At 72.8% G+C, this 114,879-nt stretch carries 101 protein-coding genes, 2 tRNA genes and 1 pseudogene (2 of these 104 running past the window's edge); 73 read left to right on the top strand and 31 right to left on the bottom strand.

Annotated elements, in window-relative coordinates:
- Positions 1–914, top strand: the 3' portion of a protein-coding gene (locus tag V5O49_RS01860; RefSeq protein WP_278237227.1) for an ABC-F family ATP-binding cassette domain-containing protein. 685 nt of this gene lie to the left of the window's left edge; 914 of the gene's 1,599 nt are visible here — the last part of the coding sequence; the start codon falls outside the window, past its left edge; the stop codon is at positions 912–914.
- Positions 915–969: 55 nt separating this feature from the next.
- On the opposite strand, the gene V5O49_RS01855 is transcribed toward V5O49_RS01860, so the two are convergent.
- The 3 genes from V5O49_RS01855 to V5O49_RS01845 are packed head-to-tail and all read right to left on the bottom strand — an operon-like array spanning position 970 to position 2,470.
- A complete protein-coding gene (locus V5O49_RS01855) occupies positions 970–1,869 on the bottom strand; it encodes an SURF1 family cytochrome oxidase biogenesis protein (protein WP_332900736.1) in 900 nt (299 codons plus the stop codon).
- Entirely contained in the window at positions 1,866–2,105 is a 240-nt protein-coding gene (locus V5O49_RS01850) for a hypothetical protein (protein WP_332900735.1), read from the bottom strand. Before V5O49_RS01850 ends, V5O49_RS01855 begins: the two co-directional genes overlap by 4 nt.
- Complete coding sequence (locus tag V5O49_RS01845) at positions 2,105–2,470, bottom strand: DUF3099 domain-containing protein (RefSeq protein ID WP_332900734.1); 366 nt, start codon at positions 2,468–2,470, stop codon at positions 2,105–2,107. The genes V5O49_RS01850 and V5O49_RS01845 overlap by 1 nt, the downstream gene beginning before the upstream one ends.
- 170 nt (positions 2,471–2,640) lie before the next feature.
- On the opposite strand from V5O49_RS01845, the gene fabG (V5O49_RS01840) reads away from it, so the two are divergent.
- The 3 genes from fabG (V5O49_RS01840) to V5O49_RS01830 are packed head-to-tail and all read left to right on the top strand — an operon-like array spanning position 2,641 to position 4,761.
- Positions 2,641–3,366 (top strand): 3-oxoacyl-ACP reductase FabG, encoded by a 726-nt coding sequence (fabG, locus tag V5O49_RS01840; RefSeq protein WP_332900733.1) that lies wholly within the window; start codon positions 2,641–2,643, stop codon positions 3,364–3,366.
- 59 nt (positions 3,367–3,425) lie between these two features.
- Positions 3,426–4,193, top strand: coding sequence for an enoyl-ACP reductase FabI (gene fabI, locus V5O49_RS01835; RefSeq protein WP_278237232.1), 768 nt, complete (start codon positions 3,426–3,428; stop codon positions 4,191–4,193).
- Between the two features lie 10 nt (positions 4,194–4,203).
- Positions 4,204–4,761 (top strand): SixA phosphatase family protein, encoded by a 558-nt coding sequence (locus V5O49_RS01830; protein ID WP_278237233.1) that lies wholly within the window; start codon positions 4,204–4,206, stop codon positions 4,759–4,761.
- Positions 4,762–4,807: 46 nt separating this feature from the next.
- On the opposite strand, the gene serB is transcribed toward V5O49_RS01830, so the two are convergent.
- Both serB and glgC read right to left on the bottom strand, forming a co-directional pair.
- Positions 4,808–5,530, bottom strand: a complete 723-nt coding sequence (serB, locus tag V5O49_RS01825) for a phosphoserine phosphatase SerB (RefSeq protein WP_332900732.1) — start codon at positions 5,528–5,530, stop codon at positions 4,808–4,810.
- Complete coding sequence (gene glgC / locus V5O49_RS01820) at positions 5,523–6,767, bottom strand: glucose-1-phosphate adenylyltransferase (RefSeq protein WP_332900731.1); 1,245 nt, start codon at positions 6,765–6,767, stop codon at positions 5,523–5,525. The genes serB and glgC overlap by 8 nt, the downstream gene beginning before the upstream one ends.
- A gap of 67 nt (positions 6,768–6,834) precedes the next feature.
- On the opposite strand from glgC, the gene glgA reads away from it, so the two are divergent.
- The gene (gene glgA / locus V5O49_RS01815; RefSeq protein ID WP_332900730.1) at positions 6,835–8,061 is read left to right on the top strand and encodes a glycogen synthase; all 1,227 of its coding nucleotides are present in this window, start codon (positions 6,835–6,837) and stop codon (positions 8,059–8,061) included.
- Positions 8,058–8,651 (top strand): hypothetical protein, encoded by a 594-nt coding sequence (locus V5O49_RS01810; RefSeq protein WP_332900729.1) that lies wholly within the window; start codon positions 8,058–8,060, stop codon positions 8,649–8,651. The genes glgA and V5O49_RS01810 overlap by 4 nt, the downstream gene beginning before the upstream one ends.
- Positions 8,652–8,675: 24 nt before the next feature.
- Here V5O49_RS01810 and V5O49_RS01805 read toward each other — a convergent pair whose 3' ends face one another.
- Positions 8,676–9,443, bottom strand: a complete 768-nt coding sequence (locus tag V5O49_RS01805) for a hypothetical protein (protein WP_332900728.1) — start codon at positions 9,441–9,443, stop codon at positions 8,676–8,678.
- An 87-nt stretch (positions 9,444–9,530) separates the two neighbouring features.
- On the opposite strand from V5O49_RS01805, the gene V5O49_RS01800 reads away from it, so the two are divergent.
- The 10 genes from V5O49_RS01800 to V5O49_RS01755 all read left to right on the top strand — a co-directional run bounded on the left by V5O49_RS01800 (position 9,531) and on the right by V5O49_RS01755 (position 25,179).
- A complete protein-coding gene (locus V5O49_RS01800) occupies positions 9,531–10,328 on the top strand; it encodes an ABC transporter ATP-binding protein (RefSeq protein ID WP_278237239.1) in 798 nt (265 codons plus the stop codon).
- Between the two features lie 95 nt (positions 10,329–10,423).
- A complete protein-coding gene (locus V5O49_RS01795) occupies positions 10,424–10,915 on the top strand; it encodes an NfeD family protein (RefSeq protein WP_278237240.1) in 492 nt (163 codons plus the stop codon).
- 36 nt (positions 10,916–10,951) lie between these two features.
- Positions 10,952–12,139, top strand: coding sequence for an SPFH domain-containing protein (locus V5O49_RS01790; protein ID WP_332900727.1), 1,188 nt, complete (start codon positions 10,952–10,954; stop codon positions 12,137–12,139).
- A 116-nt stretch (positions 12,140–12,255) separates the two neighbouring features.
- Positions 12,256–14,007, top strand: coding sequence for an ABC transporter ATP-binding protein (locus V5O49_RS01785; RefSeq protein ID WP_332900726.1), 1,752 nt, complete (start codon positions 12,256–12,258; stop codon positions 14,005–14,007).
- Entirely contained in the window at positions 14,004–16,007 is a 2,004-nt protein-coding gene (locus V5O49_RS01780; protein WP_332900725.1) for an ABC transporter ATP-binding protein, read from the top strand. The genes V5O49_RS01785 and V5O49_RS01780 overlap by 4 nt, the downstream gene beginning before the upstream one ends.
- Positions 16,008–16,036: 29 nt before the next feature.
- Positions 16,037–17,266 carry an alpha/beta hydrolase gene (locus tag V5O49_RS01775; protein WP_332900724.1) on the top strand — a complete coding sequence of 410 codons (1,230 nt, stop codon included), beginning with the start codon at positions 16,037–16,039 and terminating at the stop codon, positions 17,264–17,266.
- A gap of 180 nt (positions 17,267–17,446) precedes the next feature.
- A complete protein-coding gene (locus V5O49_RS01770) occupies positions 17,447–18,406 on the top strand; it encodes a TrmH family RNA methyltransferase (RefSeq protein WP_332900764.1) in 960 nt (319 codons plus the stop codon).
- A gap of 108 nt (positions 18,407–18,514) precedes the next feature.
- Entirely contained in the window at positions 18,515–20,641 is a 2,127-nt protein-coding gene (locus V5O49_RS01765) for a site-specific DNA-methyltransferase (protein ID WP_332900723.1), read from the top strand.
- 3 nt (positions 20,642–20,644) lie between these two features.
- Positions 20,645–23,257 carry a DEAD/DEAH box helicase gene (locus tag V5O49_RS01760; RefSeq protein ID WP_332900722.1) on the top strand — a complete coding sequence of 871 codons (2,613 nt, stop codon included), beginning with the start codon at positions 20,645–20,647 and terminating at the stop codon, positions 23,255–23,257.
- A gap of 11 nt (positions 23,258–23,268) precedes the next feature.
- On the top strand, positions 23,269–25,179 hold the full coding sequence (locus V5O49_RS01755; RefSeq protein WP_332900721.1) for an ATP-dependent nuclease: 1,911 nt from the start codon (positions 23,269–23,271) through the stop codon (positions 25,177–25,179).
- Positions 25,180–25,667: 488 nt separating this feature from the next.
- On the opposite strand, the gene V5O49_RS01750 is transcribed toward V5O49_RS01755, so the two are convergent.
- Positions 25,668–26,291 carry a recombinase family protein gene (locus V5O49_RS01750; RefSeq protein ID WP_332900720.1) on the bottom strand — a complete coding sequence of 208 codons (624 nt, stop codon included), beginning with the start codon at positions 26,289–26,291 and terminating at the stop codon, positions 25,668–25,670.
- A 194-nt stretch (positions 26,292–26,485) separates the two neighbouring features.
- Between V5O49_RS01750 and V5O49_RS01745 the strand changes: the two are divergent.
- A pseudogene (locus tag V5O49_RS01745) lies at positions 26,486–26,920 on the top strand (TrmH family RNA methyltransferase); the annotation flags it as partial.
- Positions 26,921–26,924: 4 nt separating this feature from the next.
- On the opposite strand, the gene V5O49_RS01740 reads toward V5O49_RS01745, so the two are convergent.
- Entirely contained in the window at positions 26,925–27,413 is a 489-nt protein-coding gene (locus V5O49_RS01740; protein ID WP_332900719.1) for a DUF4188 domain-containing protein, read from the bottom strand.
- A gap of 78 nt (positions 27,414–27,491) precedes the next feature.
- Here V5O49_RS01740 and V5O49_RS01735 point away from each other — a divergent pair, with 78 nt between their 5' ends.
- The gene (locus V5O49_RS01735) at positions 27,492–28,121 is read left to right on the top strand and encodes a MerR family transcriptional regulator (RefSeq protein WP_332900718.1); all 630 of its coding nucleotides are present in this window, start codon (positions 27,492–27,494) and stop codon (positions 28,119–28,121) included.
- Between the two features lie 135 nt (positions 28,122–28,256).
- The gene (locus V5O49_RS01730) at positions 28,257–29,195 is read left to right on the top strand and encodes a siderophore-interacting protein (RefSeq protein WP_278237480.1); all 939 of its coding nucleotides are present in this window, start codon (positions 28,257–28,259) and stop codon (positions 29,193–29,195) included.
- A gap of 15 nt (positions 29,196–29,210) precedes the next feature.
- On the opposite strand, the gene V5O49_RS01725 is transcribed toward V5O49_RS01730, so the two are convergent.
- The 3 genes from V5O49_RS01725 to fabG (V5O49_RS01715) are packed head-to-tail and all read right to left on the bottom strand — an operon-like array spanning position 29,211 to position 31,146.
- On the bottom strand, positions 29,211–29,798 hold the full coding sequence (locus V5O49_RS01725) for a YbaK/EbsC family protein (protein ID WP_332900716.1): 588 nt from the start codon (positions 29,796–29,798) through the stop codon (positions 29,211–29,213).
- Positions 29,795–30,325 (bottom strand): YbhB/YbcL family Raf kinase inhibitor-like protein, encoded by a 531-nt coding sequence (locus V5O49_RS01720; RefSeq protein WP_332900715.1) that lies wholly within the window; start codon positions 30,323–30,325, stop codon positions 29,795–29,797. Before V5O49_RS01720 ends, V5O49_RS01725 begins: the two co-directional genes overlap by 4 nt.
- 59 nt (positions 30,326–30,384) lie before the next feature.
- Complete coding sequence (gene fabG, locus V5O49_RS01715) at positions 30,385–31,146, bottom strand: 3-oxoacyl-ACP reductase FabG (protein ID WP_332900714.1); 762 nt, start codon at positions 31,144–31,146, stop codon at positions 30,385–30,387.
- A gap of 190 nt (positions 31,147–31,336) precedes the next feature.
- Between fabG (V5O49_RS01715) and V5O49_RS01710 the strand changes: the two genes are divergently transcribed.
- The 4 genes from V5O49_RS01710 to V5O49_RS01695 are packed head-to-tail and all read left to right on the top strand — an operon-like array spanning position 31,337 to position 38,001.
- A complete protein-coding gene (locus tag V5O49_RS01710; RefSeq protein WP_332900713.1) occupies positions 31,337–32,248 on the top strand; it encodes a hypothetical protein in 912 nt (303 codons plus the stop codon).
- Complete coding sequence (locus tag V5O49_RS01705; protein ID WP_332900712.1) at positions 32,245–33,879, top strand: DNA polymerase Y family protein; 1,635 nt, start codon at positions 32,245–32,247, stop codon at positions 33,877–33,879. Before V5O49_RS01710 ends, V5O49_RS01705 begins: the two co-directional genes overlap by 4 nt.
- Positions 33,872–37,381, top strand: a complete 3,510-nt coding sequence (locus V5O49_RS01700; protein WP_332900711.1) for an error-prone DNA polymerase — start codon at positions 33,872–33,874, stop codon at positions 37,379–37,381. The genes V5O49_RS01705 and V5O49_RS01700 overlap by 8 nt, the downstream gene beginning before the upstream one ends.
- Before the next feature lie 23 nt (positions 37,382–37,404).
- Positions 37,405–38,001 (top strand): GNAT family N-acetyltransferase, encoded by a 597-nt coding sequence (locus V5O49_RS01695; protein ID WP_332900710.1) that lies wholly within the window; start codon positions 37,405–37,407, stop codon positions 37,999–38,001.
- A gap of 30 nt (positions 38,002–38,031) precedes the next feature.
- Here the strand turns inward: V5O49_RS01695 and V5O49_RS01690 are convergent, their stop codons facing one another.
- On the bottom strand, positions 38,032–38,430 hold the full coding sequence (locus V5O49_RS01690) for a hypothetical protein (RefSeq protein ID WP_332900709.1): 399 nt from the start codon (positions 38,428–38,430) through the stop codon (positions 38,032–38,034).
- A 177-nt stretch (positions 38,431–38,607) separates the two neighbouring features.
- Between V5O49_RS01690 and thpD the strand changes: the two genes are divergently transcribed.
- Positions 38,608–39,507 carry an ectoine hydroxylase gene (thpD, locus tag V5O49_RS01685; protein WP_332900708.1) on the top strand — a complete coding sequence of 300 codons (900 nt, stop codon included), beginning with the start codon at positions 38,608–38,610 and terminating at the stop codon, positions 39,505–39,507.
- 103 nt (positions 39,508–39,610) lie between these two features.
- Here thpD and V5O49_RS01680 read toward each other — a convergent pair whose 3' ends face one another.
- Positions 39,611–40,453, bottom strand: a complete 843-nt coding sequence (locus V5O49_RS01680; RefSeq protein ID WP_332900707.1) for a serine protein kinase RIO — start codon at positions 40,451–40,453, stop codon at positions 39,611–39,613.
- A gap of 171 nt (positions 40,454–40,624) precedes the next feature.
- Here V5O49_RS01680 and V5O49_RS01675 point away from each other — a divergent pair, with 171 nt between their 5' ends.
- Positions 40,625–41,374: an MBL fold metallo-hydrolase gene (locus V5O49_RS01675; protein ID WP_278237258.1), complete on the top strand. Its 750-nt coding sequence runs from the start codon at positions 40,625–40,627 to the stop codon at positions 41,372–41,374.
- Between the two features lie 4 nt (positions 41,375–41,378).
- Here V5O49_RS01675 and V5O49_RS01670 read toward each other — a convergent pair whose 3' ends face one another.
- The 4 genes from V5O49_RS01670 to V5O49_RS01655 all read right to left on the bottom strand — a co-directional run bounded on the left by V5O49_RS01670 (position 41,379) and on the right by V5O49_RS01655 (position 45,655).
- Entirely contained in the window at positions 41,379–42,212 is an 834-nt protein-coding gene (locus tag V5O49_RS01670; RefSeq protein ID WP_332900706.1) for a metal-dependent hydrolase, read from the bottom strand.
- Positions 42,213–42,276: 64 nt separating this feature from the next.
- Positions 42,277–42,750 (bottom strand): pyrophosphohydrolase domain-containing protein, encoded by a 474-nt coding sequence (locus V5O49_RS01665; RefSeq protein ID WP_332900705.1) that lies wholly within the window; start codon positions 42,748–42,750, stop codon positions 42,277–42,279.
- Between the two features lie 9 nt (positions 42,751–42,759).
- A complete protein-coding gene (locus V5O49_RS01660) occupies positions 42,760–43,809 on the bottom strand; it encodes a glucose 1-dehydrogenase (RefSeq protein ID WP_332900704.1) in 1,050 nt (349 codons plus the stop codon).
- Positions 43,810–43,819: 10 nt separating this feature from the next.
- Positions 43,820–45,655, bottom strand: coding sequence for a glycoside hydrolase family 15 protein (locus V5O49_RS01655; RefSeq protein ID WP_332900703.1), 1,836 nt, complete (start codon positions 45,653–45,655; stop codon positions 43,820–43,822).
- Between the two features lie 125 nt (positions 45,656–45,780).
- Here V5O49_RS01655 and V5O49_RS01650 point away from each other — a divergent pair.
- Positions 45,781–45,865 (top strand) — tRNA-Leu (locus V5O49_RS01650).
- 372 nt (positions 45,866–46,237) lie between these two features.
- On the opposite strand, the gene V5O49_RS01645 is transcribed toward V5O49_RS01650, so the two are convergent.
- Together V5O49_RS01645 and V5O49_RS01640 are read right to left on the bottom strand one after the other, a co-directional pair.
- Entirely contained in the window at positions 46,238–47,275 is a 1,038-nt protein-coding gene (locus tag V5O49_RS01645; RefSeq protein WP_332900702.1) for an aldo/keto reductase, read from the bottom strand.
- Entirely contained in the window at positions 47,272–47,643 is a 372-nt protein-coding gene (locus V5O49_RS01640) for a DMT family transporter (RefSeq protein WP_332900701.1), read from the bottom strand. The genes V5O49_RS01645 and V5O49_RS01640 overlap by 4 nt, the downstream gene beginning before the upstream one ends.
- A 650-nt stretch (positions 47,644–48,293) precedes the next feature.
- Here V5O49_RS01640 and V5O49_RS01635 point away from each other — a divergent pair.
- The 8 genes from V5O49_RS01635 to V5O49_RS01600 all read left to right on the top strand — a co-directional run bounded on the left by V5O49_RS01635 (position 48,294) and on the right by V5O49_RS01600 (position 57,405).
- Positions 48,294–49,064 (top strand): SDR family NAD(P)-dependent oxidoreductase, encoded by a 771-nt coding sequence (locus V5O49_RS01635; protein ID WP_332900700.1) that lies wholly within the window; start codon positions 48,294–48,296, stop codon positions 49,062–49,064.
- Between the two features lie 47 nt (positions 49,065–49,111).
- Positions 49,112–50,260, top strand: a complete 1,149-nt coding sequence (locus tag V5O49_RS01630) for an AI-2E family transporter (protein ID WP_332900699.1) — start codon at positions 49,112–49,114, stop codon at positions 50,258–50,260.
- A 31-nt stretch (positions 50,261–50,291) separates the two neighbouring features.
- Positions 50,292–50,897, top strand: coding sequence for a GNAT family N-acetyltransferase (locus V5O49_RS01625; RefSeq protein WP_332900698.1), 606 nt, complete (start codon positions 50,292–50,294; stop codon positions 50,895–50,897).
- A 105-nt stretch (positions 50,898–51,002) separates the two neighbouring features.
- Positions 51,003–52,373 (top strand): flavin-containing monooxygenase, encoded by a 1,371-nt coding sequence (locus tag V5O49_RS01620; RefSeq protein ID WP_332900697.1) that lies wholly within the window; start codon positions 51,003–51,005, stop codon positions 52,371–52,373.
- Positions 52,370–53,290 carry a bile acid:sodium symporter family protein gene (locus tag V5O49_RS01615; protein WP_332900696.1) on the top strand — a complete coding sequence of 307 codons (921 nt, stop codon included), beginning with the start codon at positions 52,370–52,372 and terminating at the stop codon, positions 53,288–53,290. Before V5O49_RS01620 ends, V5O49_RS01615 begins: the two co-directional genes overlap by 4 nt.
- Positions 53,287–54,228, top strand: coding sequence for an SDR family oxidoreductase (locus V5O49_RS01610; RefSeq protein ID WP_332900695.1), 942 nt, complete (start codon positions 53,287–53,289; stop codon positions 54,226–54,228). Before V5O49_RS01615 ends, V5O49_RS01610 begins: the two co-directional genes overlap by 4 nt.
- 229 nt (positions 54,229–54,457) lie before the next feature.
- Entirely contained in the window at positions 54,458–56,065 is a 1,608-nt protein-coding gene (locus V5O49_RS01605; protein ID WP_332900694.1) for an ABC-F family ATP-binding cassette domain-containing protein, read from the top strand.
- A complete protein-coding gene (locus V5O49_RS01600) occupies positions 56,062–57,405 on the top strand; it encodes a M20/M25/M40 family metallo-hydrolase (RefSeq protein ID WP_332900693.1) in 1,344 nt (447 codons plus the stop codon). Before V5O49_RS01605 ends, V5O49_RS01600 begins: the two co-directional genes overlap by 4 nt.
- Here the strand turns inward: V5O49_RS01600 and V5O49_RS01595 are convergent.
- From V5O49_RS01595 to V5O49_RS01585, 3 genes are read right to left on the bottom strand one after another with little or no spacing between them, the layout of a single operon-like run.
- Positions 57,392–57,874 (bottom strand): NUDIX hydrolase, encoded by a 483-nt coding sequence (locus tag V5O49_RS01595; protein WP_332900692.1) that lies wholly within the window; start codon positions 57,872–57,874, stop codon positions 57,392–57,394. The two genes, V5O49_RS01600 and V5O49_RS01595, sit on opposite strands and share 14 nt — an antisense overlap.
- A 4-nt stretch (positions 57,875–57,878) precedes the next feature.
- Positions 57,879–58,655, bottom strand: coding sequence for a fructosamine kinase family protein (locus V5O49_RS01590; RefSeq protein ID WP_332900691.1), 777 nt, complete (start codon positions 58,653–58,655; stop codon positions 57,879–57,881).
- A gap of 1 nt (position 58,656) precedes the next feature.
- Positions 58,657–58,863: a DUF5703 family protein gene (locus V5O49_RS01585; RefSeq protein ID WP_278237276.1), complete on the bottom strand. Its 207-nt coding sequence runs from the start codon at positions 58,861–58,863 to the stop codon at positions 58,657–58,659.
- Between the two features lie 73 nt (positions 58,864–58,936).
- Between V5O49_RS01585 and V5O49_RS01580 the strand changes: the two genes are divergently transcribed.
- On the top strand, positions 58,937–59,194 hold the full coding sequence (locus V5O49_RS01580; protein WP_278237277.1) for a primosomal protein: 258 nt from the start codon (positions 58,937–58,939) through the stop codon (positions 59,192–59,194).
- 9 nt (positions 59,195–59,203) lie between these two features.
- Here V5O49_RS01580 and V5O49_RS01575 read toward each other — a convergent pair whose 3' ends face one another.
- Positions 59,204–60,175, bottom strand: coding sequence for an aldo/keto reductase (locus V5O49_RS01575; RefSeq protein ID WP_332900690.1), 972 nt, complete (start codon positions 60,173–60,175; stop codon positions 59,204–59,206).
- Between the two features lie 104 nt (positions 60,176–60,279).
- Between V5O49_RS01575 and uppP the strand changes: the two genes are divergently transcribed.
- Both uppP and mshC read left to right on the top strand, forming a co-directional pair.
- On the top strand, positions 60,280–61,155 hold the full coding sequence (gene uppP, locus V5O49_RS01570) for an undecaprenyl-diphosphatase UppP (RefSeq protein WP_332900689.1): 876 nt from the start codon (positions 60,280–60,282) through the stop codon (positions 61,153–61,155).
- A 19-nt stretch (positions 61,156–61,174) separates the two neighbouring features.
- On the top strand, positions 61,175–62,464 hold the full coding sequence (mshC, locus tag V5O49_RS01565) for a cysteine--1-D-myo-inosityl 2-amino-2-deoxy-alpha-D-glucopyranoside ligase (RefSeq protein ID WP_332900688.1): 1,290 nt from the start codon (positions 61,175–61,177) through the stop codon (positions 62,462–62,464).
- A gap of 2 nt (positions 62,465–62,466) precedes the next feature.
- Here mshC and V5O49_RS01560 read toward each other — a convergent pair whose 3' ends face one another.
- Complete coding sequence (locus V5O49_RS01560; protein WP_278237281.1) at positions 62,467–63,357, bottom strand: PAC2 family protein; 891 nt, start codon at positions 63,355–63,357, stop codon at positions 62,467–62,469.
- A gap of 79 nt (positions 63,358–63,436) precedes the next feature.
- Here V5O49_RS01560 and V5O49_RS01555 point away from each other — a divergent pair, with 79 nt between their 5' ends.
- A complete protein-coding gene (locus tag V5O49_RS01555; RefSeq protein ID WP_332900687.1) occupies positions 63,437–64,141 on the top strand; it encodes an HAD family hydrolase in 705 nt (234 codons plus the stop codon).
- Here V5O49_RS01555 and V5O49_RS01550 read toward each other — a convergent pair.
- On the bottom strand, positions 64,138–65,049 hold the full coding sequence (locus V5O49_RS01550) for a RecB family exonuclease (RefSeq protein ID WP_332900686.1): 912 nt from the start codon (positions 65,047–65,049) through the stop codon (positions 64,138–64,140). The two genes, V5O49_RS01555 and V5O49_RS01550, sit on opposite strands and share 4 nt — an antisense overlap.
- Positions 65,050–65,131: 82 nt before the next feature.
- On the opposite strand from V5O49_RS01550, the gene V5O49_RS01545 reads away from it, so the two are divergent.
- The 3 genes from V5O49_RS01545 to arc all read left to right on the top strand — a co-directional run bounded on the left by V5O49_RS01545 (position 65,132) and on the right by arc (position 69,102).
- Entirely contained in the window at positions 65,132–66,262 is a 1,131-nt protein-coding gene (locus tag V5O49_RS01545) for a site-2 protease family protein (protein WP_332900685.1), read from the top strand.
- A gap of 11 nt (positions 66,263–66,273) precedes the next feature.
- Positions 66,274–67,275, top strand: coding sequence for a tRNA (adenine-N1)-methyltransferase (locus V5O49_RS01540; protein WP_332900684.1), 1,002 nt, complete (start codon positions 66,274–66,276; stop codon positions 67,273–67,275).
- Between the two features lie 171 nt (positions 67,276–67,446).
- Positions 67,447–69,102, top strand: coding sequence for a proteasome ATPase (gene arc, locus V5O49_RS01535; protein WP_332900683.1), 1,656 nt, complete (start codon positions 67,447–67,449; stop codon positions 69,100–69,102).
- A 28-nt stretch (positions 69,103–69,130) separates the two neighbouring features.
- Here arc and V5O49_RS01530 read toward each other — a convergent pair whose 3' ends face one another.
- Positions 69,131–70,690 (bottom strand): PP2C family protein-serine/threonine phosphatase, encoded by a 1,560-nt coding sequence (locus V5O49_RS01530; protein ID WP_332900682.1) that lies wholly within the window; start codon positions 70,688–70,690, stop codon positions 69,131–69,133.
- A 70-nt stretch (positions 70,691–70,760) separates the two neighbouring features.
- Here V5O49_RS01530 and dop point away from each other — a divergent pair, with 70 nt between their 5' ends.
- From dop to pyk, 20 genes are all read left to right on the top strand, one after another.
- On the top strand, positions 70,761–72,410 hold the full coding sequence (gene dop, locus V5O49_RS01525) for a depupylase/deamidase Dop (RefSeq protein ID WP_332900763.1): 1,650 nt from the start codon (positions 70,761–70,763) through the stop codon (positions 72,408–72,410).
- 71 nt (positions 72,411–72,481) lie between these two features.
- Positions 72,482–72,676 carry a ubiquitin-like protein Pup gene (locus V5O49_RS01520; RefSeq protein ID WP_332900681.1) on the top strand — a complete coding sequence of 65 codons (195 nt, stop codon included), beginning with the start codon at positions 72,482–72,484 and terminating at the stop codon, positions 72,674–72,676.
- Positions 72,677–73,528: a proteasome subunit beta gene (gene prcB, locus V5O49_RS01515; RefSeq protein ID WP_332900680.1), complete on the top strand. Its 852-nt coding sequence runs from the start codon at positions 72,677–72,679 to the stop codon at positions 73,526–73,528.
- On the top strand, positions 73,525–74,244 hold the full coding sequence (gene prcA / locus V5O49_RS01510) for a proteasome subunit alpha (RefSeq protein WP_332900679.1): 720 nt from the start codon (positions 73,525–73,527) through the stop codon (positions 74,242–74,244). Before prcB ends, prcA begins: the two co-directional genes overlap by 4 nt.
- A 10-nt stretch (positions 74,245–74,254) precedes the next feature.
- On the top strand, positions 74,255–75,616 hold the full coding sequence (pafA, locus tag V5O49_RS01505; RefSeq protein WP_332900678.1) for a Pup--protein ligase: 1,362 nt from the start codon (positions 74,255–74,257) through the stop codon (positions 75,614–75,616).
- A 73-nt stretch (positions 75,617–75,689) separates the two neighbouring features.
- Positions 75,690–76,667, top strand: coding sequence for an FKBP-type peptidyl-prolyl cis-trans isomerase (locus V5O49_RS01500; RefSeq protein ID WP_332900677.1), 978 nt, complete (start codon positions 75,690–75,692; stop codon positions 76,665–76,667).
- A 7-nt stretch (positions 76,668–76,674) separates the two neighbouring features.
- Positions 76,675–77,445, top strand: coding sequence for an imidazole glycerol phosphate synthase subunit HisF (gene hisF, locus V5O49_RS01495; protein WP_332900676.1), 771 nt, complete (start codon positions 76,675–76,677; stop codon positions 77,443–77,445).
- A gap of 108 nt (positions 77,446–77,553) precedes the next feature.
- Positions 77,554–79,452 (top strand): ABC transporter ATP-binding protein, encoded by a 1,899-nt coding sequence (locus V5O49_RS01490; RefSeq protein WP_332900675.1) that lies wholly within the window; start codon positions 77,554–77,556, stop codon positions 79,450–79,452.
- On the top strand, positions 79,449–81,248 hold the full coding sequence (locus tag V5O49_RS01485; RefSeq protein WP_332900674.1) for an ABC transporter ATP-binding protein: 1,800 nt from the start codon (positions 79,449–79,451) through the stop codon (positions 81,246–81,248). Before V5O49_RS01490 ends, V5O49_RS01485 begins: the two co-directional genes overlap by 4 nt.
- 43 nt (positions 81,249–81,291) lie before the next feature.
- The gene (gene hisI / locus V5O49_RS01480; RefSeq protein ID WP_332900673.1) at positions 81,292–81,687 is read left to right on the top strand and encodes a phosphoribosyl-AMP cyclohydrolase; all 396 of its coding nucleotides are present in this window, start codon (positions 81,292–81,294) and stop codon (positions 81,685–81,687) included.
- Positions 81,684–83,285: an anthranilate synthase component I gene (locus tag V5O49_RS01475; protein WP_332900672.1), complete on the top strand. Its 1,602-nt coding sequence runs from the start codon at positions 81,684–81,686 to the stop codon at positions 83,283–83,285. Before hisI ends, V5O49_RS01475 begins: the two co-directional genes overlap by 4 nt.
- Positions 83,282–83,881 (top strand): Trp biosynthesis-associated membrane protein, encoded by a 600-nt coding sequence (locus V5O49_RS01470; protein WP_332900671.1) that lies wholly within the window; start codon positions 83,282–83,284, stop codon positions 83,879–83,881. The genes V5O49_RS01475 and V5O49_RS01470 overlap by 4 nt, the downstream gene beginning before the upstream one ends.
- A 40-nt stretch (positions 83,882–83,921) precedes the next feature.
- Positions 83,922–84,200 carry an HGxxPAAW family protein gene (locus V5O49_RS01465; RefSeq protein WP_332900670.1) on the top strand — a complete coding sequence of 93 codons (279 nt, stop codon included), beginning with the start codon at positions 83,922–83,924 and terminating at the stop codon, positions 84,198–84,200.
- 256 nt (positions 84,201–84,456) lie between these two features.
- Complete coding sequence (trpC, locus tag V5O49_RS01460) at positions 84,457–85,281, top strand: indole-3-glycerol phosphate synthase TrpC (protein ID WP_278237300.1); 825 nt, start codon at positions 84,457–84,459, stop codon at positions 85,279–85,281.
- A gap of 83 nt (positions 85,282–85,364) precedes the next feature.
- Complete coding sequence (trpB, locus tag V5O49_RS01455; RefSeq protein ID WP_405001127.1) at positions 85,365–86,645, top strand: tryptophan synthase subunit beta; 1,281 nt, start codon at positions 85,365–85,367, stop codon at positions 86,643–86,645.
- Positions 86,642–87,493 (top strand): tryptophan synthase subunit alpha, encoded by an 852-nt coding sequence (trpA, locus tag V5O49_RS01450; protein ID WP_332900669.1) that lies wholly within the window; start codon positions 86,642–86,644, stop codon positions 87,491–87,493. Before trpB ends, trpA begins: the two co-directional genes overlap by 4 nt.
- Positions 87,490–88,512, top strand: coding sequence for a prolipoprotein diacylglyceryl transferase (lgt, locus tag V5O49_RS01445; RefSeq protein ID WP_278237302.1), 1,023 nt, complete (start codon positions 87,490–87,492; stop codon positions 88,510–88,512). The genes trpA and lgt overlap by 4 nt, the downstream gene beginning before the upstream one ends.
- A 122-nt stretch (positions 88,513–88,634) precedes the next feature.
- Positions 88,635–93,203, top strand: coding sequence for a glutamate synthase large subunit (gene gltB, locus V5O49_RS01440; protein ID WP_332900668.1), 4,569 nt, complete (start codon positions 88,635–88,637; stop codon positions 93,201–93,203).
- Positions 93,196–94,662 (top strand): glutamate synthase subunit beta, encoded by a 1,467-nt coding sequence (locus tag V5O49_RS01435; protein WP_332900667.1) that lies wholly within the window; start codon positions 93,196–93,198, stop codon positions 94,660–94,662. The genes gltB and V5O49_RS01435 overlap by 8 nt, the downstream gene beginning before the upstream one ends.
- 77 nt (positions 94,663–94,739) lie before the next feature.
- A complete protein-coding gene (pyk, locus tag V5O49_RS01430; protein WP_332900666.1) occupies positions 94,740–96,179 on the top strand; it encodes a pyruvate kinase in 1,440 nt (479 codons plus the stop codon).
- A 71-nt stretch (positions 96,180–96,250) separates the two neighbouring features.
- Here the strand turns inward: pyk and V5O49_RS01425 are convergent.
- Positions 96,251–96,327 (bottom strand) — tRNA-Leu (locus V5O49_RS01425).
- Positions 96,328–96,460: 133 nt separating this feature from the next.
- On the opposite strand from V5O49_RS01425, the gene V5O49_RS01420 reads away from it, so the two are divergent.
- Positions 96,461–97,135 carry an ANTAR domain-containing response regulator gene (locus V5O49_RS01420; protein ID WP_405001125.1) on the top strand — a complete coding sequence of 225 codons (675 nt, stop codon included), beginning with the start codon at positions 96,461–96,463 and terminating at the stop codon, positions 97,133–97,135.
- A gap of 102 nt (positions 97,136–97,237) precedes the next feature.
- Entirely contained in the window at positions 97,238–97,939 is a 702-nt protein-coding gene (locus V5O49_RS01415) for a GNAT family N-acetyltransferase (RefSeq protein ID WP_278237306.1), read from the top strand.
- Position 97,940: 1 nt separating this feature from the next.
- Here the strand turns inward: V5O49_RS01415 and V5O49_RS01410 are convergent, their stop codons facing one another.
- A complete protein-coding gene (locus tag V5O49_RS01410; protein WP_332900665.1) occupies positions 97,941–98,360 on the bottom strand; it encodes a PaaI family thioesterase in 420 nt (139 codons plus the stop codon).
- Between V5O49_RS01410 and polA the strand changes: the two genes are divergently transcribed.
- Positions 98,359–101,076 (top strand): DNA polymerase I, encoded by a 2,718-nt coding sequence (polA, locus tag V5O49_RS01405; RefSeq protein ID WP_332900664.1) that lies wholly within the window; start codon positions 98,359–98,361, stop codon positions 101,074–101,076. The two genes, V5O49_RS01410 and polA, sit on opposite strands and share 2 nt — an antisense overlap.
- Positions 101,077–101,116: 40 nt before the next feature.
- On the opposite strand, the gene V5O49_RS01400 is transcribed toward polA, so the two are convergent.
- Positions 101,117–101,914, bottom strand: coding sequence for a class I SAM-dependent methyltransferase (locus tag V5O49_RS01400; protein WP_332900663.1), 798 nt, complete (start codon positions 101,912–101,914; stop codon positions 101,117–101,119).
- A 79-nt stretch (positions 101,915–101,993) separates the two neighbouring features.
- On the opposite strand from V5O49_RS01400, the gene V5O49_RS01395 reads away from it, so the two are divergent.
- Together V5O49_RS01395 and rpsA are read left to right on the top strand one after the other, a co-directional pair.
- Complete coding sequence (locus tag V5O49_RS01395) at positions 101,994–103,019, top strand: 6-phosphofructokinase (protein ID WP_332900662.1); 1,026 nt, start codon at positions 101,994–101,996, stop codon at positions 103,017–103,019.
- 284 nt (positions 103,020–103,303) lie between these two features.
- The gene (rpsA, locus tag V5O49_RS01390; RefSeq protein WP_278237310.1) at positions 103,304–104,794 is read left to right on the top strand and encodes a 30S ribosomal protein S1; all 1,491 of its coding nucleotides are present in this window, start codon (positions 103,304–103,306) and stop codon (positions 104,792–104,794) included.
- A 173-nt stretch (positions 104,795–104,967) separates the two neighbouring features.
- On the opposite strand, the gene V5O49_RS01385 is transcribed toward rpsA, so the two are convergent.
- Positions 104,968–106,887 carry an ABC transporter ATP-binding protein gene (locus V5O49_RS01385; RefSeq protein ID WP_332900661.1) on the bottom strand — a complete coding sequence of 640 codons (1,920 nt, stop codon included), beginning with the start codon at positions 106,885–106,887 and terminating at the stop codon, positions 104,968–104,970.
- A 35-nt stretch (positions 106,888–106,922) separates the two neighbouring features.
- Between V5O49_RS01385 and coaE the strand changes: the two genes are divergently transcribed.
- From coaE to V5O49_RS01360, 5 genes are all read left to right on the top strand, one after another.
- Complete coding sequence (coaE, locus tag V5O49_RS01380; RefSeq protein ID WP_332900660.1) at positions 106,923–107,558, top strand: dephospho-CoA kinase; 636 nt, start codon at positions 106,923–106,925, stop codon at positions 107,556–107,558.
- A 22-nt stretch (positions 107,559–107,580) separates the two neighbouring features.
- On the top strand, positions 107,581–108,237 hold the full coding sequence (locus V5O49_RS01375; RefSeq protein ID WP_332900659.1) for a pyroglutamyl-peptidase I: 657 nt from the start codon (positions 107,581–107,583) through the stop codon (positions 108,235–108,237).
- A gap of 59 nt (positions 108,238–108,296) precedes the next feature.
- Positions 108,297–110,408: an excinuclease ABC subunit UvrB gene (gene uvrB, locus V5O49_RS01370; protein ID WP_332900658.1), complete on the top strand. Its 2,112-nt coding sequence runs from the start codon at positions 108,297–108,299 to the stop codon at positions 110,406–110,408.
- A gap of 218 nt (positions 110,409–110,626) precedes the next feature.
- Entirely contained in the window at positions 110,627–111,628 is a 1,002-nt protein-coding gene (locus V5O49_RS01365) for a TerC family protein (RefSeq protein WP_332900657.1), read from the top strand.
- Positions 111,625–112,632: a TerC family protein gene (locus V5O49_RS01360; protein ID WP_349771079.1), complete on the top strand. Its 1,008-nt coding sequence runs from the start codon at positions 111,625–111,627 to the stop codon at positions 112,630–112,632. Before V5O49_RS01365 ends, V5O49_RS01360 begins: the two co-directional genes overlap by 4 nt.
- A gap of 4 nt (positions 112,633–112,636) precedes the next feature.
- Here V5O49_RS01360 and V5O49_RS01355 read toward each other — a convergent pair whose 3' ends face one another.
- Entirely contained in the window at positions 112,637–112,930 is a 294-nt protein-coding gene (locus tag V5O49_RS01355; protein WP_332900656.1) for a YciI family protein, read from the bottom strand.
- A gap of 108 nt (positions 112,931–113,038) precedes the next feature.
- Here V5O49_RS01355 and V5O49_RS01350 point away from each other — a divergent pair, with 108 nt between their 5' ends.
- The gene (locus tag V5O49_RS01350) at positions 113,039–113,395 is read left to right on the top strand and encodes a hypothetical protein (protein ID WP_332900655.1); all 357 of its coding nucleotides are present in this window, start codon (positions 113,039–113,041) and stop codon (positions 113,393–113,395) included.
- A gap of 93 nt (positions 113,396–113,488) precedes the next feature.
- Positions 113,489–114,879: the 5' end (the start) of an excinuclease ABC subunit UvrA gene (uvrA, locus tag V5O49_RS01345; RefSeq protein WP_332900654.1), read on the top strand. It continues 1,558 nt past the right edge of the window; 1,391 of the gene's 2,949 nt are visible here — the first part of the coding sequence; it begins with the start codon at positions 113,489–113,491; its stop codon lies beyond the right edge, outside the window.

Here is a 114,879-nt window from a genome sequence, read left to right as displayed (position 1 = left end):
ACGCCAACCGCGGCGAGCTCGACCAGTACAACCTGGGCTGGGACAAGTACCTGGAGCAGCGCGAGCAGGACGAGCGCCGTCGTCGGCGCGAACGCGCCAACGCCGAGAAGAAGGCCGAGACGCTCATCGCCCAGGCGAACAAGATGCGCGCCAAGGCGACCAAGGCGACCGCCGCGCAGAACATGCTCAAGCGGGCCGAGCGGATGCTCGCCGGCACCGAGGGCGAGCGGCAGACGGACAAGGTGGCCGCGCTGCGGTTCCCGAAGCCGTCGCCCTGCGGCAAGACGCCCCTGATGGCACGGGAGCTGTCCAAGAGCTACGGCTCGCTGGAGGTCTTCACGGGCGTCGACCTGGCGATCGACCGGGGGTCACGGGTCGTCATCCTCGGGCTCAACGGTGCGGGCAAGACGACGATGCTGCGGATGCTCGCCGGTGTGGAGACGCCGGACACGGGCGAGATCCTGCCGGGCCACGGGCTGAAGATGGGCTACTACGCCCAGGAGCACGACATGCTCGACATGGACGCCACCGTCGTGGAGAACCTGCGGCACGCCGCCCCCGACCTGACCGACACCCAGGTGCGCACCACGCTGGGGTCGTTCCTGTTCAGCGGCGACGACGCCGACAAGCCCGCGCACGTGCTCTCCGGCGGGGAGAAGACCCGCCTGGCGCTGGCCACGCTGGTCGTCTCGAGCGCGAACGTGCTGCTGCTCGACGAGCCGACGAACAACCTGGACCCGGCCTCGCGCCGGGAGATCCTCGGGGCGCTGAACACCTACGAGGGTGCCGTCATCATGGTCACCCACGACGACGGCGCGGTCGACGCGCTGAACCCGGAGCGGGTGCTCCTGCTGCCGGACGGCGACGAGGACCTGTGGTCGGACGACTACGCCGAGCTCGTCTCCCTGGCGTGACGCCGGTCGCGAGATCGACCCGTCCGTCCCGAGATCGACGCACCGTCCGTCGATCTCACTCCGGGTGCGTCGATCTCGCGGGGACCTGGTGGGCGGCGTCCAGGACGGCGTCCTCGTAGTCCTCGTCGACGTGCCGACGGCGCGGTCGTCGCGGTCGTGAGGTGCCCTCGGGGTCGTCGGCGGCCAGCAGCTCGCCGGCCGTGACGGTGGCCGCCCGGGTCTCGCGGCGCCACAGCAGCACGTAGCCGCCGACGGCCCCGAGCGCGAAGATCGCCCACTGGAACGTGTAGCTCAAGTGCGATCCGGGGTCGGTGTCGGGGCGGGGGAGCGCCACGGGCGTCTCGGCCGCTGCCGGGTCCTCGCTGCGCATCTGCCCGTAGGCCCCGACCGTCGCCGCCTCCGTCGTCGCCGCGCCGTCGGCGGCACCCTGGGCCAGCACCTGCTCGGTGTTGATCCGCACGACCGTGCCCGACGGCGCGCCCCGGTCGGACGCCGGCTCGTCGGCCCGCAGCGTCATGGTCACGGTCACCTCGCCGTCGGGCGGGTCGGGCACGAACGCCGGCTCGCCGGCGTCGGCGCCGAGCGGGACGAACCCCCGGTCGACGACGAGGACGACCTCCTCGCCCCCGAGCTCCGTGCGCAGCGGCACCAGGAGGTGGAAGCCGGGCGTGCCGCCGACGGGGCGGTTGCGCAGCAGCACCGTGCCGGCGGGGTCGTACTCGCCGGTGACGACGGCGGGGCGCCACACGTCCCGCGGCGCCAGCTCCTCGCCCGGTCCGCCCACGAAATTCGCCAGGGGCTCCGGGTCAGCGGTGTAGTTGGCCTCGACGAGGTCGATCTGCGCCTGCCGGTCGGTGTAGCGGTGCCACTGCCACAGGGCCGCCAGGACGCACAGGGCGGCGAGCAGCACGGCGGCCAGACCGAGCGTGACCCACTGCCGGCGGGTCCGCCTCACGCACGCTCCAGCTCGTCGACGCCGACGGTCTGCTTCCAGAAGCCTCGGGCGCCGAGGAACCGCTCGAGGTGGTCACGGTGGTCGGAGCAGGCGAGCCACACCTTGCGCCGCTCCGGCGTGTGCAGCTTGGGGTTGTTCCACAGCAGGCCCCAGTGCGCCTCGTCACGGCACCCCTTGGCCGAGCAGACCAGGGCGTCGTCGGCGACGGGGTCGGCCCCCAGGCCGAGCACGTCCATCAGTCGTCCTTCCGGTCGGAGTCGTCGGTGTCGTCGGTGTGCTCCACGATGCGCACGTCGTCCGGTGGCGCCGCGGGCGTCGTCGGCAGCTCGCGCGGCATCTCCGGCGGCAGCGACTCGACGTCGCGCGCGCTGCGGTCCCGGCCGGCGTTGGCGAACAGCACGGCCGTGTACGGCAGGATGACGGCGCCGGCGATGCAGGCCCACAGCAGCCAGCCGTCGACGAGCAGCACCGCCGTCAGGATGAGGACCACGCGCAGGCCCATCTGGATGAGGTACGCCCGCATGCGCCGGTGCTGGTCGTCCGACAGGTTCGTCGGGACGGCCGTGATCGAGTGCACCTCGGACGGGCTGGACGTACTCACCTCGTCAGTCTACGGCGGCTCGGCGATGGTCCGGTCTTTGGAGGTTTCCCACAACGCGGACGCGCGACATGTGGCACGGCGTCAGCGCGGCGCACCACGTCCGACCAGGTACCGTCGCAGCGGCGTACGTCGTACGTCCGGGCCCGGCCCGTCGTCGAGAGGAGCATCCCGTGGCAGAGCAGGCAGCAACCGGTGGCCGCACCGTGGTCGTGACCGGGGCCGCGCGCGGCATCGGGCGGGCGATCGCGGAGCGTTTCGTCGCCGCCGGCGACACCGTCGCGACGATCTACCGCGGGGGAGACCTGCCCGAGGGGGTGCACGGGTTCGTCGCCGACGTCACCGACAGCGCGGCCGTCGACGCGGCGTTCACCGAGATCGAGCAGCAGCTCGGCGCACCGACGGTGCTCGTGGCCAACGCCGGCGTCACCCGCGACCAGCTCCTGATGCGGATGAGCGACGAGGAGTTCGACCAGGTCGTCGACGTCAACCTCACCGGGACGTTCCGCTGCGTGCGGCGCGCCTCGAAGGGCATGATCCGCGCCCGGTCCGGCCGCATCGTCCTCATCGGCTCCGTCGTCGGGCTCTACGGCGGCCCGGGCCAGGTCAACTACTCCTCGACCAAGGCCGCCCTGGTGGGCATGGCCCGGTCGATCACGCGCGAGCTCGGCGGGCGCGGGATCACCGCGAACGTCGTCGCGCCCGGTTTCGTGGAGACCGACATGACCGCCGCGCTGCCCGAGGACACCCAGAAGAAGTACAAGTCCTCGATCCCCGCCGGGCGGTTCGCCGACCCGGCCGAGGTGGCCGGCGTGGTCGAGTTCCTCGCCTCCGACGCCGCCGCCTACGTCTCCGGCGCCGTCGTGCCCGTCGACGGCGGGCTCGGCATGGGGCACTGACTGTCCCTCGGGCCCCGACTCCCAGTACGCTCCGGAAAGAACTTCACCGAAAGGTCACCATGGCTCTGCTCGACGGCAAGAAGCTGCTCATCACGGGCGTCCTCACGGACAGCTCCATCGCCTTCCACGCCGCACGTCTCGCCCAGGAAGAGGGCGCCGAGGTCGTCCTGACGTCCTTCGGGCGCCAGATGAAGCTCACGCAGGCCTTCGCCAAGCGCCTGCCCGTCACCGCCCCCGTCGTCGAGCTGGACGTCACCAGCGCCGAGGACCTCGGGGCGCTCGCGGAGCGCGTCGGGGAGCACACCGACCGCATCGACGGCGTCGTGCACTCGATCGGTTTCGCCCCCCAGAGCGTCATGGGCGGCAACTTCCTCACCGCCGAGTGGGACGACGTCGCCACCGCGATGCAGATCTCGACGTTCTCCTACAAGTCGCTCATCACGGCGGCGCAGCCGCTGATGACCGACGGCGGCTCCTACGTGGGCCTGACCTTCGACGCCCAGTTCGCCTGGCCGGTCTACGACTGGATGGGCGTGGCCAAGGCCGGCCTGGAGTCCGCGAACCGCTACGTGGCCCGCGACCTGGGCCCCGAGGGCATCCGCGCGAACCTCGTCTCGGCCGGCCCGATCCGCACCACCGCGGCGAAGTCCATCCCGGGCTTCGAGACGATGGAGGACGCCTGGCCGCAGCGCGCCCCGCTCGGCTGGGACCAGACGACCGCCGAGCCGGCCGCCCGTGCCGTCGTCGCGCTCCTGTCCGACTGGTTCCCGGCCACGACCGGCGAGATCGTGCACGTCGACGGTGGCCTGCACGCGATGGGGCAGTGATCCCGAGCCGATGAACGTGTCGTCGACGCACTCGCCGGACGTCCCGCGTCAGGGGCGCCGTCTCGTGCTGCTGCGGCACGCCAAGGCCGAACCGGCCCGCGACCCGCTCCCGGACGCCGACCGGCCGCTCGCGCTCAAGGGGCGCAAGCAGGCCGGGCGGGTCGGGATGGCGCTCACGGCGGCCCATCTGGTCCCCGACCTCGCGCTCGTCTCGTCGTCGCTGCGCACCCGCCAGACCTGGGACCTGGCCGCCGCGCACCTCGCGGGCCGCGACGCGATCACCGTGGACGTGCGCGACGAGCTGTACGCGGCCAGCATCCGCGACGTGCTCGAGCTCGTGCGCGGGGCCGGCAGCGACGCGACGACGGTGCTCGTCGTCGGTCACGAGCCCACGATGGCGGCCACGGCCGCCTACCTGGCCGACCGGGACTCCGACGACGCCGCGCTCGCGCAGGTGCGTGTCGGCGTGCCGACGGCGACCTACTCGGTGCTGCACGCCGAGGACCTGCCCTGGTCGCAGTGGGGCAAGAAGTCCGCGACCCTGCTGCGGGTCGGCCGGCCGTCCTGAGCCGGTCCGGGCCCCGTGGCGCCGCGTCGGGCGGCCCCGCGCCGCGTCAGGAGGGCCAGGCGTCCGCGACGGGCCGACGCCCGGCGTCGACCTCGTCCACGATCTCCAGCACCGCGTCCAGCCGGGGACCGTCGAGGCAGTAGGGCGCCTGCTCCCGCACGGCCGGCTTGGCCGCGAAGGCGACCCCGATGCCCGCGGCACCGATCATGTCCAGGTCGTTGGCGCCGTCGCCCACGGCCACGGTGTCGGCCATCGACAGGCCCAGGTCGGCGGCCCACTCGCGCAGCGTCGACTCCTTCAGGGCGCGGTCCACGACCGGGCCCGTCGTGCGGCCCGTCAGCACGCCGTCGACCGCCTCGAGCCGGTTGGCGCGCCACCGGGTGATGCCCAGCGAGTCCGCCAGCGGCTCGAGGATCTCGGCGAACCCGCCCGAGACGAGCCCGAACTCCCATCCGCGCCGCTGTACCTCGGCGACCAGCTCCGCGGCGCCCGGCGTGAGCACGACGGCGTCGCGGACGGCGGCCAGGGCGCTCACGGGGACACCGGCCAGGGTGGCCACGCGCTCGCGCAGCGAGTCGGCGAAGTCGAGCTCGCCGCGCATCGCGCGCTCGGTGACCTCGGCCACCTGCTCGCGGGTGCCGGCGTGCTCGGCGATGAGCTCGATGACCTCCTGCGTCAGGAACGTCGAGTCGACGTCGGTGACGACCAGGCGGCGGTGCGGTGCGTCGGACGGGTCGGGCAGGGGCGCGTCGGGGGCGCGGTCAGGCAACGTGGGAACCCTTCGGGACGACGGTGATCCCCGAGTCGGTGACGGTGAACCCGCGGGCGCGGTCCTCCTCGTGGTCGACGCCGATCCGTGCCCGCTCGTCCACCACCACGTTCTTGTCGAGGATGGCGCGGTGGACCTGGGCGTGCCGGTGCACCTGGACGCCGTCCATCACGACCGAGTCGGTCAGCGTCGCCCAGGAGTGCAGGTGCACGCCCGGGGACAGGATGGACCCTGCGACCGTCGCGCCGGAGACGAGGACACCAGGTGAGACGATCGAGTCGGCCGCGTGGCCGAGCCGGCCCGGGCCGGCGTGCACGAACTTCGCCGGCGGCAGCCCCGTGTACCCCGTGTACAGCGGCCAGTCCTCGTTGTAGAGGTTGAAGACCGGCTGGACGGCGATGAGGTCCTTGTTGGCGTCGAAGTAGGCGTCGATGGTCCCGACGTCGCGCCAGTAGTAGCGGTCGCGGTCCGTCGCGCCGGGCACCTCGTTGCGGATCATGTCGTACACGCCGGCCGTCCCCTCGTCGACGAACGCGGGGATGATGTCGCCCCCCATGTCGTGACGGGAGTCCGGGTTGGCCGCGTCCTTGGTCACGGCCTCGACCAGGGCGTCGGCGTCGAAGACGTAGTTGCCCATCGAGGCGAGCACCTCGGTGGGGGAGTCGGGCAGGCCGACGGGGTTGACGGGCTTCTCGAGGAACTCGCGGATACGCGTGGGGTCCTGCGGGTCGACGTCGATGACGCCGAACTGGTCCGCCAGCGCGATGGGCTGGCGGATCGCGGACACGGTGGCCCGGGCGCCGGACTCGATGTGCGCGTCGACCATCTGCGAGAAGTCCATGCGGTACACGTGGTCGGCGCCCACGACGACGACGATGTCGGGGCGTTCGTCCTCGATGATGTTGAGGGACTGGTGGATGGCGTCGGCCGAGCCGAGGTACCAGTGCTTGCCGACCCGTTGCTGGGCGGGCACCGAGGAGACGTAGTTGCCCAGCAGGGCCGACATGCGCCACGTCTTGGAGATGTGCCGGTCCAGCGAGTGCGACTTGTACTGCGTCAGCACGATGACGTGCAGGTAGTGGGAGTTGATGATGTTCGACAGGGCGAAGTCGACGAGCCGGTAGATCCCCCCGAACGGCACGGCGGGTTTCGCCCGCTGTGCCGTCAACGGCATCAGTCGCTTGCCCTCGCCGCCGGCGAGGACGATGGCCAGGACCCGGGGGTGTGACGATGCCATGGGTCGACCCTAGGACCTCGCGGGCGCGCATGCCGCACGACGCGGCGGGCGACGATATGTTGAGGGTGTGAGCACCCGACCCGTCATCGACCTGCTGACCCGCGAGTACCCGCCGCACGTCTACGGCGGAGCCGGGGTGCACGTGGCCGAGCTCTCCCGCGTCCTGCGCGCCCACGCCGACGTGCGCGTACGCTGCTTCGACGGTCCGCGCCCCGACGCCGAGGACGTGACCGGCTACGACGTGCCCGGCACGCTCACCGGCGCCAACGCCTCCCTGCGCACGCTCGGGGTGGACCTGGCGATGGCCGAGGACGTCGCCGGTGCCGACGTCGTGCACTCCCACACCTGGTACGCGAACATGGCGGGCCACCTGGGCGGCCTGCTGCACGACGTCCCGCACGTGGTGACCGCGCACTCCCTGGAGCCGCTGCGGCCCTGGAAGGCCGAGCAGCTCGGCGGCGGGTACGCGGTCTCGAGCTGGGCCGAGCGCACCGCCTACCTCGGGGCCGCGGGGATCGTCGCCGTCTCGGCCGGCATGCGCGCCGACATCCTGCGCTGCTACCCCGAGCTCGACCCGGACCGCGTCCACGTCGTGCACAACGGGATCGACCTGGACGGCTGGGTCCGTCCGCACGAGGACTCCGTGGCCCGCGTCGCCGCGGAGCGCGGCATCGACACCGACCGGCCCGCCGTGGTGTTCGTCGGGCGCATCACCCGGCAGAAGGGGCTGCCGCACTTCCTGCGGGCGGCCGCCCAGCTGCCGCCCGAGGTGCAGGTGATCGTCTGCGCGGGCGCCCCGGACACCGACGAGATCATGGCCGAGGTGCGCGGGCTGGTCGACGACCTGCGCGCGGCCCGCGGCGGCGGGCCCGAGGCCGGCGTGGTGTGGATCGAGGAGATGCTGCCCCGTCCTGAGCTGTGCGCCGTGCTTGCCGCGTCGACGGTGTTCGTGTGCCCCTCGGTCTACGAGCCGCTGGGCATCGTCAACCTCGAGGCGATGGCGGTCGGGCTGCCCGTGGTGGGCACCGCGACCGGCGGCATCCCCGAGGTCGTCGACGACGGCGTGACGGGCACGCTGGTCCCGATCGAGCAGTCCGACGACGGCACCGGGACGCCGCTCGACCCCGACCGCTTCGAGGCCGACCTGGCCGCCGCGTTGACGGACCTGGCCGGGGACCCCGTCCGGGCGGCCGCCTGGGGCGCGGCGGGCCGTCGTCGTGCGGAGGAGCACTTCGCGTGGTCCGCCATCGCCGAGCGCACGATGGACGTGTACCGCGGCGTGCTCGGCGCGTGAGCAGGCAGGGCCGCCGACGGCGGCAGGGGCTGTGGGACGACGTCCGGGTCCATGCGCTGAGCCCCGAGGAACAGGTGCGTCCGGCGGCGTTCCTGCGCGCGGGCACCGTCGACGCGGCGACGTTGCTGGTCCTGCGGGTGGTGCGCCGGGCGGTATGGCCGATCATCATCGTCGGGGCCGCGCTGGCCTGGATCAACGGGGAGTTCACGCCCCAGACCTTCGAACGACTGGCCAGCCCCGCCGAGTACCTCGAGCTGTTCCTGTCGCCGCTCGTCGTGCTCGCGCTGGGCTGGGGGCTGCGCATCCTGGTCAACCTCGCCGGGCTCGTCCTGGCGGCACCGCTGGCGCAGGGCGCCTGGGTCGACGGTGCGGCCGCGACGTCGAGGGGCCGGCGACTCGTCGACCTCGGCTATCTCTCGGCCGGGTACCGGTCCGTGCGCTGGTCCTACGCCGTGCGCCGCGAAGCGGTGCGCAGGTGCGGCCTGTTCGGCCGGCAGATGGCGTGGCTGGAGCTGGTCGGCCGGATCGCCCTGCCCCTGGCGATCGTGTTCTTCCTGTGGATCCTCACCCGGGACGTGACGGCGTCCTAGGTGGACGTCCCGTCGCGCCGCACGTCAGCCGACGGCGGCGTAGGTCGCCGCGCCCAGCGCCCGCCGGGCCGTGCGGTCGACCTCGCGCAGCGCGGTGGAGCGCTGGTCCGCCTGCCAGAGGTTCACCGCGCCGCCGTCGTCCGCAGTGGCCAGGTCGACGATCTGCAGCAGGCGCCAGGCGAGCTGGAGCACGCGGGCACGCCGCCCCTCGAGCTCGGGGACGGGCCAGCCGGCCGTCGTCGAGGAGCGCAGCCGCTCGATGGCGTCGGCCGCGTCGTCGCGCCAGCGCGCCACGTCGAGGGAGTCCAGGGCGTCGGTGGCGACGATCAGGCTGCTGCGCAGCTCGCGCTCGGCGTCGGCGAGCGAGCCCACGGTGCCGGCCACCAGGGTCGACCACGGGGGCACGGCGATGATCTCCCAGGACACCAGGTGACCCGGTTCGAGCGCGCTGCCGAAGGCGGTCACGTGCGGCACCGCGGCCCAGGACCCCTCGGCGGTCGAGACGAGCACGCACTCGCCGGCCTCGACGGCGTCGTGGGCGGCGGGTGCGGGCACCCCGGACGGGTCGCCCGGGGCGGGCAGCAGGGCGCACACCTCGCGCGGACCCGTCGAGAACGCGGCGACGAGGTCGGCCAGGGTGCCGGACGTGTCCGCGGACCCGGGCAGCCCGACGACGGTGTGCGGTTCGTCGTCGTCGGTCACCGACCGCACGGCCACGCCGTGCGAGGCGCCGACGGCCTGGAGCCACAGCGCCAGGACGACGCTGCGGGGCAGGAGGTTGCTCGCTTCCACCCCATGCACGATAGACGGCGGCGCCCGCGGTGACACGTCGCGGTCGGCGGTCCGACGTCGGGGCAGGCTCCGGTAGGGTCGGGCACCATGAGCGCGGTACTCGACCTGCAGGGCGTCACCGTCCGACGCGGCACCTCGACCATCGTCGACACCATCGACTGGACCGTCTCCGAGGGAGAGCGGTGGATCGTGCTCGGGCCCAACGGCGCCGGCAAGACCACCCTGCTGCAGATCCTCGCCGCCCGGTCGCACCCGACCGCGGGGACCGCGACGCTGCTGGGCGAGCAGCTCGGGAAGACCGACGTGTTCGAGCTGCGTCCGCGGATCGGGTTCTCCTCCGCGGCGCTGGCCGACAAGATCCCGGCGGGGGAGACGGTGCGCGACGTCGTCCTGACGGCGGCGTACGGCGTCACCGGGCGGTGGCGCGAGGAGTACGAGGAGCTCGACGAGAAGCAGGCGCAGGACCTGCTCGCCGCCTTCGACGTCGGCGACCTGATCGACCGGCACTACGGCACCCTGTCCGAGGGGGAGCGCAAGCGGGTCCAGATCGCCCGCGCGCTGATGACCGACCCCGAGGTGCTGCTGCTCGACGAGCCCGCCGCCGGGCTGGACCTGGCCGGTCGCGAGGAGCTCGTGGGGGCGCTGGCCGAGCTGGCCGGGGACCCGGCCTCGCCGGTCCTGGTCGTGGTCACCCACCACGTGGAGGAGATCCCCCCGGGGTTCACCCACCTGCTGCTGCTCGGCGACGGCCACGTGCAGGCGTCCGGACCCATCGAGGAGGTCCTCACCGCCGAGAACCTGTCGAAGGCGTTCGGCATGGACCTGCTGGTCGCGCACGGGGGCGGGCGCTGGCTGGCGCGCGCCGCACGCCCCGCCGGCCGCTGAGGCGACCGCCGGCGACACACCCGGTGATCCCCTGCACGTCGCGGCCTCGGCTTTGGTAAATTCGGAGCAAAGCAGACGGCGAGGTCGGAGGCGTGATGGACGGCTGGTTGTGGTGGATCGCCGGGGCGTTCGTCCTGGCGATCGTCGAGATGATCTCCCTCGACCTGGTGTTCATCATGCTCGCGGGCGGCGCGGTCGCCGGTGGCCTCACGGCGGCGGGAGGTGGACCCGTGTGGCTCCAGATCATCGTGGCGTGCGTCGTGGCGGTGCTGCTCCTGGCGGTGCTGCGTCCCTGGCTGCTGCAGAACCTGCGCCAGCGCACCGACCTGGTCGAGACCAACGCCGCGGCCCAGGTCGGACGGCTCGCGATCGTGCTCGCCGAGGTCACCGAGACCGGCGGCCGGGTCAAGCTCTCCGGTGAGGTGTGGTCGGCCCGCCTGCCCGACGACGGCGTCCCCGACAGCAGCGACCGGATCCCCGAGGGCGTGGAGGTCCGGGTCGTCGCCATCGACGGCGCGACCGCGGTCGTGACACCCGCGTCCTCCCCGAGCTCACCGACCACCGACGACGGCGGTCGGCTCGTCTGATCCTCCCCGCACCACCCACAACGGAAAGAGTGCTTCGTGGAACTCGCCACCATCATCGGCTGGGTCGTCCTGCTCGCGTTCGTGATCTTCGTGATCACGGCGCTGTTCAAGATGGTCCGCGTCGTGCCCCAGGCCACCGCGCTGATCATCGAGCGCCTCGGCCGCTACCAGAAGACCTTCGACCCCGGCCTGCACTGGCTGGTGCCGTTCATCGACAAGGTGCGGGCCGGCGTCGACCTGCGCGAGCAGGTCGTCTCGTTCCCGCCGCAGCCGGTGATCACCTCGGACAACCTCGTGGTCGAGATCGACACCGTCATCTACTTCCAGGTCACCGAGCCCAAGTCCGCGGTCTACGAGATCTCGAACTACATCACCGGTATCGAGCAGCTCACCGTCACCACGCTGCGTAACGTCGTCGGGTCCATGGACCTCGAGCAGACGCTGACCAGCCGTGACCAGATCAACGGCCAGCTCCGCGGGGTCCTCGACGAGGCGACGGGCCGCTGGGGCGTCCGCGTCAACCGTGTCGAGCTGAAGTCCATCGAGCCGCCGGCCTCCGTGCAGGGCGCGATGGAGCAGCAGATGCGCGCCGAGCGCGACCGCCGCGCCGCCATCCTCACCGCCGAGGGTGTCAAGCAGTCGCAGATCCTCACGGCCGAGGGTGAGAAGCAGTCCCAGATCCTGCGGGCCGAGGGTGACGCGCAGTCGGCGATCCTGCAGGCCGAGGGTGAGGCGCGGGCCATCCTCCAGGTCTTCGAGGCGATCCACCAGGGCAACCCCGACCCGAAGCTGCTGGCCTACCAGTACCTGCAGATGCTCCCCGAGATCGCCAACGGCAGCTCGTCCAAGCTGTGGGTCGTGCCGACCGAGTTCACCGCCGCCCTGGGCTCCATCGCCAAGGGCTTCGGCGGGACGCCGGGCACCCCGGGCATCCCCACCGAGCCCGGCGACGACGAGGACGACGGCGGCGCCGGAGCGGCGCTGTCCTCCGCGCTGGGGCAGTCGGGGCTGCAGGACCCGGGCGAGGCGCTCGCCGAGGCGCGCCGCCAGGCCGAGGCGGCCACGGCCGACGCCACGAGCTCCGGCACCCGTTCCGGGTCGCCGTTCGACCCGTCGGTCGAGCGCGGGCAGCGTCCCGCCGGCGAGCAGCCGCCGACGGCGCCCCCGTCGCCGCGGCCGCGGACGGTCGGCGACGACGAGCCGCCGACCACGCCCCAGCAGTGACCTGACGGCGCCGACCTCGCCGTGGTCCCGCCCGAGCCCCGTCGTCCTGCGGTGGACGGCGGGGCTCGCGCCGTCCACGCTGAGGGAGCACCGCCGACCCGGACCCAGGAGTCCTGATGCTCGTCACGCTCGTCCGGCGCTACCTGCGCCCCTACCTCGGTGCCGTCGTCGTGCTGCTGGTGCTGCAGCTCGCGCAGACCCTGGCGACGCTGTACCTGCCGTCGCTCAACGCCGACATCGTCGACCAGGGCGTCGTCCAGGGGGACACCGGCTACATCCTCGAGGTCGGGGGAGTGATGCTCCTCGTCTCGCTGGGACAGGTGGTCTGCGCGATCGGGGCGATCGGCCTCGGGGCGCGGGCGGCGACGGCGTTCGGCCGTGACCTGCGGCGCGACCTGTTCGACGCGGTCCAGGGTTACTCGGCCCGCGAGCTCGGGCAGTTCGGGGCGCCGTCGCTGATCACCCGGACGACCAACGACGTCCAGCAGGTCATGATGATGGTGCTGATGACCTTCACCATCATGGTCGTGGCGCCGATCATGATGGTCGGCGGCGTCGTCATGGCGCTGCGCGAGGACGGCAGCCTGTCGCTGCTCCTGCTCGTCGTGGTCCCGGTGCTCGGCGGCGTGCTCGGCGTGCTGCTGTGGCGGATGGTGCCCTACTTCCGGGCGATGCAGACGCGCATCGACGCGATCAACGGTGTCCTGCGCGAGCAGATCACCGGCCTGCGCGTGGTGCGGGCCTTCGTGCGCGAGCGTGCCGAGGCGGAACGTTTCGCCGCGGCGAACACGCGGCTGTACGACGTCTCGCTCGGCGCCGGCAAGCTGATGGCGCTGGCCTTCCCGGTGGTCATGCTCATCATGAACCTGTCGCAGGTGGCGGTGCTCTGGTTCGGCGCCGGCGAGGTCGCCGACGGGTCGCTGCAGGTCGGGTCCCTCATCGCCTTCCTCAGCTACATCATGTTCATCCTCATGGCGGTGATGATGTCGACGATGATGGTGATGATGGTGCCGCGGGCCTCCGTCGCCGCGGGCCGCATCGGTGAGGTGCTGGCCACCGAGACCTCCGTCGTCGAGCCCGCCGCACCGGTCGGTCTCGCCCAGCTGTCCGACGGCGCCGGGCCAAGGGGGCGCGTCGCGTTCGAGGGGGTGCGGTTCGGCTACCCGGGGGCCGACGACCCGGTGCTGCAGGACGTCGACCTCGTCGCGGAGCCGGGACGGACCACCGCGATCATCGGCTCGACCGGGTCCGGCAAGACGACGCTGCTGAACCTCGTGCCCCGGCTGTACGACGTCACCGCCGGCCGCGTCACGATCGACGGCGCCGACGTGCGGGACCTGTCCACGGCCGACCTGGGGTCCGTGCTGGGGCTCGTGCCGCAGCAGGCCTACCTGTTCTCCGGGACGATCGCCGACAACCTGCGGTACGGCAAGGCCGACGCCACCGAGGCGGAGATGTGGGACGCGCTCGAGGTGGCCCAGGCCCGCGGCTTCGTCGAGGCCCTGCCCGACGGCCTGGAGGCGTCGGTGGCCCAGGGCGGCACGACGTTCTCCGGCGGTCAGCGTCAGCGCCTGGCGATCGCCCGGGCCGTGATCCGCCGTCCGCTCGTCTACCTCTTCGACGACTCGTTCTCCGCCCTGGACTACGCGACCGACGCCCGGCTCCGGGCCGCGCTGCGCCCGCGCACCGCCCGCGCCACGGTGCTCGTCGTCGCCCAGCGGGTCGCCACCATCCGCGACGCCGACCAGATCCTGGTGCTCGACCACGGCCGGGTCGTCGGGCGGGGCACCCACGCCGAGCTGCTCGCCGAGAACGCCACGTACGCCGAGATCGTCACCTCCCAGATGTCGAGGGAGGAGGCGGCATGAGCCAGCAGACCTCCCACCGGCCGCCGCCCGGACCCCCGACCGGCGGCCACGGGCCGCGCGCCGCGGCGGGCGTGCCCACCGCCAAGCCGCTGGACTTCGGCGGGTCGCTGCGGCGGTTCGCCGGCGTCATGCGCCCCGAACGGGTGCGGGTGGCCGTGCTGCTCGCGTGCGGGACGGTCTCGGTCGTGCTCACGGTGCTGGGCCCCAAGATCCTCGGCGACGCGACGGACGTCATCTTCACCGGGGTGGTCGGCCGGCTCCTCGGCAGCACGATGCCGCCGGGCACCACCACCGCGGAGGCGGTCGCGGCGCTCCGGGCCGCCGGCGACGAGAACCAGGCCGACATGATCGCGGCGATGAGCGGCGTCGTGCCGGGCGAGGGGATCGACGTCGAGCGGCTCGCGCAGATCCTCGCCACGGTCGTCGCGGTCTACGTCGGGGCGTTCGTGTTCGGCTGGTGGCAGTCGCGCCTGATGACGGTGGCGGTGCAGAACACGGTGCGCTGGCTGCGCGACGACGTCGAGGCGAAGCTGCACCGCATCCCGCTGAGCTATGTCGACCGGCAGGCCAAGGGCGACATCCTCTCCCGGGTCACCAACGACATCGACAACGTCGCCCAGACGACCACGCAGACGCTGGCCCAGCTCGTCACCGCGCTGCTGACCGTCGTGGGCGTGCTGTCGATGATGTTCTGGATCTCGTGGGTGCTGGCCCTGGTCGCCCTCGTCACGGTGCCGCTGTCGATCCTGCTGACCATGGCGATCGCCAAGCGGTCGCAGCCGCAGTTCATCGAGCAGTGGGCCGCCACCGGGCGGCTCAACGCGCACGTCGAGGAGATGTTCACCGGCCACGCCCTGGTCAAGGTGTACGGCCGTCAGGCCGACGCGGCCGCGACCTTCGCCCGGGAGAACGAGGCCGTCCACGACGCCACCCGGCGCTCGCAGTTCATCTCGGGCACGATCCAGCCGACCATGGGCTTCCTCGCGAACCTCAACTACGTGCTGGTGGCCGTCATCGGTGGGCTGCGGGTCGCCTCCGGCCAGCTCTCCATCGGCGACGTGCAGGCCTTCATCCAGTACTCGCGCCAGTTCACCCAGCCGCTGAGCCAGATCGCCTCGATGATGAACCTGCTGCAGTCGGGCGTCGCCTCGGCCGAGCGCGTCTTCACGCTGCTCGACGCCCCCGAGCAGGATCCCGACCCGGTCCCGGCCCGCGACCCGGAGCGCGTGCGCGGCCGGGTCGAGTTCGACGACGTGTCGTTCTCCTACACCCCCGACGAGGAGCTCATCGAGCACCTCGACCTGGTGGCCGAGCCCGGCCAGACGATCGCGATCGTCGGGCCGACCGGTGCCGGCAAGACGACGCTGGTCAACCTGCTCATGCGGTTCTACGAGATCGACGGGGGCCGGATCCTGCTCGACGGCGTCGACACCCGCGCGATGACGCGCGACGGGCTGCGGTCCCGCGTCGGGATGGTGCTGCAGGACGCCTGGCTGTTCGGCGGCACCATCGCCGAGAACATCCGCTACGGGGTGCGCGACGGACGCGAGGTGTCGGAGGAGGAGTTCCTGGCGGCCGCCCGGGCCACCTCCGTCGACCCGTTCGTGCGGACGCTGCCCGACGGGTACGACACCGTCCTCGACGACGGCGGCGCGTCGCTCTCCGCCGGCGAGAAGCAGCTGCTGACGATCGCGCGGGCGTTCCTCGCCGACCCCGACATCCTCGTCCTGGACGAGGCGACGAGCTCGGTGGACACCCGGACCGAGGTGCTGGTGCAGGAGGCGATGAACGCGCTGCGGTCGGGGCGGACCTCGTTCGTCATCGCCCACCGGCTCTCCACGATCCGTGAGGCCGACCTCATCGTGGTGATGGAGCACGGGCGGATCGTCGAGCAGGGCGACCACGACGGGCTGCTCGCCGCCGACGGTGCCTACGCCCGGCTCTACGCGAGCCAGTTCGCCGCGCCGATGACCGAGGACCCGGCCGGGTCCGGTGCGTGAGCACCGCACGGCGTGCCACAGTGGTGCGCGTGACCGCACCCGACACCCGGCCGGCCGCCGAGCCGGCGTCCGCGGCTCGCCCGGATCCCGGCGCCCGGCCGCGGCGCAGCGTCCTCGTCGGCGTGCTGCTCGCCGTGGCCCTGCCGCTCGCCGTGCTCTCGGTCGGCGCCCTCGTGCCGCAGGTGCCCTGGCTCGGGCACACCGGCGTCGCCGTCTCGCCCTGGGCGGTCTGGCTCGTGGCGGCCGGCATCGTCGTGCTCGTCCTCGGCACCGTCGCGCTGCTGCGCCGGCCGTCCGTGCCACGTGTGGTCGCGCTCGTCGCCGGGGCCACGACGGCCGTCTGCTCCTTCACCGTCGTCACCCAGCAGCTGCTCGTCGCCCAGGACCACGGCGTCGCCGTGCGGATCGGTGAGCTGTTCACCCTCGTCCGGGGCGACGTCTCGGCCGACCTCGACGCCGAGTACGCGCAGCTCGACGGGGAGCCGCAGGAGCTGTCCGTCTGGCTGCCCCGCACGGGACAGGACGGGGCGCCGGCACCCGTCGTGGTCCTCGTGCACGGCGGCGGGTGGACCTCCGAGGACCGGCTGCAGCCGACCACCGCGTCGCACGCCGTCTGGTTCGCCGAGCAGGGTTTCCTGGCGATCAGCGTCGACTACCCCCTGTCGGACGACGAGGACCACCGGTGGGACGTCGTGGAGCCGCAGGTCGCCTGCGCCCTGGTCTGGGCGGGTGAGCACGCCGCCGAGCACGGGGGCGACCCGGCCGAGGTCCACCTCGTCGGCGACTCCGCCGGCGGGAACGTCGCCCTCGACGTGGCCTACCGCGCCGGGGCCGGGGACCTGGAGCCCGCCTGCTCCGGCGAGCTGCCGCGCGTCGCCGCGGTGAGCACGCTGTACCCCGTCGCGGACCCGGTCGCGTTCCACGACAACGACGACCCGGTCGTCGGGGACGCCGCCCGGTCGATGGCCGAGCGGTACACCGGAGGAGCCCCCGGCGAGGTGCCCGAGCGCTACGCCGCCGTGTGGCCGGCCGAGCACGTCCGGGACGGGGCGCCCCCGACGCTGATGGTGCTCGGCGCCGCGGACCACCTGGTCCCGCCGGCCGGCGCGCAGGACCTGGCGGGCGTGCTGGCCCGCCACGACGTGGAGCACGAGCTCGTCGAGCTGCCGGCGGCGGGGCACGTGTTCGACGCCGCAGCCGGGGGAGTGGGGACCCAGACCTGGCGCGAGCTGACGCTGCGGTGGTTCTCCGGGGGCTGACCCCTCGTGGCGTCCGGCCGCCGGGTCGAGGACTGAGAGAATCGCCGGGTGAACCTGCCTGCCGAGCTCGCCGCCGCCGTGGTGCCCGTGACCGATCCGGCCGACCCGCGGCTGCGGGACTACACCGACCTGACCGACATCAAGCTGCGCACGGCCCGCGAGCCCGCCGAGGGCCTGTTCATGGCCGAGTCGTCGAACGTCATCCGCCGGGCGCTGGCCGCCGGGCACCGGCCGCGGTCCTTCCTCATGGCCGACAAGTGGCTCGACTCGATGGCCGACGTGCTCGCCGCCCATCCGGACGTGCCGGTCTTCGTCGCGGACGAAGTCGTCCTGCGCGAGATCACCGGGTTCCACCTGCACCGCGGGGCTCTCGCGGCGATGCACCGCCCGGCGCTGCCCGACGTCGGCGAGCTGCTGTCCCGCCGCGGGGCCGGCGGGGGAGCGCGGCGGGTCGCCGTCCTGGAGGACATCGTCGACCACACGAACGTGAGGGGTTCCAAACCACCGAAGGTCGGCGATCTCTCCTCGGATACGAGCCGACCTTGGCAGCGCAAGGTAGCGAAAAGTGAGGTCGACGATACGTTCGAGCTGAACTCAGGCGTGTCCAGTGATCAGGAGCAGCCCAGGATCGCATTTCCTGGTGACAGTCTCGGGTGCCGAGGCGATGGTTCTGCCTCGAATACGAAGCGCCGCTCGCGGATCGCGATCTTCGAGAACATTGTCGATCATACGAATCTTGGAGCCGCGTTTAGGTCGGCCGCGGCGATCGGCGTGGATGCCGTCCTCGTCACCCCGAGTTGCGCGGACCCGTTGTACCGCCGGTCGATCCGCGTCTCGATGGGGACGGTGTTCCAGGTCCCCTGGGCACGCATCGAGTCCTGGCCGGCGGACATCGACCTCATCAAGGAGCACGGGTACATCGTGGCCGGCATGACACTGGGGGAGGATGCGATCACGCTCGACGAGCTAGTCGCGGAGGATCACCCGCACCTCGCGCTGGTGTTCGGGACAGAAGGCCACGGCTTGACACGACAGGCTGATCGCCGGCTCGATCGACGGGTGACGATCCCGATGATGCACGGTGTGGACTCGTTGAACGTCGCGGCGTCGGCGGCCGTGGCGTTCTACGCGACGAGGTAGCTCGGTGGCGACACAGGTAGCCAGTCAGAGCGTCCAGCATGCCGCGTCCACGGAATGTCAGTGGTCTACGGCAGGATTGGCAACAGCAGAGAGAAGGGACACAGGCCTGTGAGCAATGAACTGAGGTCGCTCCTTGAGCGCGTGGAGGCGAACGATCCCGGCACGGCCAAGGAGCTGCGCCGGCACATCGACGCGCTGCAGAGCCGGCGGCAGTTCGGGCTCAATTTCGAACGGCACACGCCGGAATCAGTCGCCCTCACCGGGCGATCGATTTCCGTGGGCGACAAGGTGCGCTTCCTGCCGCCGCGTGGCGAGATCGAGGTCGAGTCGAAAGCCAACTGGATCGTCACCGGGATCTCCGGGCCGAAGAGCAGCCGCGTCGCCAGTCTGCTGGACCCGAGGTCCAAGGAGGAAGCCACACGAGCACTCGAGGACCTGGTGTTCGTCGCGGACTTCCGGGACCCCATCTACCCGGGCCTCGTGTCGACCGGGAAGGTGGAGCGCGGTGGCGACAAGCCGTTCCATGCGGTCATCAACGCTGAGAACTACCACGCTCTCGAGGCGATGCTGTTCACCTACCAGGGCAAGGTCGACTGCATCTACATCGATCCTCCGTACAACTCGGGCGCGAGGGACTGGAAATACAACAACGACTACGTCGACGGCGAGGATTCTTACCGGCACAGCAAGTGGCTCGCCTTCATGGAGCGGCGACTGAGGATCGCCCGGCGACTGCTTGATCCGCGCGACTCCGTGCTGATCGTGACCATCGACGAGAAGGAGTACCTGCGCCTCGGGCTGCTCCTCGAACAAACCTTTCCGGACGCACGGATCACGATGGTCAGCAGTTCGATCAACTCCGCCGGCGCGACGAGGAAGGGCACGTTCGCGCGGGCGGCCGAGTACCTCTTCTTCGTCCAGCTCGGCGTCTCTCGGCCCGAGCCGCAGGTCCTCGATGCCGAGTGGAATGCCGTGAAGACCGACAACAAGAAAGACCTCTACTGGAGCCGTCTGATCAGGAGCGGGGCGGATTCGGCGCGCTCGGACAGCGTCAACCAGTTCTACCCGGTCTTCGTCCGGAACACTGACGAAGGGCCCGTATTCGTCGACATCGGCGAGCCCTACTACGGGCAGGACCGCACGGAGGTCGCAGCGCCGGAGGACGCTGTCGCCGTGTGGCCAATCCGCAAGGACGGGTCCGAAGGGCGGTGGCGAGTCAGCGCCACGATGCTGAAGGGGCTCGTCGCGAAGGGACACGCTCGCCTCGGCGGGTGGCGAGAGGGAAGCACGACGGTCTACTACCTGAAGCAGGGCGAGAGCGCGAAGGTCGCCAGGGGCGAGTTCCAGGTGACGGGGCATCGGGCCGACGGGTCGGTGATCACCGACGCCTCGTCTTACGAGACCCGGTTTCTGCCCACCGACATCTGGCGCATCACCAGCCACGACGCGGGCAACAGCGGTAGTCGGCTCATCAGCAAGCTGCTACCCGGTCGGAAGTTCCCATTCCCCAAGTCGCTCTACGCCGTGGAAGACGCGCTCCGGTTCTTCGTCTCGAACAAGCTAGATGCGCTGATCCTCGACTTCTTCTCCGGCAGCGGGACCACGGCGCACGCCGTTATGCGCCTCAACAGGCAGGATGGCGGGAGCCGTCGCTCGATTTCGGTCACGAACAACGAGGTCTCCGCCGACGAGCAGAAGAAGCTCGTGAAGGAGAAGCTCCGGCCGGGCCACCCGGACTGGGAGGCGCTGGGGATCTGTGACTACATCACCAAGCCGCGCATCGAGGCGGCAGTCACGGGGAGGACTCCGGCCGGCGAGCCGATCAACGGCGAGTACAAGTTCGTCGACGAGTTTCCGATGTCCGACGGCTTCGCGGAGAACGTGGAGTTCTTCACACTGACGTACGAGAACGCCGCTCTGGTCGAACTCGACATGGCGTTCGAGAGGATAGCGCCGCTGCTGTGGATGCGCGCTGGCTCTGAGGGCCGACGGGTCGACGCGCGTACTGACACCTTCGACGTCGCCGACACCTACGCGGTGCTGTTCAACATGGACGCTTCAAGGTCGTTCCTCGCGGCCGTGGACAAAGCCGATGGGCTGCGAATCGCCTACATCGTGACCGACGACGAGACGCAGTACCAGGCCGTCGCCGGCCAGCTGCCGGATGGGGTGGAGTCGGTGCGGCTCTACGAGTCCTACCTGCGCACGTTCCAGATCAACACAGGGAGGGCCTGAGGGATGCGCTTCACGCTGAAGGACTATCAGACGACCGCCGTCGGCACGATCCTTACGACACTGGGCTATGCGCGGGAGGACTGGCACAACCGTGAGCGCCGGACGGCGTTCGCGCTGTCGTCGACGACAGGCTCGGGTAAGACGGTGATCGCCGCAACCGTGATCGAGGCGCTGCTGCACGGTAGCGACGAGTTCGACGTCGAGCCCGACCCGTCCGCGGTGGTGCTGTGGGTGTCGAAGGATCCGGCGCTCAACGCGCAGACGAAGAGCCGCTTCATCGAGTGCGCCGATCGCATACCCTCCGGCGACCTGGTGCTGCTCGACAAGACGTACTCCGAGGAGTCGCTGAGCACCGGGACGGTGTACTTCATCAACCCTGACAAGCTGGGCAAGAAGGCCGACTTCGTCAAGCACACCGACACCCGGCACTTCACGTTCTGGGAGATCCTCGCCAACACGATCGCCGACGAAGACAAGACCCTGTACATGGTGCTCGACGAGGCGCACGAGGGCATGAAGGCGCAGACGAGCACCGAGCAGACGATCGTCCAGAAGATCATCAACGGCAACAGCGTCAACCCGGCTGTGCCGATCGTGTGGGGCATCTCCGCGACCGTCAAGCGGTTCGATGAGGCGATGGCCAGGGCGGACGCGTTCACCAAGGAGAAGAACGTCGTCATCCACCCCCAGGACGTGCAGGACTCCGGCCTGCTGAAGAACGCGCTGACCCTCGACATCCCCGACGAGGACGGCGACTTCTCGACAACCATGGTCCGTGACGCGACCCTCGACTTCGTAGAGGTCTGCCGGACGTGGGACGCCTACTGCGACGAGCAGGGCATCGACCCGGTCGTGCCGCTCCTCGTGGCGCAGATCCCGAACAAGGGCGCGGGGGAGCGCGACACCGAGAAGGGCCGCCGCGAGGAGGACGAGACCATCCATCTCGTCCTCGAGACGATCCGCAAGCACTGGCCGGACATGCCTGCGGACTGCGTGGCCCACGTGCTCGGCGACCGCGCGACGGTCGAGGTGGGCGCGTACGAGATACCGAAGGTCGCGCCGCAGGACGTCGAGCACGACCACCGCATCCGTGTGCTCCTGGCCAAGGACGCGGTCTCCACCGGCTGGGACTGCCCTCGCGCAGAGGTCCTCGTCTCGCTGCGTCCTGCCCACGATGACACCTATGTCACGCAGCTGCTTGGGCGCATGGTCCGCACGCCGCTGGCCCAGGAGACCAGCGTCGAGCGCCTCAACGCCGCATCGTGCTACCTGCCGCGCTTCGACAAGGAGACGGCGAAGGTCGTCGCCGAGGAGATCATGGGCATGCGCGAGCCGCGGTCGGGCGTGCGCGGCGCAGCAGTGAACAAGGTCATGCTCAAGCCGGTCGCCCTGCGGCGCAACCACGACGTGGTCGACGAGGTGTTCCAGCTCGTCCGGGCCCTCCCGTCGTACCAGAAGCCGGCTGTGGCCCCGCGCCCCATCAAGCGCATACTGAAGGCGGCGCAGGCGCTGGCACAGGACGAACTGGTGGCGGACGCGGATCGTCTCGCACACGAGGCGATGTTCGGGGTCCTCGACAGCATCACTGACGCCAATGCCGATGACGTCGAGGCCCAGGCCAAGCTGATCATGACCGCGGACATCCGCCGGATCCTGGTCGAGCGGGGCAAGGACGAGGCGACCGACTCGACCGACATCCGCGACGCCGATGCGGCCACGGTCGACGACGCACTGCGGCACCTCAAGCGCGTCCTCACCGCCTCTGTGGTCAATCGCTACCTCGGGCGCAACATGCAGGTGGCGATCAACGAGGCGTTCGAGGGCGGCGATCCGACGAGCGTCGACATCACCGCGATCCGAGCGCGCGTCGCCGCACTGGCCTTCATTGACTCTGAGGTGCAAAAGCCGGTGGAGGACGCGGCCGACTCACTGACGCGCCTGTGGCTGACGACGAAGGCCAGCGAGATCGCGAACCTTCCCGATTCGCGCAGGCCCACATACGAAGCGATCGAGGACATGGCTCGCGAGCCCGAGCAGGTCCCCATCGAGATCAAGACCGACGAGCAGGTCGACTCGGTCGACACCGATCGCAACCCGCTGCCGACCGAGAAGAAGCACCTGCTCTCCACCCCGGACGGCGACTACCCGCTTGAGCTGAAGGTGGCGAAGAACCGCTGGGAGCGGGCGACGATCAAGCACGAGCAGAGCCCCGGCACGCTCGAGGGTTGGTACCGCAACCCCTCGTCCGCCGGGAAGAACTCACTGCGGATCGCGCACAAGTCCGGCGAGACGTGGAAATCTGTGCAGCCGGACTTCGTCTTCGTCCACAGCACCAACGACGGCCTGCTGCCGTCGATCGTCGACCCCCACGGTGCGCACCTGGGGGACTCGGGCCCGAAGCTCAAGGCGCTGGCCGAGTACGCGGACGAGCACGGGGACAGGTTCGACCGCATCATCGGCGTCGGGGTCGAGAAGGACGGCGACCTCATCGGCCTGGACCTGAGGAGCGCCAAGATCCGCCGGGCGGTATATGAAGCGCGACCGGACAGCGACTCGATCAAGCAGCTGTACGCGGACCACGGCTCCAAGTACACGAGCATTCCAGAAAGCATCTGAGGGAGGCCAACATGCGACTGTCGAGGTTCCGCGTCCGGAAGTTTCGCAACATCATCGACACCGGCGAGATCGACGTCGACGAGGCGGTCACCTGCCTCGTCGGCATGAACGAGTCCGGCAAGACGGCGGTGCTCTCCGCGCTGCACCGACTCAATCCAATCGACGGCGAGAGCTTCGACGAGCAGCGCGACTACCCGCGCTGGCTGCTGTCCAGGGACCGGCGGGAGGGAGTCATCAGTGACGCATCGCCGATCTCGGCGACCTTCGAGCTCGAGCCGGAGGACCGTGAACTGCTCGAAGCCGAGGTCGGAGCAGGCGTCTTTACCGCTAACGAGATCACTGTTTCCCGCAAGTACAACACCGATGCGACGACGTGGGACATCCCGCGCGACACGAAGCGCGCGGTCCAGAACCTGCTGTCTGGCCTGGAGCTCCGGAAGAAGACGTCGGATCAGTTCAAGGACGTCTCTGACCTCGACGGAATCGAAGCGATCTGCGCGCAGCTCGTCGCCGACGAGACTGACAAGCAGCACGAGAAGACCTCGGATGAGATCGCCACCATTCGGGAGGCGATTGCTGCCCTCCCGGGAAAGGACGTCTGGGCCGTGGCGGTGGCCGTGCTCAAGAGCAGGCTACCCAAGTTCTTCTACTTCTCCGACTACTCACAGTTGGACGGCCGCATCGACATCAACGACCTCGCCGAGAAGGACGAGCAGGTCGGCTCCTCGGCTGACCAGACTGCACGCGCTCTTCTGCGACTTGCCAGTACGACTCCGGCCGCCATGGCGAGCAGCGACTACGAAGACCGGAAGTCTGAACTCGAAGCGGTGGGGCACGAGTTGACCAGCCAAGTGTTCGAGTACTGGAAGCAGAACGACAACCTCCAGGTCGAATTCGACGTCGACCGCAAGATCAAACAGGTCAACCCTCAACAACACACGATCGAGAAGACCTATCTCGACATCCGAGTCAAGGACACGCGCCACTCCTTCTCCAACAACTTCGCTCGAAGGTCCTCCGGATTCCGGTGGTTCTTCTCCTTCCTCGCGGCATTCACCGAGTTCGAGAGCCGCAAGGAGCCAGTGGTCGTCCTGCTCGACGAGCCGGGGCTCACGCTGCACGCCCGCGCGCAGGCCGACTTCGTCCGATTCATCAACGAGCGTCTCGCGACTGCCGTCCAGGTCCTCTACACGACGCACAGCCCCTTCATGGTCGAGACCGACAGGATCGACCGCGTCCGGATCGTCGAGGACGGCGGGCCCAAGACCGGTGCGACCGTCACCCGTGAGGCGCTCACTGTCGGCGAGGGCAGCCTGTTCCCGCTGCAGGCGGCGCTCGGCTACGACCTCGCGCAGCACCTGTTCATCGGTCCGTCGAACCTCCTCGTCGAGGGGCCAAGCGACTACATCTACCTCGACGCGATCAGCAGGGCTCTGGTGGACCGCGGGCGCACCGGGCTGGACGACCGCTGGCGGGTGCTCCCGGCGGGCGGCGCGTCCAACATCCCGGCCTTTGTTGCGCTCATGGGGCGGAACCTGGACGTGACGGTGCTCGTCGATTCGGGGACCGAAGGCGCGGATCGCTTGCAGAAGGCGGTGGACGCCGCCCGGCTCGAGCGCGACAGGATCATCCAGGTGAGCGAGGTGACCGGTCGCCGGCACTCCGACATCGAGGACCTGTTCGAGGTGGAGGATTACCTCAGCCTCTACAACGAGGCGTTCGGAACTTCAGTCACTGCTGGCGACCTCGGTCACGGCGATCGCATCGTGAAGCGACTCACCGATCTCCGTGGCGGGTCCTACGACCACTACCGACCGGCCGACGTGATTCTCCGCAACCCGGCGAGGCTGGACGGCTTCAGCGACGCGACGCTCGATCGATTCGAGACGCTGATCAAGCGGATCAACAGCAGCGATCGTTGAGCCCGGCCGTGTCAGGCTCATGCTTCCGGATGTCCAACCCTCGCTAGGGCGAGCAGTGCCTGATGCATAGACATATTGCTAGTGGGTTGCTTGTTCACCCTCCGCATCGGGCAGACGTTGTTGGTCCCTGCCGAGGGTTGAACGATTCCAGTTGTGAGAGCTCGGTGGCACCATGGGCGAGTGCGACGGACATTACCCAGCCCCGACTGTGGACTTGGCTGGACCGAGAGCGAGGTGCTTGCTCGCGTCGGCGACCACCACCGCGAGCGGTTCCGACAGTGGTCCCAGATGCGCGCTCATCCGATCTGCAATGGACGCGCACCATGCACAAAGGCGCACGGTGACGTTTGGTACCGGCACGACGTCGAACGCTTCGTCGACCTCACGGAACGCCGGGTATAGCGGCTCCCTCACCATCTTCATCTTCGCAGGGCAGTGGGTCCGTGGAGCGGCACGTCTCGTCGAAGACACCTCGCCAACCAGAGGAGTTAATGTCCTGTGCCTCGCCGCAGTTCGTCGAGAACACCATCGACCGAGTGAATCCTCCTCAAGCCTCGAGTGGGAACACTCAATATCCTGTGGACGCTCCCGACCGAGACCCCGACTGCTTCCGCGATGGCGCGAATCGACTCACCCTTTGCGCGCCTCGTCGTGATCTTGAACTTGACGTCGTCTCCAATCATGCGAGGCCGGCCGTAGCTGGTTCCCCTTTGGCGCGTAGCCCTGATTTCAGCTACGATGCTGGCGCTTTGGAGCTCTCGGCGGAGCCGGGTGAGTTCGCGGACGTCATCGAGGAACTCAGAGTCTCCGGTGTGCTCTCCCGCGGCGAGGCCCTTGAGGACCTTCACGGCAACTCCTCGGTCAACGAGGTCCAGCAGTGTCTCGAGCCCGTCGACCATGCTCGTGCTCAGGCTTCGTGCGTGGGTCACAGTGAGCGCATCGCCGTCGCCCACCTCCGCCACAGCAGCGAGGAGCCCGGGGCGGTTCTTGATCAGGCGTCGACGCGATGCTGTCTCCTCTACGAGACGTGAGCAGATCGGCTCGAGTGCTTGCCGTTGAAACCTTGCGTCCTGAGGGTCTGTCCCGACCCTAATGAGTCCGATGAGCGCCATCAGCCCAGGCTCAGGTCGCCGCTGCGCAGTCCCAGCATGGCAGCGTGGGGGGCATAGGGTTTATTGAACACTCCTAGCCGGCCCACGATGACGACCGAGCGGCTACATTTACTTTTTGACCTGCGGAAACGCAATGCTCAGTTCATCGGTGTGTCGACCGGAAGGAACCGAGTTCACGGGTCCGAGATGCTTCAGAACGCGTCGTGACCGCTTCCAACGTCGGGGCGATCTTCCGCTCCGCCGCGGGCCTGGGCGTGGACGCCGTGCTGGTGACCCCGCGCTGCGCCGACCCCCTGTACCGGCGGTCGGTGCGGGTCTCGATGGGCACGGTGTTCCAGGTGCCGTGGACGCGGCTGCCGGCCTGGCCCGGCGGTGTCGGCGAGCTGCAGGACCTGGGCTTCACGGTCGCCGCGCTGGCGCTGAGCGACGACGCCGTCACGCTCGACGAGCTGGCCGACGAGGCGCCCGAGCGCCTGGCCCTGGTGCTCGGGACCGAAAGCGACGGGCTCTCGCGCGGCGCCGTGGCCGCCGCCGACCGCGTGGTCCGCATCCCCATGGCCGGGGCGGTGGACTCGCTCAACGTCGCGGCGGCCTCGGCGGTCGCCTTCTGGGCGACCCGGACACGCTGACCGTTCAGGGGCCGTCCTGCGCCGCGGTGCTGTGCAGCCGCTCCCGGGCGGTCCGGCCACGGCGGGCGGCCGGGATCGCTCCGGTCGCGGCGGCGAGGCCGAAGAGTGCCGGCCGGCCGGCGTAGAGGCTCTCGTGGCCGCCCGCCGGGACGCGGTACGTCTCGTGCCACACGGTGATCGCGCCGGGGACGCGGCGCGCCCGGCGGTAGAACTCGACCCACGCCGGCCGGTGCCGGCGGGCGTCGTCGCCGGCGTAGGCGTAGATGTCCTCGACGCTGCGCCAGTACTGCACGGACGTCGGCCCGCGGGCACCGACCAGCGTCGTGGCGCCCAGGAATCCCGCGTCGGGGTCGTCGGCGAGCTCGGCGAGCATCGGCCGCATCGCCGCGAGGGCGGGCCACCACCCGTCGGGACGCCACGGTCGCTCGATCCGTGCGCCGATGAGGAAGACGGCGAGCTCGCCGTCGTGGTCGTGCGTCGTCAGGGTGACCATGATTGCTCCTCGACTGGATAGTGGTGCTATCCATTATTGGAGAGTGCTACTCTCCAATGTCAAGAACAGGGGGGACGGATGCGGATCTCCGCGCTGGCCGACCGCACCGGCGTGCCGGTGGCCACCATCAAGTACTACCTGCGCGAGGGGCTGCTGCCGCCGGGCGAGGCGACGTCGCGCACGCAGGCCACCTACGGCGACGAGCACGTCGACCGTGTCCGGCTGGTCCGCGCGATGACGGAGTCGGCCGGGCTGTCGCTGGCCGCCGTCCGCGATGTCCTGGCCGCCCTGGACGACCCACCGCGGTCCCGGCACGACCTGCTCGGCGCGGCGCAGCACGCCCTGGTCGCCGACGAGGCGCGGTCCGACGGCGAGGTCGACGACGTCGTCCGACGGCGCGTGGGCGCCCTGGTCGCGGCCCGCGGGTGGTACGACGACGCCGCCCTGGCCGGCCGACTGGCGGTGCTGCTGCGCGACGCCGAGCGGGCGGGCGTGCCCGTGGGTGACGAGCACCTGGCCGTGCTCGCCGACGCCGCCGAGCTGGTGGCCCGCGGGGACCTCGCCACGGTGCCCGACGCCCCCGCCGACGCCGCACGCCAGGTCGTGGTCGGCACCCTGCTCACAGATCCGGTGCTCGTCGTCCTGCGCCGGTTCGCCCAGCAGCAGGCGAGCGCCCGGCGGGCCGACGGCGGTCAGGGCGCGGTCTGAGCCCGCCGTGGCGGCCGGTGTGTGGCGCGGATCACCATTGCCTCGCACGGGTGATGTGAGGTTAGGCTGACCTACGTGACTGAAGCCGTGACCGACGCCCGGACCGAGACCGCCGTCGCGCCCCGCCCCTGGCGCATGTTCGACGTCGAGGTCCTGCGGGTCACGCGCCTGTGCCCGTCCTTCGTGCGGATCACCTTCACCGGCGAGGACCTGCACGAGTTCGCCGACAACGGTCGCGACCAGCGCATCAAGTTCCTGCTCCCGGCCCCGTGCGGCGGCTGGGAGTACCTGGACCGGCAGAACCCGGACTGGTTCACCTCCTGGCGAGAGCTGCCCGACGAGCGGCGCAACCCCCTGCGGACCTACACCGTGCGCGCCGTCCGGCCCGCGCAGCGCGAGGTGGACGTCGACATCGTCCTGCACGGCGACACCGGCCCGGCGTCCCGCTGGGCGAACGGCGCCCGGCCCGGTTCCCCGCTCGTGATCCTCGGGCCGAACGCGGCCTACGACGGCGGTCCGCACGGCGGGCGCGACTTCGCGCCACCGCCGTCCAGCCACGCGCTGCTGCTCGCCGGCGACGAGACGGCCGTCCCGGCCATCGCCTCGATCTGCGAGTCCCTGCCCGCCGACGCCGTCGGCGAGGTCTTCCTCGAGGTGCCGCACGCGGAGGACCGCTGGACGCTCGCCGCGCCGGCGGGCGTGCGGGTCACCTGGCTGCCGCGCGACGGAGCCGAGCACGGGGACGTCCTGGTCCCGGCGGTGCAGGACGCCGCCGACCGCATGCTCGCCATGGGCGTCCGGCCGTCGGCCGACGGCGGCCCCGCGACGACGGCCACGGGTGTCGACCTGGACGCCGAGCTCGTCGACGTCGACGTCGACACCGACCTCCTCTGGGAGGTCCCGACGGACGCCGAGGGGCGCCCGCTCGTGCAGGACACCGTGCTCTACGCCTGGCTGGCCGGGGAGGCCGGTGTCATCAAGACGCTGCGCCGCTACCTCGTGCGCACCAAGGGCGTCGACCGCAAGTCCGTGGCGTTCATGGGCTACTGGCGCCGCGGCCGTTCGGAGTGCTGACCGGCCGCGAGCCGGTCAGCCCCGCACCACGCCCAGGTCCGCCACGACCTCCACGCCCGGGGCGCTGCACAGCAGGTCGCCGGGCATGAGCAGCTTGGACACCCGCAGGCCGCTGCCCATGAGCGCCGGCGCCGCGCCGTCGTCGAAGCGGCTGTCCACCAGGACCCGCCAGCTCGACGGCACGCCGATCGGCGTGATCCCGCCGTAGGCCATCCCCGACTCCTCGGTGGCGCGGTCCATCGGCAGGAACGACGCCTTGCGGGCGTCGAGCAGCTTGCGCACCCGGGTGTTGACGTCGGCGAACGTCGAGGCGGGCACCACGCAGGCCGCGACCCGCTCGACGTCGCCGCGCCGTCCGGCCACCACGACGCAGTTCGCCGACGCCTCCGGCGGCAGCCCGTGCACCGCGTTGAGCGTGGCCGTGTCCGCGTGGTCGGGGTCGATCTCGGCGACCGCCACCTGGCCGGCGACCCGCTCGTCCGCCTCCGCCCAGACGCGCAGCGCCTCGGCGACCGGGTCGGCCAGCAGGTCCGGACGCTCGAGCGCGGGCACCCAGCCCAGGTCGCCCAGCGACGGCAGGCCCGTGCCGGACGCGTCGCTCATCGGCGGTAGGTCCCGGTCAGCGTCGCGCGGGCGATGACGTGGAAGTAGACGTTGAACGCCGCGTGCACGTTGGTGTTCTCCGTGGTCAGCCCGAGCGAGTCGACGTCCAGCGCGTGCACGGCGAAGACGTAGCGGTGGGCGTGGTCGCCCGGGGGCGGGCCCGCCCCCTCGAAGCCGACCTGACCGCCGTCCGAGAGGAGCTGGAAGGCGCCGGCGGGCAGTCCGCTGCCGTCGGCCGCCCCGGCGCCGCGCGGCAGCGACGTGACCGAGGCCGGGACGTCGAGCACGTGCCAGTGCCAGTAGCCGGACGGCGTCGGCGCGTCGGGGTCGAAGCAGCTGACGACGAACGACCGGGTCTCGGCGGGGAAGCCCGACCAGGCCAGCGCCGGCGAGGTGTTGCCGCCGTCGGCCGCGTGGTCCGCCGGCATCGGGTCGCCCGCGGTGATGTCGGCGCTCGTGAGCTCGAACGTCGCCGGGACGGGGAGCAGGGAGTAGGGGTCCGGTGGGGTCGGCCGTGTGAAGTCCATCCCCCCACCCTGGTACGCACCGCCACGGGTGGCAACGGCACCCGTGGCGGCCGTGCGCCTCAGTCCTGCGGCCCTCCGGCGACGTAGAGCACCTGGCCGTTGGTGAACGAGGCCTCGGTGGAGCAGAAGAACGCCACCGCGGCGGCGATGTCCTCGGGCCGGCCGACGCGTCCGGCCGGCACGTCCTGGGCGATGCCGGCCAGGAAGTCCTCCAGCGGGACGCCGACCCGCTCGGCGGTCTCGGCGATCATGTCGGTCGCGACGACCCCGGGCGCCACGGCGTTGGCCGTGACCCCGAACTTGCCGAGCTCGATGGCGAGGCTCTTGGTGAAGCCCTGCATGCCGGCCTTGGCGGCGGAGTAGTTGACCTGGCCGCGGTGGCCCAGGGCCGAGGTGCTGGACAGGTTGACGATGCGGCCCCACCGGGCGGAGACCATGTGCTGCTGCACGGCCCGCGTCATGAGGAACGCCCCGCGCAGGTGGACCCCGAGCACGGCGTCCCAGTCGTCGGTCGACATCTTGAACAGCAGGTTGTCGCGCAGGATCCCGGCATTGTTGACGAGCACCGTCGGGGCGCCGAGCTCGGCGACCACGCGCTCGACGGCGTCGGTCACGGACTGCTCGTCGGCGACGTCCGCGCCGACGCCGATCGCGCGGTGGCCGTCGGCCGCCAGGGCGGCGGCGGTCTCGGCGGCGGCCTCCTCGCGCAGGTCGAGCAGCGCCACGGCGTGGCCGTCGGCGGCCAGCCGGGCGGCGGTGGCGGCGCCGATGCCGCGGGCGGCGCCGGTGACGATCGCGACGCGGTCGGTGGTGGGGGTCATCGAGGGTCCTCTCGTCGACGGTGACGGTCGGTGGGCGGGGGTCTCCCGCGCGCCCGGTCCAGTGTGCCAGCACCTCGTCGGCCCGGTTGACACCCGGGTCTGCGGCACGTGTACTAGAGACATGTTCGAACAGGCGTTCGAACGGGCGTCGGTGACCCACCGACGTGTCCGACCTGGGGGAGGAGTCGTGGTGACCGTCGCCCCCGAGGCCCCGCCCCGCACCGACCGTGCCGCACGGCACTCCCGGGCGCTGGCCGCCCTGCGTGCCGCCGAGCACGGGACGACGGCGCCGCGGCGGGCGGCCCCGGTCGACGAGCGCCCGGTCGAGGAGCGCTCGGTCGAGGAACGCCCGGCCGATGCGCGCCCGGACGACGACGGCCCGCTCGGCGAGCTCCCGCACGAGGCGAGGGCGTCCGCCCTCGGTGCGGCTCCCCGGGTCCCTGTCCGCGCCGGCCGGGCCGTGCATCCCGACCTCGCAGCGTTGCTGCCCGGCGGCGTGCTGCCGAGCGGCGGCGTCCTGGCGGTGCAGGGATCGACCAGCCTGCTGCTCGGGCTGCTCGCCGCCCCCTCGCGCGACGGCGCCTGGACCGTCCTGGTCGGGGCCCCCGCCGTCGGGCTGCTGGCCGCCGCCGACGCCGGGATCGACCTGGCGCGCACCGTCGTCGTCCCCGCCCCCGGCCCGGACGCCCCCGCGGTGCTGGCCGCGCTGCTGGACGGCATGGACGTCGTCGTGGTCGGGCCGCAGGCGGCGCTGACCGACACCGACCGGCGCCGCCTGGCCGCCCGGGCCCGGCAGCGCGAGGCCGTCCTGGTCGCGACCGGCCGCTGGGCCGGGGCCCACGTCACCCTCGACGCCCGCGGCGGGGCCTGGACCGGCGTGGACGCCGGTGCCGGCTGGCTGCGCCGCCGCACCCTGCGGGTGCTGCGCACCGGGCGCGGGGCCGCGGCCCGTCCGGTGGAGATCGACGTCGAGGTGCCGCTCGGCGGCGAGGAGCCCGTCCTCGCGCCCGCGGCCGCCCGGCCCGACGTCGCAGCCCCTGCCGGGCCGACGTCCGCCGCCACGGACGACTCGCCCCGCACCCGACACCTGAGGGTCGCATGAGCACGAGCAGCACAGGCGTCACCCGCACCGCGGTGCTCTGGGTCCCGGACTGGCCGGTGGTGGCCGCCCTCGCCGCCGCCGGGCTGGACGCGCACGTGCCCGCCGCCGTCCTCGGCGCGCCCTCGGGCGGCGGGACCCGGGCCGGACGCAGCGTCGTGGCGACCTCCGCCGTCGCCCGCACCGCCGGGGTGCGACGCGGCATGCGGCGCCGCCAGGCCCAGGAGGCCTGCCCCGACCTGGTGCTGCTGGAGGCCGACGACGACCGGGACGCCCGCACCTTCGAACCCGTGGCGGCCGCCGCGGAGACCGTCGTGGCCGGCCTCGAGATCGCCCGCCCCGGCCTGCTGCTCCTGCCCGCCGACGGCGCCGCGCGCTACCACGGCTCCGAGCGGGCCCTGGCCGAGGCGCTCGTGACCGCCGTCGCCGGGACCGGGCACGAGTGCCAGGTCGGGGTCGCCGACGGCCTGCTCGCCGCGGTCCTCGCCGCCCGGGACGACGCCGTCGTCCCGCCCGGCGGGTCCCCGTCGGCCCTCGCCGGACGGCCGGTGGGCGAGCTCGTGCACGCCGTGTGCGACCCGGGTGTCGTGGCCGCCGTGCGCGACGCCGTCGGCCTGTGGTGGCGGCTCGGCCTGCACACCCTCGGCGACCTGGCCGCCCTGCCCGCGGCGAGCGTGTCCGCCCGGTTCGGCGAGCTCGGCACCTGGGCGCACCGGCTGGCCCGCGGCGAGGACGAACGCCCGCCCGCGCGCCGGCGCATCGAGGCCGACCTGGTCGTGGACACCGCGCTCGACCCGCCCGCCGACCGCGTCGACGTCGCCGCCTTCGCCGCCCGCCGTCTCGCCGAGGAGCTGCACGCGCTGCTCGTGGCCCACGGCGTGGCCTGCGGACGGCTGCGCATCACCGCCCGGACCACCGAGGGCGAGCTCGAGCGGCTCTGGCGCACCGACACCGTCGCCGGCGGGCTGTCCGCCGCCCGGATCACCGACCGGGTGCGCTGGCAGCTCGAGGGATGGCTGACCGACGCCGCCCGCCGGCGCACCGGCACCGAGGACTCGCCCGAGGTCGCCCCCGTGGTCCACCTCGCGCTCGCCGCCGAGGACGTCGCCCCCGCCGGGACGCACCAGCCGAGCCTGTGGGGCGCCGACGCCGGGCAGGACGAACGTGCCCGCCAGGTGCTGGACCGGGTGCAGGGGCTGCTCGGCGGCGACGGCGTGCTCACCGTCCGGCGGGCCGGCGGGCGCCACCCGCGCCACCGCGTCCGGCTCGTGCCCTACGGCGAGGAGGCCGTCGTCGACCGGCCCCCGGACCGCCCCTGGCCCGGGGCGCTGCCCAGCCCGGCCCCGGCGACCCTGCTGCCCGAGCCCGCGGCCGTCCGGGTGCTCGACACCGCCGGGGCCGACGTCGTCGTCGACGCCCGCCTCGGGCGCAGCGGCGACCCGCACCGGGTGCGCTGGGACGACCAGGAGCACCGCGTCGTCGGCTGGGCCGGCCCGTGGCCGCTCGCCGAACGCTGGTGGGCGCCCGACGGCGGCACCCGGCGGGTGCACCTGCAGGCGGTGCTCGACGACGGCCGCGGGCTGCTGCTCGCCCAGGTCGGCGGCCGGTGGCAGGTGGAGGCCCTGTATGACTGAGCCCCGCCCGGCACCCCGGTACGCGGAGCTGCACGCCCACTCGGCCTTCAGCTTCCTCGACGGCGCCAGCCACCCCGCCGAGCTCGCCGCCGAGGCCGACCGGCTCGGGCTCGAGGCCCTGGCCCTGACCGACCACGACGGGCTGTACGGCGTGGTCCGGTTCGCCGAGGCCGCCCGCGCCGTCGGGCTGCCCACGGTGTTCGGCGCCGAGCTGCACCTGCCCGCCCCGGTGCCGGGCGCCGCGCCGGTCCTCGACGAGCCCACCGGCGTCCCCGACCCGCAGGCCACGCACCTGCTCGTGCTCGCCCGCGGGCCGGACGGCTACCGGAACCTGTCGCGCGCGATCGCCACCGCCCACCTCGAGGCCGGGGTCAAGGGCAAGGCCCGCTACGACCTCGACCGGCTGGGCGCCGAGGCCGACGGCCAGTGGCTGGTGCTCACCGGGTGCCGCAAGGGCGCCGTCCGGCGCGCGCTCGAGGCCCAGGGGCTCGACGGCGCGCGCCGCGAGCTCGATCGGCTCACCGCCGTCTTCGGCCACGGCAACGTCGCGGTGGAGATCACCGCCACCGGCGACCCCCGCGACGCCGACCGGCACGCAGCGCTCGCCGCGCTGTCGCAGGACGCGGGGCTGCCCCTGGTCGCCACCACCGCCGCCCACTACGCCCGCCCGCGCGACGCCGACCTGGCCGGGGCGCTCGCGGCCGTGCGCGCCCGCTCCTCCCTGGACGACCAGGACGGCTGGCTGCCCGGCGCCCCGACGGCGCACCTGCGCTCGGGGGCCGAGATGGCCCGGCTGCACCACCGGCACCCGCAGGCCGTGCCGGCGGCCGCCGACCTGGCCGCCGAGTGCGCGTTCGACCTGCACCTGGTGGCGCCGCAGCTGCCGCCCTACCCGGTGCCGGACGGCCACGACGAGGCGAGCTGGCTGCACGAGCTCGTCCTCCGGGGCGCCGAGGACCGGTACGGGCCGCGGGAGGCCGAGCGGGAGCCCGGTGCGTGGGCGCAGATCGACCACGAGCTGCGCGTCATCACGGACCTGAACTTCCCGGGGTACTTCCTCGTCGTCTACGACCTGGTCGAGTTCTGCCGCCGGGAGGGCATCCTGTGCCAGGGCCGGGGGAGCGCAGCCAACTCGGCGGTCTGCTACGCGCTGGGGATCACCGCCGTCGACGCCGTGCACCACGGCCTGCTGTTCGAGCGGTTCCTGGCCCCCGAGCGGGACGGGCCGCCCGACATCGACATCGACATCGAGTCGGGCCGCCGCGAGGAGGTCATCCAGCACGTCTACGCCCGGTTCGGGCGCACGCACGCCGCGCAGGTCGCCAACGTCATCTCCTACCGGCCGCGCTCGGCGGTGCGCGACGCCGCCCGCGCGCTCGGGTACGACGTCGGGCAGGCCGACGCCTGGAGCAAGTCCATCGAGCGCTGGGGGTCGCTGCGCGGCCCCGACCCGACCAGTCCCGCGGCGGACCGGACGGCGGGTGCCGCGCGGGCGTCCGACGGCGCCCCGGTCACCGGCCGCGACCGGCGCCGGGCCGAGGTCGCCGCCCGCTGGCAGCATGGCGCCCCGGCGCGGCCGGACGCCCCCGTGGTCGACCCGCTCGCCGTCGACGGCGGCCTGCGGCGCTCCGACGACCCGCACGACGTCGTGCCCGCGCAGCCGCCGCCGTCGGCCGAGCAGGAGGGGCAGATCCCCGACCCCGTGCTCGACCTCGCCGAACGGTTCCTGCGCCTGCCCCGGCACCTGGGCATCCACTCCGGGGGCATGGTGATGTGCGACCGGCCCGTCATCGAGGTCTGCCCGGTCGAGTGGGCCCGGATGGAGGGGCGCACCGTGCTGCAGTGGGACAAGGAGGACTGCGCCGACGCCGGGCTGGTGAAGTTCGACCTGCTGGGTCTGGGCATGCTCACCGCGATCCGGTACGCGTTCGCCTCGGTGCACGAGGCCACCGGTGAGCGGCTCGCGCTGCACACGCTGCCGGCCGAGGACCCGCGCGTGTACGACCTGCTGTGCGCCGCCGACACCGTCGGGGTGTTCCAGGTCGAGTCCCGCGCCCAGATGGCCACCCTGCCGCGGCTGCAGCCCCGGACGTTCTACGACATCGTCGTCGAGGTCGCCCTCATCCGCCCCGGCCCGATCCAGGGGCGGTCCGTGCACCCCTACATCGAGCGCTCCCGGGGCCGCGAGGAGGTCACCTACCTGCACCCGCTGCTGGAGCCGTCGCTGCGGCGCACCCTCGGGGTGCCGCTGTTCCAGGAGCAGCTCATGCAGATGGCGATCGACGTCGCCGGGTTCACGCCTGCCGAGTCCGACCGGCTGCGGCGGGCCATGGGTTCCAAGCGCTCCGTGGAACGCATGGAGGCGCTGCGCGGGCGCCTGTTCGCCGGGATGACCGAGCGCGGGATCCCGGACGAGGTGCAGGAGGAGATCTACGACAAGCTCAAGGCGTTCGCCGACTTCGGCTTCCCCGAGTCGCACGCCTACTCCTTCGCGTTCCTCGTCTACGCCAGCTCGTGGCTCAAGGTGCACGCGCCCGAGGCGTTCTACGCCGGCCTGCTCGCCGCGCAGCCGATGGGGTTCTACTCCCCGGCGTCCCTCGTCGCCGACGCCCGCCGGCACGGGGTGCGGGTGCTGCGCCCGGACGTCAACGCCTCGGCGGCGCTCGCGGGGGTCGAGGCGCACACGGTCGATCCTGTCGCCGGTCCGGCCGACGCTGTTGCCGGTCCGGACGATCCTGGCGACGGTGCCGAGGGCCTGGTCGGCAGCGGAGGAGTGCCGCTCGACACCGACCCCGGGCTGGCCGTCCGGCTCGGGCTCTCGGCCGTGCGCGGGCTCGGCACCGACGTCGCCGAGCAGATGGTCGCCGAGCGCGACGCCCACGGCGAGTTCGCCGACCTGCGCGACCTGGTGCGCCGCGTCGAGCTGTCCACCGCGCGTCTGGAGGCCCTGGCCACCGCCGGGGCGCTGGCCTCGCTCGGCGTGACCCGACGCGAAGGGCTGTGGGCCGCCGGGGCGCTCGGGCAGGAGGGACCGGAGACGCTCGCGGGCGTCAGCGTCGGGGTGTCCGCGCCGCCGCTGCCGGACATGGACCCCCTCGAGATCGACGTCGCCGACACCTGGGCCACCGGCATCACCCCGGACTCCACCTCCCCGCTGGAGCACCTGCGCGACGGGCTGGAGCGCCAGGGCGTGGTGACCGTGGCCGCCGCGACGACGACGGAGCCCGGCCGGCGCATCGCCGTCGGCGGTGTGGTCACCCACCGGCAGCGACCGGGTACCGCCGGGGGCGTCACGTTCCTGTCCCTGGAGGACGAGACCGGCCTGCTCAACGTCATCTGCACCCCCGGGCTGTGGCGGCGCTTCCGGACCGTGGCGCGCGGCGCCCCCGCGCTCGTCGTGCGCGGTCAGGTGGAGCAGGCCGACGGCGCGGTCAACCTGCTCGCCGAGCACCTCGCCCCGCTGCGCCTGCCGGTGGCGACCCGGTCGCGGGACTTCCGCTGACCGTGCCGGACTACCGTGGGGCCATGGGCTACCGGATCGAGCCGGCCACGGCCGACAGGTTCGACGACGTCGCCACGCTGCTCAACCCGCGTGGGCACGAGCGGGCGTGCTGGTGCCTGGCCTGGCGTCGCCCTCGCGGGCTGTCGCCCGGGGAGGGCGCCGCGCACCTGCGCGAGCTCAGCGCGCACGACCCGCGCCCGGGACTGCTGGCCTACCTCGACGAGGACGGCACGCAGGAGGTCGTGGGCTGGGTCGGTCTCGCCCCGCGGTCGGCGGTGCCCTCCCTGCAGAGGTCCCGCGTGCTGCCGCGGAGCGACCCGGAGACCGCGGGCACGACCTGGGTCGTGATGTGCTTCGTCGTGCGCCCCGGCTACCGACGCCGCGGGGTCGCCCGGGCGCTGCTGCACGGTGCCGTCGACCACGCCCGTGCCCACGGCGGCCGGGTGATCGAGGGGTTCCCGGTCGAGCCCGAGCCGGGCCGCCGCGTCCCCGTCGGCGCGGCGTACGTCGGCACCGTGCCGCTGTTCGAGTCGGCGGGGTTCGACCGCGTCGGCGAGACGGCCGCGACGAGCGGGCGGCTGCCGCGGTGGGTGCTGCGCCGGGAGCTGGCCACCGACTGACGGAGGGGCCGGCGGGGCATCACAGCAGCGTCAGGGCAGCGGGACGACGACGCAGACCTCGAAGGTGCCCCGGGCCCGTCGCAGCAGGTAGCGCACGTGCCGGCTGGCCCTCTCCGCGGCGAGCTCGTCCCGCAGGCTCCAGCGCACCTCGACCCACAGGAGCGCCCAGCCCAGCTCGGCGCTGTCGGTCACCTCCGGCACGAGGGCGACGGCGTCGCCCGGGTCGGGGGCGCCGGCGTGCTCGCGCAGCAGGTCGTGCACCTGCTCAGGGCTCTGCAGCGCGACGGTCTCCTCGGCGAGGACCAGCACCGCGGCGGCGTCGAACCGGTCGGCCACCGCCTCGAGGTCGCCGGAGCCGAGCGCCAGACCCTGCTCGACGAAGTACGTACGCAGCGCCTCGTGGTCGTAGTCCTCGAAGTCCGTGCCCATCTCCTCACGGTAGGCCGGGTCCCCGGCACACACGAGCCGTGTCGGGCTTTGACATCCCCGGTCGGGTCACGTACTGACTGGAGGGTGCGCGTGCTCGCACCGTCGGGTCCGACGGGGCGGGCACGCCGCGTGCATGAGACGCCACGATCCCGGGTCGATCCGGGAGAAGGGAGACCCATGACCGCCACGGTCGAGACCACGACCGACCTCTACCCGAGCCGTCTGGCCCAGCCCGGCGAGTTCATCGAGCGCGAGCACCCCACGGTGTGGGGCACGGCCGAGGACGGCCCGTTCGACGCCGACGCCCTCGACGCGCACGCGCAGCGGGGCTTCACAGTCCTCGAGGACTTCATCACCCCCGACGAGGTGACCCGCTACAGCGCGGAGCTGAGCCGGCTGTCCTCGGACGAGTCGCTGCAGGGCGACCCGCGCGTCGTGACCGAGAAGAGCTCCGGCGAGGTCCGGTCGATCTTCGAGGTGACGAAGCTCAGCGAGCGGATCGACGCGCTCGCCCGGGACCCGCGGCTGCTGGACCGCGCCCGCCAGCTGCTCGGCTCGGAGGTGTACCTGCACCAGACGCGCGTCAACTACATGCCCGGCTACAAGGGCGCCGGCTTCTACTGGCACTCGGACTTCGAGACCTGGCACGCCGAGGACGGCATGCCGGCCCCGCGTGCCGTGAGCTGCTCGATCGCGCTGACGCCCAACTACCCCTACAACGGCGGCCTGATGGTCATGCCGGGCTCGCACCGCACCTACGTGCCGTGCGTCGGCGAGACCCCGGAGAACTACCACCAGGACTCCCTCAAGGAGCAGAAGATCGGTGTGCCGTCGGAGGACGCCATCACCGAGCTCGCCTGGAGGTACGGCATCGACCAGTTCACCGGAGCGGCCGGCTCGGCGCTCTGGTTCGACGCGAACATCATGCACGGGTCAGGCAACAACATCACGCCGTTCCCGCGGTCGAACATCTTCCTGGTGTTCAACAGCATCGAGAACGCGCTCACCGAGCCGTACAGCGCGCCCGCGCCGCGGCCCGAGCACATCGGCAGCCGCGACACCACGCCGCTGCGGTAGTCCGGGAGCCGGGCTGGTCCGGGCACGGTGTGCCCGGCTCAGGTCGGCCGCCGGTCTGTCGGTCCTGGCGCCGGTGCGTTCTCGCGCACCGGCGCCAGTGCTGTCACCAGGCCTGGGCCAGGAGGTCGGCGAAGACCTCGTCGGCGTCGACCTCCAGGCCGCGGGCGGCGAACCACCGGCACACGGTGCGGCAGTCGCGGTGCAGCAGCTCCGGGCCGGCGGGGTTCGCGACCAGGTCGACGACCTGGGGCAGGTCGATGACGACCAGCCGGCCGTCGTCGACGAGCACGTTGTACGGCGACAGGTCGCCGTGCGCCCAGCCGAGCCGCGCCAGCACGCTCATCGCCGCGACGAGCTGGTCGAACCAGTCGCGCAGCTCCGCGGGGCCGGGTCGGCTGCGGTCCAGCCGGGGTGCGGCCACGGCGACGCCGTCGTCGTCGACGCTCCCGACGAACTCCATGAGCAGCTCGGTGCCGTCGACCTGCACCGGGTAGGGCACCGGTGCGCCGGCGTCCCAGAGAGTGCCCAGGGTCGTGAACTCGGCGTCGGCCCACTGGGTGGCGCGCACGGCCCGTCCCCAGGCGGAGCGGCGGTCCTCGATCGCGCGCTGGTCGCGCGTACGGCGCACCCGGCGTCCGTCGGTGTAGGTGCTGTCGCGGTGGAACTGCCGGTGATCGGGCGAGCGGTAGCGCTTGGCCGCCAGGAGCGAGCTCTGCGCGGGGTCGTCGGGCACGGCGCGCTCGACGAGGAAGACGTCGGCCTCCTTGCCGGTCTTGAGCACGCCGAGCTCGGTGTCCAGGGCAGCGGCGGCCGTGACGACCCAGTCGGGTCGTGGCGTCGGGCCGCGCTGGCCCTTGGTGACCGTCGTCCAGGTCGACCAGCGCTGGTCGGGTCCGGGACCGTCGTCGTCGGAGGTGGTCAGGGTCAGGGTGAGCTTCTGGGGCACGGAAGGGTCCTTCGGGTGGTGACGGCTCGAACGGTCCGATGGGTCAGGGTCATCGCTCGGCCTCCTTCCGTGCCGGCCCGCGCACGTCGCGGGTCCGTGGTCTCGCGTGCGGTGCCAGTCTGGCCCGCCCGACGCCGCGGGCGCACGGCATTTTCGCGCTAGCGTGCCGCCATGGCCTTCCACCCCGTGGCCGACGACGTGCTGGTCCGTTCCAGCCGGCGCGACGCGACGACGTCCGTGCTGGCGCTCGGGCCCGGTCGGCGCGGGGGTCGTCGACCCGCCCTGCTCGTGGACCCGGCGTGGGACGACGACGAGCTCGCCTCGATCGCCGACGAGCTCGACGCGCGGGCGGTGGGGGTCGCCGCCGGGCTGTCGACGCACGCCCACCACGACCACCTGCTGTGGCATCCCCGGTTCGGCGACGTGCCGCGGTGGGCCTCGGTGCGGGCGGCCCGCGCCGTGCGGCAGCACCGCGGCGCCCTGGACGCCGCCCTGACGCCCGAGCACCGCGCCCCGGACGTGCGGGCGCTCTTCGCGGCCGTCCGTCCGGTCGAGGGCGATGCCGTGCCCGATCCCCACGGCGAGCTGCCGGCGACCGAGCTGGTCGTGCACGACGCGCACGCGCCGGGGCACACCGCGCTGTGGCTGCCCGAGGCCGGGGTGCTGGTGGCCGGTGACATGCTCTCCGACGTCGAGCCGCCCCTGCCGTGGGACGAGATCTCCGGTGCCACGGACCTGGCCGGCTACCGGGAGGGGCTGGAACGGCTGGCGCCGTTCGTGGCCCGGGCGGCCGTCGTCGTCCCCGGTCACGGGACGCCGTCGTGGCGCCCGCAGGAAAGGCTCGACGCCGACCGGCGCTACGTCGACGCGTTGCTCGCCGGGCGCGTCCCGGACGACCCGCGCGGAGCGGTCCCGGGCTGAGGGATCAGCCCAGCGACCCGGCCGCGGTCGCGACGAGAGCCGTCGCGTCGTCCCAGGCGCCCACGGTGTCGAAACCCATCTGGTCCAGGACCGCCCAGGCGACGCCGACGAGGGCGTAGAGGCTGACGGGGGTCATCACCAGCCACTCGCGCCACGACCCGGCGTCGCCGAGCAGCGGCACCGAGATGTTGCCGCGCGGGCTCCACATGTCGTCGAACGGCAGCCAGCGGTGCCGCCGGACCCAGCGGGGCGACCGGAAGCGGATCGGCCAGAGCAGCGGCACGCCGCGGGTGGTCAGCATGTCGCCGAGGATGTGCACCGCGCAGCCCAGCCCGACGCAGAACGGCATCCAGTACCACTCCTCGGGCGCGAACACGGCCACGAACGCCGCCAGGGAGACCGACAGGGTCCAGGTCCACCACCGCCGCTGCCCGGTCAGCTTCAGGGCCCGGACGGCGAACGCGACGAGCACCACCGCCATGATGCCCGGTCCGATCAGCACCTGGCCGAAGGTCTCGGTGCTGATCGTCAGGAAGCTCATGGCCCACGCGACGAGCGTGAAGACGGCGATGCCGAGGATCGAGTGGGTGGCGTTGCGGTGCCCGCCGGCGACGGTCGAGACGGCCTTGGTCATCGCCTCCGACAGCGGCGGCAGCGAGTGGGAGATCGTGCCGTTGTGGTGGTCGGCGTCGGGCAGCAGTGCGGCACCCGCGCAGACGAGGGCTCCGGTCATCACGCCCACGTCGGAGACCGGGTACCAGCCGAACGCGATCGGGGTCGTGGCGGTGACCGCCACCCAGGCGGCCGCTCCCGAGGCGGCGTGGTGCCCACCCATCATGGCGCGTGTGCTCCTTCGTCCGGTGTGACCCCGGATGACCGTTTGGTCCGGGACCGGACGAACGCTACACGTCGCCGCCGACGCGGCGGAAACCTGCCGCGGCCAGCACGCCCGCCACGTCGGGCGGCCGCCACCCGGCGGGCTTGAGGACCTTGCCGTCGGCGCGGCGCACGGCCGTCCCGTCCGGGCCGAGCTTGGCCAGGTTGGACGCGTGGATCTCGGCGAACACGGACTCGGGGATGCCGCACTCGAGCTCGAGCCCGTGCAGTACGTAGCGCAGGTCGCCCGTGGCGTCGGCGGTGGCCACGGCGTCGGCCTCCGCCGTCGAACCCTCGACGACGCGCTCCACGGCCGCTTCGACGACGGCGCGGGCGTCCGCACCGAGGATCGCCCCGGTCAGCTCGGCGAACTCCTCGGCCACCAGCCGGTACCGCAGGCGCAGCCGGTCGTCGGGAAGGTCGAGGTCCGGGGCGCCGTCGTTCACCGGGACCTCGAAGGCGTCGTGGAACTGGCGGACCATCTCGCGTTCGGTCGGCATGGAGGGACGCTAGCCGATGTCGACGACGACCTTGATGTCGTCTCCCTGCGGGTCGAACGCCTCGGTCGCCCGGTGCAGCGGCACCCGACGGGTGACGAGGCCCGCCAACCAGTTGTGGTCCGCCTGGGCCAGCACGTCGGCGCCGGTGCGGTAGTGGGCCAGGTTGGCGTTCACCGATCCCACGATGACGTCGTTCTCCAGCACGACCGAGCGGTTGGCGGCGCCGGCGTCCACGGGGACGTGCCTGCCGGCCGACGACACCCCGGTCAGGACGGTGATGCCGTACGGCCTGGTCGAGGTGAACGTGTCCACGACGACGGAGGGCGCGCCGGTGCACTCGACGATGACGTCGGGCTCGATCCGGTCGGCGACCGTCGGCAGGTCCTGCTGGTGGTAGGTGGCACCCAGCGCCCGCACCAGGTCGGGCTTGGGGCCGTCGGAGACCTGGTCCAGGACGTGCACGTCGAGCCCGCGCTGGATCCCGATGAGGGCGGCGAGCAGGCCGATCGGCCCGGCACCGGTGACCAGCACCGTGCGGGGGTCGAACCACGCGCGCCGGCCGATCCGGTCGACCTGGTCCCACGCCTTGGCCACGATGCTCGTCGGTTCGAGGAGCACACCGAGGTCGCCCAGCGCCGGGTCGAGGCGCACGGCACGGTCGGCGGCGATGGTCCACTGCTCGGCGGCGAAGCCGTCGACCTCCTTGATCCCGTGCTCGGTGAACAGCCCGTTGCGGCACATGTCCCACTCGCCGTGGGCGCAGGCGCCGCACGGGACGGGGTCGGGCCGGCGCACGACGCCGACGACGAGGTCGCCGGGCTCGAACCCGCAGCCGGCCGGCGCCTCGCGGACCCGGCCGAGCGACTCGTGGCCGAGCACGAGACGCTCGTGACCCGGGGGCGGCGTCCCGTGCTCGCCCTGCACGATCTCGTGGTCGGTGCCGCAGACGCCGACGGCGACGCCGTCGACGAGGAGCTCGTCCGCACCGGCCGTGCGGTCGGCGACCTCGGTGACGTCCAGCGTCCCGGTGCGTCCGGGGACGACGGTCAGCGCTCTCACGGTGCTCTCCTCAGGCGGTGGGGTGCTCGGGCATGCCGGTCATGTCGGTGCCGGCGCCACGGATGCCGGACAGGATGCGCGCGGAGTTCACGACGCCCAGGTGGCTGAACGCCTGGGGGACGTTGCCGAGCTGACGCCCGGAGGTGACGTCATACTCCTCCGACAGCAGCCCGAGGTCGTTGCGCAGGCCGAGCAGGCGGTCGAACAGCGCGTGCGACTCGGCGTCGCGGCCGATCGCGTGCAGGGCGTCGACGAGCCAGAAGCTGCAGATCAGGAACGTGCCCTCGCGGCCCTCCAGACCGTCGACGTCGTCGGCGTCCTGGCGGTAGCGCAGGAGCAGGCCGTCCCGGCTGAGCTCGCGCTGGACGGCGTCGACCGTGCCGACCACCCGGTGGTCCGACCACGGTAGGAAGCCCACCCGGGGGATGAGCAGCAGGGAGGCGTCGAGTCCGCGCGACCCGTAGAACTGGGTGAAGGTGTTGCGCTCGGCGTCGTACCCGTGGGTCAGCACGTCGGTGCGGATCGACTCGCGCAGCATCCGCCACCGGTCGATCGGTCCGTCCAAGCCGTAGCGCTCGACGCCGCGGATCATCGCGGAGACGCCCGCCCAGGCCATCACCCGGGAGTGCACGAACGGGCGCTGGGGCCCGCGCACCTCCCACAGGCCGTTGTCCACGTCGTCCCAGTGGCCCTCCAGGTGGTCCAGCAGGGACCTCTGCAACCGCCACGTGTCGTCGTCCTCGGCGATGCCGTTCGACCGGGTCAGGCTGAGGCCCACCAGGGACTCGCCCCACACGTCCAGCTGGAGCTGGTCGGCGGCGCCGTTGCCGACACGCACCGGTGTGCTGCCTTCGTACCCGGGCAGCCAGTCCAGCGTCCCCTCGGGGAGGCGACGGCGGCCGTCGAGGCCGTACATGATCCGCAGGTCGGCCGGGTCTCCGGCGACGGAGCGCAGCAGCCACTCCCGCCAGGCCTTGGCCTCGTCCCGGTGCCCCGTGCTCAGCAGTGCGAGGAGGGTGAAGGCGGCGTCACGCAGCCAGCAGTAGCGGTAGTCCCAGTTGCGGGTGCCTCCGATCTGCTCGGGCAGCGAGGTCGTGGCCGCCGCGGCGATCGCACCCGTCGGGGCGTAGGTGAGCGACTTGAGCGTGATCAGCGATCGCCGCACCGCGTCGCCCCAGCGACCCTCGTACCGGGTCTTGCCGACCCACTCCTGCCAGAACTCCAGGGTGTCGGCCAGCGCGTCCTCGGCGTCCACCGGCTCGGGCACCGGGTCGTAGGAGCGGTGGTAGCTGAGCACGAAGGCGACGCGGTCACCCGCCGCCACCTCGAAGCGCGAGCTGATCGTCTCGCCCGACACGGCGTGGGGCACGGTCGCCGCGAGGTTCAGTGCGTCGGGACCCGCCACCGCGCAGACGGTCCCGCTGCGCTCGGTCCCCAGGATGCTCGGCGACTCGGTGACCCACGGGACGACGGCCCCGTAGTCGAACCGGGGGCGCAGGGTGCTCTCGACCGGAACGCGGCCGCTCACTCCCTCGACGATCCGGACCAGGTCGGGGGTGCGACCGCGCGGCGGCATGAGGTCCGTCACCCGGACGTGGCCGTCGGGCGTCTCCCACTCCGTCTCCAGCACGAGCGTCTCCCCGCGGTAGCGGCGCCGCGTGCACGTCCCGGCGCCGGCAGGAGCGATGCGCCACGACCCGTGCGAGTCGTCCCCCAGCAGGGCCGCGAGGCAGGCGGGGGAGTCGATGTCGGGCAGGCAGAGCCAGTCGATCGAGCCGTCGCGCCCCACGAGGGCGACCGTCTGCAGGTCGCCGATCAGGCCGTAGTCCTCGATCCGGAGCGTCATCCTCCGTCACGCTAGGGCAGGGGCGTGACCTGCGCCACGGCTGGGCGGTTTGCAGGTCAGGGCCCTCACCGTGCTATCTTTCTTACCGCGCCGGAACGAGGCAGAGGCCTCGGGACGGTCCACTCGTCCGGGTGGCGGAATGGCAGACGCGCTAGCTTGAGGTGCTAGTGCCCGTTATAGGGCGTGGGGGTTCAAGTCCCCCTCCGGACACTCGTTGAGACAGCGACGTCGAAGGCCCCCGGTTCCACGACCGGGGGCCTTCGACGTTCTGGCCTGCGCTCCATCGGGTCGGAGATGCCCCGAGGCTGCCGCATCGCCATGGGCCATGACCTGCCTTGGCGCGCTGGTGCCAGGCAAGCGGTTCACGCGGACCGTGTCTTGGCGGGTCGATCCGCTGACCGACACCACGTAGCTCGAAGTGGACGTGCCCGTGGACCTACCGGAGGAGTCGCGAGCCCGGCGGCCCACGGGTCCGCCACGGCCAGGACTGCGTGGGCTCGCGGATCGGTCCGGGTTGCTGTTGCTGTACACCGAGGGCACCACAGGTCCGGTGTCACCTATCGGGCAGCAGTTCCCGGGGGCCTAGAAGATCCCGAACTTCTCGTCTCGGTTGAGGGCGTTCATCGTCTCCATCTGCTCAGCGGACAACTCGAAATCGAAGACCGAGATGTTCTCGACGATATGGTCCGGATCGCCTGACCCAGGTATCACGATGACGCCTCGCTGGAGGTTCCACCTGAGGATGGTCTGGGCCGGAGATCTGCCCAGCGACTGCGCGAGTTCGGTGATCGTCGGGTCGGCCAGCATCTGTGCCACGTGGCCCCGACCGCCGAGCGGGTACCAGGACTCGTAGGCGATGCCCAGGTCGTGCACGTAGGGCACGAGGGACGGATCCTGATAGGTCGGGTGGTTCTCGTTCTGGACGATCGCGGGAGGGATCGACACGTTGGCGAGGAAGGGCTCCCAATCCTCGCGATACCAGTTCGACACCCCGATGGAGCGGAGCTTGCCCTCCTCCATCGCCCGCTCCATGGCGTGATACGCCGTCGTGTCGAACGGCCCAGTGCGGTGGAGCAGCATCATGTCGAGGTAGTCCACGCCCATCCTCTCCAGCGCCCCGTCGATCGCCGCCCCGGCGGTCGCGAACTGGGTCGGAAAGAGCTTGGTGGAGAGGAAGACGTCTTCGCGTGGCACGGCTGAATCCCTGACGGCCTGCGCCACCTGCGCCTCGTTCCGATACGCGTACGCGGTGTCGATGAGCCTGACGCCCGCTGCCAGCGCTGCGGTCACCGAGTCGTAGGCCTGCTGCTGATCCAGCTGGAGGGTGCCGATTCCCGCCACTGGCATCGCGTGTCCGCTGTTCAGTGCCACGGTGGGGGCCCGGCCGTTGCTGCCGCCGGCCAGGTCGAACGACGAGACAGCAGGCGAGTTGGAGGGTCCGGCCGGTGTGGCGACGGTGGTTGACTCACCAGAGCGCGGGGACGAGCAGGCAGCCAGGCCGGCCACTGCCGCGAGGCCCGCCAGCCCGAGCACAGAGCGGCGGGAGAACTGCTGCGAGCCTCCCACCTGATCGTCTCCGCCAGCTCGCGGCACGGACCTGTGGGTGGTCGTTCTTCTCATGAGTCGTCTCCTTCTCGTTGCGTGGACGATGGCGACGTGGCCAGCGCGCGGCGTCGGTAGACAAGGTGCAGCCCCACCGCAGAGCCGAGCGCCACGCCGAGCACCGCCACCACGACCACGCTGGAGACGTCGACACCGGTGAGAAACGCCCAGATCGCGGTCACCGCCCCGGTGATGACCGCCCACACCACGAAGGCGAGGACGACCCGAACCGTGCGAATCGCGTACCCGAGCCCGACCCCGCTGGCGATGAAAGCGACGAGGAACACGAACACCGGTAGCGGCCGGGCGAATCCCTCGGAGGCGGCGAAGGCCGTGGCCCACACGAGTTCCAGCAACCCGCTGAGAACCAGAGCCAGCCAGGCCACTCGTCCTGCCCGGCCCCGGGTCGCGCGGCGCGAGGCGGACCGAGAACCTCCGCCTCGGCCGAGGCGCTGCACCGAGACGTCTGCCTTCGTGCTTGTCATGGGTGGTCTGCCCCTCGTTCCGTGGACGATCGTGTGTCGTTGCACTCTGCCGGGAGGATGGGCGCGCCAGTGGCAACGTCGTTGGTCGGGGTGTGCTGCTCGTCGAGAGCCATCGACAGTCGTCTCTCGTGCTTCGTCGGGCCGACGGCTCGTCCACCCTCGTGTCGCCGGGTGCACTCTCCGTCGCTGTGCGTCGCGTGCACTCGCAGGCTAGGTCGCCTCGCCAACCGGTGGGAGGCTCTGCGGGTACCCGCTTCACGAGGGTCTGTCTCGGGCTGGCGTCGACCCGGTGGCTGTCGTGGACGACCGCCTCGTCGTATCCCACCGACGACGTCAGCCGACCCTTGGCCACCGTGTCGACGGACCACAGCGCGCCCCGCACTACCCGGGGCCGTCGTCCCGCAACACCGGCTGCAGCAGGTCGGGGCGGGTCGTGAGTCCCCCTCCGAACGCTCGTCGAGACAGCGACGTCGAAGGCCCTTGGTTCCACGACCGGGGGCCTCCGACATTCCCTGACGAGGGGCATGCCCGTCCGCGGCTACGCTGCGTCGGTGCCCTTCCTCGACGACCTGTTCTCCCTCGCCGGCCGCACGGCCCTCGTCACCGGCGGCAGCTCCGGCATCGGCCGCGGCATCGCCACCGCGCTGGCCGGAGCCGGTGCCGCCGTCGTCCTCGTGGCCCGCGGACGCGAGGCGCTGGACGCCACCGCGGCCGAGCTGCGCGCCTCCGGCGCCCGGTGTGCCGTCGTCGTCGGCGACCTGTCCACCCGGTCCGGCGTGCACGAGGTCGCCGAGTCCGCCGTCGAACCGTTCGGCGAGCCGGACGTCGTGGTCTCCAGCGCGGGGGTCAACCTGCGCCCGCCCCTGGCCGAGGTCGACGAGGCCGTGTGGGACACCACGATGGCCGTCAACCTCGAGGCCCCGTTCCTGCTGGGCCAGCGGTTCGGGCCCGGGATGGCCGAGCGCGGCTACGGCCGGTTGATCCACGTCAGCTCTCAGCAGGCGCACCGCGCCTTCGCCACCAGCGGCGTGTACGGGGTGTCCAAGGGGGCCCTGGAGTCGCTGGCCCGGTCCCAGGCCGAGGCGTGGTCGCCGCGCGGCGTCACCGCCAACACGCTCGTGCCCGGGTTCGTCCCTACCCCTCTCAACGAGCGGCTGAGCAGCGACCCGGGGCGTGTGGCGGCGCTCGCGGACCGCACGCTGGTGGGTCGCAACTCGGTTCCCGCGGACTTCGCCGGGGCCGCGGTGTTCCTCGCGAGCCCGTCGGCAGGCTACGTGACCGGCCAGTCGATCCACGTCGACGGCGGGTTCTCCGTGCACTGAGCCCGACGGCGCAGCAGACTGGTCACGACCCAGGTGGAAGGAGCGTCGTGGCCGAGGCGAGGGAGAACGTCCCGCAGTGGCTGCGCAGCGCGGCCGGGTGGTCGTGGCGACTGGTCGCCCTGGTCGTGGCGGTGTCGCTGGTCGTGTACGCCACCGCCCAGGTGCAGTTCGTCTTCTTCGCGATCTTCCTGGCGCTGGTGCTCACCTCGGTCTTCCGGCCGCTGGCGGACCTGTACGACCGGGTGATGCCCCGCGCGCTGGCCACGACGCTCGCGCTGCTGACCGGCGTCGTCCTCTTCGGCGGGCTGATGGCCTACGTGGTGGCGTCCGTCGCCGGGCAGTGGACCGAGCTCGGCGGACAGTTCGAGACCGGTGTTCAGCAGATCCTCGACTTCCTGGAGACCGGGCTCTTCGGCCTGTCGATCAGCGCGGGCCAGCTCCAGGAGTGGCTGGACTCCGGTCAGCAGTGGGTGGCGGACAACGCCGAGAACCTCGTCGGTCAGGCGGCCGAGAGCGCCGGGTCCGTCATCGAGGGCTTCATGGTCGCGGCGCTCGCGATCTTCCTCACCGTCTTCTTCGTGCACTCGGGCGACCGCATGTGGCACTGGTTCCTGCACCAGGTGCCCTCCGCGCACCGCACCCGCTGGGTGGAGGCCGCCGGGGCCGGGTGGTACACCTTCTCCGGCTTCGCCCGCGGCACCGTCATCATCGCCTTCATCGACGGGATCCTGGCCTTCGTGCTGCTGATGATCCTCGGCGTGCCGCTCGCGGCACCGCTGGCGGTCCTGGTCTTCATCGGCGCCTTCATCCCGCTCATCGGCGCACCGCTGGCGATGATCATCGCCGCCGTCGTCGCCCTCGCGGCGGAGGGCTTCATCACCGCCCTCATCGTCACGCTGGGCATCGCCGCCATCGGCCAGCTCGAGGGGCACGTGCTGCAGCCGCTCATCATGGGCAAGCAGGTGTCCCTGCACCCGGTCGTGGTCGCCGTGGTCGTGCTGGCGGGCACAGTGCTGGCCGGGCTCCTCGGTGCGGTGGTCGCCGTCCCGCTCGTGGCCGTGGCCTGGACCGTGTTCTCCACCCTGCGCGGCGACAGACCCGTCCCCGTCCCACCCGGCGCGCTGGCCACTCCGGACCCGGCCGACGACGACAGCGCCGGCACGGCCCCGGGAGCGGACGGCGCGGAAAGGGCCTGACCTGGCCTGTCGCCCGTGGCAGGATCCCGCCATGGAGCCCTTCGTCCTGCGCAGCCCCGAGGTCCTGCTCTCCGTCCCGACGGACGCCGACGTCGACCGGATCGCCGCGGTGTGCACCGATGAGCAGATCGCGTCCTGGACCACCGTGCCGTCGCCGTACTCGCGCCAGGACGCCGAGGGCTTCGTGGCGGGGTACGTGGCCCAGGGCTGGGAGCAGGACAAGGACTTCACCTGGGCGGTGCGCGCGCCCGGTCGGGCCGACGGACCGGTGCTGGGGATGATGGGCGTCACCGTCACCGCGCGGCACCCGGACGGGACGCCGCTGACGGGGGAGCTGGGGTACTGGACCGCACCGGACGCGCGGGGCCGCGGCCTGACGACGTCCGCGGGTCGCCTGGTCACCGACTGGGCGCTCGACCCGGAGGGGCTGGGGCTGCAGCGCCTGCAGTGGCTCGCCTTCGTGGGCAACTGGCCCTCGCGCCGGGTGGCGTGGAAGCTCGGCTTCCGGTTCGAGGGCACGATGCGGCGCCACGGCGTGCAGCGGGGCGAGCTGCGCGACGACTGGATCGGGGCGCTGCTGCCGGGCGACCCGCGGGAGCCGGACGAGCCCTGGCCGCACGATTCCGCCGCTTTCTGAACGAATCCTGGGCGCCTCCTGGGCAAGCCGCCCGCGCGCGGGTCGTACACTCCTGCGATGTCGCGACACACCACGGCGCGGCAAAGCAGGAGGAGTGTTGACGCAATGACGCTGCAACGGCGAGTCGCGGTCATCGGAGCCGGACCGTCCGGCCTGGCCACCGCCCGGGCCCTGGACCGGCACGGGGTGCCGCTGACCGGCTTCGAGGCCCACGACGACGTGGGAGGGCTGTGGGACATCGACAACCCGCGCTCGACGGTCTACGAGTCGGCGCACCTGATCTCCTCGCGCACGACGACGGAGTTCACCGAGCTGCCGATGTCGACCCAGGTCGACTACCCGAGCCACCGTGAGCTGCTGCGCTACTTCCACGAGTACGCCGACGTCTTCGACCTGCGCCGCCACTACCGGTTCGGCACCCGGGTCACCGCCGTCGAGCCCGGCGACGGCGACCCGACGGGCCGCGCCGGCTGGGACGTGTGCTCCACCGGGCCCGACGGCGCCACGCACCGCGAGCGCTTCAGCCACGTCGTCGTCGCCAACGGCACCCTGGCCGAGCCCAACGTGCCGACCTTCGCCGGCGAGTTCACCGGCGAGCTGCTGCACTCGTCCGACTACAAGCGGTCCGACGTGTTCGCCGGCAAGCGGGTCCTCGTGGTCGGCGGCGGCAACTCGGGCTGCGACGTGGCGGTCGACGCCGTGCACCGGGCCGCCTCGGTCGACCTGTCGGTGCGGCGCGGGTACTGGTTCGTGCCGCGGTACCTGCTCGGTCGCCCCACGGACACCCTCAACCAGGGCCGCCCGCTGCCGGCACGGATCAAGCAGGCCGTCGACTCCCGGGTGCTCACCCTCCTCAACGGCGACCCGCAGCGCTTCGGCTTCCCGGCGCCCGACCACAAGATCTACGAGTCCCACCCGGTGGTGAACTCCCTGGTGCTGCAGCACGCGGGCCAGGGCGACCTGCGGGTCCGCCGCGACATCGACCGCTTCGAGGGCCGCACCGTGCACTTCGTCGACGGCACCAACGGCGAGTACGACCTCGTGCTGCTCGCCACCGGGTACAAGCTGGACTACCCGTTCGTCGACCCCAAGCACCTCGCCTGGGACGGCCCCGGCTCGGGCACGGCTCCCGAGCTGTTCTGCAACATCGTCCCGCCGTCGCTCAACGGGCTCTTCGTCGTCGGCATGCTCGAGGCCTCCGGGATCGGCTGGCAGGGCCGCGCCGAGCAGGCGGAGCTCGTCGCCCGCTACCTCGCCGCGGAGGCCGCGAGCGCCGACGGCGACGCCGCCGCCCGCGACCGGGTGGCGGCGTTCCGGCGCCGGGTCGGCGAGCGATGGCCCGACCTGACCGGGGGCTACCGCTACCTCGGCCTGGAGCGGATGAGCTACTACGTCAACAAGGACGCCTACCGCCGCACCGTGCGCCGGCTCGCCGACGAGCTCGTGCCGGCGACGACGAACCGGAGCGAGCGATGAACATCGACGACGTCGTCGTGAACTTCTCGCCGGGGTCGATGGTCGCGCTCAGCGTCGTGCTGGCGCTGATCATGCTCGGCATCGCGCTGGACACCTCGCCGGCCGACTTCCGGGTGCTGCGCCGGGCGCCGCGCGCGGCGGTGCTCGCCCTGGTGGCGCAGATCGTGCTGCTGCCCGCGGTCACGTTCGTGCTGACGCTCGTCCTCGGCGTCCAGGCGTCCATCGCGATGGGCATGATCCTCGTCGCCTGCTGCCCGCCGGGGAACGTCTCGCAGATCCTCACCTACCGCTCCGGCGGCAACGTGGCGCTGTCGGTGTCCCTGACGGCCGTCGGCAACGCGCTGTACCTGGTGGCGATGCCGCTGAACATCGCGCTGTGGGGCAGCCTGCACCCCACCGGCCGCGAGATCCTGGCCGAGGTCAGCCTCGACCCGCTGGAGATGATGCTCGACATCGTGCTCATCATCGGCGTGCCCTTCGCGCTGGGCCTGCTGGTGCGCACCCGCTGGCCCGCCGTCGCCGCGAAGGCCCACCGCCCCGTCCACGTCGTGAGCATCCTGGCGCTGATCGGCTTCGTCGTGGCGGCCCTGGCCGGCAACTTCGCCGTCTTCGTCGCCTGGGTCGGCGTGGTGCTGGTCGCCGTGTTCCTGCACGACGCCGTCGCGCTGGCCCTCGGCTACGCCGCCGCCCGCGCCGGACGGCTGGAGGTCCGCGAGCGCAAGGCCGTGACGTTCGAGGTCGGCATCCGCAACGCCGCCCTCGGGCTCGGCCTGGTGATGACGTTCTTCGACGGCATCGGCGGGATGGCGGTCGTGGCCGGCTGGTGGGGCATCTGGGACATCATCGCCGGCCTGACGCTGGCGACCCTCTGGGCGCGGCGCACCCGCGCCCGCCAGACGCAGGAGGTGTCGGCATGAGGCGCGTGCTGGTCACGGGCGGGTCCGGGTTCCTCGGGTCGCACACCGTCGCGGCGCTCGCGGACCGGGACGACGTCGCGCACGTCGTCTCGGCGGACCTGCGCGCACCCGCCACGCTGCCCGACGGCGTCACCGCGGTCACGCTCGACGTCACGGACGCCGACGCCGTGCGGGACGCGGTCGCCGAGCACCGCGTCGACACCGTGGTGCACCTCGCCGCGATCGTGAACCCCGGCACGCTGGACGAGGACACCGAGCGGCGCGTGGACGTCGACGGCACCCGCCACGTGCTGCAGGCCTGCGTCGCCGGGGGAGTGCGGCGCGTGGTGATCTCCTCCTCGGGCGCCGCCTACGGCTACCACGCCGACAACCCGGTGCCGCTGCGCGAGACCGACCCGGTGCGCGGCAACGAGGAGTTCACCTACTCCCGGCACAAGCGGCTCGTGGAGGAGATGCTCGCGGACTACCGCCGCGACCATCCCGACCTCGAGCAGGTGATCCTGCGGATCGGCACGATCCTCGGTCCGGGCGTGGCGAACCAGATCACCGCCCTGTGGGACGCGCCGCGGCTGGTCCGCGTACGCGGCTCCGAGGGCCCGTTCGTGTTCGCCTGGGTCGGCGACGTCACCGGCGCGATCGTCGCCGGGGCCACCGGGACCGCGACGGGGGCGTTCAACGTCTGCGGCGACGGACGCATGACCGTCGCCGACATCGCCGACCGGCTCGGCAAGCGCACCCTCGACCTGCCCGCACCGCTGCTCGCCGGGGTGCTGCGCGTCGGCCGGGCGCTGCGCCTGACCGTGCACGGCCCCGAACGGGTCGGTTTCCTGCGCTACCGCCCGGTGCTCGACAACACCCGGCTGCGCACCGAGCTCGGCTACACCCCGCGGTACACCAGCCGCGAGGCCTTCGAGCAGTGGCTGACCGTGCGCGGATGACGGATGCGAAAAACCGTGGCGTCACGGGGCGACGGCGTGCCACCCTGCTCGGGAGTCCCCGCGGGCAGGCCGCGTGTGAGAGGGGACGAACGGAAGGCGAGCAGGTGACCCACCCGGCGCACGGTCCGACGACCTCGCGCTGACCCCTGCCCGCCCGCACCCGGACCGGTGCACCTCGTGGCGGGCGCGGGACGTCGGCGCGGACCGCCACGTCCCCCGGGAGCCACCCATGCCTGCACCCGCCCCCAGCCCCGCCGTGGTCCTGCAGGACCTCGCCTTCACCTGGCCCGACGGCGCGACCGCGCTCGAGGCCGTCACCGGCACCTTCCCACGCGGCCGCACCGGCCTCGTCGGCGACAACGGCACCGGCAAGTCGACCCTGCTGCGCCTCGTGGCGGGTGAGCTGACGCCGACCCGCGGCAGCGTGTCCGTGGTCGGCGCCGTCGGCCTCGTGCCGCAGCGCCTCACCCTCGACACCCGCGCCACGGTCGCCGGCCTGCTCGGCGTCCGTACCGCCGTCGACGCCGTGCGCGCCATCACCGACGGTGACGTGCGCCCCGAGCTCTTCGACGCCGTCGGCGACGCCTGGGACGTCGAGGAGCGGGCGGTGGCGGCGCTCGCGGCCGTCGACCTTCCGCACTCCGGCGGCGCGCTGGACCGCACCGTCGGCACGCTGTCCGGCGGCGAGGCCGTGCTGACCGCCGTCACCGGGCTGCGGCTGCGCAGCCCGGACGTGGCGCTGTTGGACGAGCCGACCAACAACCTCGACGCCGGATCGCGGGACCGGCTCGCCGAGCTGGTGCGAACCTGGCGCGGCGCCCTGGTGGTGGTCTCCCACGACCGTGCGCTGCTCGAGCTCGTGGACGCCACCGCCGAGCTGCGGGCCGGGTCGCTGACGACGTTCGGCGGGCCGTACAGCGCCTACGAGGACCACCTGGCCGTCCAGCAGGAGGCCGCGGTGCGGTCGGTGCGGGACGCCGAGCAGACCTGGCGCCGCGAACGCCGCGAACGGATCAAGATCGCCGAACGGGTCGCCCACTCCCAGCGCCAGGGGCGCAAGGACGCGGCCGACGCGAAGTTCGTCAAGGCGGCGATCAACGACCGGCGCAACAGCGCGGAGAAGTCGCAGGGCGCGCGGCGCGGGGCCGCGGAGGCCGCGGAGAGCACGGCGCGCGCCGCCGTCGAGACCGCCCGGAGCGCGGTCCGGGACGACGACCGCATCACGGTCGACCTGCCGGACCCCGACGTCCCCGCGTCCCGGCGGATCGCCGTGCTGGGTTCGGCCGACGGCCGCGACGTGGTCCTCGCCGGCCCGGAGCGGGTCGCCCTGACCGGACCGAACGGCGTCGGCAAGACGACGCTGCTGGAGCGGCTGCTCGCGGGGCCGTCGCCCGCGGGCCGGCTGTGCACCGACCGGGTGGGCTACCTGCCGCAGCGCCTCGACGTCCTGGATCCCCGCGCCACCGTCCTGGACGCCGTCCGCGCCGGGGCACCCGGCGTCGCCCCGGGCGACCTGCGCGGCCGGCTGGCCCGCTTCCTCGTGCGCGGCGCCCAGGTCGACCGGCCGGTGGCCACGCTGTCCGGCGGGGAGCTGTTCCGGGTGCACCTGGCCCGGCTGCTGCTCGCCGAGCCGCCCGCCCAGCTGCTGATGCTCGACGAGCCGACGAATAACCTGGACCTGGCCAGCGTCGACCGCCTCGTCGAGGCGCTGTCGTCCTACCGGGGCGCGCTGCTGGTGGTCAGCCACGACCGGGCGTTCCTGGAGCGTCTCGGCCTCGACGCCCACGTCGAGCTGCGTCCGGACGGTCGGCTGGCGGTGGGTACGGTGTCCTCGTGAACGCACCCGGTACCGCCCCTCACCAGCCCACCGCCGCCGACGAGGTCGTGGGGATCTGCCAGGACCTCCTGCGCATCGACACCTCCAACTACGGCGAGAACCAGGGTCCCGGCGAGCGCAAGGCCGCCGAGTACGTCGCCGGGCTGCTGGCCGACGTCGGGCTCGAGCCGCAGCTGTTCGAGTCCCGCCCGGGACGGACGTCGGTGGTGGCCCGCTTCGAGGGCAGCGACCCGACCCGGGACGCGCTAGTGCTGCACGGGCACACCGACGTCGTGCCCGCCCAGGCCGCCGACTGGTCGGTCGACCCGTTCGCGGGCGAGGAGATCGACGGCCTGCTGTGGGGCCGCGGCGCCGTCGACATGAAGGACATGGACGCCATGATCCTCTCGGTCGTGCGTCAGATGGTGCGCGAGGGCCGCCGCCCCGCCCGCGACGTCGTCATCGGCATGTTCGCCGACGAGGAGGCCGGCGGGGTCCTGGGCGCGCGCTGGTTGGTCGAGAACCACCCCGAGCTGTTCGAGGGCGCGTCCGAGGCCATCAGCGAGGTCGGCGGGTTCTCCGTGGACGTCGACGGCCGGCGCACCTACCTGGTCCAGACCGCCGAGAAGGGTCTGGCCTGGCTGCGCCTGGTCGCCGACGGCCGCGCCGGGCACGGCTCGCAGGTCAACCACGAGAACGCCGTGACCGAGCTCGCGGCGGCCGTCGCCCGGATCGGCAAGCACGCCTGGCCCTACACGCTGACCCCGACGGTCGAGCGGCTGCTGCGGGGGGTGGCGGACCTGACCGGGCTGCCCTTCGACCCCGAGGGCGGCGCCGACCCGGACCAGGTCGACGCCCTGGTGGACGCGCTCGGCCCCGCCGCGAAGTTCGTGGGCGCCACCGTGCGGCACACCACCAACCCGACCCAGCTCGACGCCGGGTACAAGGCGAACGTCATCCCGGGCACGGCGACCGCCGCCCTGGACATGCGCACCGTGCCCGGCCACGAGGCCGAGGCCATGGGGGTGCTGCGCGAGCTGGCCGGACCGCACGTGCGCATCGAGACGCTGCACGCCGACCGCTCCCTCGAGGTGCCGTTCAGCGGGGGACTGGTCGACGCGATGGTGGACTCCCTGCACGCCGAGGACCCGGGGTCGGCCGTGCTGCCGTACACGCTGTCCGGCGGCACCGACAACAAGTCGCTCGCTCGGCTCGGCATCACCGGCTACGGGTTCGCGCCGCTGCGCCTGCCCGCCGAGCTGGACTTCGCGGGCATGTTCCACGGCGTCGACGAGCGCGTCCCGGTCGACGCCCTGAAGTTCGGCACCCGCGTGCTGGACCGGCTGCTCACGACCTGCTGAGCGCCGCCTCCAGCCGGTCGACCAGCACGTCCTGGCCCCGGACCAGGACGCGACGCGCCTCGTCGGGGGTGAACCAGGCGGCGCGGTCGATCTCGGGCACCTCGAGGTGGCGGCCGGAGCGGGGTGGCCACTCCACCCGCACCGTGTTGCTGCGCACGGCCGACAGGTCCGGTCCGGGCGCGGGCCAGCAGCGGCCCCAGGCCCGCACCCGCTTGCCGGAGCGCTGCCGGATCTCCCCGAGGTCGACGTCGGGCACGACGGGCTCCGGGACCGTCAGCCCCAGCTCCTCGCCGGCCTCGCGCACGGCGGCGGCGTGGGCGTCCTCGCCGTCGCCGACCTCTCCCTTGACCACGGTCCAGGCGCCGGCCTCGCGCCGGGCCCAGAACGGGCCGCCCATGTGCGCCAGCAGCACGATCGGTCCGTCCGTGCCCGGCTGGTAGAACAGCAGCCCGGCGCTGGTGACCGGCACGGTCTCAGCCGCCCAGCGCGGCCATCGACCGCCGGGCCCCGTCGACGTACCCGCCGCCGAACAGCACCGCGTGCACGGCCAGCGGGTAGAGCTGGTGCAGCTCGACGCGCTGCTGCCACCCGGCGGCGAGCGGGTGGGTCTCGTCGTAGCCGGCGAGGATCTCGTCCAGGTGCGGCGCACCGAACAGCGCCAGCATCGCCAGGTCCGTCTCCCGGTGGCCGCCGTGGGCGGCGGGATCGATGAGCGCCGCCTCGGTGCCGCCGTCGTCCGCGGCGGTCCACAGCAGGTTGCCCGACCACAGGTCGCCGTGCAGCCGGGCGGGGGAGTCCGGCGGACCGGCGAGGTCGGGCAGCGCCCCGCACACCGCCTCCATCGCCGCAGCGTCCCGGCGGTCGAGCACCCCGCGCTCGCGGCCCTGGGCGACGATCGGCCGCAGCCGTGCCTCGGCGTAGAAGGCGGGCCAGTCCTCGAACGCGCCGGCCGGCATGTCCAGCGGGTCGTCCAGCGGCCCGAACCAGCCGCGCCCGGCGTCCGGGGGCAGGGTGCCGAAGGCGGGCGCTCCGGCGTCGTGCAGCCGGGCCAGCGCGCGGCCGAACGACCGGGCCGCGGGGGACGTCGGCCGGGCGGGCTCGAGGCGCTCCAGGTCGAGGTGCCCGGGGCCGACGTCCAGCACCGCGGCCACCCGCGGCCCGCCGTCGACGGCGAGCCAGCGCAGGCCCGCCGCCTCGGTGGCGAAGAACCCGGGCGGCGACCCGTGCCGGGACTTGCGGAAGGCGTCCATCTCAGAGCGTGGAGGTCGCCTTGATGATCTTGCGCCGCAACCACACCCGGCGTTCGCCGCCCATGTAGAGACGGGTGCGGGCGAGCTCCCAGCGCCCGTACTCGGCCTCCTCGGTGAGCTGTCTCCGGGCGTCCGGGACGGACGTGCCCCGGTCGATCGTGACCACCCGGTACTCGTACTGCCCGTGCGTGCGCCAGCTCGAAGCCATCCGTCGCCTCCCGATCAGGCCGTCCGTCGTTTTCGTGTGCCCATTCTGCCGTGCGGGGCGCTACGGTCGGAGCATGACCGCTGACCCGCGTGCCGCGCTGGACCGATTCGTCGCCGCCCTCGAGGGGCACTTCCACGCGGTGTCGTCCCGCCGGAGCGACGAGGACCCTGCCGTGGACGACGCCTACGAGGTGCTCGCCGACGCCTTCGAGGTGTACGAGGACGCCCTGGCCCAGGCCTACAGCGAGGTGACGCCGTTCTACCTCGACGACGACGATGACGACGACGAGGACGACGACTACGACGAGGACGACGACGCCAGCGCTCGCTGAGACGGGCGGCTACGCCCGCTCGGGGTAGCCCAGCGGCAGCCCGGAGACGTCGTCGAGCGCCGCGTGCACCTCCGCGGGCAGCGCGAGGTCCAGCGCCGCCGTCGCACCGCGCAGGTGGGCCGGGGTGCGGGCGCCGACGACGGCGGAGGCCACCGCGTCACGGGCGAGCAGCCAGGCCAGCGCCACCTCCAGCGGGGCCCGGCCCAGGCCGTCCGCGGCCGTGGCCACGGCCTCCACGACCGCCGCCGCCCCGGCGTCCTCGACGTACGTCTCGACGAACCCGGCCAGCCGGTCCGAGGCGGCCCGCGAGTCCGCCGGCACGCTGCGCCGGTACTTGCCCGTCAGCACACCACGACCCAGCGGGGACCAGGCGAGCAGGCCGAGCCCGAGCGCCGAGGCCGCGGGGGCGACCTCCCGCTCCAGCCCCCGCTGCAGCAGCGAGTACTCCAGCTCCAGGGCGGCGAGCCCGATCCCGTCACCGGCCTCCAGCAGCGTCGCGGCGCGCGCCGAGGCCCAGGCCGGGAAGTTCGACAGCCCCACGTAGCGGGCCCGCCCGGAGGACACGGCCAGCCGCAGCGCCGAGACGGTCTCCTCCAGCGGCGTGACGGGGTCGGGGCAGGCCACGAGGAACAGGTCGACGTGGTCGGTGCCCAGCCGGCCCAGGGAGGCGTCGAGCTCGCCCAGCAGCCCGCCGCGCGAGGCGTCCCGGTGCGTGCCGCGGGGCCCGTGCCGCACCCCGGCCTTGGTGGCGAGCACCACGTCGTCGCGGGCGACGGAGCCGTCCAGGAGCGCACCCAGCATCCGCTCGGCGTCGCCGTCCCCGTAGGAGGCGGCGGTGTCGACGAACGACCCGCCGCCGTCGAGGAAGGCCCGCAGGATCTGCGCGGCGTCGTCCGCGTCGGTGTCGCGGCCCCACGACATGGTGCCCAGCCCCAGCGCCGAGACGTGCAGCCCCGAGCCCCCCACCTGGCGTCGTTCCATGGCCGCGACCCTACCGGGGCCGGTCGTCCGGTTCCGGGAACCGCGCCGGGCCCGACCCCGACGCTGCCCGGGCACGGCCTCCCGGACGGGTAGTGTGACCGCTCGTGAGTGCGTGGGAAGCGATCATCCTCGGTCTGGTCCAGGGTTTCACCGAGTTCCTGCCGGTCTCCTCCAGCGCACAGCTGAGGATCGTCGGCGAGCTGATCGGCGGTGCCGACCCCGGCGCGCTGTTCACCGCGGTGACCCAGATCGGCACGGAGGTCGCCGTCCTGCTCTACTACCGCCGCAAGATCCGGGACATCTGCGTGGGGTGGTGGACCTCGTTGCGCGGCGACCACGGCACCACGTGGCGCGACCGGTTCGGCGCCCACGACGCCGACGCCCGCATGGCCTGGTACATCACGCTGGGCTCGGTGCCGATCGTCGTGCTGGGCGTGCTCTTCGACGAGGCGATCGAGACGACGCTGCGCAACCTGTGGATCACCGTCGCCACGCTGGTGATCTTCGGCGTGCTGCTCGACCTGGCCGACCGGTACGGGCGGCGCACCCGGTCCGTGGAGGACCTGACCCCGAAGCGCGCGATCGGGTACGGGCTCGCGCAGGCGATGGCGCTCATCCCCGGCGTGTCCCGGTCCGGCGGCACGATCACGGCCGGTCTCGCGATGGGCTTCACCCGGCGCGCCGCGGCCGACTACTCGTTCCTCCTGGCGATCCCGGCCGTGCTGGGCTCGGGCTTCTACCAGCTCGCCAAGGCCGCCGGGGGAGACCCGGCGCCCGGGTCCGCGGGATGGTGGCCCACGCTGATCGCGACCGTCGTGGCGTTCGCGCTCGGCTACGTCGTGCTCATCGGCTTCCTGAAGATCGTCTCCACCTACTCCTACAAGCCCTTCGTGTACTACCGGTACGGCCTGGCGGCGCTCGTCGTCGTGCTGCTTCTCACGGGGGTGCTGGAGGCCGATCCGGCCGGGACCACGGCCTGACGCCGGTACTCTGGGGGCCGTGCGACCCTGGCCCACCCCCCAGATCCCCGAGCTGCCTGCTCCCACCGACGGTCACCGTCCCGTGGTGCGGATCCACGACACGACCACCGGACGTCTCGTCGAGGCGGCTCCGGGTCCGACGGCGCGCAGCTACGTCTGCGGGATCACGCCCTACGACGCGACCCACCTCGGGCACGCCGCGACCTACATCGCCTTCGACCTGCTGCACCGTGCCTGGATCGACGCCGGCAAGCAGGTCACGTACGCCTCGAACGTCACCGACGTCGACGACCCGCTGCTCGAGCGCGCCGCCGCCACCGGCGTCGACTGGCGCGACCTCGCCGCGGACCAGGTGGCGCTGTTCCGCGAGGACATGACGGCGCTCGGCGTCGTCCCGCCTGACCCGTGGACCGGTGTGGCCGAGTACGTCGGACCCATCGCCGAGGCGGTCGCCCGGATGCTCGAGGACGGCACCGCCTACCGGGTCCCGATGGAGCCCGGTGCCGGCGGCGACGACCCCTGTCTGGGCGACGTCTACGCCGACCTGACGGCCGACCCGGACTTCGGTGCCGTCTCCGGCTACGACGAGGCCACCATGGCCGAGCTGTTCGCCGAGCGCGGGGGAGACCCCGACCGCGAGGGCAAGAAGAACCCGCTGGACCCGCTGCTGTGGCGCCGCGAACGCCCCGGCGAGCCCACCTGGGACGGCGGCGTGCTGGGCACCGGCCGGCCCGGCTGGCACGTGGAGTGCACGGTCATCGCCCGGGACGGGATCGGTCTGCCCTTCGACGTCCAGGGCGGCGGCTCGGACCTCGTCTTCCCGCACCACGAGATGTCCGTCTCGCACGGGCGGATGCTCGACGGTGCCGGGTCCGCGCCCGGCGCGCACGCCCACGCCGGACTCATCGCCTACGAGGGCCACAAGATGAGCAAGTCGCGGGGCAACCTCGTGCTCGTCTCCGCGCTGCGCCGCGACGGCGTCGACCCGATGGCGGTGCGCCTCGGCATCCTCTCGCAGCACTACCGCACCGAGTGGGAGTGGACCCACGACCTGCTCACCACCGCCCAGGCGCGCCTGGAGCGGTGGCGGGAGGCCGTCTCGGGCAACGGGGGACCGGCCTGGCAGGACACGCTGGCCGAGCTGCGCGCCGCGCTCGCCGACGACCTCGACGCCCCGCGCGCGCTCGCGGCCGTGGACGCCTGGGCCGACCGCGCCCTGGAGCCCGGACGGGACACCGCCGCGGACACCGAGGGTGCCCCCGGCGTCGTGGCCCGCGCCGTCAACGCCCTGCTCGGCGTGCGGCTGTAGCCCTAGCCCTTGTCCGGGCCGCCGGGGGTGCCGTGGCCCCCGCGGCCCGGACCGAGGTCCCGGCGGCGCAGGTAGCGCTCGAACTCCTGCGCGATCGCCTCGCCGGACGCCTCCGGCAGGTCCGCGGTGTCCTTGGCCTCCTCGAGCTGGGCCACGTACTCGGAGATCTCCGCGTCCTCGCCGGCCAGCTCGTCGACTCCCTGCTGCCACGCCTCGGCGTCCTCGGGCAGGTCCCCCATGTCGACGGACGTGCCCACCAGGTCCTCGACCCGGGTCAGGATGGCGAGGGTCGCCTTGGGCGAGGGCGGGTTGGCCACGTAGTGCGGCACCGCCGCCCACAGCGACACGGCCTGGAACTCGCGTGCGGCGGCCTCGTGCTGCAGCACGCCGACGATGCCGGTCGGTCCCTCGTACGTGCTCGGCTCGACGTCCAGGACGGCCTGCAGGCCGGGGCTCTCCGTCGTCGCGGTCAGCGGGATCGGGCGGGTGTGCGGCACGTCGGCCAGCAGCGCGCCGAGGGTCACGACGGTGCGCACGTCCAGCTCGGCGGCGATGTCCAGCAGCTCGCGGCAGAACGACTTCCAGCGGAAGGACGGCTCGATGCCGTGCACGAGCACGACGCGGCGGTCCGGCAGCTCCGCGACCGAGACGGTCGTGGTGGGCCAGGCGATGATGCGTCGGCCCTCCGGACCGGAGCCGATCATCGGTCGGTTGACCTGGAAGTCGTGATACCCCTCCGGATCGAGCTCGCGGTGCAGTGACGCTCCCCACACGTCGGCGAGGTGCTCGAGGGCGTCCGTCGCGGCGCTGCCCGCGTCGTTCCACCCCTCGAAGGCCGCGATCATGACGGTCTGACGTGCGGCGTGACGGCCGACCGGCTGCTCGGTGGTCATCTGGTCAGCCTATACAGGCCCGGCGGGAACCGTCCTCGCCGACACCGGCCGCCGGGTGCGGCCCTCGTACGATGTGGCGATGCGTCCTGACGAACCCGCCGCGCTGCCCGCCGCCGTCCTGTGGGACATGGACGGCACCCTCGTCGACACCGAGCCCTACTGGATCCGTGCCGAGCACGAGCTGGTGGCCGCCCACGGCGGCAGCTGGTCGCACGAGCAGGCGCTCGAGCTGGTCGGCAACCCCCTGACCGTCTCCGCGGGCATCCTGCGCGACGCCGGTGTCGGCCTGAGCGTCGACGCCATCGTCGACCACCTCCTGCACCGGGTCCGCGAGCAGGTGGCCGACTCGGTGCCGTGGCGGCCGGGTGCCCGGGAGCTGCTCGCCGCGCTCGGGGACGCCGGGGTGCCCTGCGCCCTGGTGACGATGAGCTACACGGTGCTGGCCGAGGCCGTGACCGCGCACGTGCCCGGGGCGTTCAGCACTCTGGTGACCGGCGACCAGGTCACCCACGGCAAGCCCCACCCGGAGCCGTACCTGGTGGCGGCCGAGCGGCTGGGCGTGCCCGTCGAGGACTGCGTGGCCATCGAGGACTCGCCCACCGGGATCGCCTCCGCGCTGGCCGCCGGTGCCCGCACCCTCGGGGTGGAGGCCGTCGTGCCCGTCCCGTCGCGTCCCGGCCTGAGCCGGGCGGCGAGCCTGGCCGACGTCGACCTGACCACGGTGCGGCGCCTCGTCGCCGGCGAGGTGCTCGACCTCACGCCGGCCGCGGCCCCGACGCGCTAGCCCTCCACGCCCAGACGTCGGCGCAGCGCGTCGGCGGGGATCGGCGGGGGAGTGCCGCCGAACGCGGGACAGAGCGCCTGGTGGGCGCACCATCCGCACAGCTTGCTCTGCTTCGGGACGAACTCGCCCCGGCGGGCCGCCGTGGTGATGGCGTCCCACAGTCCGCGCACCTTCGCCTCGGTGACCTCCAGCTCCCGCTCGCGGGGCTCGGCCCGCAGGACCTGCCCGTCGCCGAGGTAGACGAGCTGGAGCATCTTCGGCAGCACGCCGCGCTCGCGCCAGACGACGAGCCCGTAGAAGCGCATCTGGAACAGCGCCGAGGCCTCGAACCCGGGCCGGGGCGAGCGTCCGGACTTGTAGTCGACGACCCGGACCGCGCCGTCGGGCGCCACGTCGAGCCGGTCCACGATGCCGCGCAGCAGCGGCCCGTCCTCGAGCTGGCTCTCGACGGCCAGCTCGCGGGCCTCGGGCTGCAGGCGGTTCGGGTCCTCGAGCGTGAAGTACGTGCCCAGCAGCTTGCCCGCGCCGTCCAGCCAGGTCTCCAGGGGCTGCCCCTCGGCGTCCCCGCCGGCGGAGAACAGCTCGGCGTACCGGGGCTCGACCTCCACCAGACGCTCCCACTCGCCGGGCAGCAGGCCGCGCGCCGCCTCGGGCGTGCGTTCGCCCAGCGGGGCGTCGTAGAGCCGTTCGAGGACGGCGTGCACGAGCGTGCCGCGCGCGGCGGCGGACGACGGCGGCTCGGGCAGGCGGTCGACCGCCCGGAAGCGGAACAGCAGCGGGCACTGCATGAAGTCGTTGGCGCGCGACGGCGACAGGGCCGGGGGACGCGACGGTCGGGCCCCCGGCGCGTCGGGGCTCGACGCGGTGCGGTCCGGTGGTCCGGTGGCGGGGTCGGCCGTCGTCGTCATGCGGGCCACCCTACGGCGGGCCGCCCACACGGACGTCGCCCCACGCGCGGGTCCCGGTGGCCGGGCCGGATAGCCTGGAGCGGTGACTCAACGCTCCTCCGGGTGGCGCATCGGCCGTGTCGCCGGCGCCCCCGTCCTGGTGACCCCGTCGTGGTTCCTCGCCGCCGTCGTCCTGACCGCGCTGTTCGCCCCGACGGTGCGTGCCTTCGCCCCCCGCATGGAGCTGGTGGGGGTGCTGGTCGTCTCCTTCGCGTTCGTGCTGCTGCTGTTCGCGTCGGTGTTCTGCCACGAGGTGGCGCACGCGCTGGTGGCGCGCGCCCGCGGACACCGCGTCGACGAGCTCGCCCTGACGCTGTGGGGCGGGCACACCGCCTACTCCGGAACGGTCCGGCACCCGCGCGACAGCGCGCTGATCGCCGTCGTCGGACCGCTGACGAACCTGGCGCTCGCCGCCGGCTTCTGGCTGCTGTTCTCCGCCCAGACCTCGGCGTCGGTGCCCGCGCTGCTCCTCTACGCCGGCGCGTTCTCGAACGCGTTCGTCGGTGCCTTCAACCTGCTGCCGGGGCTCCCGCTCGACGGCGGCCAGGTCCTCGAGGCGGGCGTCTGGGCCGCGACGGGCTCGCGCACGCGCGGCACGCTGGCGGCCGGCTGGGTCGGCCGGGCGGTCGGTGCGGCCGTCGTGCTCTGGGCGCTGGCCTGGCCCCTGGCGACCGGACGCAGCCCCGACCTCTTCACGGTCATGTGGGCCGCGCTCATCGGCGCGTTCCTGTGGTCCGGGGCGAGCGAGGCCATGCGGGTGGGGCGCCGGCGCGAGCAGCTCGACCGCCTCGACGTGCGGTCGCTGGTGACCTCCGCCGTCGTCGTCCCGGCCGGGGCGACGGTGGCCGACGCCGGCCGGGCGGCGCGCGGGTACGGCGAGGTCGCCGTCGTCGTCCTCGACCACCGTGGCGAGCCCGCCGGCTGGGTCGACCCGCAGGCAGCGGCCGCCGTGCCGGCGGAACAGGCCGCTGCGACGCCGGCGGAGTCGGCCCTCGTGCCCTTCCCCGCGGGGTCGACCGTGGACGCCGACGAGTCCGGGCCCGAGCTGCTCGACCACCTGGCCCGGGTCGCCGGCGGTGCGCGCGTGCTGCCGGTCGCCGACGGCGGCCGGGTCACCGGGGTGCTGGACGTCGCCCGGGTCGCGGCGGCCGTGCGTCCGGCGGGCCGCCGGTAGACTCGATCGGCGTGACTTCCTCCTCCGCCACCGGTGCCGACATCCGCCGCGGTCCGCTCCGCGTCGGCGACAAGGTCCAGCTCACCGACCCCAAGGGTCGGATGCACACGATCACGCTCGCCGAGAACGCCACCTTCCACACGCACAAGGGCTACTTCCGCCACGAGGACCTCATCGGTCGCCCCGAGGGGTGGGTGGTCACCAACACCGCCGGGATCGAGTACCTCGCCCTGCGGCCGCTGCTGAGCGACTTCGTGCTGTCCATGCCGCGCGGTGCCGCCGTCGTCTACCCCAAGGACGCGGGCCAGATCGTCCAGATGGCCGACATCTTCCCCGGGGCCCGCGTCCTGGAGGCCGGTGTCGGCTCCGGCGCGCTGACCATGTCCCTCCTGCGCGCCGTCGGCGACGCGGGCGAGCTGCACTCGATCGAGCGCCGCGAGGACTTCGCCGCGATCGCGCGCGGCAACGTCGAGACGTTCTTCGGTGGGCCCCACCCGGCCTGGCACCTGCACATCGGCGACCTGGCCGACCGGGCCGCCGACGTCGTCGAGCCCGGCTCGGTGGACCGCGTCGTGCTGGACATGCTCGCCCCGTGGGAGAACGTCGACGCCGTCGCGCAGGTGCTCACCCCCGGCGGGGTGCTCGTCTGCTACGTCGCGACGGCGACCCAGCTGTCCCGCACGGCCGAGGCCCTGCGCGCCGACGGCCGTTTCGCCGAGCCCACGGCCTGGGAGTCGATGGTGCGCGGCTGGCACCTCGAGGGCCTGGCGGTCCGTCCGCAGCACCGCATGGTCGGGCACACCGGCTTCCTGCTGTCCGCCCGCCGGCTGGCCGACGGCGTGACCCCGCCGGTGCGCAAGCGGCGCCCGGCCAAGGGTTCGCGCCCGGGCGACGAGGAGCAGTGGGGCGCGGGTCGCTGGAGCGAGGAGGAGCTCGGTGAGAAGGCGGTCTCGGACAAGAAGATCCGTCGCGTGCGCCGTCAGGTCGGTCAGGAGCCCGAGCAGGAGGCCTGATGTTCCGGCCAGATTGCGGCGGAGTCACAGTTCGGTCGTCATCGTGTGAACGTGGGCGCCGCAGCGTGAAATGAGCCACAGGATGTCGGCGTTGACCCGTAGGGTGCTGTCTCTCGGGAGAAATCCCCTCGGACGGGGGGAGGCCGCCCGGGCCGCACGAGAGGGGACGTGATGACTGACCACCCTGTTCGCCCGGACCACTCGGACGCGCCCACGCCGTCCGGACGCGACGCCCAGCTGGCGCTGCTCGCGGCGAAGAACGAGCGGCTCGCCGAGGCGTTGCGGGCCGCCCGGGAGCAGATCGTCGAGCTGAAGAAGCAGATCGACGACCTGGCCAAGCCGCCCGGGACGTACGCCACCTTCCTGTCCGACCACGGCGACGGGTCGGTGGACGTGGTCTCCCAGGGCCGCAAGATGCACGTCCAGGCCAGCCCCCAGCTCCAGCTGTCCGACCTCGCCCCGGGGCAGGAGGTCAAGCTCAACGAGGCCATGACCGTCGTAGGCGCCGGTGGCTACGAGCGCACGGGTGAGCTGGTCACGGTCAAGGAGGTCCTCGACGAGGACCGCGTGCTCGTGGTCGGGCGCGCCGACGAGGAACGCGTCGTCCGGCTCGCCGGCTCGGTCGCGGCCGACCGGCTGCGGGTGGGTGACGCGCTGACCGTCGACGTGCGCAGCGGGTTCGTCTTCGAGGTCGTGCCCAAGTCCGAGGTCGAGGAGCTCGTCCTGGAGGAGGTGCCCGACATCGCCTACGAGGACATCGGCGGTCTGGGCACGCAGATCGAGGCGATCCGCGACGCCGTCGAGCTGCCGTTCTCCCACCCGGACCTGTTCCGCGAGCACGGGCTGCGCCCGCCCAAGGGCGTGCTGCTCTACGGCCCGCCCGGGTGTGGCAAGACGCTCATCGCCAAGGCGGTCGCCTCCTCGCTGGCCCGGATGGTCGCCGAGAAGCGCGGCGGCGACCCGAACGCGAAGAGCTTCTTCCTCAACGTCAAGGGCCCCGAGCTGCTGAACAAGTACGTCGGCGAGACCGAGCGTCACATCCGGCTCATCTTCGCCCGGGCCCGGGAGAAGGCCGGCCAGGGCATGCCTGTCGTGGTGTTCTTCGACGAGATGGAGTCGCTGTTCCGCACCCGCGGGACCGGCCTGTCCTCGGACGTGGAGACCACGATCGTGCCGCAGCTGCTCGCCGAGATCGACGGCGTCGAGCGGCTGGACAACGTGATCGTCATCGGTGCCTCCAACCGCGAGGACATGATCGACCCGGCGATCCTGCGTCCCGGCCGGCTCGACGTGAAGATCAAGATCGAGCGTCCGGACGCCGAGGGCGCCACGGAGATCTTCGGCAAGTACCTCACGTCCGACCTGCCCATCAACGCCGACGACCTCGCCGAGCACGGCGGCAACCGGCAGGCGGCCGTCGAGGCGATGATCCGGTCGGTCGTGGAGCGTATGTACGCCGAGGACGAGGACAACCAGTTCCTCGAGGTCACCTACGCCAGCGGCGACAAGGAGACCCTGTACTTCAAGGACTTCAACTCCGGGGCGATGATCGAGAACGTCGTCGACCGTGCGAAGAAGTCGGCGATCAAGGACCTTCTGGCCTCCGGCCATCGGGGGATCCGGGTGGAGCACCTGCTGTCCGCCTGCGTCGACGAGTTCCAGGAGAACGAGGACCTGCCGAACACGACCAACCCCGACGACTGGGCACGCATCAGCGGGAAGAAGGGTGAGCGCATCGTGTTCATCCGCACGATCTCGAAGAAGAAGGGCGAGCACAGCACGCCGCGCACGATCGACACCGTGAACTCCACGGGTCAGTACCTGTAGCCGGGGACGTGCGGTGTGGCCGCGGCCCTCACCCGGCGCGGTACACCACGAGCGCGACGTCGTCGCGGGCGCCGTCGGCCAGCATGTCGTCCATGAGCCGCTCGGGCAGGGCGTCCAGCGACGTCTCGGCGCGCGCCGCGCCCGCGACGGTCGCGAGCCGTTCCAGGCCGGTGCGCAGCCGCGTGTCGCGACGCTCGACGAGCCCGTCGGTGTAGAGCAGGACGAGGTCGCCGGGGGACAGCGTCGTCTCGTGCTCGGTCCGCCCGCGGTGCGGGAGCGTCAGGGGGACGCTGCGGGCCTCGGCGAGCCATGCCGTGGAGCCGTCGGCGGCCAGCAGGAGACCGGGCGGGTGCCCGGCGCTGGAGTAGGTCAGGGTCATGGCCTGCGGATCGACGATCCCGCAGAAGACCGTCGCGTTCTCCGCTCCGGGCACGGTGCGGGCGAAGTCGTCGAGCATCGACAGGGTCTGCGCCGGGCCGGACCCGGCGAGCAGCACGGCGCGTCCGGCGCTGCTGAGACGTCCCATGGACGCGGCCGCACCGATGCCGTGCCCGACGCAGTCGCCCACCACGAGGCCGAATCTCCCGCCGGACAGCTCGATCACGTCGAACCAGTCCCCGCCCACGCTCAGGTTGTCGTCGGCGGGGCGGTAGCGCACCTGCCAGCGGGGCGAGGAGGGAGTGTCCGGCACCATGGCGCGCTGCAGCGTGTCGCTGACGCTGCGCAGGTGCGTCACCCTCCGGCGGTGCTCGTCCGCCTCCGCGACGGCGTTCGAGACCGTGGTGGCCAGGAGCAGGAGGAAGGCGCGCTGCGTCTCGTCGAGGGGACGGCGGTCGGTGCCCCGCAGGGTGATGCTCCCGAGCGCGGCACGGTCCGGGTGCGGGGCCAGCGGGGCGACGAGCAGGGGGCCGTGCCACACCGGCTGCGCCATCGGCGACGGCTGCGCCGGTCCGGCGCCGTCGACCGGGACGTCGAGCGAGACGTCGACCTCGGTGACGTCCTCGGCCTCGAGGAGCACCTCCGTGGCCACGCGAGCCACCGTCGCCGGATCGCTGCGATGGCCGTGCAGCGCCGTCGAGAGGCGGCTCAGCGTGGACAGCCGACGCCGGTCGACCACCTGGTCGGTGGTCTCCGTGGCGATGTCCATGACGCCCCGCACGACGCCGTCGTCGTCGCGCAGCGGACTGTAGGAGAAGGTGAACCGCGTCTCCTCGACGAAGCCGGACCGGTCCATCAGCAGGGGCAGGTCGACGTCCCACGTGGGCAGGCCGGAGCGCATCACGTCGTCGAAGAGAGGGCCGACGTCGTCCCAGATCTGCCCCCAGAGCTCGGGGGCCGCGGCGCCCATCGCGCGCGGGTGCAGGTCGCTGCCGAGCATGTCGCGATAGCCGTCGTTGTAGATCATGGTGAGCTCGGGCCCCCACGTCACCAGGACGGCGAACCGGGTGCTGAAGCACAGCTCGACGGCACTGCGCAGTGCGCGGGGCCAGCCGGCAGGGTCCCCCAGCGGCGTGGACCCCCAGTCGACCCGGAGCGCCGCCTCGGCGCAGTCCTGGCCACGCACCGTGGTCGAGAACCAGTCCGCCATGCGGACGATCCTAGCGGCGCGGGGTGGACGGCGAGCCGCATAGGGTGGACGCGTGACCGTGCGACGCGTGATGGGTATCGAGACCGAGTACGGGGTGCTGTCCCCGGGACGCCCCATGGCGAACCCGATGCTGATGAGCTCCCAGGTCGTGACCACCTACCGGGCGCTCGTCCAGGACGGGCGCCCCGGCCACCCGCCGGCGCGGTGGGACTACGACGACGAGGACCCGTTGGCGGACGCGCGCGGGTTCCACCTCGACCGTGCCTCCGCCCACCCGTCCCTGCTGACGGACGACCCGTCCCAGCCCGCGCCGTCCGGCCCCGCCGGCGCCCAGGCCGGTGGCGCACCCACCGGCGCCGCCGAGGTCCCCGCGACGCCCGAGTCGCTCGAGCGTCCCGAGACCGAGGACTACGACGACCCGAGCGCCGCGAACTGCATCCTCACCAACGGGGCCCGGCTGTACGTGGACCACGCCCATCCCGAGTACTCCTCGCCGGAGGTCACCAACCCCCGTGACGCCGTGGTGTGGGACGTGGCCGGCGAGCGGGTCATGCTGGCGGCGAGCCGCCAGCTCGCCCAGGTGCCCGGCACCGAGATCGTCCTGTACAAGAACAACGTGGACGGCAAGGGCGCCAGCTACGGCACCCACGAGAACTACCTGGTCGACCGCGACCTGCCGTTCGCCACCCTGGCCGAGCTCGTCACCGCGTTCCTGGTGACCCGGCAGGTGTTCACCGGCTCGGGTCGTGTCGGCCTCGGGCAGACGGGCGACGAGCCGGGGTTCCAGCTCTCCCAGCGCGCGGACTACATCGAGGCCGAGATCGGCCTGGAGACCACGCTGCGCCGCCCGATCGTCAACACCCGCGACGAGCCGCACGCCGACCGCACGCGCTGGCGCCGGCTGCACCTCATCCTCGGCGACGCCAACCACCTCGAGGTCGCCACCTACCTCAAGCTCGGCACGACGTCGCTGGTGCTGTGGGTGCTCGAGCACCTCGACGACCTCGCCGATGCCGGGGTCCCTGCCCGGGCCGAGCTGTCGCGGCTGCGGCTGGCCGACCCGGTCCCCGCCGTCCGTCAGGTCTCGCGGGACCTGACCCTCGGCGCCGGGCTGGACCTGGCCGACGGCACGACGGCCACCGCCCTGGAGGTCCAGCGGCGGGTCGTCGACCTCGTCGAGCGGGCGCTCGCGGCCCTGGGCTCGGACGAGGAGTCCGACGCGGTCGTGGCGCGGTGGCGCGACGTGCTGGACCGGCTGAGCACCGATCCGATGACCTGCGCGCGGGAGGTCGAGTGGGTGGCCAAGCTGCGCCTGCTGGAGCGGCTGCGCACGCGCGACGGGCTGGACTGGGACCACCCGCGCCTGGGTGCCCTGGACCTGCAGTGGTCGGACGTGCGACCGGAGCGCGGGATCTACCACCGGCTGCTGTCCTCCGACGCGGTCGACCGGATCACCACCGAGGAGGACGTCGCCCGCGCAGTGCACCACCCGCCGACCGACACGCGGGCGTGGTTCCGCGGCGAGGTGATGGAGCGCTACGCCGACGAGGTCTCGGCGGCGAGCTGGGACTCGGTGATCTTCGACGTCGCAGGCGCCGCGTCCCTGCAGCGGGTGCCGATGCCGGACCCGCTGCGCGGCACCGCGCAGCACATCGGCCGGCTGCTGGACGCGAGCCCGGACGCGACGGCCCTGCTGACGGGGTTGCGAGGAGATGCGTGAGTCCTGCGCGCACCACGGCCAGGACGACATAGGCTTGCCACCACCCGCAGGGAACGCGAAGGAGGCGGACCATGGCCGGTCAGGAACGGATCAACCCGCAGAACGACGACCGCACGCCCGACGACGACGCGGAGGCCCCGGCACCGGCTCCGCAGACCGCCGACCGCGACGCGGAGGTCGACTCGCTGCTCGAGGAGATCGACGAGGTCCTGGAGTCGAACGCGGAGTCGTTCGTCCGGGGGTTCGTGCAGAAGGGCGGGCAGTGAGTGACCTCCCCATCCGCTGAGTCCTCCGGCCGGCTGCCGGACGCCTTCCTGCGGCCGGGATCCAGCTCGTTCGTCGACTTCCTGGGCGAGCACGCCCCGGACCTGCTGCCGGGCAACCGGCCGGCGGGGACGACGGGTACCGCCGCGGAGCTGGCCCCGCACGCGACCACGATCGTCGCGCTCACCTTCGGCGACGACGAGAGCGGCCGCGGCGTGGTCATGGCCGGCGACCGGCGCGCGACCATGGGCAACCTCATCGCCAGCCGCGAGATCGAGAAGGTCTTCGACGCGGACGACTACTCCGCGGTCGGCATCGCGGGCTCGGCAGGCATCGCCCTGGAGCTCGTGCGGCTGTTCCAGCTCGAGCTCGAGCACTACGAGAAGATCGAGGGCTCCCAGCTCTCGCTGGACGGCAAGGCCAACCGGCTGGCCGCGATCATCCGCGGCAACCTGCCCCTGGCCCTGCAGGGCCTGGCCGTCGTGCCCCTGTTCGGCGGGTTCGACCTCGACCGGTCCAGCGGACGCCTGTTCAGCTACGACGTCACCGGCGGGCGCTACGAGGAGCACGACCACCACTCGGTGGGATCCGGCTCGGTGTTCGCCCGCGGGTCGCTGAAGAAGCGGTGGCGCCGCGGGCTCGACGCCGACGCCGCCGTGGCGGTCGCCGTCGAGGCGCTCTACGACGCCGCGGACGACGACAGCGCGACCGGCGGGCCCGACACGGTCCGGCGCATCTGGCCGGTGGTGGCCACGGTCACCGCGGACGGCTACCGCCGGGTGGCCGACGACGCCCTGGCGGACGTCGTCGAACGGATCGTCGCCGAGCGGCGCGAGGGAGGTGCACGCGCGTGAACATGCCGTTCTACGTCTCGCCCGAGCAGCTGATGAAGGACCGGGCGGACTTCGCGCGCAAGGGGATCGGCCGCGGGCGCTCCGTCGTCGTGCTGGCCTACGACGACGGGATCGCGTTCGCGACGGAGAACCCCTCGCGCGCGCTGCACAAGATCTCCGAGATCTACGACCGGATCGCCTTCGCCGCCGTGGGCAAGTACAACGAGTTCGAGAACCTCCGCGTGGCGGGGGTGCGGTACGCGGACCTGCGCGGGTACTCCTACGACCGCACCGACGTGACGGCCCGGGGCCTCGCGAACGCCTACGCCCAGACGCTGGGCACGGTGTTCACCACCGAGTCCAAGCCGCTCGAGGTCGAGCTGGTGGTGGCGGAGGTCGGTGCCACGCAGGACGAGGACCAGCTGTACCGGCTGTCCTACGACGGCTCGGTCGCCGACGAGCACGGGTTCGTCGTGATGGGCGGGCAGGCGGACCAGCTCACCTCGCGGGTGCGTGACGGCTGGGAGCCGGGCATGGACCTGACCGGCGTGCTGCGGCTGGCGGTGCGGACGCTGGGTGCGGTGAACACCGACGGCTCGATCGCCGGTGAGGGGCAGGAGCGGGAGATCTCCGCCGCGGGGCTGGAGGTGGCGGTGCTGGACCGCCGCCGCGCGCGGCGGGCCTTCCGCCGGTGGCAGGGCGACGCCTTGGCGCGCCTGCTGCACGGAGACGACTGAGGGGGCGGCGATGGACCGGAGGATCTTCGGGCTGGAGACCGAGTACGGCGTGACGTGCGCGGCCGACGACGGGCGGGGGCTGAGCGCCGACGAGGTCGCGCGCTACCTGTTCCGCAAGGTCGTGGCCTGGGGCCGGTCCTCGAACGTCTTCCTGCGCAACGGCTCGCGGCTCTACCTCGACGTCGGCTCGCACCCCGAGTACGCGACCGCCGAGTGCGACGACGTCCGCCAGCTCGTGGCCTACGACCGCGGCGGCGAGCGCATCCTCGAGGGCCTGGTGGCGGACGCGCAGCAGCGGCTGGAGCACGAGGGCCTGCCCGGCAAGGTCCACCTGTTCAAGAACAACACGGACTCGGCGGGCAACTCCTACGGCTGCCACGAGAACTACCTCGTGCGGCGGCAGGGCGACTTCTCCCGTCTCAGCGACGTCCTGGTCCCGTTCCTCATCACCCGGCAGGTGCTGACCGGCGCGGGCAAGGTGCTGGCCACGCCCCGCGGGGCGACCTACTGCCTGTCCCAGCGCGCCGACCACATCTGGGAGGCGGTCTCCAGCGCCACGACGCGCTCGCGGCCGATCATCAACACCCGCGACGAGCCGCACGCCGACGCCGAGCACTACCGGCGCCTGCACGTCATCGTCGGCGACTCCTCGATGTCGGAGACGACGACCCTGCTCAAGGTCGGGGCCACGGACCTGGTGCTGCGTCTGGTCGAGGCGGGGGTGCCCGTCCGCGACCTGACCCTGGAGAACCCGATCCGGGCCATCCGGGAGATCAGCCACGACTCCTCCGGCAAGCACGCCGTCCAGCTCGCCAACGGGCGCTCCGCGACGGCGGTCGACGTCCAGGGCGAGTACTACCAGCGGGTGCGCGAGCACGTCGACGCCCACCTGGACCCGACCCCGCAGGTCAAGCAGACGCTGGACCTGTGGGAGCGGGGCCTGCGCGCCCTGGAGTCCGGCGACCTGTCCCTGGTCGACCGCGAGCTGGACTGGGTCATCAAGTGGCGCATCATCGAGCGGTACCGGGCCAAGCACGACCTGCCCCTGGAGGACCCCCGCATCGCCCGCCTGGACCTGGCCTACCACGACATCTCGCGCACCGAGGGCCTGTACAACCTCCTCGCGGCGCGAGGGATGGTGGAACGGGTCGTGACGGACCTCGAGGTGTTCGAGTCCACGGCGATCCCGCCGCAGACGACGCGCGCCAAGCTGCGCGGCGACTTCGTGCGGGCGGCCCAGGACTCCCGGCGCGACTACACGGTCGACTGGGTGCACCTGAAGCTCAACGACCAGGCCCAGCGCACGGTGCTGTGCAAGGACCCGTTCCGCAACGTCGACGAGCGCGTCGAGCGGCTCATCGAGTCCATGTGAGAGGCCGCCGGCCCGGTGCCCGGTGCCCGGGGCCGGTTCCGGGACGCCGGGGCCGTCGTGGCACACTGTGCCGGTGCCACCCCGCCGTCCCCCTCTGCTCGTCGCCGTCCTGGCGGTGCTGCTGATGCTGGCGGGATGCTCGACGCCCGTGTGGGACCGGGTCGCACCGACCCAGGTGCCCTCCCAGACCCCGGTCCAGGTCAGCGGACCTCAGGGCGAGCCGCCGGCGCTGCAGTACCCGCAGCCGTACCAGGTCGTGCAGTCCGGCTCCCGCACCCTGTGGCCCGGGACGGGAGACCCGCTCGAACCCGGTCAGCAGGTGCTGCTGCACATGTACGCCGAGGACGGCCGGGACGGCAGCGTCATCTCCTCGACCTACCTCGACGCACCCGCCTGGTACACGTTCGACGCCGACTCGCTGGGCCAGAACGTCTACGACTCGCTGCGCGGCAAGCGGGTGGGCGCGCGGGTCCTGGTCGTCGAGCAGGACGGCGACGTGCCCGTCGTGCTGGTCGTGGACGTGCTGCCCACGCGCGCCACGGGTGACGTGGTCGAACCGGTCGAGGGACTGCCGACCGTGGTCCGGGACCCGGACGGCAGCCCGACGGTGCTCGTCGGCGACGGCGACCCGCCGGGTCAGCTCGTCGTCCAGCCGCTGATCCGCGGCGGCGGCCCCCAGGTGGAGGTCGGCCAGGTGGTGACGGCCCGGTACATGGCCGTGCGGTGGAGCGACGGGCGTGTCGTCGACACCAGCTGGGAGCCCGGCGTGGCCCCGCAGTCGGCGACGATCGGCATCGGCCGGCTGATCGAGGGGTGGGACCAGGGGCTGCTCGAGCAGTCCGTCGGGTCCCAGGTGATGCTCGTGGTGCCCCCGCACCTGGGCTACGGTGGGACCGGGAGCGAGCTGGCCGACGAGACCCTCGTCTACGTCATCGACATCCTCGACGCCCGGTTCCAGGTCGCGCAGGACGCCCCGGCGCCGGAGGGCGGCGAGCAGGGCTCCGATGAGGCGGCCGACCAGGACCCGCCACCCAGCACGACCGAAGGATGAGAACCGCATGACCGTGGCCGTTCGGGTGATCCCGTGCCTCGACGTCGACGCCGCACGTGTCGTCAAGGGCGTCAACTTCGCCAACCTGCGCGACGCCGGCGACCCGGTCGAGCTCGCCGACCGGTACGACCACGAGGGCGCCGACGAGGTGACGTTCCTCGACGTCTCGGCCTCCTCGGGCGGCCGGGAGACGATGGTCGACGTCGTGCGCCGCACGGCGGAGCAGGTCTTCGTCCCCCTCACCGTCGGAGGCGGCGTGCGCTCGACCGACGACGTCGACCGGCTGCTGCGGGCCGGTGCCGACAAGGTCGGGGTCAACACCGCGGCGATCGCGCGTCCCGAGCTCATCGCGGAGATCGCCGACCGGTTCGGCAACCAGGTCCTCACGCTCTCGGTCGACGCCCGTCGCGTCACGGGGGACACCACGACGCCCTCGGGGTACGAGGTCACCACGCACGGCGGCCGCCGGGGGACCGGCATCGACGCCGTGGAGTGGGCGGAGCGCGCCGCCGGGCTCGGCGCCGGAGAGATCCTGCTGAACTCGATGGACGCCGACGGCACCACCGGCGGGTTCGACCTGGAGATGCTCCGCGCCGTGCGCGAACGCGTCCACGTCCCGCTGGTCGCCTCGGGCGGGGCGGGCACCCCCGAGGACTTCGTCGCCGCGGCGCGCGCCGGGGCGGACGCCGTCCTGGCGGCCAGCGTGTTCCACTTCGCCACGTTGACCATCGGCGAGGTCAAGGACGCGATGCGCACCGCCGGCGTCGAGGTGCGCTGAGCCACCGGGTTCGGCCCGTCGGCGAGGCGCCGGACGACGGGGCCGCGGGCCGTTGCCCGGGGCGCGCTAGGATCTGTCCGATCCCCGAGACGACTGCGAGGTCCTTCCGTGCCCGAAACTGCCCGTCCGGCGACCCTCACCGGGTCGCGCCTGCGCCGCAGCGCCGCGCTGCTGTGGCGGGGCCTGCGCGCCGAGCCGCGGCTGTTCGGGGCCGCGGTGGCGGCCTCGGCCGTGTTCGGTGCCGCGACCGTGGCGGTCAGTCGAGCCGTCGGCTGGGCGACCGACGCGGTGGTCGTGCCCGCGCTGTCGGGTGACGAGACCGCCCGGGCGGACATCTGGCTCGCCGGGGGAGTGCTCGCGCTGGTCGCCCTGACTCTCGCGCTGTCGGTGGCGGGCCGGCGCATCTGGGCCGGCTGGGGCAACGTCGGGCTGCAGGCGCAGCACCGCCGCGGCGTCACCCGCCAGTACCTGCGCCTGCCGATGTCCTGGCACCGCTCGCACCCGGCGGGTCAGCTGCTGTCCAACGCCAGCGCCGACGTCGAGGCCGCCACCGGCGTCTTCAACCCGTTGCCGTTCGCCCTCGGCGTCGTGGTGATGATCGGCGTCGCCACGGTGATGCTCTTCGCCATCGACCCCTGGCTCGCGCTGGCGGCCCTGCTCGTCATCCCCGCCGCCATCGTGGCCAACCTCGTCTTCCAGCGGCACATGGCGCCCGCCGCGACCCGCGCGCAGCAGCTGCGCGCCGAGGTCGCCGACGTCGCGCACGAGTCCTTCGAGGCCGCCCTGCTGGTCAAGTCCCTCGGCACCGCGGACCGCGAGGAGGAGCGGTTCGCCCGCGCGACCGACGACCTGCGCGCCGCCAACGTCCGTGTCGGGCAGGTGCGCGCGGTGTTCGACCCGGTCATCGAGCTGCTGCCCAACCTCGGCACGCTGCTCGTCCTCGGCGTGGGCGCCGCCCGCGCCGCGGCCGGCGCGGTCGACGTCGGCGACGTCGTCACGGCCGCGTACCTGCTCACCCTCATGGCGGTCCCGGTGCGCGCCTTCGGCTGGGTGCTCGGCGAGCTGCCGCGCGCCCTGGTCGGCCACGAGCGCATCACCCGCGTCCTGGACGCGCGCGGCGAGCTCTTCCCCGGCGACGAGCCGATGCCGCCCGGGGAGGCGGGGCTGGCCGTCCGGCTCGAGGGCGTCGGCGTGGACGTGCCGGCCGCCGGCCGCACCGCGCGCCTGCTCGACGGCGTCGACCTGGACGTGCCGTCCGGCACGACCGTCGCCGTGGTCGGAGCCACCGGCGCGGGCAAGACCACGCTGGTCTCGCTGCTGAGCCGCCTCAGCGACCCCACGCGCGGCACCGTGCTCCTGGACGGCACCGACGTCCGGCGCCTCGCCGACGGACAGATCCCGGCGCAGGTGTCCCTGGTCGGGCAGCAGACCTTCGTCTTCGAGGACACCGTGCGCGCCAACGTGACCCTGGCGGACGACGTCTCGCCGGAGATCGACGCCGCTGTCTGGGAGGCCCTCGCGCTGGCCCGCGTCGACGACGTCGTACGCGCCCTGCCCGACGGTCTGGACGCCCGCCTCGGCGAGCGCGGCGCGAACCTCTCCGGCGGGCAGCGCCAGCGCCTGGCCATCGCCCGCGCGCTCGTGCGGCGCCCCCGGCTGCTCGTCCTCGACGACGCCACCAGCGCCGTCGACCCCCGCGTCGAGCAGGAGATCCTCACCGGGCTGGCGACGACCACGGCGGACGGCCGCCGCGCCACCACCGTCGTCATGGTCGCCTACCGGATGTCCTCGGTGACGATGGCCGACGTCGTCGTGCACCTCGACGCCGGACGCGTCGTCGACGTCGGCACCCACGACGAGCTGCTCGCCCGCGACCCGGGCTACCGCGAGCTCGCCACCGCCTACGAGGTCGAGACGGCACGCCGCGAGCGCGAGCTCGCCGACGAGCGGGCCGCCGGCGAGGACGCCCGCGAACCCTGGGAGACCGAGACGGAGGAGGTCCGATGAGCGACTCGCGCATCGCGTCCGCCAGCGACCTGGGGGTGCTCGCCACCCTGCGACGCGGGCTGGAGATCTCGCCGCAGATCGTCCAGGGATTGTGGATCACGCTGGCGCTGGCCGTCCTGGCGGCCGCCGGCCGGGTCGTGGTGCCCCTGGCGGTCCAGCGCACGGTCGACGACGGCATCCTTGCCGTCGGCGGCCCGGACGCCTCGCGCGTCCTGACGCTGACCCTGCTCGCCGCCGGGGCGATCGTCGTCGCCGGGCTGTGCACCGCCGTCGTCAACGTCCGCCTCTTCCGCACCACCGAGGCCGGGCTGGCCACGCTGCGCGTGCGCGCGTTCCGCCACGTGCACGACCTGTCCACCCTGTCCCAGGGCTCCGAACGACGCGGCGCCCTGGTCTCGCGCGTGACGACCGACGTCGACCAGATCTCCCACTTCGTGCAGTGGGGCGGGATCATGCTGCTGGTCTCCAGCCTGCAGATCGCCGTGGCCACCGCGCTCATGGCCGTGTACTCGCCGGCCCTGACCGTCGTGGTCTGGCTGTGCTTCGTGCCGCTGTTCATCGTCCTGCGCTACGCCCAGCGGTCGGTCGGCCGGGCCTTCGGGCGCTCGCGCGAGAAGGTCGGCGCGATGCTCGGTGCCGTCTCGGAGGCCGTCGTGGGCGCCGAGACCGTGCGTGCGTACGGCGTCGAGGACCGCACCGGCCGGCGCATCGACACGGCGATCGAGGCGGCCCGGCGGACCCAGGGCCGTGCGCTGCTGCTGGTGGCGAGCGTGTTCTCCTCCGGGACGTTCATGGCCAACCTGGTCCTGGCCGTCGTGGTGGTGGTGGGCTCCTACCTCGGCATCGGGGGAGGGCTCACGGCCGGGCAGCTCGTCGCGTTCCTGTTCCTGGTCCAGCTCTTCACCGGTCCGGTCCAGATGGCCACGGAGATCCTCAACGAGCTGCAGAACGCCGTGGCGGGATGGCGGCGCGTGCTGGCGGTCGTCGAGACGCCGCTGGACGTCGTCGACGCGGGCGAGGACGGCGTCGAGTCCCCCCGCGGGGACGCGCACGTCGCGCTGCGCGGGGTGCGCTACGCCTACCCCGAGGGGCCGGAGGTCCTGCACGGCGTCGACCTCGAGCTGCCCGCCCGCCGCAAGGTCGCCGTCGTCGGTCAGACGGGGTCGGGCAAGACGACGATCGCCAAGCTCGTCACGCGACTCATGGACCCCACCGAGGGTCGTGTGGAGCTCGACGGCGTCGACCTGCGGCAGATCCCGCTGGCCCGCCTGCGCGAGCGCGTGGTCCTGGTGCCGCAGGAGGGCTTCCTCTTCGACGGCACGGTGCTGACCAACGCCGCCTACGGGCTGCCCGGTGCCGTGCCCGACGACCCCGAGGTCCGTGCCCGGGTGGCCGCGGCCTTCGAGGCCCTCGGGCTGACGGACTGGGTCGAGGGGCTTGCGGCCGGGCTGGACACCGACGTCGGCCAGCGCGGCGAGGCGCTGTCCGCGGGCGAGCGGCAGCTCGTCGCGGTCGCGCGCGCCTACCTGGCCGCCCCCGACCTGCTCGTGCTGGACGAGGCGACCTCGGCGGTCGACCCGGCCACCGAGGTACGCATCGCGCGGGCGCTGGACGCTCTCACCTCCGGACGCTCGACGATCACCATCGCCCACCGGCTGTCCACCGCCGAGGCGAGCGACCTCGTCGTGGTCGTCGACGACGGGCACGTCGTCGAGGTCGGGCCGCACGAGGAGCTGGCGGCGGCCGGCGGCGTGTACGCCCGCATGCACGCCTCGTGGGTGGCCCAGACCCGCTGAGACGCGACCCCGTCCGTCGCCCACGACGTGAAAGGATGCTGGCGTGCAGAACCAGGACTCCCTCGACCCGGCCGTGGCCGCCCGCCTCAAGCGTGACGAGCAGGGCCTCGTCGCCGCGATCGTGCAGCAGCACGACTCCGGCGAGGTGCTGATGCTCGGCTGGATGGACGACGAGGCCCTGGGCCGCACGCTGACGACGGGACGGGTGACGTTCTGGAGCCGGTCCCGCGGCGAGTACTGGCGCAAGGGGGACACCTCCGGCCACCGCCAGTACGTCCGGTCCGTCGCCCTCGACTGCGACGGCGACGCCCTGCTCGTGCGCGTGGACCAGGTGGGCGCCGCCTGCCACACGGGCACGCGCACCTGCTTCGAGGCCGGCGGCGAGCTCGACGCCGTCGTCGGCCACCGCCCCGACGAGACCGCCGAGGAGACCCGGTGACCACTCCTGCCTCCACCTCCGCCCAGGCTCCTGCCGTCGCACCGACGGCCGACGAGCTCACCTGGGGCGCCACGTGGCCGGGACTGGGCACCTTCCGCGAGCTGGCGCGCGACCGGCGGGTCATCCCCGTGGTGCGCCGCGTCCTGGCCGACGACGTCACCCCGGTCGGGCTGTACCGCACGCTCGCGCAGGGACGTCCCGGCACCTTCGTGCTGGAGTCGGCCGACTCCGGCGGTGCCTGGGCGCGGTGGTCGTTCGTCGGCGTCGACTCCCGGGCGACGTTGCTGTCCGACGGCGGCCGCGCCGTCTGGCGGGGCGACGTGCCGGCCGGCATCCCGACCGAGGGCGACGTGCTCGACGTGCTCGAGGCCGCCCTGCAGGCGTTGCGCACCGAGCCGATCGACGGGCTGCCCCCGCTGACCGGCGGCTTCGTCGGGGCGATGGGCTGGGACGTCGTCCGGCACTGGGAGCCGACGCTGCCGGCCGAGGCTCCCGACGAGCTGGACGTGCCCGAGGTCGCGCTGTCGCTGGCCACCGACCTCGTCGCGTTCGACCACCACTCCGGGTCGGTGTGGCTCGTCGCGAACGCGATCAACGCCGACGACACCGACGACCGGGTCGACGAGGCCCACGCGGACGCGGTGGCCCGGCTGGACCGGCTGGCCGGGGGTCTCGCGGCCCCGACCACGCCGGTGCGCACCGTCGTCGACCCGACCGCCGCGGAGCCCGGGCTGGAGTTCCGCTCGACCCGCGACGACTTCGAGGACGCGGTGCGGGCCGGCAAGGAGGCGATCCGCGAGGGCGAGGTCTTCCAGGTCGTGCTCTCGCAGCGGCTCGACCTCGACTGCCCGGCCGAGCCGCTGGACGTCTACCGGGCGCTGCGGACGATCAACCCGAGCCCGTACATGTACTACTTCCAGCTGCGCGACCACCGCGAGCGGGACTTCGCGGTCGTGGGCTCCAGCCCCGAGACCCTGGTCAAGGTCGACGCCGGGCACGTCACGACGTACCCGATCGCCGGGTCGCGGCCGCGCGGCGCGACCGTCGAGGAGGACGTGGCGCTGGCCGAGGAGCTCATCGCCGACCCGAAGGAGCGGGCCGAGCACCTCATGCTCGTCGACCTGTCCCGCAACGACCTGGTCAAGGTGTGCGAGCCCACCACCGTCGAGGTCGTCGAGTTCATGGTCACGCGCCGGTTCAGCCACATCATGCACCTGTGCTCCACCGTCGTGGGCCGGCTGCGTCCCGGCGCCACCGCGCTGGAGACGTTCCGGGCGACCTTCCCGGCCGGGACGCTCTCCGGCGCCCCGAAGCCCCGGGCGATCGCCCTGATCGACGAGCTGGAGCCCGCCTCGCGCGGGATCTACGGCGGGACCTGCGGGTACCTGGACTTCGGCGGGAACATGGACATGGCCATCGCCATCCGGACGGCGTTCCTGCGCGAGGGTCGGGCCTCGGTCCAGGCCGGCGGCGGCATCGTGGCCGACTCGGTGCCGGCCCTGGAGTACGCGGAGTCGCGGAACAAGGCCGCCGCCGCCGTCCGTGCGGTGCAGCTCGCGGCACGGTTCGCCGACCTCGGCGCGGGGCGGACGTCGTGATCCGCACGCGCTCGCGCGCCGTGGTGCTGCTGCTGGCGCTGGGCGGGGCGACCTTCGGTGTCTCGGCACCGGTGTGGCTGCGCACCACGGTGGCCACGGCCCTGGAGCCGGAGGTCGCGGTCGAGGTCGCGGGCACGTCGGCCGCCCCCGTGGTCAGCGCCGCGGCGTTCGTCACCCTGGCGTGCGCGCTGGCCACGACGCTCGCCGGCCGGGTCGCCCGGCGGGTGGCCCTGGTCGTGGCCGGGCTCGGCGGGCTGGCCGTCGTGGCCGGCACCGTCGCCGTGCTGCGGGACCCGGCCGGTCCGGCGGTCGCCGCGGCCGCGGACGCCGCCGGCGTGACCGAGCTGACCGCCCCCGTGGACCTGACGCCGTGGCCGTGGCTGGCCCTGGTCACGGGCGCCGCGATCGTCGTCGTCGCCGTGCTCGCCACGCTCGGTGCCGGGGCGTGGAGGGCCACCGGCGGACGGCACGAGCGGGTGCCGGCCGACGGCCCGGTCGACGGTTCCGGGCAGGCCGTGGCCGGCGAGGACGAGGCCGACCCGCAGGCCGACTGGGACGCCCTGTCCCGCGGCACCGATCCGTCGTCGGACCGGTAGTCTGAGCCCTGAACTTCGTGACGAAAGGCCTACTGCACCCATGACCGACCACAGCACCGCCGAGCCGACGTACCTGCCGGAAGCGGTCCCGCCCACCAACCACGGCCACACGCTGGCGGCGTGGACCGCGATGACCGGCGTCATCCTGGGTGCGCTCCTCGCCTCGCTCGGCTGCCTGCCGGGCGTGCCCTTCGCGCTCTTCTGGGCCGGGCTCGCCGTCGTGGTGGTCTCCTGCGTCGTCGGCCTCGTCATGCGCAACATGGGCTACGGGCAGCCGCGGCCCGGCGTGCCCGCGCGGCAGGACCGGGCCGGGCACTGACGCCCGCTGCCCACGCCCCCGACGGCGCCCCGACCCGCGACGGGTCGGGGCGCCGTCGTCGTGTCGAGGAGACGGCGAGCGGACGGCGGAGGGACGTGGCCCGTGCTCCGCGTCACGGAGACATAACGATGTGCCGTCCGCGCCGGTCGCGCGCGGCGTCAGGATGCCGCCGGGGCGTCTCGCCCACCGGTCGGTGGTCCGTCCCGCTGCGTGACCGGCCTACCATGGCAGGAACACGTCCGGGGGAGGGGAGAGCATGACAGTCCTGGAGGACATCGTCGCCGGGGTCCGTGAGGACCTCGCCGAGCGTCAGGCACGGACCTCGCTCGAGGAGCTCAAGCAGCGCGCTGCGCGGGTTCCCGGGGCCCTGGAGTGCTGCGACATGCTGCGGTCCGAGGACCGCGTCGCGGTGATCGCCGAGGTCAAGCGGTCCAGCCCGTCCAAGGGGGACCTCGCCCCGATCAGCGACCCCGCCGCCCTCGCCGGGGAGTACGCCGCCGGCGGCGCCAGCGTCATCTCGGTGCTGACCGAGCAGCGACGCTTCGGCGGCAGCCTGGCCGACCTCGACGCCGTCCGGGCGACCGTCGACGTCCCCGTGCTGCGCAAGGACTTCGTCGTGACCCCCTACCAGGTCTGGGAGGCGCGCGCGCACGGCGCCGACCTGGTGCTGCTCATCGTCGCCGCGCTGGAGCAGACGGTGCTGACCTCGCTCGTCGAGCGGGTGCACTCCCTGGGCATGACGGCCCTGGTCGAGGCGCACACGGCCGACGAGGTGCACCGGGCGCTCGACGCCGGCGCCCGCGTGGTGGGGATCAACGCCCGCGACCTGAAGACCCTCGAGGTGCGGCGCGACACTTTCGCCCAGCTCGCCCCCCTCATCCCCGACGACGTCGTCCGCGTCGCCGAGTCCGGCGTCCGCGGTCCGCACGACGTGATGGAGTACGCGCGGTCCGGGGCCCACGCGGTCCTGGTCGGCGAGGCGCTCGTGACCGACGGCGAGCCGCGCCGCTCGGTGGCCGACCTGGTCGCGGCCGGTCAGCACCCCTCGCTCTGGTCGGTCCGGCCGGCCGTGCAGCCCTGACCGTCGCCCGCCCGGTCCTCGATCCCCCCGTCCGTCCCGTTCGTGAAGAAGGAGCGCCTGTGCCCGAGCAGTCCCACCAGCCCGTGCGCGACGCGCTGACCGAGACCCTGGCCGACCAGGACGCCGGCCGGCTCGCCGACGTCCACGGGCCGTACTTCGGCCAGTTCGGCGGCCGGTACGTCCCCGAGGCGCTGATCGCCGCCCTCGACGAGCTCGAGGCCGAGTTCCGCAAGGCCCAGCAGGACCCGGCGTTCGCCGCCGACCTGAGCCGTCTGCACCGCGAGTACACGGGCCGCCCCTCGCCGTTGACCGAGGTGTCGCGGTTCGCCGAGCACGCCGGCGGTGACGCGGTGCGCGTCTTCCTCAAGCGCGAGGACCTGAACCACACCGGCTCGCACAAGATCAACAACGTCCTGGGCCAGGCCCTGCTGGTCAAGCGCATGGGCAAGTCGCGCGTCATCGCGGAGACCGGTGCCGGCCAGCACGGGGTGGCCACCGCGACCGCCGCGGCCCTCATGGGCCTGGAGTGCGTGGTCTACATGGGCGAGGAGGACACCCGCCGCCAGGCGCTGAACGTGGCGCGCATGGAGCTGCTCGGGGCCACCGTCGTCCCGGTGACCCTGGGGACCCGGACGCTCAAGGACGCCATCAACGAGGCGCTGCGCGACTGGGTCACCAACGTCGAGTCCACGCACTACCTGCTCGGCACCGTCACCGGCCCGCACCCGTTCCCCGAGATGGTGCGCGAGTTCCACCGGATCATCGGCGCCGAGGCCCGCGAGCAGGTGCTCGAGCGCGTCGGTCGCCTGCCCGACGCCGTCGCGGCGTGCGTCGGCGGCGGGTCCAACGCGCTCGGCATCTTCAACGCCTTCCTCGACGACGACGGCGTCGACCTGTACGGCTTCGAGGCCGGCGGCGAGGGCATCGAGTCCGGCCGCCACGCCGCGCGCTTCTCCGGCGGCGCCCCCGGCGTGCTGCACGGGGCACGGTCCTACCTGCTGCAGGACGACGACGGCCAGACCCGCCCCAGCCACTCGGTGTCCGCGGGGCTCGACTACCCGAGCGTGGGCCCGGCCCACTCGTGGCTGCACGACATCGGCCGCGCCACCTACGAGCCGGTGACGGACGCGGAGGCGATGGAGGCCTTCCGGCTGCTGTGCCGGACCGAGGGCATCATCCCCGCCATCGAGTCCGCGCACGCCCTGGCGGGTGTGCTGCGCGTCGGCCGCCGGCTGGCCGACGCCGGGAAGCGCGACCAGGTGCTCCTGGTCAACCTCTCCGGACGCGGGGACAAGGACGTGGCCACGGCGGCCCGCTGGTTCGGGCTGCTGCACGAGGAGCCGGCGACGGAGGGAGACCAGTGACCCGGACGGTGACGACGTCGCCGACGGCGACGCGCCTGGACGCGCTGCGCGCGCAGGGCCGGCCCGCGCTCGTGGGCTACCTGCCCGTGGGCTACCCGGACGTGGAGCGGTCGGTGCAGGCCGTGACGACGATGGTCGACGCCGGCGTGGACGTCGTCGAGATCGGCGTGCCGTACTCGGACCCGGTCATGGACGGTCCCGTGATCCAGCAGGCCGCCGAGGCGGCGCTGGCCGGCGGCGCGCGCGTGCGGGACGTGCTGCGCGTGGTCGAGGCCGTGGCCGAGCGCTCCGGCGGCGAGGTCCCGGCGCTGGTGATGTCGTACTACAACCCCGTGCTGCGCTACGGCGTGGCCGCCTTCGCCCGTGACCTCGCGGCCGCGGGCGGAGCGGGCATGATCACGCCCGACCTCATCCCGGACGAGGCGGACGACTGGAACGCCGCCGCCGACGAGCACGGGCTGGACAAGGTCTACCTCGTCGCGCCGAGCTCGACGCCGGAGCGGCTGCGCCTGACCGCGCAGGCCTCGCGCGGCTTCGTCTACGCCGCCTCGACGATGGGCGTCACCGGCACCCGTGCCTCGGTGGGCGACCGCGCCGAGCAGCTCGTCGCCGACACCCGGGCCGCCGGAGCCTCGCACGTGTGCGTCGGCCTCGGCGTCTCGACGGGGGAGCAGGCCGCCGAGGTCGGCCGCTTCGCCGACGGCGTGATCGTGGGCTCGGCCTTCGTGCGCACGCTGCTGGGCGAGGAGCCCTGGCCGGAGCGTCTCGAGGCGCTCGGCGAGGTCACGCGCGAGCTGGCCGCCGGCGTCGCGCGCGCCCGCACCGGCGTCGCCGGGGGTGAGGCATGAGCGCGGACCGTCTCGTCACGCTGATCCCCAGCCCGCCCGAGCACACCTGGTACCTGGGGCCCGTCCCGCTGCGCGCCTACGCCCTGGCGATCCTCGCCGGCATCGTCGTCGCCGTCTGGATGACGATGCGCCGCTGGAAGGACCGCGGCGGCGACCCCGACGACGTCCTGGAGATCGCGTTCTGGGCCGTCCCCTTCGGCATCGTCGGCGGGCGGATCTACCACGTGATCTCCACGCCGGACCCGTACTGGGGCGAGAACGGCGACCCCGTCTCGGCGCTGTACATCTGGCAGGGCGGTCTGGGCATCTGGGGCGCGGTCGCGCTCGGTGCCGTCGGCGCCTGGATCGGCTGTCGCCGGCAGGGCGTGCGCCTGAGCAGCTTCGCCGACGCGCTGGCCCCCGGCCTGCTCGTCGCCCAGGCGATCGGACGGCTCGGCAACTGGTTCAACCAGGAGCTCTTCGGCGCCCCGACGGACCTGCCGTGGGGGCTGGCGATCGACCCCGCCTACCTGCCGATCGACCCGGCCACCGGCGTGCAGTACGCCGAGGGCACGCTGTTCCACCCCACGTTCCTGTACGAGATGCTGTGGAACCTCGCGGCCGCCGCCCTTCTGATCTGGCTCGATCGCCGGTACAGGCTCGGTCATGGGAGGGTATTCTGGGCCTACGTCGCGGTCTACACCCTCGGTAGGGTGTGGATCGAGATGCTCCGCATCGACACCGCTGAGATGGTGCTCGGGCTGCGGCTGAACGTGTGGACGTCGATCGTCGTCGGCCTGGGTGCCCTCGTCGCGTTCGTCGTCATCGGTCGGCTGCGTCCCGGTCGCGAGGACGGTGTCGCACTGCCGGGTCGTGCGGACGACACGCGGCAGGTCACCGATGCACAGACCGAGACCGACGACGCTCCCGCGGGGACGGCCGACTCCGGCCCCGGTGAGGAGGTCACCGACACGAGAGCCACGACCGACCAGGACGCGTCGTCGGCCGGGACCGACCAGGACCCGGCCTCGCGCTCCTAGAGCGGTGCCGGCGGGGGAACCACCCCGGCCGGCTCGCTCGACAGTCCCGACGGGCCGACGACGTCCCGCACCACCCATGGAAGAGACGCGCCCGCGTGCGGGTGCACAGGAGGACGGTGTTGATGACCACGCCGCAGCACTGGGTCGCGCCACCCGAGGCGCAGGGCCTCTACGACCCCGCGAGCGAGCACGACGCCTGTGGCGTCGCGTTCGTCGCGACACTGCGAGGGACCCCCGGGCGCGACATCGTCGACGCTGGCCTCACCGCCCTGCTCAACCTCGACCACCGCGGTGCGGTGGGTGCCGAGGAGGACAGCGGTGACGGAGCGGGCATCCTGACCCAGATCCCCGACGCCTTCCTGCGCGACGTGGTGGACGCCGAGCTCCCGCCGGCGGGCCAGTACGCCATCGGCATGGCGTTCCTGCCCCAGGAGCTCGAGGACGCGGACAAGCTCGCCCGGCGGTTCGAGACGATCGCCGCCGAGGAGAAGCTCGACGTCCTCGCCTGGCGCGACGTCCCGGTGACGGTCGACCTGGTGGGCCCGACCGCCCGAGCCTCGATGCCGACGTTCCGCCAGGTCGTGGTCGCCGACCCGCAGCGCGAGCTGGCGGGCATCGAGCTCGACCGTCGCGCCTACCGGCTGCGCAAGCGGGCGGAGAACGAGCTGGAGCTCTTCCTCGCCTCGCTGTCGGCCCGCACGCTGACGTACAAGGGCATGCTGACCACGGCCCAGCTCGAGCCGTTCTTCCCGGACCTGTCCGACCCGCGGTACGCCTCGGAGATCGCGCTGGTCCACTCCCGGTTCTCCACGAACACGTTCCCGTCGTGGCCGCTGGCCCAGCCGTTCCGCCTCATCGCCCACAACGGCGAGATCAACACCGTGCGCGGCAACCGCAACTGGATGGCGGCCCGCGAGGGCAAGCTGGCGAGCGAGGCGCTGGGCGACCTGGGCCCCCTGCTGCCGGTGTGCAGCCCGGGGTCCAGCGACTCCGCGAGCTTCGACGAGGTCCTCGAGCTCCTCCACCTCTCGGGCCGCTCGCTGCCGCACTCGGTGCTGATGATGGTCCCCGAGGCGTGGGAGAACCACGACGAGATGGACCCGGCGCGGCGCGCCTTCTACCAGTACCACGCGAACCTCATCGAGCCGTGGGACGGCCCGGCCTGCCTGACCTTCACCGACGGCACGCTGATCGGTGCCGTCCTGGACCGCAACGGTCTGCGTCCGGGCCGGTTCTGGGTCACCGAGGACGGGCTCGTCGTGCTGGGCTCCGAGGCGGGCGTGCTCGACCTCGACCCGGCCACGGTGGTGCGCAAGGGCCGCCTCGAGCCAGGCCGGATGTTCCTGGTCGACACCGCGCAGGGGCGCATCGTCGAGGACGACGAGGTCAAGTCCCAGCTCGCGTCCCAGCGCCCGTACGGCGAGTGGGTCGAGCAGAACTCGATCTCGCTGGACTCGCTGCCGGAGCGTGAGCACGTCGCCCACTCGCCGGCGTCGGTGCAGCGGCGCCAGCGGGCGTTCGGCTACACCTCCGAAGAGCTGAAGATCATCCTGACGCCGATGGCCAACACCTCGGCGGAGCCGCTCGGCGCGATGGGCTCGGACACCCCGGTGGCCGTGCTGTCGAACCGGCCGCGGCTGCTGTTCGACTACTTCACCCAGATGTTCGCCCAGGTGACCAACCCGCCGCTGGACTCGATCCGCGAGCAGCTGGTCACCTCGATCGGCAGCGCCATCGGCCCGGAGCCGAACCTGCTGGAGGCGACGCCGCAGCACGCCCGCAAGCTCGAGCTGCCGTTCCCGGTGCTGGACAACGACGAGCTGGCCAAGATCGTGCGCATCGAGCGCGACCAGCGGCTGGAGGGCGAGTTCCGCGCCGTCATCGTGCGCGGTCTCTACGACGTCTCGGGCGGCGGTCGCGCCCTGCACGCGCGGCTCGAGGAGATCTTCGCCCAGGTCGACGCCGAGATCGAGGCGGGCGCGACGCACATCGTGCTGTCGGACCGGGACTCGGACGCCGAGCGCGCCCCGATCCCGTCGCTGCTGCTCACCTCGGCCGTGCACCACCACCTGCTGCGTCGGCACACCCGCACGCAGATCTCGCTGGTCGTCGAGGCCGGCGACGTGCGCGAGGTCCACCACGTCGCGCTGCTCATCGGCTACGGCGCCGCGGCGGTGAACCCGTACCTGGCGATGGAGACCGTCGAGGACCTCGCCCGGCGCGGCTACCTCCAGGTCACCCCCGAGGCCGCGGTGAAGAACCTCATCACGGCGCTGGGCAAGGGCGTGCTCAAGGTGATGTCCAAGATGGGCATCTCCACGATCATGTCCTACCGGGGCGCGCAGGTCTTCGAGGCCGTCGGTCTGTCCCACGAGCTGGTCGACGACTACTTCACGGGCACCACGAGCCGCCTGGCCGGCATCGGCCTGGACGTCATCGCCGCCGAGACCGCCGCGCGGCACGCCGAGGCCTACCCGGCCTCGGGCAACCACACGCCGCACGAGCGCCTGACCACCGGTGGCGAGTACCAGTGGCGCCGGGACGGCGAGGAGCACCTCTTCGACCCGGAGACCGTGTTCCGCCTGCAGCACGCGACGCGCTCGGGCCGCATGGACATCTTCCGCCAGTACACCCAGCGGGTGGACGAGCAGTCCGAGCGGCTCATGACGCTGCGCGGCCTGCTGGAGTTCACCGGCGACCGCGAGCCCGTGCCGATCGACGAGGTCGAGCCGGTCAGCGAGATCGTCAAGCGCTTCAACACCGGCGCGATGTCCTACGGGGCCATCAGCCAGGAGATGCACGAGACGCTCGCCATCGCGATGAACCAGCTCGGCGGACGGTCGAACTCCGGCGAGGGCGGCGAGGACACCGAGCGCCTCTACGACCCCGAGCGCCGCTCGCGCGTCAAGCAGATCGCCTCGGGCCGGTTCGGCGTCACCAGCGAGTACCTCACGCAGGCCGACGACATCCAGCTCAAGCTCGCCCAGGGCGCCAAGCCCGGCGAGGGCGGTCAGCTGCCCGGACCCAAGGTCTACCCGTGGGTGGCCAAGACGCGGCACTCGACGCCGGGCGTCGGGCTGATCTCGCCGCCGCCGCACCACGACATCTACTCGATCGAGGACCTGGCGCAGCTCATCCACGACGCCAAGAACGCGAACCCGAGCGCCCGGGTGCACGTCAAGCTCGTCTCCGAGTTCGGCGTCGGCACCGTGGCCACGGGCGTGTCCAAGGCGCACGCGGACGTCGTGCTCATCTCCGGGCACGACGGCGGCACGGGCGCGAGCCCGCTGACCTCGCTGAAGCACGCGGGCACGCCGTGGGAGATCGGCCTGGCCGAGACGCAGCAGACCCTGGTGCTCAACAACCTGCGCGACCGCATCACGGTCCAGGTCGACGGGCAGATGAAGACCGGGCGCGACGTCGTCGTGGCCGCGCTGCTCGGCGCCGAGGAGTTCGGCTTCGCGACCGCGCCGATGGTCGTCTCGGGCTGCATCATGATGCGGGTCTGCCACCTGGACACCTGCCCGGTGGGCGTGGCCACGCAGAACCCCGAGCTGCGCCGCCGGTTCACCGGCAAGCCGGAGTTCGTCGTGAACTTCTTCGAGTACATCGCCGAGGAGGTCCGCGAGCACCTGGCGGCGCTCGGCTTCCGCTCCGTCGAGGAGGCCGTGGGCCAGGTCCAGCGCCTGGACACGCGCCGCGTCGTCGACCACTGGAAGGCCCAGGGCCTCAACCTGGCCCCGGTGCTGGAGCGGGTCGAGCCCGTGGAGGGGTCGTCGCTGCACCGCACGCACGACCAGGACCACGGCCTGGACAAGGCGCTCGACCAGCAGCTCATCGCCCAGGCCCGGCCCGCCCTGGAGGAGGGCCGGCCCGTGCGGATCGAGCTGCCGGTGCGCAACGTCAACCGGACGGTCGGCACCATGCTCGGTCACGAGGTGACCAAGCGGTACCGCGGCGACGGCCTGCCCGACGGCACCGTCGACGTGACCCTCACGGGGTCCGCGGGGCAGTCGTTCGGCGCCTTCGTGCCGCACGGCGTCACGCTGCGCCTGTACGGGGACGCGAACGACTACGTCGGCAAGGGCCTCTCCGGCGGCCGGCTGGTCGTCCGCCCGGACAAGGCCGCGGTGCTCGAGGGCGCGGCGAACGTCATCGCCGGCAACGTCATCGGCTACGGCGCCACCCGGGGCGAGATCTTCCTGCGTGGTCGCGTGGGGGAGCGCTTCGGCGTGCGCAACTCGGGGGCGACCCTCGTCGTCGAGGGCGTGGGCGACCACGGCTGCGAGTACATGACCGGCGGCGAGGTCCTCGTCCTGGGTCCGACCGGGCGGAACTTCGGCGCCGGCATGTCCGGCGGCATCGCCTACGTGCTCGACCTGCGCGACGCGGCGATGAACGCCGCCGCCGTGGCGTCCGGCGAGCTCGTCGTCGGCGCGCTCTCGGACGAGGACTGGGAGCGGGTGTCCGCGCTGCTGCAGCGGCACCTGGACGAGACCGGTTCGCCGGTGGCGGCCGAGCTGCTGGCCGACGAGGGCACGCGGGCCCGGTTCTCGCGCGTCCTCCCGCCCGGATGGGCCAACGTGCGCGTCGCGCTGGCCGAGGCCGAGTCGGCGGGCACGCCGCTCGGCGAGGGCGACGACTTCGACCCGACGCTGTGGGAGCGCATCATGGAGGTGGCTCGTGGCTGATCCCCGTGGATTCCTCAAGGTCCGGGAGCGCGAGCTCCCGCCGAGCAGGCCCGTCGAGGTCCGCCTGCGGGACTGGAAGGACACGTACGCGATCCGTGAGGACGGCCAGCCGTTCCTCAAGGAGCAGGCCGGACGCTGCATGGACTGCGGCATCCCGTTCTGCCACCAGGGGTGCCCGCTGGGCAACCTCATCCCGGAGTGGAACGACCTCGTGCGTACCGGCCAGTGGGCCGACGCCATCGAGCGGCTGCACGCGACGAACAACTTCCCCGAGTTCACCGGCCGGGTGTGCCCCGCGCCGTGCGAGACGAGCTGCGTGCTGGGCATCAACCAGCCCGCGGTGACGATCAAGAACATCGAGGTCTCGATCATCGACGAGGCGTTCGAGCGCGGTCTGGTCGTCCCGCAGGTCCCGCAGCGGCTGACGGGCAAGACCGTCGCCGTGGTCGGGTCCGGTCCGGCCGGCCTCGCCGCCGCCCAGCAGCTCACGCGCGCGGGCCACACCGTCGTCGTGTACGAGCGCGACGACGCCATCGGCGGTCTGCTGCGCTACGGCATCCCGGACTTCAAGCTCGAGAAGCACCACATCGACCGCCGGATGGCCCAGATGGAGGCCGAGGGCACGCGGTTCCGCGCCGGTGTGGAGATCGGCCGGGACGTGACGTGGGACGCGCTGCGCCGCCGCTTCGACTCCGTCGTGGTGGCCACCGGGGCCACGGTCCCGCGCGACCTGTCGATCCCGGGCCGCGACCTGGCCGGCGTCGAGTTCGCGATGGACTTCCTCACGCCGTCGAACAAGGCGGTGGCCGGCGACGCGGTCGAGGGCGCGCCGACGGCCGAGGGCAAGCACGTCATCGTCATCGGCGGTGGCGACACCGGGTCGGACTGCGTCGGCACCTCGCTGCGCCAGGGCGCCGCGAGCGTGACGACGCTCGCGATCGGCAAGAAGCCGCCGACGGAGCGTCCGGCGCACCAGCCCTGGCCCACGGACCCGATCCTGTTCGAGGTCTCGAGCTCGCACGAGGAAGGTGGGGAGCGCACGTTCCTCGCCTCGACGGTGGAGTTCCTCAGCGACGAGCAGGGCGCCGTGCGCGCCCTGACGGTCGCCGAGACGGAGTACCTCGAGGACGGTCGGCGCGTGCCCAAGGCGGGGACGGAGCACGAGATCCCGGCCGACCTGGTGCTCATCGCGATGGGCTTCACCGGGCCGGAGATCACGGACCTGGTGGACCAGACCGGCGTCGAGACGACCTCGCGCGGTCTGGTGCAGCGGCAGGACGACTACGCGTCCTCGCTGCCGGGCGTGTTCGTGGCCGGCGACGCCGGTCGTGGGCAGTCGCTGATCGTGTGGGCGATCGCCGAGGGCCGCGCCGCGGCCGCCGCGGCCGACGCCTACCTGCAGGGGACCACGGAGCTGCCGGCCCCGGTGGGCCCCCGCACCGTCGCCCTGAGAGGATGACAACGGACCCGGGCGCCGCCGTGGCGTCCGAGCGCGCCCCGGAAGTCGAGGGGCGGTACGACGATGAGGCTGGAGACATGCGCAGAGCGAAGATCGTGTGCACCATCGGACCCGCGACGGCGTCCCCGGAGAAGCTCCGGGAGCTGGTCGACGCAGGTATGGACGTGGCCCGGATCAACCGGAGCCACGGGGAGCAGTCGGAGCACGAGACCGTCTACCACGGGGTGCGCACGGCGGCGAAGGAGGCGGGACGCAACGTCGCCGTCCTCGTCGACCTGCAGGGCCCGAAGATCCGCCTGGGTCGGTTCGACGGCGACGAGAAGCACTTCCTCAACGAGGGCGACACCCTCACGATCACGACCGAGGACGTCGTGGGGACGCGGGAGCTCGTCTCGACGACCCACGAGGGCCTCCCGCAGGACGCTCGCGTCGGCGACCCGATCCTGATCGACGACGGCAAGGTCCGGGTGCGGGTCACCGCCGTCGAGGGGCCGCGCGTCGTCACCACGGTCGAGGTCCCGGGTCCGGTCTCCAACAACAAGGGCCTCAACCTGCCCGGCGTGGCCGTCTCGGTCCCCGCGCTGAGCGAGAAGGACACCGACGACCTGCGCTGGGCGCTGCGCATGGGCGCCGATCTCATCGCGCTGTCCTTCGTGCGCAACGCCGCCGACTACGACGACGTCCGCAAGATCATGGACGAGGAGGGCCGGGTCGTCCCGGTCATCGCCAAGATCGAGAAGCCGCAGGCCGTCGACAACCTCGAGGAGGTCGTCGCGGCGTTCGACGGCTTCATGGTGGCCCGCGGCGACCTCGCGGTCGAGATGCCGCTCGAGCAGGTCCCGCTCGTGCAGAAGCGCATCGTGGAGATGGCCCGCCGCAACGCCAAGCCGGTGATCGTGGCCACCCAGGTGCTGGAGTCGATGACCACCAGCCCGCGCCCGACCCGTGCCGAGGCCTCGGACTGCGCCAACGCCGTCCTCGACGGTGCCGACGCGGTCATGCTCTCCGGCGAGACGTCCGTCGGCGACTACCCGATCCTCACGGTCGAGACGATGGCCTCGATCATCCAGGCCACCGAGGGTGCCGGCCGCGAGCGCATCGCGCCGCTGGGTTCGACGCCGCACACCCGCGGGGGGATCATCACGCGGGCCGCGGCGGAGATCGCCAACTCGCTGGAGGCCAAGTACCTGGTCACCTTCACCCAGTCGGGCGACTCGGCCAAGCGCATGTCGCGCCTGCGCTCGGGCATCCCGCTGCTGGCCTTCACCCCGGAGGAGTCGGTCCGCAACGTGCTGGCCCTGACCTGGGGCACCGTCAGCTACCAGGTGCCGAAGGTCGGTTCGGTCGACGCGATGGTCGGCCAGGTCGACCAGACGCTGCAGGCCAACGGCCTCGCCGAGGTCGGCGACCGGGTCGTCATCGTCTCGGGTGCGCCGGTGGGCGTGCCCGGCACGACGAACTCGATCCTCGTGCACAAGGTGGGCAGCCACACCGACGCCCACGCGATCGCCGAGTGACACCTCCCCGCCGCGGCGGGTGAGACGACGAGGGGCCCGGACCGCTGCGGCGGTCCGGGCCCCTCGTCGTCTGGTGCCCCGGGTGGGATTCGAACCCACACTGGATCGGGTTTGAGCCGAACGCCTCTGCCGGTTGGGCTACCGGGGCGCTGAGGCTGCGCACCATCGAACCACACGGCCGCGCGGGCGCCCAATCCGGTCTCGCCGCCGCCGTGGCGTGCGCACGGTCACACCACGTGCGGAGCGCCCGGGGTGCACGACCTGCGGTCCGGGGGATTACGATGTCTCCTGTGACCGACGAGAAGCTGCCGCTCGACCTGCCCCCGATGATCGACCAGGAGTCTGCCGAGTCGCCGGAGCCGGCGCCTGCGGCGGGCAAGCCTGCCCGCCGGGCGGTGGTGGCCGAGGACGAGGCCCTGATTCGCATGGACGTCGTCGAGACGCTCCGCGAGGCGGGTTTCGACGTCGTCGGTGAGGCCGGCGACGGCGAGACCGCCGTGAACCTCGCGACCGAGCTCAAGCCGGACGTCGTCGTCATGGACGTCAAGATGCCCGAGCTGGACGGCATCTCCGCGGCGGAGCGGATCGGCAAGGCCCACGCCGCCCCGGTCGTGCTGCTCACGGCCTTCTCCCAGACCGAGCTCGTCGAGCGGGCGCGCGACGCCGGCGCGATGGCGTACGTCGTGAAGCCGTTCACACCGGCGGACCTGCTGCCCGCGGTGGAGATCGCCATCTCCCGCTACCAGCAGATCGGCGCCCTGGAGTCCGAGGTCGCCGACCTCCAGGACCGCTTCGAGACCCGCAAGCGCGTCGACCGGGCGAAGGGCCTGCTCATGACGAAGATGGGCCTCAGCGAGCCGGAGTCGTTCCGCTGGATCCAGAAGACGTCGATGGACCGTCGTCTGACCATGCGCGAGGTCGCGGACGCCGTGATCGACCAGGTCGGCGCGTCCTGACCCAGGTTTGTGCAACTCCCCGGTGACGACTATCGTCGCCGGGGAGTTGTTATCTTTCCGTGATCTCTCGGACGAGGGATCCGCTGTCGGGAGGGAGCGTCGATGCGTGCAGCGGTCGAGGTCCGCACCGCCGACGAGGACGACCTGTGGGCCGTGGCGGACATGTCCGCCGCGCTCGGGCCCGAGGGGGCGAACGGGGCGACGGCCGAGCCGGCGCGCGTCCGCGAGCACCTGAGCGTCTTCGTCGCGGCCGGGGGCGAGGTGCTCGTCGCCCGTTCGGAGCACGGCGTCGTCGGCTTCCTCCTCGCGCGCCCGCTCGCGCCGCAGCTGTACTCGACCACGCCGAGCCTGTACGTCGACGCGATCCTGGTCGCGCCCCAGGCGCGGCGCCAGGGCGTCGGCCGTGCGCTGCTCGCGGCGGCGCTGCGGACGGCGGTCGTCCACGGCGCGGAGTCCGTCTACTGCGCGCCGGCGCCGGGCGCCCGCGAGATGCAGCGCTTCCTCGCGCGCGTCGGGTTCGCGCCCGCGGCCGGCCACCGGGTGGTCCCGGTCTCCGTGCTCGAGCGGTGGCTCGCCCAGGAGCCGGGCGGCGGCCCGACCGTGGTCCGGCGGCGCGACGGCGGTCGCCGTCGGCGGGACCAGACTCGCGCGGCGATCGAGGACCTCGTGGCGCGCCGCCGCCGGGCGCGCGAGGCGGGCCTGCCGACGGGCCCGGTCGACCTGCGGGCGTTCCAGGAGCAGCGCACCGCGGAGCACGAGACGCCCGACGGCTCCCCGGCCGAGCCGACCTCGCACGTGTCCTGACTCAGGTGTCCAGCACGAGGCACGTCAGCCGGGCGCTGGCCACGCGACGTCCGTCGTCGTCCACGACCTCGATCTCGTAGCAGGCCGTCGACCTGCCCCGGTGCACCGCCGTCGCCACGCCGTGCACCGACCCCGAGCGCACGCCGCGATGGTGGGTGACGCTGAGCTCGGTGCCGACCGCCGCCCGTCCCGGTCCGGCGTGGACCTGCGCGGCCACCGAGCCGAGCGTCTCGGCCAGCGTCGCCGTCGCGCCGCCGTGCAGCAGGCCGGCGGGCTGGGTGTTGCCCGCCACGGGCATGCTCGCCCGGGCCCCGTCGGCGCTCACCTCCACCAGGTCGATGCCGGTGCGCTCCAGGAGGGTCCCCGCGGCCGCCTCCCGCCAGGCGTCCACGTCCTGGGGGAAGGAATCACTGTCAGACATGGCAGATAGATTGGCACCCGTGACGACCTCAGCGCGAACCGCCGGCCGCCCCCGCCTCCTGCTCGTCGACGGGCACTCGATGGCCTACCGGGCCTTCTACGCCCTGCCGGACACCCTGGCCACCACCAGCGGGCAGGTCACCAACGCCGTGTACGGCTTCACCTCGATGCTCACCAACCTGCTGCGCGACGAGGAGCCGACGCACGTGGCCGTGGCCTTCGACGCCGGTCGCGTGACCTTCCGCACGGAGCGGTTCGCGGAGTACAAGGCGCAGCGCGAGGCCACGCCCGAGGTGTTCCGCGGCCAGGTGCCGCTGATCCACGAGGTGCTGGAGTCCCTGCGCGTGCCGGTGCTGCAGCGCGCGGGCATCGAGGCGGACGACATCCTGGCGACGCTGGCCCGGCAGGGGACCGAGGCGGGCCTGGAGGTGCTCGTCTGCTCGGGCGACCGCGACGCCCTGCAGCTCGTCACCGACGACGTCACCGTGCTCTACCCGAAGAAGGGCGTCTCGGAGCTCACGCGGATGACGCCGGAGGCCGTCGAGGCCAAGTACAAGGTGCCGCCCGCGCGCTACCCCGACCTGGCGGCGCTCGTCGGCGAGACGAGCGACAACCTGCCGGGCATCCCCGGCGTCGGTCCCGGGGTCGCGGCCAAGTGGATCACCCAGTTCGGCGACCTCGACTCCCTGCTGGAGCGCCGCGACGAGGTCGGCGGCAAGCGGGGCGAGGCCCTGCGCGAGCACGTCGAGCAGGTCCGGCTGAACCGCGAGCTCAACGCGCTGCTGACCGACGTGGACCTCCCGCTGGGGATCGACGACCTCGCGGTGGCCGGCTTCGACCGCGAGGCGGTCCACCGGGTGGCCGACACCCTCGAGTTCGGGGCGCTGCGCGACCGCCTCCTGGCGGTCGACCCCGCCGGCGGCGACGCCACGGTCGCGCCGACGGCGTCCCTCGAGGTCGACCGGCACGACGGCCCTCTCGCGGACTGGCTGACCGCCCGGGCGGGCGCTCTCGTGGGCGTCGACGTCACCGGGGTGCGGCGACCGGGTGCCGGCGACGCGTGGCAGGTGGCCCTGGCCACCGCGAGCGACGGGGGCCGGGCCGACGCCGTCGTCGTCGACCTCGCCGACGTCGACGACGCCGACGAGCGGGCCCTGCGCGACTGGCTGTCCGACGCGCAGGCGCCGAAGGCCGTGCACGGGGCCAAGGCGGCCTGGCACATGCTGTCCGCGCGGGGGGCGGACCTCCTCGGTGTCCAGGTGGACACCGAGCTCGCGGCGTACCTGTGCTACCCCGACCAGCGCGGCTACGACCTCGGCGACCTCGTGGTCCGCCACCTGGGCCGCGAGCTGACCGTCGAGGACGGCGGTGCCCAGGGCGCGCTGGACCTCGCGCTGGAGGCGGGGCCCCCGGGGGCCGACGCGGCGGGCCGTGCCGTGGCCGTGGTGGACCTGGCCGCAGCGCTCGGCGAGCGTCTCGTCGACCGAGGCGCGCGCGGACTGCTCGACGACGTCGAGCTCCCGCTGTCCGGGGTGCTGGCCCGCATGGAGGCCACCGGCATCGCGGCCGACACGACGTTCCTCACCGAGCTCGAGCAGCACTTCGCGCAGCGGGTGGGGACCTCGGCCGCCGAGGCGTACGACGTCATCGGCCGCGAGGTGAACCTGGGCAGCCCGAAGCAGCTGCAGGAGGTCCTCTTCGACCAGCTCGGCATGCCGAAGACGAAGAAGATCAAGACCGGGTACACGACGGACGCCGCCTCGCTGCAGGACCTGTTCGTCAAGACCGAGCACCCCTTCCTGGCCCACCTGCTGGCCCACCGGGACGCGGCCAAGCTGCGCACCACCGTCGAGGGGCTCCTCAAGGCGGTGCACCCGGACGGCCGGATCCGCACCACGTTCCAGCAGACGATCGCGGCCACCGGCCGCCTCAGCTCGACCGACCCGAACCTGCAGAACATCCCGATCCGCACCGAGGCCGGTCGGCGCATCCGGCGCGCGTTCACGGTCGGGGAGGGGTACGCCGAGCTCGTCACGGCGGACTACAGCCAGATCGAGATGCGGATCATGGCGCACCTGTCGGGCGACGCCGGGCTCATCGAGGCGTTCCGCTCCGGCGAGGACCTGCACCGCTACGTCGGGTCCCGCGTGTTCGACGTCGAGCCGGCGGCGGTGACCCCCGAGATGCGCGCCAAGGTCAAGGCGATGAGCTACGGGCTCGCCTACGGGCTCAGCGCCTTCGGGCTGTCCCAGCAGCTCACCATCCCCACCGGTGAGGCGCAGGCCCTCATGGACGACTACTTCACGCGGTTCGGGGGCGTGCGCGACTACCTGACCGGGGTCGTCGAGGAGGCGCGCGCGACCGGGTACACGGCGACCCTCCTCGGGCGCCGGCGCTACCTGCCGGACCTGACCAGCGACAACCGTCAGCGCCGTCAGATGGCCGAGCGGATGGCGCTGAACGCCCCGATCCAGGGCAGCGCCGCCGACATCATCAAGCTGGCGATGCTGGGCGTGCAGCGCGAGCTCGACGAGAAGGAGCTGCGCTCGCGGCTGCTGCTGCAGGTCCACGACGAGCTCGTGGTCGAGGTCGCCGCGGGGGAGCGGGAGGTCGTGGAGGACGTGCTGCGCCGGCAGATGGGCGGCGCGGTCGAGCTCGACGTCCCCCTGGACGTCTCGGTGGGTGCCGGCCAGACCTGGCACGACGCCGCCCACTGAGCGGCTCGGCCCGGCGCGGGCGCGGGTACCGGCCCGGTCGTCAGTCCTTCGTGGCGACGAAGACGGCGGTGCCGGGCAGGTAGTGCCCGCGCTCGGGACCCCAGCCGCCCCACGTCTGGGCGTTCCAGGCCGGCCACTCGGGCTCGACGACGTCGCGCAGCCGCAGCCCGGCCGCCGCCACGTCGCGGACGTGGTCGCCCAGGGTGCGGTGGTACTCGGCGTAGACCACGTGACCGCCCTCGGCCTCGACGTAGGGGCGGCGGTCGAAGTAGGACCGGTGGGCGGTCAGCCCGGCGAGCGTCGGGTCGTCGGGGAAGGCCCAGCGCACCGGGTGCGTGACCGAGAAGACCCAGCGCCCGCCGTCGCGCAGCACCCGCGCGGCCTCGGCGTGCACGCGGTGGGCGTCCGGGACGAAGGGGATCGCGCCGAACGAGGTGAAGACGACGTCGAACGAGCCGTCGGCGAACGGCAGGTCACGGGCGTCGGCCTCCACCAGCGGCACCGGCGTGCCCGACCGCCGGGAGATCTCCGCCGCGGCGTCCAGCATCGCGGGGGCCACGTCGGTCGCCACGACGTCCGCGCCGCGGGCGGCGAGCCAGCGCGAGCAGTGGGCGGCCCCCGCGCCGACCTCCAGCACCCGGGCGCCCTGCGGGGGCCCCAGGAGCCCGGCCTCGGCCTCGGTCAGCCCCTCCGGCCCCCAGCGGAAGCCGGCGTCGCCGAGGAAGGCGCCGTGGTCGTCGAGGTACTCCTCGGCGTGCGCGTCCCACCACCGTCGCGCGGCGGTGCCGTCGTCGTCGGTGGTGCGGTATCCGAACCATGGATCGCTCACGTCCCACATCCTGTCACCTGTCACCTGGACGACACACGGAGCCGATAGCCTCGGGGTGCCCGTCCCCAGCGAACCGGAGGAGAACACCGTGCGCGTAGGACTGCTGACCGGAGGCGGGGACGTCCCCGGGCTCAACGCGGCGATCAGGGCCGTGGTCAAGCGGGGAGAAGGCGAGCACGGGCACACCATCGTCGGTTTCCGCCACGGGTGGCGCGGGCTGGCCGACGGCGACGTGATGCCCCTGACCCGGTCCCACATCCGCAACGTGCTCCCGACGGGCGGCACGCTGCTCGGCACCGCCCGCTACCACCCGCACGCCGACGACGGGGGGCTGGACGCCGTGCGCGCCACCCTCGAGGAGGAGCGGATCGAGGCGCTGATCTGCATCGGCGGCGACGGGACGCTCCACGCGGCGAGCAAGGTCGCCGAGTCCGGCGTCCGCATCGTCGCCGTGCCCAAGACGATCGACAACGACGTCTGGGGCACGGACCGCTCCATCGGTTTCGACACGGCCGTCAACATCGCCACCGAGGCCGTCGACCGGATCCACACGACGGCGGAGAGCCACAACCGGGTGATGATCGTCGAGGTCATGGGCCGGCACGCCGGGTGGATCGCGACGACGGCCGGCATCGCCGGAGGTGCCGAGCTGGTGCTCGCCCCGGAGGAGCCGTTCGACATCGACCGGGTCGTCCGCTTCCTGCAGCACCGCCACCGCGCCCACGCGAGCTTCTCCATCATCGTGGTCGCCGAGGGCGCGGTGCCGCTGGAGGGCTCGTCGATGCAGTACGAGACGCAGCTCGGCCCGTTCGGGGAGATCGTGGCGGGCGCGATCAGCGAGCGCCTCGGCGCGGAGATCGCCGACCGCACCGGGTTCGACACCCGCGTGACGATCCTGGGTCACGTCCAGCGCGGCGGGACGCCGACGCCGGCCGACCGGATCCTCGGGTCCCGTCTCGGGGTCGCGGCGATCGACGCGGTCTCGGCGGGGGAGTCGGGCGTCATGACGGCCCTGCGCGGCGACGACGTCGTCCTGGTCCCGCTGACGGACATCGCGGGGAAGGTCAAGCAGGTGCCGGCCGAGATGCTGGAGGTCGCCCGCGCGCTCGCGTGAGCGGGACCGGCTCCGGGGCACCGGGTGACCGGGTGACCGGGTGACCGGGTGACCGGGTGACCAGGCTCTCGGGTGAAGGTCGGGGCAGCGGCGTTGACCCTCTCAGGTCACCCCGATAGGATTGTGGGCGGTGCAGTGCGCCTGTGCGCGTGCGTCATCCCCGATGATCCGGCTCGCCGTCGGACGTGCGTCGCCGGACGCCGTGATCGGGTCGCCGTCGCCGGGAGGGTCTGCACCACGACCATGTCCGTACTACGCCCTGTCCGCATCGGAGCTACCACTCAATGACCATCTCCACCACGAAGTCCGCCCCGCAGGTTGCCGTCAACGACATCGGCACCGAAGAGGACTTCCTTGCCGCCGTCGACTCCACCATCAAGTACTTCAACGATGGTGACATCGTCGAAGGCACGATCGTCAAGGTCGACCGCGACGAGGTCCTCCTCGACATCGGCTACAAGACGGAGGGCGTGATCCCGTCTCGTGAGCTGTCCATCAAGCACGACGTGGACCCGGGCGAGGTCGTCGCCGTCGGCGACGCCGTCGAGGCCCTCGTCCTCCAGAAGGAGGACAAGGAAGGCCGTCTGATCCTGTCCAAGAAGCGCGCCCAGTACGAGCGCGCCTGGGGCACGATCGAGCAGATCAAGGAGGACGACGGCGTCGTCACCGGTACCGTCATCGAGGTCGTCAAGGGTGGTCTCATCCTCGACATCGGCCTGCGTGGCTTCCTGCCGGCCTCCCTCGTCGAGATGCGTCGCGTCCGCGACCTCGCGCCGTACGTCGGCCGCGAGATCGAGGCCAAGATCATCGAGCTGGACAAGAACCGCAACAACGTGGTCCTGTCCCGCCGCGCCTGGCTCGAGCAGACGCAGTCCGAGGTTCGCTCCACCTTCCTGCAGACGCTGCAGAAGGGCCAGGTGCGCCCGGGTGTCGTCTCCTCGATCGTCAACTTCGGTGCGTTCGTCGACCTCGGTGGGGTCGACGGCCTCGTGCACGTCTCCGAGCTGTCCTGGAAGCACATCGACCACCCGTCCGAGGTCGTCGAGGTCGGCCAGGAGGTCACGGTCGAGGTGCTCGACGTCGACTTCGACCGCGAGCGCGTCTCCCTGTCGCTGAAGGCGACGCAGGAGGACCCGTGGCAGACCTTCGCCCGCACCCACGCCATCGGCCAGGTCGTGCCGGGCAAGGTCACCAAGCTGGTGCCGTTCGGCGCGTTCGTCCGCGTCGAGGACGGCATCGAGGGCCTGGTGCACATCTCCGAGCTGGCGGTCCGCCACGTCGAGCTGCCCGAGCAGGTCGTCCAGGTGGGTGCCGAGGTCTTCGTCAAGGTCATCGACATCGACCTCGAGCGTCGCCGCATCTCGCTGTCGCTCAAGCAGGCCAACGAGGGCATGGACCCGGAGTCCGAGGACTTCGACCCGGCGCTCTACGGCATGGCCGCCGAGTACGACGAGAACGGCGAGTACAAGTACCCGGAGGGCTTCGACCCGGAGACCAACGAGTGGCTCGAGGGCTTCGAGACCCAGCGCGAGGCCTGGGAGGCCGAGTACGCCAAGGCGCACTCGCGCTGGGAGTCGCACCGCGAGCAGGTCCGTGCGGCGCTCTCGGCCGACGCCGAGGCCGCGGCCGGCGACGTCGTCTCCAGCAGCACCGGCGGCGCGTCCGCGTCCTCGTCCTACTCCTCGGCGGCCCCGGCCCCGCAGGAGGACACCGGCGGCACGCTGGCGTCCGACGAGGCCCTGGCTGCTCTGCGCGAGAAGCTGACCGGCAACTGATCCGGCTCACGGCGGGTCCACGGACCCGCCCGGCCTGATCGACGGCCCGTCGCCCCTGTCCGGGGCGGCGGGCCGTCGTCGCGTTCCGGGCACGAAGGTTGTGGGCATGAACTCTGCCGTGGGACGACCCTTTCCCCCTGCAGAATTCATGCCCACAGCTGTTCAGGCGATGGTCAGGCCCGCTCGTGGTCCGCGAACTGCGCCCGGTACACCTCGGCGTAGTGCCCGCCCGCGGCGAGCAGGTCGAGGTGCGTGCCCTGCTCGACGACGCGTCCGTCGTCGAGCACGACGATCCGGTCGGCGTGGCGCACCGTCGACAGGCGGTGGGCGATCACGAGTGCCGTGCGCCCCTGCAGCGCCACGTCGAGAGCTGCCTGCACGGCGGCCTCCGACTCCGAGTCCAGGTGCGCCGTGGCCTCGTCCAGCACGATGACGTCGGGCCCCTTGAGCAGCACGCGCGCGATCGCGAGCCGTTGCCGCTCACCGCCCGAGAGCCGGTAGCCGCGGTCGCCGACGACCGTGTCGAGGCCGTCGGGCATCTGCGCCACGACGGGCCACAGGTGCGCGGCGTGCAGCGCCTGCTCGAGATCGTCGTCCGTGGCGTCGGGCCGGGCGTACCGCAGGTTGGCGGCCACGGTGTCGTGGAACAGGTGGGCGTCCTGGGAGACCACGCCCACCGTGGCGCGCAGGGAGGCGAAGGACGCCCGCCGCAGATCGGTGCCGGCGACCCGGACGGTCCCGGCCGTCGGGTCGTACAGCCGGCTGACCAGGTGGGAGAGCGTCGTCTTCCCGGCGCCGGAGGGCCCGACGAGGGCGACCATGGCGCCCGCGGGGACGACGAAGGAGACGTCGCGCAGGGTGTCCCGGTCGGGGTCCTTGCGGGCCGCGGCGACCGACTCCAACGAGGCCAGCGAGACCTCGTCGGACCGGGGGTAGCGGAACGTCACGTGCTCCAGCTCGATCCCGGCGCCCTCGCGGCGGACCGCGTCGCGCAGGTCGTCGGCGTCCGGGGCCTCGGTCAGCGCCGGCCGGAGGTCGAGCACCTCCAGGACCCGCTCGAAGCTGACCAGCGCGGTCATGACGTCGACCTGGACGTTCGACAGGGCCGCCAGGGGTGCGTACAGCCGCCCGAGGTAGGCGGTGAGCGCCACGAGCGTGCCGACGGTGATCTGCCCGGTGAGGGCCTGCAGCCCGCCGACACCGTAGGTCAGGGCGATCGCGACGGAGGCCAGCGTCGTCAGGCCGACCCGGAACCACGTGGCGTACACCGCGCGGCGGACGCCGACGTCGCGCAGGAGGCGGACCTGGTCGGCGTAGGCCGCGGACTCGCGGTCCGGAGCGCCGAAGACCTTGGCGAGCTGGGCACCGGCGACGTTGAACCGCTCGTTCATCGTCTGTCCGACGTCGGCGTTGAGGTCGTAGGTGGTCCGGGTCAGGGCCGCCAGCCGGCGTCCGAACCAACGGGCGGGCAGGACGAAGGCGGGGACCAGCAGCAGGGAGAGCAGCGTGAGCTGCCACGACATCACCAGCATGGCCGCGAGCGTGAACACGACCGTCAGACCGTTCGAGACGACCGACTGCAGGGTCGCGGTGAACGCCTGCTGCGCTCCGAGGACGTCGCCGTTGAGGCGCTGCACGAGAGCGCCGGTGCGGGCGCGGGCGAAGAACGCCAGCGGCATGCGCTGGACGTGGTCGAAGACGGCGGTGCGCAGGTCGACGATGAGCCCTTCGCCGACCAGGGCGGCCACCCAGCGCTCGGCGAGGGAGAGCCCGGCGCCGGCGAGGGCGAGCCCGACCGCGGCCGCGGCGAGGCCGACGACCAGCTCGCGGTCGCCGCCGGCGATCCCGTCGTCGATGATGCGGCGGAACAGCAGCGGCGTGACCGCGCCGGCGGCGGCGCTGAGGGTCAGCAGGCCGACCAGACCGGCCAGGTGGTGGCGGTAGGGCCGCGCGAACGCGAGGATGCGGCGCAGCGTCGACCGCGACAGCCGCCGGTCGGTGACCGACCGGTCCTGGAGGAAGGACCGCATGGGCCCGCCGCCGGGTCCGCCGGTCGGTCGCGCCGGGCCGGGCCCGGGTCCGCTCGCACTCATGGCGGGAAGCCTACGGGCCGGGCAGGATGGTGCCCATGTTTCGCATGGGGCTCACGGGCGGGATCGCGGCCGGCAAGTCCGTCGCGGCGCAGCGGCTGGCGGACCTCGGGGCGGTCGTCATCGACCACGACCTGTTGGCCCGGGACGCCGTCGCGCCCGGGTCCGTCGGTCTGACCGAGGTCGTCGACGCCTTCGGACCGGGGGTGCTGTCCGACGACGGCTCGCTCGACCGGCCCGCGCTGGGACGCCGGGTCTTCGGTGACGACGACGCGCGTCGCCGCCTGGAGGAGATCGTGCACCCGGAGGTCCGGCGGCTGGCCGCGGAGCGCGAGGCCGCCGCCGGCGCGGCGGACCCGCGGGCCGTCGTCGTGCACGACATCCCTCTGCTGGTCGAGACGGGGCAGGCGGACCACTTCCACCTGCTCGCCGTGGTCGACGCCCCGGCGCAGCAGCGGGTGGAGCGCCTGGTGGCGACGCGCGGGCTCGACGAGGGCGAGGCCCGCGACCGCGTCGCGGCGCAGGCGAGCGACGCCGAGCGTCGCGAGCTGGCGGACGTGCTGCTGGACGGCACGGGGTCGCCGGACGACCTGCGCCGCCAGGTCGACGAGCTGTGGGCCCGGGTCCGCCAGGAGGTGGCGGAGGAGCTCGACGCCGAGGAGCTCGAGCACTGAGCCCCCGGCGGCTGCCGGTAGGGTGCCCGCGATCGGAGGTGTGCTCGTGCGGGTGCTGGTGACGGGGTTCGAACCGTTCGGCGGTGACACGGTCAACGAGTCGTGGCAGGCCACGACGGCGTTGGCCACCGACTGGCGTGCGGCACGGGACGGCGCCGAGCTCGTCGTCGCGCCGTTGCCGGTGACGTTCTCCGCGGGGCCCGCCGAGCTGCTCCGGCTGCTCGGCCGGCACTCCCCGGACGTCGTGGTGGCCACCGGCCTGGCGGGCGGGACCGAGGCGGTGCGGCTCGAGCGCGTCGCCGTCAACGTCGCCGACGCGCGGATCCCCGACAACGCCGGGGCGCAGCCCGTCGACGAGGCGGTCGTCGGCGACGGCCCGGCCGCCTACTTCTCGACCTTGCCCCTCAAGGCGGCGTGGAGCGCGGTGCGGTCCGACGGCGTGCCCGCGACCGTCAGCAACACGGCGGGCACGTACGTGTGCAACGCCACCTTCTACGCCCTGCAGCACGCCCTGGCGGGCCGGCCCGCCGTGCGCTCCGGGTTCGTGCACGTCCCGCGCGCCGCGCAGCTCGACGTGGCGTCCTCGGCCCGTGCCCTGCGGGCGGTCGTGCTCACGACGGCGGCGGCGGTGCGGGGCGAGCTGTCCGAGCCGCGGCTCGCCGCCGGCGCCGAGCACTGACCGCTCCTGCACGGACCGCGGGCCCCGTCGATGTCGGTCGCGGGACGTACCGTGGTGGCATGCGACCCGTGACCGACCTGCAGCGGACCGTGGCCCCGTTCGAGGTGGTCTCGGAGTACCAGCCCAGCGGCGACCAGCCCACCGCCATCGCCGAGCTCGCCGAGCGCATCCAGGCGGGGGAGAAGGACGCCGTGCTCCTCGGCGCCACCGGCACCGGCAAGAGCGCCACGACGGCCTGGCTCATCGAGAAGCTGCAGCGCCCGACGCTCATCATGGCGCCGAACAAGACCCTCGCCGCCCAGCTCGCCACGGAGTTCCGCGAGCTGCTGCCGCACAACGCCGTCGAGTACTTCGTCTCGTACTACGACTACTACCAGCCCGAGGCGTACATCGCGCAGACGGACACCTACATCGAGAAGGACTCCTCGATCAACGACGAGGTGGAGCGGCTGCGGCACTCGGCGACGTCGTCGCTGCTGACGCGGCGCGACACGGTCGTCGTGGCGTCGGTGTCGTGCATCTACGGCCTGGGCACCCCGCAGGAGTACGTCGACCGGATGGTGCGCCTCTCCGTCGGCGACGTCGTCGAGCGCGACGACCTCCTGCGCCAGTTCGTCCAGATGCAGTACACGCGCAACGACATGTCCTTCACGCGCGGGACCTTCCGGGTCCGCGGCGACACGGTCGAGATCATCCCGGTGTACGAGGAGCTCGCGGTACGCATCGAGATGTTCGGCGACGAGATCGAGACCATCCAGACGCTGCACCCCCTGACCGGGGAGGTCGTGCGCACCGAGCAGAGCATCTACCTGTTCCCCGCGACCCACTACGTCGCCGGCCCCGAGCGGATGGAGCGGGCGGTGTCGAGCATCGAGGCCGAGCTCGAGGCACGGCTGGCCGACCTGGAGAAGCAGAACAAGCTGCTCGAGGCGCAGCGGCTGCGCATGCGCACGACCTACGACATCGAGATGATGCGCTCCATCGGGACCTGCAACGGCATCGAGAACTACTCGCGGCACATCGACGGGCGTGAGGCGGGCTCGCCGCCCAACACCCTGCTCGACTACTTCCCCGAGGACTTCCTGCTCGTCATCGACGAGTCCCACGTGACGGTCCCGCAGATCGGCGCGATGTTCGAGGGCGACATGTCGCGCAAGCGGTCCCTCGTGGACCACGGGTTCCGCCTGCCCAGCGCCACCGACAACCGGCCGCTGCGCTGGGAGGAGTTCGTCGAGCGGATCGGTCAGACCGTGTACCTCTCCGCGACCCCGGGCGACTACGAGCTGTCCATGTCCGACGGCGTGGTCGAGCAGATCATCCGTCCCACGGGGCTCGTCGACCCGGAGGTCCACGTCAAGCCGACCACCGGGCAGATCGACGACCTCCTGGGCGAGATCCGCGACCGCGTGGACCGCAACGAGCGCGTCCTGGTGACGACGCTGACGAAGAAGATGGCCGAGGACCTCACCGACTACCTGCTCGGCAAGGACGTGCGGGTGCGCTACCTGCACTCGGAGGTGGACACGCTGCGCCGGGTGGAGCTGCTGCGCGAGCTGCGGCTCGGGGAGTACGACGTGCTGGTCGGCATCAACCTGCTGCGCGAGGGCCTCGACCTGCCCGAGGTGTCGTTGGTCGCGATCCTCGACGCGGACAAGGAGGGCTTCCTGCGCTCCGAACGCTCCCTGATCCAGACGATCGGTCGCGCGGCCCGCAACGTCACCGGTCAGGTCCACATGTACGCCGACAAGGTCACCCCCGCGATGCGGTTCGCGCTGGACGAGACCGACCGGCGCCGGGAGAAGCAGCTCGCCTACAACGCCGAGCACGGGATCGACCCCCAGCCGCTGCGCAAGAAGATCGCCGACGTCACCGACATGCTCGCCCGGGAGGACATCGACACCGCCGAGCTGCTCGCCGGCGGCTACCGCAAGGCGCCGGACCGCGCCGCCCGCGGGGGCGCGCCGGTGCCCGGTGCGCCCAAGGAGGGCGCGACGTCCGGCAACCGGCTCGCCGGTCTCGCCGCGACCGAGCTGGCGGAGCTCATCCAGGAGCTCAGCGACCAGATGCACACGGCCGCGGCCGAGCTGCAGTTCGAGGTGGCGGCACGCCTGCGGGACGAGATCGGCGGGCTCAAGAAGGAGCTGCGGCAGATGCGCGAGGCCACCGGCTGACCGTGCACGGCCGGGTGGCCGTCCCGGCCGTGCCGTATGCTGGCACCTCGTTGAAGGGGAGTATTCCCGAGCGGTGACGTCGTCATCACGGCCGGCGCGGACGTCGGCCCGGCGTCACCGGTCTCGCAACCACCAGCCCGCGCCACCTGCGGGTGCGCGTGGCGGTGCGTGGCGGAAGAGACCTTCGGTCACAGTGCTGCGTACCGGAGGAACCACGCATGGATGTCGCCCCCTGGGTCTGGATCGTCACCGTCGGGATGATCCTGGCGATGCTCGCCGTCGACTACGTCGGGCACGTGCGCACGCCGCACGCCCCGACCCTGAAGGAGTCGGCCTGGTGGTCGGTCGCCTACGTCGCCGTGGCGCTCGTGTTCGGCCTCATCGTGCTCGCCGGGTGGGGACCCACCTACGGTGGCGAGTACTTCGCCGGCTACATCACCGAGAAGTCGCTGAGCGTGGACAACCTGTTCGTGTTCGTGCTGATCATGACCAGCTTCCGCGTCCCGCGCCAGCACCAGCAGCGGGTCCTGCTCGTCGGCATCACCATCGCCCTGGTGCTGCGCACGATCTTCATCCTGGCGGGCGCCGCGCTCATCGCGAACTTCGCCTGGATCTTCTACCTCTTCGGGGCGTTCCTCATCTGGACGGCGATCGCCCAGGCCCGTGCCGGGACCGACCACGACGAGGAGTACACCGAGAACGCCGTGCTGCGGCTGACCCGCCGGATCCTGCCGACGACCGACGACTACGTCGAGCACCACATGGTCACGAAGGTCGACGGCAAGCGGTACGTCACGCCGATGCTCATCGTCATGATCGCCATCGGCAGCGCCGACCTGCTGTTCGCCGTCGACTCGATCCCGGCCATCTTCGGGCTCACCCAGGAGACCTACCTCGTCTTCGCGGCCAACGCCTTCTCGCTGCTCGGCCTGCGCCAGCTCTACTTCCTCGTCGACGGCCTGCTGGACCGTCTCGTGTACCTCAACTACGGGCTCGCGGCGATCCTCGGGTTCATCGGCGTCAAGCTCGTGATCCACGCGCTGCACACCAACGAGCTGCCGTTCGTCAACGGCGGCGAGCACATCGAGGTCGTCCCCGAGATCCCCACCAGCGTCTCGCTGTCGTTCATCGTGGTGGTCCTGGCGATCACCACCGTGGCGTCGCTGATGAAGAGCCGCCGGGAGGAACGCGTCGGCGTGTCGTCCTCGGGTGACGCGTGACCCACGAGCTCCCGGTCTGGTTCGAGGCCGCGTCCCTCGCCCTGATGGTCGCGGTCCTCGTCACCGACCTGGTCGTGGTCGGCCGCCGGCCGCACGTGCCCTCGATGCGGGAGTCCGCGACCTGGGTGGCGTTCTACGTCGGCCTCGCCCTGCTCTACGGGCTCGTCGTGTGGGCCGTCGGCGGCTCGCAGCCCGCGGGGGAGTTCTACGCGGGCTGGGTCACCGAGTACTCCCTGAGCGTCGACAACCTCTTCGTGTTCGTGCTCATCATGTCGCGGTTCGCCGTGCCGCGGGAGCACCAGCAGCGGGTGCTGATGGTCGGGATCATCATCGCCCTGGTCCTGCGCGGGGCGTTCATCCTCGCCGGGGCGGCCCTGCTCGAGCAGTTCACGTGGCTGTTCTACCTGTTCGGCGCGTTCCTGGTGTACACCGCCGTCAAGCTCGCCGTCGGCGAGGACGACGACGAGGAGTTCCGGGAGAACGCCATGATCCGCGCGCTGCGCCGCGTGCTGCCGCTGAGCCCCGGGTACGACGGCGCCAGGGTGCGCACCGTCGTCGACGGCCGGCGGGTCTGGACCCCGATGCTCGTGGTGTTCGTGGCCATCGGGACCACCGACCTGCTGTTCGCCTTCGACTCCATCCCCGCCATCTTCGGCCTGACCCAGGACCCCTTCCTCGTGTTCGCCACGAACCTGTTCGCGCTGATGGGGCTGCGCCAGCTGTACTTCCTGCTCGGCGGGCTGCTGGACCGTCTGGTCTACCTGCCGGTCGCGCTCGCGGTCATCCTCGGCTTCATCGGCGTCAAGCTCGTGCTGGAGGCCCTGCACGCCAACACGCTGCCGTTCGTCAACGGCGGTGAGCCCGTCCCGTGGGCGCCGGAGGTGCCCATCTGGCTGTCGCTGGTCGTCATCGTCGGTGCGCTGGGCGTGGCGACGGCGGCCAGCCTGCTGCGGACCCGCCGCGGCCGGGCGCTCGCCGACCGCGAGGACGCCGACCGCGACTGACGGGTCAGCCGGCGAGGGACCCGATGACGGGAACCCAGCGGCGCACGGTCGCCTCGACGACGAGCCCGTCGCGGCGGAACGGGTCGTCGTCGAGCAGCGCCAGCGCCGCGGTCTCGTCCTCGGCCTCGAGCACGATCAGGGCGCCTGCCGCGGCCTGCCCCGTCGGCGGCAGTGGCCCGGAGACGACCACCGACCCCTCCTCGTGCAGCGCGCCGAGGAACGCGCGGTGCTCGGGCCGGACGGCGTCGAGCCGTTCGGCGTCGGGGGAGTAGGTGTACGTCACGACGAAGGTGGCCATGACGCCATCCAAGCACGGCGGCGCGGCGTCGGGCGCGGTCGTCCGCGACGCCCTAGCATCCGGTCCAGGTGCTGCCGACGGGGCGGCCGAGGCCGAAGGGACCGCGCCGTGACCCGCAGCAGACAGTCGACCAGCTCCCGGACCGTCGGGGCGTGGGTCGCCGCCGCGCTCGTCCCGGTGGGCTTCCTGCTCGGCCTCGTCCTGACGTACGTGCTCGAGGGAGTGCTCGCGGGGTCGACGGTCGGTGACGAGCGGTCGCTCACCGCCGATCTCGTGGGCGCGCTGCTGACGATCGTGCTCGTCGTGGTGCCGGCGTCGGCGGCGTGGAGGCTGGGGCGTCGTGCCGAGAAGGACGGGGACCCGCGGGGTGCCTACCCCCGGCTGGTCGGTGGGGTGCTGGGGGGTCTCGGCGTCGCCGTGGTGGTGGTCCAGCTCGTCGTGAACGCGTCCTCCGGCGCCTACTGATCCGCGTCCGCGTCCGCGCCCGCAGAGGCGCCGGGGCCTGCGGTGACATGGAACACCTGTACGAATGTCGGCCGTCGGCCGTAGGATGCTGCGGTGAGCAATCGCCTCGTCGTCTCCGGTGCCCGTGAGCACAACCTGCGCAACGTCGACCTCGACCTGCCGCGCGACCGGCTCATCGTGTTCACCGGTCTGAGCGGCTCGGGCAAGTCCTCGTTGGCGTTCGACACGATCTTCGCCGAGGGGCAGCGCCGCTACGTCGAGTCGCTCTCGGCCTACGCCCGCCAGTTCCTGGGACAGATGGACAAGCCGGACGTCGACTTCATCGAGGGGCTGAGCCCGGCGGTCTCGATCGACCAGAAGTCGACGAACCGCAACCCGCGCTCGACGGTCGGCACGATCACCGAGGTGTACGACTACCTGCGGCTGCTCTTCGCCCGCGCGGGGACGCAGCACTGCCCCGTCTGCGACGAGCCGATCCAGGCCCAGACGCCGCAGCAGATCGTCGACAAGATCCTCGAGCTGCCCGAGGGGACCCGCTACCAGGTCCTCGCCCCCGTGGTCCGGGGCCGCAAGGGGGAGTACACCGAGCTGTTCGGCGAGCTGCAGACCCAGGGCTTCGCCCGCGCCCGGGTCGACGGCGAGGTGGCCCAGCTCAGCACGCCGCCCACGCTGGAGAAGAACCTCAAGCACGACATCGAGGTCGTCGTCGACCGGCTGGTGGCCCGCGACGGCGTGCAGCGCCGCCTGACCGACTCCGTCGAGACCGCCCTCGGGCTGGCCGGCGGGCTGGTGATGATCGAGCTCGTGGACGCGGACCTGGACGATCTCGACCGGGTCCGCAAGTACTCCGAGAAGCGCGCCTGCCCGAACGACCACCCGCTCAGCCTGGACGAGATCGAGCCGCGGACCTTCTCGTTCAACGCGCCCTACGGCGCCTGCCCGGAGTGCACGGGCATCGGGTTCCGCCTCGAGGTCGACCCCGAGCTCGTCGTGCCGGACCCGGAGAAGACGCTGCGCGAGGGCGCGATCGTGCCGTGGGCCCAGACGTCGTCGGAGTACTTCGAGCGGGTCCTGACCGCTCTCGCCGACGAGATGAAGTTCTCCCTCGACGTGCCGTGGCGTGCGCTGCCGCAGCGTGCGCGCACCGCCGTCCTGCACGGCCGGAACCACAAGGTGCACGTGCGCTACCGCAACCGGTGGGGGCGTGAGCGCCAGTACTCGACCGGCTTCGAGGGGGCCGTGACCTTCATCGAGCGGCGGCACTCCGAGACGGAGTCCGACTGGTCGAAGGAGCGCTACGAGGCCTTCATGCGCCAGGTGCCGTGCCCGGTGTGCCAGGGTGCCCGCCTCAAGCCCGAGGTGCTGGCCGTCCGGGTCGGCTCGAAGTCGATCTGGGACGTGTGCCGGCTGCCCATCGCCGAGGCCAAGGAGTACCTGGACGCCCTGGACCTCGGCGAGCGGGAGCGCGCCATCGCGGGCGAGGT

The sequence above is a fragment of the Isoptericola haloaureus genome (genome assembly GCF_036689775.1).
GTDB lineage: Bacteria > Actinomycetota > Actinomycetes > Actinomycetales > Cellulomonadaceae > Isoptericola > Isoptericola haloaureus.
This window is presented reverse-complemented; position numbering and strand designations above follow the sequence as displayed.

What these genes read in the sequence shown, in the direction of transcription:
- V5O49_RS01785 (WP_332900726.1), top strand. Translation starts at nt 12,256, where the DNA reads ATGCTCGTCACGCTCGTCCGGCGCTACCTGCGCCCCTACCTCGGTGCC.
- V5O49_RS01755 (WP_332900721.1), top strand. Translation starts at nt 23,269, where the DNA reads ATGCGACTGTCGAGGTTCCGCGTCCGGAAGTTTCGCAACATCATCGAC.
- polA (WP_332900664.1), top strand. Translation starts at nt 98,359, where the DNA reads ATGGCAGATAGATTGGCACCCGTGACGACCTCAGCGCGAACCGCCGGC.
- V5O49_RS01770 (WP_332900764.1), top strand. Translation starts at nt 17,447, where the DNA reads ATGGCCGAGTCGTCGAACGTCATCCGCCGGGCGCTGGCCGCCGGGCAC.
- pyk (WP_332900666.1), top strand. Translation starts at nt 94,740, where the DNA reads ATGCGCAGAGCGAAGATCGTGTGCACCATCGGACCCGCGACGGCGTCC.
- V5O49_RS01740 (WP_332900719.1), bottom strand. Translation starts at nt 27,413, where the DNA reads ATGGTCACCCTGACGACGCACGACCACGACGGCGAGCTCGCCGTCTTC.
- V5O49_RS01575 (WP_332900690.1), bottom strand. Translation starts at nt 60,175, where the DNA reads ATGGAACGACGCCAGGTGGGGGGCTCGGGGCTGCACGTCTCGGCGCTG.
- V5O49_RS01385 (WP_332900661.1), bottom strand. Translation starts at nt 106,887, where the DNA reads ATGAGTGCGAGCGGACCCGGGCCCGGCCCGGCGCGACCGACCGGCGGA.
- V5O49_RS01800 (WP_278237239.1), top strand. Translation starts at nt 9,531, where the DNA reads ATGAGCGCGGTACTCGACCTGCAGGGCGTCACCGTCCGACGCGGCACC.
- arc (WP_332900683.1), top strand. Translation starts at nt 67,447, where the DNA reads ATGACTGACCACCCTGTTCGCCCGGACCACTCGGACGCGCCCACGCCG.
- V5O49_RS01590 (WP_332900691.1), bottom strand. Translation starts at nt 58,655, where the DNA reads ATGGACGCCTTCCGCAAGTCCCGGCACGGGTCGCCGCCCGGGTTCTTC.
- V5O49_RS01670 (WP_332900706.1), bottom strand. Translation starts at nt 42,212, where the DNA reads ATGATGGGTGGGCACCACGCCGCCTCGGGAGCGGCCGCCTGGGTGGCG.
- V5O49_RS01415 (WP_278237306.1), top strand. Translation starts at nt 97,238, where the DNA reads ATGCGTGCAGCGGTCGAGGTCCGCACCGCCGACGAGGACGACCTGTGG.
- V5O49_RS01530 (WP_332900682.1), bottom strand. Translation starts at nt 70,690, where the DNA reads ATGGCGGACTGGTTCTCGACCACGGTGCGTGGCCAGGACTGCGCCGAG.
- V5O49_RS01780 (WP_332900725.1), top strand. Translation starts at nt 14,004, where the DNA reads ATGAGCCAGCAGACCTCCCACCGGCCGCCGCCCGGACCCCCGACCGGC.
- V5O49_RS01485 (WP_332900674.1), top strand. Translation starts at nt 79,449, where the DNA reads ATGAGCGACTCGCGCATCGCGTCCGCCAGCGACCTGGGGGTGCTCGCC.
- V5O49_RS01420 (WP_405001125.1), top strand. Translation starts at nt 96,461, where the DNA reads ATGTCTCCTGTGACCGACGAGAAGCTGCCGCTCGACCTGCCCCCGATG.
- V5O49_RS01605 (WP_332900694.1), top strand. Translation starts at nt 54,458, where the DNA reads ATGCCTGCACCCGCCCCCAGCCCCGCCGTGGTCCTGCAGGACCTCGCC.
- hisF (WP_332900676.1), top strand. Translation starts at nt 76,675, where the DNA reads ATGACCGTGGCCGTTCGGGTGATCCCGTGCCTCGACGTCGACGCCGCA.
- V5O49_RS01410 (WP_332900665.1), bottom strand. Translation starts at nt 98,360, where the DNA reads ATGTCTGACAGTGATTCCTTCCCCCAGGACGTGGACGCCTGGCGGGAG.
- V5O49_RS01550 (WP_332900686.1), bottom strand. Translation starts at nt 65,049, where the DNA reads ATGACGACGACGGCCGACCCCGCCACCGGACCACCGGACCGCACCGCG.
- V5O49_RS01735 (WP_332900718.1), top strand. Translation starts at nt 27,492, where the DNA reads ATGCGGATCTCCGCGCTGGCCGACCGCACCGGCGTGCCGGTGGCCACC.
- V5O49_RS01560 (WP_278237281.1), bottom strand. Translation starts at nt 63,357, where the DNA reads ATGACCACCGAGCAGCCGGTCGGCCGTCACGCCGCACGTCAGACCGTC.
- V5O49_RS01730 (WP_278237480.1), top strand. Translation starts at nt 28,257, where the DNA reads ATGTTCGACGTCGAGGTCCTGCGGGTCACGCGCCTGTGCCCGTCCTTC.
- V5O49_RS01615 (WP_332900696.1), top strand. Translation starts at nt 52,370, where the DNA reads ATGAACATCGACGACGTCGTCGTGAACTTCTCGCCGGGGTCGATGGTC.
- pafA (WP_332900678.1), top strand. Translation starts at nt 74,255, where the DNA reads ATGGACCGGAGGATCTTCGGGCTGGAGACCGAGTACGGCGTGACGTGC.
- V5O49_RS01795 (WP_278237240.1), top strand. Translation starts at nt 10,424, where the DNA reads ATGGACGGCTGGTTGTGGTGGATCGCCGGGGCGTTCGTCCTGGCGATC.
- V5O49_RS01400 (WP_332900663.1), bottom strand. Translation starts at nt 101,914, where the DNA reads ATGTGGGACGTGAGCGATCCATGGTTCGGATACCGCACCACCGACGAC.
- coaE (WP_332900660.1), top strand. Translation starts at nt 106,923, where the DNA reads ATGTTTCGCATGGGGCTCACGGGCGGGATCGCGGCCGGCAAGTCCGTC.
- V5O49_RS01675 (WP_278237258.1), top strand. Translation starts at nt 40,625, where the DNA reads ATGGCCTTCCACCCCGTGGCCGACGACGTGCTGGTCCGTTCCAGCCGG.
- V5O49_RS01610 (WP_332900695.1), top strand. Translation starts at nt 53,287, where the DNA reads ATGAGGCGCGTGCTGGTCACGGGCGGGTCCGGGTTCCTCGGGTCGCAC.
- V5O49_RS01355 (WP_332900656.1), bottom strand. Translation starts at nt 112,930, where the DNA reads ATGGCCACCTTCGTCGTGACGTACACCTACTCCCCCGACGCCGAACGG.
- V5O49_RS01750 (WP_332900720.1), bottom strand. Translation starts at nt 26,291, where the DNA reads ATGGCGCTCATCGGACTCATTAGGGTCGGGACAGACCCTCAGGACGCA.
- V5O49_RS01695 (WP_332900710.1), top strand. Translation starts at nt 37,405, where the DNA reads ATGGGCTACCGGATCGAGCCGGCCACGGCCGACAGGTTCGACGACGTC.
- gltB (WP_332900668.1), top strand. Translation starts at nt 88,635, where the DNA reads ATGACCACGCCGCAGCACTGGGTCGCGCCACCCGAGGCGCAGGGCCTC.
- V5O49_RS01645 (WP_332900702.1), bottom strand. Translation starts at nt 47,275, where the DNA reads ATGAGAAGAACGACCACCCACAGGTCCGTGCCGCGAGCTGGCGGAGAC.
- V5O49_RS01555 (WP_332900687.1), top strand. Translation starts at nt 63,437, where the DNA reads ATGCGTCCTGACGAACCCGCCGCGCTGCCCGCCGCCGTCCTGTGGGAC.
- trpC (WP_278237300.1), top strand. Translation starts at nt 84,457, where the DNA reads ATGACAGTCCTGGAGGACATCGTCGCCGGGGTCCGTGAGGACCTCGCC.
- V5O49_RS01520 (WP_332900681.1), top strand. Translation starts at nt 72,482, where the DNA reads ATGGCCGGTCAGGAACGGATCAACCCGCAGAACGACGACCGCACGCCC.
- V5O49_RS01690 (WP_332900709.1), bottom strand. Translation starts at nt 38,430, where the DNA reads ATGGGCACGGACTTCGAGGACTACGACCACGAGGCGCTGCGTACGTAC.
- V5O49_RS01580 (WP_278237277.1), top strand. Translation starts at nt 58,937, where the DNA reads ATGACCGCTGACCCGCGTGCCGCGCTGGACCGATTCGTCGCCGCCCTC.
- V5O49_RS01705 (WP_332900712.1), top strand. Translation starts at nt 32,245, where the DNA reads ATGAGCACGAGCAGCACAGGCGTCACCCGCACCGCGGTGCTCTGGGTC.
- V5O49_RS01365 (WP_332900657.1), top strand. Translation starts at nt 110,627, where the DNA reads ATGGATGTCGCCCCCTGGGTCTGGATCGTCACCGTCGGGATGATCCTG.
- V5O49_RS01700 (WP_332900711.1), top strand. Translation starts at nt 33,872, where the DNA reads ATGACTGAGCCCCGCCCGGCACCCCGGTACGCGGAGCTGCACGCCCAC.
- V5O49_RS01665 (WP_332900705.1), bottom strand. Translation starts at nt 42,750, where the DNA reads ATGCCGACCGAACGCGAGATGGTCCGCCAGTTCCACGACGCCTTCGAG.
- glgC (WP_332900731.1), bottom strand. Translation starts at nt 6,767, where the DNA reads ATGGCATCGTCACACCCCCGGGTCCTGGCCATCGTCCTCGCCGGCGGC.
- V5O49_RS01850 (WP_332900735.1), bottom strand. Translation starts at nt 2,105, where the DNA reads ATGGACGTGCTCGGCCTGGGGGCCGACCCCGTCGCCGACGACGCCCTG.
- V5O49_RS01720 (WP_332900715.1), bottom strand. Translation starts at nt 30,325, where the DNA reads ATGGACTTCACACGGCCGACCCCACCGGACCCCTACTCCCTGCTCCCC.
- V5O49_RS01585 (WP_278237276.1), bottom strand. Translation starts at nt 58,863, where the DNA reads ATGGCTTCGAGCTGGCGCACGCACGGGCAGTACGAGTACCGGGTGGTC.
- V5O49_RS01620 (WP_332900697.1), top strand. Translation starts at nt 51,003, where the DNA reads ATGACGCTGCAACGGCGAGTCGCGGTCATCGGAGCCGGACCGTCCGGC.
- dop (WP_332900763.1), top strand. Translation starts at nt 70,761, where the DNA reads ATGGGTATCGAGACCGAGTACGGGGTGCTGTCCCCGGGACGCCCCATG.
- V5O49_RS01465 (WP_332900670.1), top strand. Translation starts at nt 83,922, where the DNA reads ATGACCGACCACAGCACCGCCGAGCCGACGTACCTGCCGGAAGCGGTC.
- thpD (WP_332900708.1), top strand. Translation starts at nt 38,608, where the DNA reads ATGACCGCCACGGTCGAGACCACGACCGACCTCTACCCGAGCCGTCTG.
- V5O49_RS01830 (WP_278237233.1), top strand. Translation starts at nt 4,204, where the DNA reads ATGAACGTGTCGTCGACGCACTCGCCGGACGTCCCGCGTCAGGGGCGC.
- V5O49_RS01625 (WP_332900698.1), top strand. Translation starts at nt 50,292, where the DNA reads ATGGAGCCCTTCGTCCTGCGCAGCCCCGAGGTCCTGCTCTCCGTCCCG.
- V5O49_RS01760 (WP_332900722.1), top strand. Translation starts at nt 20,645, where the DNA reads ATGCGCTTCACGCTGAAGGACTATCAGACGACCGCCGTCGGCACGATC.
- uvrB (WP_332900658.1), top strand. Translation starts at nt 108,297, where the DNA reads ATGCGACCCGTGACCGACCTGCAGCGGACCGTGGCCCCGTTCGAGGTG.
- V5O49_RS01655 (WP_332900703.1), bottom strand. Translation starts at nt 45,655, where the DNA reads ATGACGCTCCGGATCGAGGACTACGGCCTGATCGGCGACCTGCAGACG.
- V5O49_RS01725 (WP_332900716.1), bottom strand. Translation starts at nt 29,798, where the DNA reads ATGAGCGACGCGTCCGGCACGGGCCTGCCGTCGCTGGGCGACCTGGGC.
- lgt (WP_278237302.1), top strand. Translation starts at nt 87,490, where the DNA reads ATGAGCGCGGACCGTCTCGTCACGCTGATCCCCAGCCCGCCCGAGCAC.
- fabG (WP_332900714.1), bottom strand. Translation starts at nt 31,146, where the DNA reads ATGACCCCCACCACCGACCGCGTCGCGATCGTCACCGGCGCCGCCCGC.
- fabI (WP_278237232.1), top strand. Translation starts at nt 3,426, where the DNA reads ATGGCTCTGCTCGACGGCAAGAAGCTGCTCATCACGGGCGTCCTCACG.
- rpsA (WP_278237310.1), top strand. Translation starts at nt 103,304, where the DNA reads ATGACCATCTCCACCACGAAGTCCGCCCCGCAGGTTGCCGTCAACGAC.